Source organism: Allobacillus sp. SKP2-8 (assembly GCF_007559355.1).
Lineage (GTDB): Bacteria > Bacillota > Bacilli > Bacillales > Alkalibacillaceae > Allobacillus > Allobacillus halotolerans.
Genome location: NZ_VMHF01000001.1, coordinates 474,411 through 589,477 on the forward strand (window position 1 = coordinate 474,411; position 115,067 = coordinate 589,477).

121 protein-coding genes, 1 pseudogene and 1 riboswitch (1 of these 123 only partly in view) are annotated in these 115,067 nt (G+C 38.0%); of the genes and pseudogenes, 40 read left to right on the top strand and 82 right to left on the bottom strand.

Annotated features, from left to right (window positions below; genetic code table 11):
• Positions 1-481: 481 nt before the first annotated feature.
• On the bottom strand, positions 482-1,357 hold the full coding sequence (locus FPQ10_RS02410) for a ketopantoate reductase family protein (RefSeq protein ID WP_186278505.1): 876 nt from the start codon (positions 1,355-1,357) through the stop codon (positions 482-484).
• 138 nt (positions 1,358-1,495) lie between these two features.
• Between FPQ10_RS02410 and FPQ10_RS02415 the strand changes: the two genes are divergently transcribed.
• Entirely contained in the window at positions 1,496-1,975 is a 480-nt protein-coding gene (locus FPQ10_RS02415) for an N-acetyltransferase (protein ID WP_144159665.1), read from the top strand.
• A 152-nt stretch (positions 1,976-2,127) separates the two neighbouring features.
• Here FPQ10_RS02415 and FPQ10_RS02420 read toward each other — a convergent pair whose 3' ends face one another.
• The 4 genes from FPQ10_RS02420 to FPQ10_RS02435 all read right to left on the bottom strand — a co-directional run bounded on the left by FPQ10_RS02420 (position 2,128) and on the right by FPQ10_RS02435 (position 4,917).
• Positions 2,128-2,595: an RsfA family transcriptional regulator gene (locus FPQ10_RS02420; RefSeq protein WP_144159668.1), complete on the bottom strand. Its 468-nt coding sequence runs from the start codon at positions 2,593-2,595 to the stop codon at positions 2,128-2,130.
• Positions 2,596-2,681: 86 nt separating this feature from the next.
• Positions 2,682-3,443 carry an enoyl-CoA hydratase/isomerase family protein gene (locus FPQ10_RS02425; protein ID WP_144159671.1) on the bottom strand — a complete coding sequence of 254 codons (762 nt, stop codon included), beginning with the start codon at positions 3,441-3,443 and terminating at the stop codon, positions 2,682-2,684.
• 705 nt (positions 3,444-4,148) lie between these two features.
• On the bottom strand, positions 4,149-4,322 hold the full coding sequence (gene rpmF, locus FPQ10_RS02430; RefSeq protein ID WP_144159674.1) for a 50S ribosomal protein L32: 174 nt from the start codon (positions 4,320-4,322) through the stop codon (positions 4,149-4,151).
• A gap of 40 nt (positions 4,323-4,362) precedes the next feature.
• Positions 4,363-4,917 (bottom strand): YceD family protein, encoded by a 555-nt coding sequence (locus FPQ10_RS02435; RefSeq protein WP_144159677.1) that lies wholly within the window; start codon positions 4,915-4,917, stop codon positions 4,363-4,365.
• Between the two features lie 157 nt (positions 4,918-5,074).
• Here FPQ10_RS02435 and FPQ10_RS02440 point away from each other — a divergent pair, with 157 nt between their 5' ends.
• Positions 5,075-6,286 carry a nucleotidyltransferase gene (locus FPQ10_RS02440; RefSeq protein WP_144159680.1) on the top strand — a complete coding sequence of 404 codons (1,212 nt, stop codon included), beginning with the start codon at positions 5,075-5,077 and terminating at the stop codon, positions 6,284-6,286.
• Positions 6,287-6,436: 150 nt separating this feature from the next.
• On the opposite strand, the gene FPQ10_RS02445 is transcribed toward FPQ10_RS02440, so the two are convergent.
• Both FPQ10_RS02445 and FPQ10_RS02450 read right to left on the bottom strand, forming a co-directional pair.
• Positions 6,437-7,465: a SepM family pheromone-processing serine protease gene (locus FPQ10_RS02445; RefSeq protein ID WP_144159683.1), complete on the bottom strand. Its 1,029-nt coding sequence runs from the start codon at positions 7,463-7,465 to the stop codon at positions 6,437-6,439.
• On the bottom strand, positions 7,466-8,248 hold the full coding sequence (locus FPQ10_RS02450) for a patatin-like phospholipase family protein (RefSeq protein WP_144159686.1): 783 nt from the start codon (positions 8,246-8,248) through the stop codon (positions 7,466-7,468).
• A gap of 146 nt (positions 8,249-8,394) precedes the next feature.
• Between FPQ10_RS02450 and ylbJ the strand changes: the two genes are divergently transcribed.
• Positions 8,395-9,624, top strand: coding sequence for a sporulation integral membrane protein YlbJ (gene ylbJ, locus FPQ10_RS02455; protein ID WP_255439629.1), 1,230 nt, complete (start codon positions 8,395-8,397; stop codon positions 9,622-9,624).
• A gap of 12 nt (positions 9,625-9,636) precedes the next feature.
• Here ylbJ and coaD read toward each other — a convergent pair whose 3' ends face one another.
• Together coaD and rsmD are read right to left on the bottom strand one after the other, a co-directional pair.
• Positions 9,637-10,116 carry a pantetheine-phosphate adenylyltransferase gene (gene coaD / locus FPQ10_RS02460; RefSeq protein WP_144159689.1) on the bottom strand — a complete coding sequence of 160 codons (480 nt, stop codon included), beginning with the start codon at positions 10,114-10,116 and terminating at the stop codon, positions 9,637-9,639.
• The gene (gene rsmD / locus FPQ10_RS02465) at positions 10,113-10,685 is read right to left on the bottom strand and encodes a 16S rRNA (guanine(966)-N(2))-methyltransferase RsmD (RefSeq protein WP_144159692.1); all 573 of its coding nucleotides are present in this window, start codon (positions 10,683-10,685) and stop codon (positions 10,113-10,115) included. The genes coaD and rsmD overlap by 4 nt, the downstream gene beginning before the upstream one ends.
• 454 nt (positions 10,686-11,139) lie before the next feature.
• Here rsmD and FPQ10_RS02470 point away from each other — a divergent pair, with 454 nt between their 5' ends.
• On the top strand, positions 11,140-11,529 hold the full coding sequence (locus FPQ10_RS02470; protein WP_144159695.1) for a DUF7147 family protein: 390 nt from the start codon (positions 11,140-11,142) through the stop codon (positions 11,527-11,529).
• 57 nt (positions 11,530-11,586) lie between these two features.
• Here the strand turns inward: FPQ10_RS02470 and FPQ10_RS02475 are convergent, their stop codons facing one another.
• Genes FPQ10_RS02475 through ylbD form a run of 3 tightly spaced genes read right to left on the bottom strand, consistent with a single transcriptional unit; the run spans position 11,587 to position 12,795 of the window.
• The gene (locus FPQ10_RS02475; protein ID WP_144159698.1) at positions 11,587-11,871 is read right to left on the bottom strand and encodes a YlbG family protein; all 285 of its coding nucleotides are present in this window, start codon (positions 11,869-11,871) and stop codon (positions 11,587-11,589) included.
• Between the two features lie 39 nt (positions 11,872-11,910).
• Positions 11,911-12,357 (bottom strand): YlbF/YmcA family competence regulator, encoded by a 447-nt coding sequence (locus FPQ10_RS02480; RefSeq protein ID WP_144159701.1) that lies wholly within the window; start codon positions 12,355-12,357, stop codon positions 11,911-11,913.
• Between the two features lie 60 nt (positions 12,358-12,417).
• Positions 12,418-12,795, bottom strand: coding sequence for a spore coat protein YlbD (gene ylbD / locus FPQ10_RS02485; protein WP_144159704.1), 378 nt, complete (start codon positions 12,793-12,795; stop codon positions 12,418-12,420).
• 175 nt (positions 12,796-12,970) lie between these two features.
• Between ylbD and FPQ10_RS02490 the strand changes: the two genes are divergently transcribed.
• Together FPQ10_RS02490 and ytvI are read left to right on the top strand one after the other, a co-directional pair.
• Positions 12,971-13,345 carry a YugN family protein gene (locus tag FPQ10_RS02490; RefSeq protein WP_144159707.1) on the top strand — a complete coding sequence of 125 codons (375 nt, stop codon included), beginning with the start codon at positions 12,971-12,973 and terminating at the stop codon, positions 13,343-13,345.
• A 242-nt stretch (positions 13,346-13,587) separates the two neighbouring features.
• On the top strand, positions 13,588-14,646 hold the full coding sequence (gene ytvI / locus FPQ10_RS02495; RefSeq protein ID WP_144159710.1) for a sporulation integral membrane protein YtvI: 1,059 nt from the start codon (positions 13,588-13,590) through the stop codon (positions 14,644-14,646).
• Positions 14,647-14,939: 293 nt separating this feature from the next.
• Here ytvI and FPQ10_RS02500 read toward each other — a convergent pair whose 3' ends face one another.
• From FPQ10_RS02500 to FPQ10_RS02515, 4 genes are all read right to left on the bottom strand, one after another.
• Entirely contained in the window at positions 14,940-15,389 is a 450-nt protein-coding gene (locus FPQ10_RS02500; RefSeq protein WP_144159713.1) for a DUF420 domain-containing protein, read from the bottom strand.
• Positions 15,390-15,395: 6 nt separating this feature from the next.
• Positions 15,396-16,307: a cytochrome c oxidase assembly factor CtaG gene (gene ctaG, locus FPQ10_RS02505; protein WP_144159716.1), complete on the bottom strand. Its 912-nt coding sequence runs from the start codon at positions 16,305-16,307 to the stop codon at positions 15,396-15,398.
• A 186-nt stretch (positions 16,308-16,493) separates the two neighbouring features.
• Complete coding sequence (locus FPQ10_RS02510; protein ID WP_144159719.1) at positions 16,494-17,210, bottom strand: DUF2812 domain-containing protein; 717 nt, start codon at positions 17,208-17,210, stop codon at positions 16,494-16,496.
• Positions 17,207-17,524 (bottom strand): PadR family transcriptional regulator, encoded by a 318-nt coding sequence (locus tag FPQ10_RS02515; RefSeq protein ID WP_144159722.1) that lies wholly within the window; start codon positions 17,522-17,524, stop codon positions 17,207-17,209. The genes FPQ10_RS02510 and FPQ10_RS02515 overlap by 4 nt, the downstream gene beginning before the upstream one ends.
• 459 nt (positions 17,525-17,983) lie before the next feature.
• Between FPQ10_RS02515 and FPQ10_RS02520 the strand changes: the two genes are divergently transcribed.
• Positions 17,984-18,508, top strand: coding sequence for a hypothetical protein (locus FPQ10_RS02520; RefSeq protein ID WP_144159724.1), 525 nt, complete (start codon positions 17,984-17,986; stop codon positions 18,506-18,508).
• A 153-nt stretch (positions 18,509-18,661) separates the two neighbouring features.
• Here the strand turns inward: FPQ10_RS02520 and FPQ10_RS02525 are convergent, their stop codons facing one another.
• The 13 genes from FPQ10_RS02525 to cyoE all read right to left on the bottom strand — a co-directional run bounded on the left by FPQ10_RS02525 (position 18,662) and on the right by cyoE (position 33,898).
• Complete coding sequence (locus FPQ10_RS02525) at positions 18,662-19,984, bottom strand: ISL3 family transposase (protein ID WP_144159727.1); 1,323 nt, start codon at positions 19,982-19,984, stop codon at positions 18,662-18,664.
• Positions 19,985-20,245: 261 nt separating this feature from the next.
• Positions 20,246-21,886, bottom strand: a complete 1,641-nt coding sequence (gene merA / locus FPQ10_RS02530; protein WP_144159730.1) for a mercury(II) reductase — start codon at positions 21,884-21,886, stop codon at positions 20,246-20,248.
• Between the two features lie 24 nt (positions 21,887-21,910).
• A complete protein-coding gene (merR, locus tag FPQ10_RS02535; protein ID WP_144159733.1) occupies positions 21,911-22,303 on the bottom strand; it encodes a mercury resistance transcriptional regulator MerR in 393 nt (130 codons plus the stop codon).
• 510 nt (positions 22,304-22,813) lie between these two features.
• A complete protein-coding gene (locus FPQ10_RS02540; protein ID WP_255439654.1) occupies positions 22,814-23,677 on the bottom strand; it encodes an ABC transporter permease in 864 nt (287 codons plus the stop codon).
• A gap of 69 nt (positions 23,678-23,746) precedes the next feature.
• Positions 23,747-24,748 carry an ABC transporter permease gene (locus FPQ10_RS02545; RefSeq protein WP_144159739.1) on the bottom strand — a complete coding sequence of 334 codons (1,002 nt, stop codon included), beginning with the start codon at positions 24,746-24,748 and terminating at the stop codon, positions 23,747-23,749.
• 83 nt (positions 24,749-24,831) lie between these two features.
• On the bottom strand, positions 24,832-26,535 hold the full coding sequence (locus FPQ10_RS02550; protein ID WP_144159742.1) for an ABC transporter substrate-binding protein: 1,704 nt from the start codon (positions 26,533-26,535) through the stop codon (positions 24,832-24,834).
• Positions 26,536-26,580: 45 nt separating this feature from the next.
• Positions 26,581-27,549 carry an ABC transporter ATP-binding protein gene (locus FPQ10_RS02555; RefSeq protein WP_144159745.1) on the bottom strand — a complete coding sequence of 323 codons (969 nt, stop codon included), beginning with the start codon at positions 27,547-27,549 and terminating at the stop codon, positions 26,581-26,583.
• The gene (locus tag FPQ10_RS02560; protein ID WP_144159748.1) at positions 27,530-28,546 is read right to left on the bottom strand and encodes an ABC transporter ATP-binding protein; all 1,017 of its coding nucleotides are present in this window, start codon (positions 28,544-28,546) and stop codon (positions 27,530-27,532) included. Before FPQ10_RS02560 ends, FPQ10_RS02555 begins: the two co-directional genes overlap by 20 nt.
• Before the next feature lie 262 nt (positions 28,547-28,808).
• Positions 28,809-29,141, bottom strand: a complete 333-nt coding sequence (gene ctaF / locus FPQ10_RS02565; RefSeq protein WP_144159751.1) for a cytochrome c oxidase subunit IVB — start codon at positions 29,139-29,141, stop codon at positions 28,809-28,811.
• 3 nt (positions 29,142-29,144) lie between these two features.
• On the bottom strand, positions 29,145-29,765 hold the full coding sequence (locus FPQ10_RS02570; protein WP_144159754.1) for a cytochrome (ubi)quinol oxidase subunit III: 621 nt from the start codon (positions 29,763-29,765) through the stop codon (positions 29,145-29,147).
• Positions 29,758-31,623 (bottom strand): cytochrome c oxidase subunit I, encoded by a 1,866-nt coding sequence (gene ctaD, locus FPQ10_RS02575; RefSeq protein WP_144159757.1) that lies wholly within the window; start codon positions 31,621-31,623, stop codon positions 29,758-29,760. The genes FPQ10_RS02570 and ctaD overlap by 8 nt, the downstream gene beginning before the upstream one ends.
• A 45-nt stretch (positions 31,624-31,668) precedes the next feature.
• On the bottom strand, positions 31,669-32,874 hold the full coding sequence (coxB, locus tag FPQ10_RS02580) for a cytochrome c oxidase subunit II (RefSeq protein WP_144159760.1): 1,206 nt from the start codon (positions 32,872-32,874) through the stop codon (positions 31,669-31,671).
• Positions 32,875-32,959: 85 nt separating this feature from the next.
• Positions 32,960-33,898, bottom strand: a complete 939-nt coding sequence (cyoE, locus tag FPQ10_RS02585; RefSeq protein ID WP_144159764.1) for a heme o synthase — start codon at positions 33,896-33,898, stop codon at positions 32,960-32,962.
• 406 nt (positions 33,899-34,304) lie between these two features.
• Here cyoE and FPQ10_RS02590 point away from each other — a divergent pair, with 406 nt between their 5' ends.
• On the top strand, positions 34,305-35,219 hold the full coding sequence (locus tag FPQ10_RS02590) for a COX15/CtaA family protein (protein WP_144159767.1): 915 nt from the start codon (positions 34,305-34,307) through the stop codon (positions 35,217-35,219).
• Between the two features lie 107 nt (positions 35,220-35,326).
• On the opposite strand, the gene pyc is transcribed toward FPQ10_RS02590, so the two are convergent.
• The gene (gene pyc, locus FPQ10_RS02595) at positions 35,327-38,770 is read right to left on the bottom strand and encodes a pyruvate carboxylase (RefSeq protein ID WP_144159770.1); all 3,444 of its coding nucleotides are present in this window, start codon (positions 38,768-38,770) and stop codon (positions 35,327-35,329) included.
• A 165-nt stretch (positions 38,771-38,935) separates the two neighbouring features.
• On the opposite strand from pyc, the gene FPQ10_RS02600 reads away from it, so the two are divergent.
• A complete protein-coding gene (locus tag FPQ10_RS02600) occupies positions 38,936-39,529 on the top strand; it encodes a DNA-3-methyladenine glycosylase (protein WP_144159773.1) in 594 nt (197 codons plus the stop codon).
• 140 nt (positions 39,530-39,669) lie between these two features.
• Here FPQ10_RS02600 and FPQ10_RS02605 read toward each other — a convergent pair whose 3' ends face one another.
• Entirely contained in the window at positions 39,670-39,960 is a 291-nt protein-coding gene (locus tag FPQ10_RS02605; RefSeq protein ID WP_144088698.1) for an Fpa/YlaN family protein, read from the bottom strand.
• A 109-nt stretch (positions 39,961-40,069) separates the two neighbouring features.
• Positions 40,070-41,002 (bottom strand): glutaminase A, encoded by a 933-nt coding sequence (glsA, locus tag FPQ10_RS02610; RefSeq protein ID WP_144159776.1) that lies wholly within the window; start codon positions 41,000-41,002, stop codon positions 40,070-40,072.
• An 81-nt stretch (positions 41,003-41,083) separates the two neighbouring features.
• Between glsA and FPQ10_RS02615 the strand changes: the two genes are divergently transcribed.
• Positions 41,084-41,542 (top strand): hypothetical protein, encoded by a 459-nt coding sequence (locus FPQ10_RS02615; RefSeq protein WP_144159779.1) that lies wholly within the window; start codon positions 41,084-41,086, stop codon positions 41,540-41,542.
• Between the two features lie 99 nt (positions 41,543-41,641).
• On the top strand, positions 41,642-42,214 hold the full coding sequence (locus FPQ10_RS02620) for a YhcN/YlaJ family sporulation lipoprotein (RefSeq protein WP_186278506.1): 573 nt from the start codon (positions 41,642-41,644) through the stop codon (positions 42,212-42,214).
• Positions 42,215-42,281: 67 nt separating this feature from the next.
• On the opposite strand, the gene FPQ10_RS02625 is transcribed toward FPQ10_RS02620, so the two are convergent.
• Complete coding sequence (locus FPQ10_RS02625; protein WP_144159785.1) at positions 42,282-42,557, bottom strand: hypothetical protein; 276 nt, start codon at positions 42,555-42,557, stop codon at positions 42,282-42,284.
• Between the two features lie 170 nt (positions 42,558-42,727).
• Here FPQ10_RS02625 and FPQ10_RS02630 point away from each other — a divergent pair, with 170 nt between their 5' ends.
• On the top strand, positions 42,728-42,928 hold the full coding sequence (locus FPQ10_RS02630) for a DUF2197 domain-containing protein (RefSeq protein WP_144159788.1): 201 nt from the start codon (positions 42,728-42,730) through the stop codon (positions 42,926-42,928).
• A gap of 29 nt (positions 42,929-42,957) precedes the next feature.
• On the opposite strand, the gene FPQ10_RS02635 is transcribed toward FPQ10_RS02630, so the two are convergent.
• Entirely contained in the window at positions 42,958-43,293 is a 336-nt protein-coding gene (locus tag FPQ10_RS02635; RefSeq protein WP_144159791.1) for a YlaH-like family protein, read from the bottom strand.
• 118 nt (positions 43,294-43,411) lie between these two features.
• Here FPQ10_RS02635 and FPQ10_RS02640 point away from each other — a divergent pair, with 118 nt between their 5' ends.
• On the top strand, positions 43,412-43,594 hold the full coding sequence (locus FPQ10_RS02640; RefSeq protein ID WP_144159794.1) for a hypothetical protein: 183 nt from the start codon (positions 43,412-43,414) through the stop codon (positions 43,592-43,594).
• A gap of 143 nt (positions 43,595-43,737) precedes the next feature.
• Here the strand turns inward: FPQ10_RS02640 and FPQ10_RS02645 are convergent, their stop codons facing one another.
• A complete protein-coding gene (locus tag FPQ10_RS02645; RefSeq protein WP_144159798.1) occupies positions 43,738-44,538 on the bottom strand; it encodes an inositol monophosphatase family protein in 801 nt (266 codons plus the stop codon).
• Between the two features lie 162 nt (positions 44,539-44,700).
• On the opposite strand from FPQ10_RS02645, the gene FPQ10_RS02650 reads away from it, so the two are divergent.
• The gene (locus FPQ10_RS02650; protein WP_144159801.1) at positions 44,701-45,345 is read left to right on the top strand and encodes a YktB family protein; all 645 of its coding nucleotides are present in this window, start codon (positions 44,701-44,703) and stop codon (positions 45,343-45,345) included.
• 152 nt (positions 45,346-45,497) lie between these two features.
• On the opposite strand, the gene FPQ10_RS02655 is transcribed toward FPQ10_RS02650, so the two are convergent.
• The 3 genes from FPQ10_RS02655 to FPQ10_RS02665 form a co-directional block, all read right to left on the bottom strand.
• Positions 45,498-45,764, bottom strand: a complete 267-nt coding sequence (locus FPQ10_RS02655; RefSeq protein WP_144159804.1) for a UPF0223 family protein — start codon at positions 45,762-45,764, stop codon at positions 45,498-45,500.
• Between the two features lie 16 nt (positions 45,765-45,780).
• Positions 45,781-46,752, bottom strand: a complete 972-nt coding sequence (locus tag FPQ10_RS02660; protein WP_144159807.1) for an NAD(P)H-dependent flavin oxidoreductase — start codon at positions 46,750-46,752, stop codon at positions 45,781-45,783.
• A gap of 158 nt (positions 46,753-46,910) precedes the next feature.
• Positions 46,911-47,816, bottom strand: coding sequence for a polysaccharide deacetylase family protein (locus FPQ10_RS02665; protein WP_144159810.1), 906 nt, complete (start codon positions 47,814-47,816; stop codon positions 46,911-46,913).
• A gap of 219 nt (positions 47,817-48,035) precedes the next feature.
• Here FPQ10_RS02665 and FPQ10_RS02670 point away from each other — a divergent pair, with 219 nt between their 5' ends.
• Positions 48,036-49,583 carry a glycine betaine uptake BCCT transporter gene (locus FPQ10_RS02670; RefSeq protein WP_144159813.1) on the top strand — a complete coding sequence of 516 codons (1,548 nt, stop codon included), beginning with the start codon at positions 48,036-48,038 and terminating at the stop codon, positions 49,581-49,583.
• Between the two features lie 450 nt (positions 49,584-50,033).
• Here FPQ10_RS02670 and lpdA read toward each other — a convergent pair whose 3' ends face one another.
• From lpdA to FPQ10_RS02695, 5 genes are all read right to left on the bottom strand, one after another.
• Positions 50,034-51,443, bottom strand: coding sequence for a dihydrolipoyl dehydrogenase (gene lpdA / locus FPQ10_RS02675; protein WP_144159816.1), 1,410 nt, complete (start codon positions 51,441-51,443; stop codon positions 50,034-50,036).
• Positions 51,444-51,445: 2 nt separating this feature from the next.
• Positions 51,446-52,741 (bottom strand): dihydrolipoamide acetyltransferase family protein, encoded by a 1,296-nt coding sequence (locus FPQ10_RS02680; RefSeq protein WP_144159819.1) that lies wholly within the window; start codon positions 52,739-52,741, stop codon positions 51,446-51,448.
• Between the two features lie 31 nt (positions 52,742-52,772).
• On the bottom strand, positions 52,773-53,750 hold the full coding sequence (locus tag FPQ10_RS02685; RefSeq protein ID WP_144159822.1) for an alpha-ketoacid dehydrogenase subunit beta: 978 nt from the start codon (positions 53,748-53,750) through the stop codon (positions 52,773-52,775).
• A 3-nt stretch (positions 53,751-53,753) separates the two neighbouring features.
• On the bottom strand, positions 53,754-54,797 hold the full coding sequence (gene pdhA, locus FPQ10_RS02690) for a pyruvate dehydrogenase (acetyl-transferring) E1 component subunit alpha (RefSeq protein ID WP_144160189.1): 1,044 nt from the start codon (positions 54,795-54,797) through the stop codon (positions 53,754-53,756).
• A 1,064-nt stretch (positions 54,798-55,861) separates the two neighbouring features.
• The gene (locus FPQ10_RS02695; protein ID WP_186278507.1) at positions 55,862-56,530 is read right to left on the bottom strand and encodes a YkyA family protein; all 669 of its coding nucleotides are present in this window, start codon (positions 56,528-56,530) and stop codon (positions 55,862-55,864) included.
• Positions 56,531-56,731: 201 nt separating this feature from the next.
• On the opposite strand from FPQ10_RS02695, the gene def reads away from it, so the two are divergent.
• The 3 genes from def to rnjA all read left to right on the top strand — a co-directional run bounded on the left by def (position 56,732) and on the right by rnjA (position 59,566).
• The gene (def, locus tag FPQ10_RS02700) at positions 56,732-57,289 is read left to right on the top strand and encodes a peptide deformylase (protein WP_144159828.1); all 558 of its coding nucleotides are present in this window, start codon (positions 56,732-56,734) and stop codon (positions 57,287-57,289) included.
• A gap of 396 nt (positions 57,290-57,685) precedes the next feature.
• Positions 57,686-57,895, top strand: coding sequence for a DNA-dependent RNA polymerase subunit epsilon (locus FPQ10_RS02705; RefSeq protein ID WP_144159831.1), 210 nt, complete (start codon positions 57,686-57,688; stop codon positions 57,893-57,895).
• A 3-nt stretch (positions 57,896-57,898) separates the two neighbouring features.
• Complete coding sequence (rnjA, locus tag FPQ10_RS02710; protein ID WP_144159834.1) at positions 57,899-59,566, top strand: ribonuclease J1; 1,668 nt, start codon at positions 57,899-57,901, stop codon at positions 59,564-59,566.
• A 182-nt stretch (positions 59,567-59,748) separates the two neighbouring features.
• Here the strand turns inward: rnjA and FPQ10_RS02715 are convergent, their stop codons facing one another.
• The 3 genes from FPQ10_RS02715 to FPQ10_RS02725 all read right to left on the bottom strand — a co-directional run bounded on the left by FPQ10_RS02715 (position 59,749) and on the right by FPQ10_RS02725 (position 64,103).
• Positions 59,749-60,414, bottom strand: coding sequence for a potassium channel family protein (locus FPQ10_RS02715; protein ID WP_144159837.1), 666 nt, complete (start codon positions 60,412-60,414; stop codon positions 59,749-59,751).
• Between the two features lie 96 nt (positions 60,415-60,510).
• On the bottom strand, positions 60,511-62,334 hold the full coding sequence (locus tag FPQ10_RS02720) for an ABC transporter ATP-binding protein (protein WP_144159840.1): 1,824 nt from the start codon (positions 62,332-62,334) through the stop codon (positions 60,511-60,513).
• Between the two features lie 14 nt (positions 62,335-62,348).
• Positions 62,349-64,103 carry an ABC transporter ATP-binding protein gene (locus tag FPQ10_RS02725; RefSeq protein ID WP_144159843.1) on the bottom strand — a complete coding sequence of 585 codons (1,755 nt, stop codon included), beginning with the start codon at positions 64,101-64,103 and terminating at the stop codon, positions 62,349-62,351.
• Positions 64,104-64,350: 247 nt separating this feature from the next.
• Between FPQ10_RS02725 and FPQ10_RS02730 the strand changes: the two genes are divergently transcribed.
• Positions 64,351-65,172, top strand: coding sequence for a mechanosensitive ion channel family protein (locus FPQ10_RS02730; protein ID WP_144159846.1), 822 nt, complete (start codon positions 64,351-64,353; stop codon positions 65,170-65,172).
• A 90-nt stretch (positions 65,173-65,262) separates the two neighbouring features.
• Here the strand turns inward: FPQ10_RS02730 and FPQ10_RS02735 are convergent, their stop codons facing one another.
• The 5 genes from FPQ10_RS02735 to fadH all read right to left on the bottom strand — a co-directional run bounded on the left by FPQ10_RS02735 (position 65,263) and on the right by fadH (position 69,093).
• Positions 65,263-65,637 carry a VOC family protein gene (locus tag FPQ10_RS02735; protein WP_144159849.1) on the bottom strand — a complete coding sequence of 125 codons (375 nt, stop codon included), beginning with the start codon at positions 65,635-65,637 and terminating at the stop codon, positions 65,263-65,265.
• A 19-nt stretch (positions 65,638-65,656) separates the two neighbouring features.
• Complete coding sequence (locus tag FPQ10_RS02740) at positions 65,657-66,769, bottom strand: N-acetyldiaminopimelate deacetylase (RefSeq protein WP_144159852.1); 1,113 nt, start codon at positions 66,767-66,769, stop codon at positions 65,657-65,659.
• Positions 66,770-66,859: 90 nt separating this feature from the next.
• The gene (gene dapD / locus FPQ10_RS02745; protein ID WP_186278508.1) at positions 66,860-67,579 is read right to left on the bottom strand and encodes a 2,3,4,5-tetrahydropyridine-2,6-dicarboxylate N-acetyltransferase; all 720 of its coding nucleotides are present in this window, start codon (positions 67,577-67,579) and stop codon (positions 66,860-66,862) included.
• Between the two features lie 29 nt (positions 67,580-67,608).
• Complete coding sequence (gene cbpB / locus FPQ10_RS02750; RefSeq protein WP_144159856.1) at positions 67,609-68,055, bottom strand: cyclic-di-AMP-binding protein CbpB; 447 nt, start codon at positions 68,053-68,055, stop codon at positions 67,609-67,611.
• Between the two features lie 273 nt (positions 68,056-68,328).
• Positions 68,329-69,093 carry a 2,4-dienoyl-CoA reductase gene (gene fadH / locus FPQ10_RS02755; protein WP_144159859.1) on the bottom strand — a complete coding sequence of 255 codons (765 nt, stop codon included), beginning with the start codon at positions 69,091-69,093 and terminating at the stop codon, positions 68,329-68,331.
• A 143-nt stretch (positions 69,094-69,236) separates the two neighbouring features.
• Here fadH and FPQ10_RS02760 point away from each other — a divergent pair, with 143 nt between their 5' ends.
• Both FPQ10_RS02760 and FPQ10_RS02765 read left to right on the top strand, forming a co-directional pair.
• A complete protein-coding gene (locus FPQ10_RS02760) occupies positions 69,237-70,103 on the top strand; it encodes a metallophosphoesterase (protein ID WP_144159862.1) in 867 nt (288 codons plus the stop codon).
• A gap of 106 nt (positions 70,104-70,209) precedes the next feature.
• Entirely contained in the window at positions 70,210-70,812 is a 603-nt protein-coding gene (locus FPQ10_RS02765) for an SCO family protein (RefSeq protein WP_255439636.1), read from the top strand.
• Between the two features lie 35 nt (positions 70,813-70,847).
• On the opposite strand, the gene FPQ10_RS02770 is transcribed toward FPQ10_RS02765, so the two are convergent.
• Positions 70,848-71,192, bottom strand: coding sequence for a hypothetical protein (locus FPQ10_RS02770; protein WP_144159865.1), 345 nt, complete (start codon positions 71,190-71,192; stop codon positions 70,848-70,850).
• Positions 71,193-71,268: 76 nt separating this feature from the next.
• On the opposite strand from FPQ10_RS02770, the gene FPQ10_RS02775 reads away from it, so the two are divergent.
• Complete coding sequence (locus tag FPQ10_RS02775) at positions 71,269-72,417, top strand: aminotransferase A (protein ID WP_144159868.1); 1,149 nt, start codon at positions 71,269-71,271, stop codon at positions 72,415-72,417.
• A gap of 3 nt (positions 72,418-72,420) precedes the next feature.
• Here the strand turns inward: FPQ10_RS02775 and FPQ10_RS02780 are convergent, their stop codons facing one another.
• Positions 72,421-72,591, bottom strand: a complete 171-nt coding sequence (locus FPQ10_RS02780) for an aspartyl-phosphate phosphatase Spo0E family protein (RefSeq protein WP_144159871.1) — start codon at positions 72,589-72,591, stop codon at positions 72,421-72,423.
• Positions 72,592-73,168: 577 nt separating this feature from the next.
• On the opposite strand from FPQ10_RS02780, the gene lepB reads away from it, so the two are divergent.
• Complete coding sequence (gene lepB, locus FPQ10_RS02785; RefSeq protein WP_144159874.1) at positions 73,169-73,678, top strand: signal peptidase I; 510 nt, start codon at positions 73,169-73,171, stop codon at positions 73,676-73,678.
• A 198-nt stretch (positions 73,679-73,876) separates the two neighbouring features.
• Here the strand turns inward: lepB and FPQ10_RS02790 are convergent, their stop codons facing one another.
• From FPQ10_RS02790 to FPQ10_RS02800, 3 genes are all read right to left on the bottom strand, one after another.
• Positions 73,877-74,023 carry a YvrJ family protein gene (locus FPQ10_RS02790; RefSeq protein ID WP_144159877.1) on the bottom strand — a complete coding sequence of 49 codons (147 nt, stop codon included), beginning with the start codon at positions 74,021-74,023 and terminating at the stop codon, positions 73,877-73,879.
• Between the two features lie 124 nt (positions 74,024-74,147).
• Complete coding sequence (locus FPQ10_RS02795; RefSeq protein WP_144159880.1) at positions 74,148-74,363, bottom strand: DUF2922 domain-containing protein; 216 nt, start codon at positions 74,361-74,363, stop codon at positions 74,148-74,150.
• Positions 74,364-74,396: 33 nt separating this feature from the next.
• Positions 74,397-74,615 carry a DUF1659 domain-containing protein gene (locus tag FPQ10_RS02800; protein ID WP_144159883.1) on the bottom strand — a complete coding sequence of 73 codons (219 nt, stop codon included), beginning with the start codon at positions 74,613-74,615 and terminating at the stop codon, positions 74,397-74,399.
• 392 nt (positions 74,616-75,007) lie between these two features.
• Between FPQ10_RS02800 and FPQ10_RS02805 the strand changes: the two genes are divergently transcribed.
• The 3 genes and pseudogenes from FPQ10_RS02805 to FPQ10_RS13275 form a co-directional block, all read left to right on the top strand.
• Entirely contained in the window at positions 75,008-76,162 is a 1,155-nt protein-coding gene (locus FPQ10_RS02805; protein ID WP_144159886.1) for an FxLYD domain-containing protein, read from the top strand.
• A 12-nt stretch (positions 76,163-76,174) separates the two neighbouring features.
• On the top strand, positions 76,175-77,383 hold the full coding sequence (locus FPQ10_RS02810) for a S1C family serine protease (protein ID WP_144159889.1): 1,209 nt from the start codon (positions 76,175-76,177) through the stop codon (positions 77,381-77,383).
• Between the two features lie 189 nt (positions 77,384-77,572).
• Positions 77,573-77,650 (top strand): annotated as a pseudogene (locus tag FPQ10_RS13275) (YjcZ family sporulation protein); the annotation flags it as partial.
• A gap of 231 nt (positions 77,651-77,881) precedes the next feature.
• On the opposite strand, the gene FPQ10_RS02820 reads toward FPQ10_RS13275, so the two are convergent.
• From FPQ10_RS02820 to FPQ10_RS02830, 3 genes are all read right to left on the bottom strand, one after another.
• Positions 77,882-79,246: a TrkH family potassium uptake protein gene (locus tag FPQ10_RS02820; RefSeq protein WP_144159896.1), complete on the bottom strand. Its 1,365-nt coding sequence runs from the start codon at positions 79,244-79,246 to the stop codon at positions 77,882-77,884.
• Positions 79,247-79,375: 129 nt separating this feature from the next.
• Positions 79,376-79,801, bottom strand: a complete 426-nt coding sequence (locus FPQ10_RS02825) for a YwpF family protein (protein ID WP_144159899.1) — start codon at positions 79,799-79,801, stop codon at positions 79,376-79,378.
• 68 nt (positions 79,802-79,869) lie between these two features.
• Positions 79,870-80,397, bottom strand: coding sequence for an HD domain-containing protein (locus FPQ10_RS02830; protein WP_144159902.1), 528 nt, complete (start codon positions 80,395-80,397; stop codon positions 79,870-79,872).
• Positions 80,398-80,593: 196 nt separating this feature from the next.
• On the opposite strand from FPQ10_RS02830, the gene FPQ10_RS02835 reads away from it, so the two are divergent.
• Positions 80,594-82,066 carry a methyl-accepting chemotaxis protein gene (locus tag FPQ10_RS02835; RefSeq protein ID WP_144159905.1) on the top strand — a complete coding sequence of 491 codons (1,473 nt, stop codon included), beginning with the start codon at positions 80,594-80,596 and terminating at the stop codon, positions 82,064-82,066.
• A gap of 154 nt (positions 82,067-82,220) precedes the next feature.
• Here FPQ10_RS02835 and FPQ10_RS02840 read toward each other — a convergent pair whose 3' ends face one another.
• Positions 82,221-84,623 carry a penicillin acylase family protein gene (locus FPQ10_RS02840; protein WP_144159908.1) on the bottom strand — a complete coding sequence of 801 codons (2,403 nt, stop codon included), beginning with the start codon at positions 84,621-84,623 and terminating at the stop codon, positions 82,221-82,223.
• Positions 84,624-84,785: 162 nt separating this feature from the next.
• Here FPQ10_RS02840 and FPQ10_RS02845 point away from each other — a divergent pair, with 162 nt between their 5' ends.
• Positions 84,786-85,439 (top strand): hypothetical protein, encoded by a 654-nt coding sequence (locus FPQ10_RS02845; protein WP_144159911.1) that lies wholly within the window; start codon positions 84,786-84,788, stop codon positions 85,437-85,439.
• Between the two features lie 162 nt (positions 85,440-85,601).
• Here FPQ10_RS02845 and FPQ10_RS02850 read toward each other — a convergent pair whose 3' ends face one another.
• Both FPQ10_RS02850 and thiT read right to left on the bottom strand, forming a co-directional pair.
• Positions 85,602-86,078, bottom strand: a complete 477-nt coding sequence (locus FPQ10_RS02850; protein ID WP_144159914.1) for a glutathione peroxidase — start codon at positions 86,076-86,078, stop codon at positions 85,602-85,604.
• 161 nt (positions 86,079-86,239) lie between these two features.
• Positions 86,240-86,809: an energy-coupled thiamine transporter ThiT gene (gene thiT, locus FPQ10_RS02855; RefSeq protein ID WP_246569205.1), complete on the bottom strand. Its 570-nt coding sequence runs from the start codon at positions 86,807-86,809 to the stop codon at positions 86,240-86,242.
• Positions 86,810-86,892: 83 nt separating this feature from the next.
• A riboswitch (TPP riboswitch) is annotated at positions 86,893-86,998 on the bottom strand.
• Positions 86,999-87,195: 197 nt separating this feature from the next.
• Between thiT and FPQ10_RS12910 the strand changes: the two genes are divergently transcribed.
• The 3 genes from FPQ10_RS12910 to FPQ10_RS02865 are packed head-to-tail and all read left to right on the top strand — an operon-like array spanning position 87,196 to position 88,071.
• Entirely contained in the window at positions 87,196-87,339 is a 144-nt protein-coding gene (locus FPQ10_RS12910) for a hypothetical protein (RefSeq protein ID WP_186278509.1), read from the top strand.
• Between the two features lie 12 nt (positions 87,340-87,351).
• On the top strand, positions 87,352-87,651 hold the full coding sequence (locus FPQ10_RS02860) for a TIGR04104 family putative zinc finger protein (RefSeq protein ID WP_144159917.1): 300 nt from the start codon (positions 87,352-87,354) through the stop codon (positions 87,649-87,651).
• 18 nt (positions 87,652-87,669) lie between these two features.
• The gene (locus FPQ10_RS02865) at positions 87,670-88,071 is read left to right on the top strand and encodes a thiol-disulfide oxidoreductase DCC family protein (protein ID WP_255439638.1); all 402 of its coding nucleotides are present in this window, start codon (positions 87,670-87,672) and stop codon (positions 88,069-88,071) included.
• Positions 88,072-88,137: 66 nt separating this feature from the next.
• Here the strand turns inward: FPQ10_RS02865 and FPQ10_RS02870 are convergent, their stop codons facing one another.
• The 5 genes from FPQ10_RS02870 to FPQ10_RS02890 all read right to left on the bottom strand — a co-directional run bounded on the left by FPQ10_RS02870 (position 88,138) and on the right by FPQ10_RS02890 (position 95,335).
• Positions 88,138-89,346 (bottom strand): cystathionine gamma-synthase family protein, encoded by a 1,209-nt coding sequence (locus FPQ10_RS02870; RefSeq protein ID WP_144159923.1) that lies wholly within the window; start codon positions 89,344-89,346, stop codon positions 88,138-88,140.
• Positions 89,347-89,390: 44 nt separating this feature from the next.
• Complete coding sequence (locus FPQ10_RS02875; protein WP_144160202.1) at positions 89,391-90,599, bottom strand: M24 family metallopeptidase; 1,209 nt, start codon at positions 90,597-90,599, stop codon at positions 89,391-89,393.
• A gap of 247 nt (positions 90,600-90,846) precedes the next feature.
• Positions 90,847-92,538 (bottom strand): PucR family transcriptional regulator, encoded by a 1,692-nt coding sequence (locus FPQ10_RS02880; protein ID WP_144159926.1) that lies wholly within the window; start codon positions 92,536-92,538, stop codon positions 90,847-90,849.
• A 108-nt stretch (positions 92,539-92,646) separates the two neighbouring features.
• Positions 92,647-93,357 (bottom strand): CAP domain-containing protein, encoded by a 711-nt coding sequence (locus tag FPQ10_RS02885; RefSeq protein WP_255439639.1) that lies wholly within the window; start codon positions 93,355-93,357, stop codon positions 92,647-92,649.
• Positions 93,358-93,958: 601 nt separating this feature from the next.
• Positions 93,959-95,335: a dipeptidase gene (locus FPQ10_RS02890; protein WP_144159929.1), complete on the bottom strand. Its 1,377-nt coding sequence runs from the start codon at positions 95,333-95,335 to the stop codon at positions 93,959-93,961.
• Between the two features lie 204 nt (positions 95,336-95,539).
• Between FPQ10_RS02890 and FPQ10_RS02895 the strand changes: the two genes are divergently transcribed.
• On the top strand, positions 95,540-96,466 hold the full coding sequence (locus FPQ10_RS02895; protein WP_144159932.1) for a glycerophosphodiester phosphodiesterase family protein: 927 nt from the start codon (positions 95,540-95,542) through the stop codon (positions 96,464-96,466).
• An 86-nt stretch (positions 96,467-96,552) separates the two neighbouring features.
• Here FPQ10_RS02895 and FPQ10_RS02900 read toward each other — a convergent pair whose 3' ends face one another.
• Complete coding sequence (locus tag FPQ10_RS02900; RefSeq protein WP_144159935.1) at positions 96,553-97,080, bottom strand: YceI family protein; 528 nt, start codon at positions 97,078-97,080, stop codon at positions 96,553-96,555.
• Between the two features lie 134 nt (positions 97,081-97,214).
• On the opposite strand from FPQ10_RS02900, the gene FPQ10_RS02905 reads away from it, so the two are divergent.
• Complete coding sequence (locus FPQ10_RS02905) at positions 97,215-97,520, top strand: winged helix-turn-helix transcriptional regulator (RefSeq protein ID WP_144088640.1); 306 nt, start codon at positions 97,215-97,217, stop codon at positions 97,518-97,520.
• A 189-nt stretch (positions 97,521-97,709) separates the two neighbouring features.
• Here FPQ10_RS02905 and FPQ10_RS02910 read toward each other — a convergent pair whose 3' ends face one another.
• The 5 genes from FPQ10_RS02910 to FPQ10_RS02930 form a co-directional block, all read right to left on the bottom strand.
• Positions 97,710-99,146 (bottom strand): alanine/glycine:cation symporter family protein, encoded by a 1,437-nt coding sequence (locus FPQ10_RS02910; RefSeq protein ID WP_144159938.1) that lies wholly within the window; start codon positions 99,144-99,146, stop codon positions 97,710-97,712.
• A 94-nt stretch (positions 99,147-99,240) separates the two neighbouring features.
• Positions 99,241-99,549: a GIY-YIG nuclease family protein gene (locus FPQ10_RS02915; RefSeq protein WP_255439641.1), complete on the bottom strand. Its 309-nt coding sequence runs from the start codon at positions 99,547-99,549 to the stop codon at positions 99,241-99,243.
• 50 nt (positions 99,550-99,599) lie between these two features.
• The gene (locus FPQ10_RS02920; RefSeq protein ID WP_186278510.1) at positions 99,600-100,100 is read right to left on the bottom strand and encodes a DUF4871 domain-containing protein; all 501 of its coding nucleotides are present in this window, start codon (positions 100,098-100,100) and stop codon (positions 99,600-99,602) included.
• Between the two features lie 396 nt (positions 100,101-100,496).
• Positions 100,497-102,023 carry an AbgT family transporter gene (locus FPQ10_RS02925; protein WP_144159943.1) on the bottom strand — a complete coding sequence of 509 codons (1,527 nt, stop codon included), beginning with the start codon at positions 102,021-102,023 and terminating at the stop codon, positions 100,497-100,499.
• A gap of 93 nt (positions 102,024-102,116) precedes the next feature.
• On the bottom strand, positions 102,117-102,608 hold the full coding sequence (locus tag FPQ10_RS02930; protein WP_144159946.1) for a metallophosphoesterase family protein: 492 nt from the start codon (positions 102,606-102,608) through the stop codon (positions 102,117-102,119).
• 110 nt (positions 102,609-102,718) lie between these two features.
• Here FPQ10_RS02930 and FPQ10_RS02935 point away from each other — a divergent pair, with 110 nt between their 5' ends.
• Positions 102,719-103,429 carry a DUF421 domain-containing protein gene (locus FPQ10_RS02935; protein WP_144159950.1) on the top strand — a complete coding sequence of 237 codons (711 nt, stop codon included), beginning with the start codon at positions 102,719-102,721 and terminating at the stop codon, positions 103,427-103,429.
• Positions 103,430-103,496: 67 nt separating this feature from the next.
• Entirely contained in the window at positions 103,497-104,285 is a 789-nt protein-coding gene (locus FPQ10_RS02940; RefSeq protein ID WP_144159953.1) for a putative hydro-lyase, read from the top strand.
• Positions 104,286-104,555: 270 nt separating this feature from the next.
• On the opposite strand, the gene FPQ10_RS02945 is transcribed toward FPQ10_RS02940, so the two are convergent.
• The 3 genes from FPQ10_RS02945 to FPQ10_RS02955 form a co-directional block, all read right to left on the bottom strand.
• The gene (locus tag FPQ10_RS02945; protein ID WP_144159956.1) at positions 104,556-105,014 is read right to left on the bottom strand and encodes a hemerythrin domain-containing protein; all 459 of its coding nucleotides are present in this window, start codon (positions 105,012-105,014) and stop codon (positions 104,556-104,558) included.
• A gap of 25 nt (positions 105,015-105,039) precedes the next feature.
• Positions 105,040-105,420, bottom strand: a complete 381-nt coding sequence (locus FPQ10_RS02950; RefSeq protein ID WP_144159959.1) for a cupredoxin domain-containing protein — start codon at positions 105,418-105,420, stop codon at positions 105,040-105,042.
• Positions 105,421-105,648: 228 nt separating this feature from the next.
• Entirely contained in the window at positions 105,649-106,332 is a 684-nt protein-coding gene (locus FPQ10_RS02955; protein ID WP_144159962.1) for a Crp/Fnr family transcriptional regulator, read from the bottom strand.
• Positions 106,333-106,505: 173 nt separating this feature from the next.
• On the opposite strand from FPQ10_RS02955, the gene FPQ10_RS02960 reads away from it, so the two are divergent.
• Complete coding sequence (locus FPQ10_RS02960; protein ID WP_144159965.1) at positions 106,506-107,150, top strand: DUF542 domain-containing protein; 645 nt, start codon at positions 106,506-106,508, stop codon at positions 107,148-107,150.
• Positions 107,151-107,241: 91 nt separating this feature from the next.
• Here the strand turns inward: FPQ10_RS02960 and FPQ10_RS02965 are convergent, their stop codons facing one another.
• Complete coding sequence (locus FPQ10_RS02965; RefSeq protein WP_144159968.1) at positions 107,242-107,682, bottom strand: FixH family protein; 441 nt, start codon at positions 107,680-107,682, stop codon at positions 107,242-107,244.
• 230 nt (positions 107,683-107,912) lie between these two features.
• Between FPQ10_RS02965 and FPQ10_RS02970 the strand changes: the two genes are divergently transcribed.
• On the top strand, positions 107,913-108,332 hold the full coding sequence (locus FPQ10_RS02970) for a CBS domain-containing protein (RefSeq protein ID WP_144159971.1): 420 nt from the start codon (positions 107,913-107,915) through the stop codon (positions 108,330-108,332).
• Positions 108,333-108,454: 122 nt separating this feature from the next.
• Here the strand turns inward: FPQ10_RS02970 and FPQ10_RS02975 are convergent, their stop codons facing one another.
• Positions 108,455-108,931 carry a DUF488 domain-containing protein gene (locus FPQ10_RS02975; RefSeq protein ID WP_370512016.1) on the bottom strand — a complete coding sequence of 159 codons (477 nt, stop codon included), beginning with the start codon at positions 108,929-108,931 and terminating at the stop codon, positions 108,455-108,457.
• Positions 108,932-109,090: 159 nt separating this feature from the next.
• Between FPQ10_RS02975 and FPQ10_RS02980 the strand changes: the two genes are divergently transcribed.
• Both FPQ10_RS02980 and FPQ10_RS02985 read left to right on the top strand, forming a co-directional pair.
• Complete coding sequence (locus tag FPQ10_RS02980; protein ID WP_144159974.1) at positions 109,091-109,330, top strand: DUF362 domain-containing protein; 240 nt, start codon at positions 109,091-109,093, stop codon at positions 109,328-109,330.
• A 20-nt stretch (positions 109,331-109,350) separates the two neighbouring features.
• Positions 109,351-109,833, top strand: coding sequence for a DUF1189 family protein (locus FPQ10_RS02985; protein ID WP_144159977.1), 483 nt, complete (start codon positions 109,351-109,353; stop codon positions 109,831-109,833).
• A 142-nt stretch (positions 109,834-109,975) separates the two neighbouring features.
• On the opposite strand, the gene FPQ10_RS02990 is transcribed toward FPQ10_RS02985, so the two are convergent.
• Positions 109,976-110,404 carry a hypothetical protein gene (locus FPQ10_RS02990; protein ID WP_144159980.1) on the bottom strand — a complete coding sequence of 143 codons (429 nt, stop codon included), beginning with the start codon at positions 110,402-110,404 and terminating at the stop codon, positions 109,976-109,978.
• A gap of 365 nt (positions 110,405-110,769) precedes the next feature.
• On the opposite strand from FPQ10_RS02990, the gene FPQ10_RS02995 reads away from it, so the two are divergent.
• A complete protein-coding gene (locus FPQ10_RS02995; protein WP_144159983.1) occupies positions 110,770-111,618 on the top strand; it encodes a CAP domain-containing protein in 849 nt (282 codons plus the stop codon).
• 180 nt (positions 111,619-111,798) lie between these two features.
• Here FPQ10_RS02995 and FPQ10_RS03000 read toward each other — a convergent pair whose 3' ends face one another.
• The 3 genes in view from FPQ10_RS03000 to FPQ10_RS03010 are tightly spaced (at most 11 nt apart) and all read right to left on the bottom strand, a layout consistent with a single transcriptional unit that may run on beyond the window.
• Entirely contained in the window at positions 111,799-112,776 is a 978-nt protein-coding gene (locus FPQ10_RS03000; RefSeq protein ID WP_144159986.1) for an ABC transporter ATP-binding protein, read from the bottom strand.
• Positions 112,739-113,740 (bottom strand): ABC transporter ATP-binding protein, encoded by a 1,002-nt coding sequence (locus FPQ10_RS03005; RefSeq protein ID WP_144159989.1) that lies wholly within the window; start codon positions 113,738-113,740, stop codon positions 112,739-112,741. The genes FPQ10_RS03000 and FPQ10_RS03005 overlap by 38 nt, the downstream gene beginning before the upstream one ends.
• A gap of 11 nt (positions 113,741-113,751) precedes the next feature.
• Positions 113,752-115,067 carry the 3' portion of a glutathione ABC transporter substrate-binding protein gene (locus tag FPQ10_RS03010; RefSeq protein ID WP_246569206.1) on the bottom strand. The gene runs 247 nt beyond the window's last position, so the window shows 1,316 of its 1,563 coding nt (coding positions 248-1,563); its start codon lies beyond the right edge, outside the window; it ends in the stop codon at positions 113,752-113,754.

A 115,067-nucleotide genomic window follows, 5' to 3' on the forward strand; every position in this document is an offset into this window, starting at 1 on the left:
TTGATGCCGGAAAGTCCTATAGAAGCCTTCTATAACCCCGAACGGACAAGAAATATTGCCAGAAAGTCCTATAGAAGCCTTCTATAACCCCGAACGGACAAGAAATATTGCCAGAAAGTCCTATAGAAGCCTTCTATACACCGCACGGACAAGAAATAATCCCAGAAAGTCCTATAGAAAATATATCAGACTATGATGCTGCGATAACTGCCATAATTAAGACAGCACCTTTCATTATATTCAATCACGGTCAGTTGCATCAAATTATGTTTGTAATGATATTGATGGATTTGTAGACGCCATAATCAACCACAATGATGGTAACTCAAATATCTCTTCTACAATTTTCATCCCTCATTTTTATTACCGGTACCATTGTATGTCCTTTGACTGAATGAACAGGCTTGCATTCCGTTACCACTAGTTATTGGATCGGAAAGAGTAGAGTTTACACAGTGGCGTTTTCCATACCACTTATTGGCTAATCCTTATGAATTATTTCCTTTGCTTTCACTAATAAAGTAATCGTTTCATGGGTCGGTACGTTGCCTGGAAAATGGTTAACCAAATAGCCATTTAAATAGTCTATTTCTGTTCGTTTACCTGACTGAATATCTGCTAGCATCGATGATTTATTCCGAGCTGTTTTTTCACAGATTGCTAACGTTCTTTGCCACATTTCTTCTGTTGGTATATTTAAAGCTTGGCAAGCTTCCTCATTTAATTTTTTTGCTAGTTGCTTCAAGTAAGGATTCTTTAAAATTTCTCCGTTAAAGCATTCGAATAATGCCGTTAACGGATTGATGACACAATTAATCACCATCTTCTCTGCTTGCCTACTTTGAATATTTTTTTCGAAAAATACCGGAAACTTCGGATCATCTATCTGTGTAACAAATTTGTTAACCGATGCTTCTTGTTCATCCCCCAAGCTTCCAAGAGATAGTCTTCCAGCCCCTTTTTGCTGGATCTTATCATTTCCATAGCGGGTAATACCATGGTCGAAAACACCAATAAAAACTTTTGCTTGTAGATTTCTTAGTTCTTGTGCATTCGTTATTCCATTTTGGATAAATACTAGATAGCTAGATGCATTCAGTTTTTTAAAATAAGGATATAAGGTTTCATTCGCTGTTTTCTTTGTCGCAATGATGTGATAATCATGCTGAGCCGATAAATCGGTATATGAGTAAACCGGAATATGTATTCGCTCGCCATCCAATTGAATGCCATTCTTCTCCAATTCAATCCGTTGTTCTTCTCGCCGGACATAACCTGTCACATCCAACCCGATCCTTGCTAAATGATGCGCCACGAACATACCGACAGCACCCATTCCAATTACGGCAATATTCATCCCATTGTTCCCTCTTTTCATTTCAGTGTAAGATATAAGTAAGTTGTTTTTTCTATCAACTTATTGTGAACGATTTCATTTAATTTCAATCTCCAATATACTATAATAATAAAGAGAAACAAAAGGAGGAACAAGCTTATGTCGGTAGAAGTTGAAAGATTATTGATAAATTTCCGGACGATTGAGGAATTCAAGAAGTTTAAACAGTACGGGATGCAAGAGCTTTCGATGAAGGAAGATCTTGAACATGATATGATCGAAAATAATAGTGAATCTCCGTTCTATGGAATTTATTTCGGTGATTCATTAGTCGCACGCATGAGTTTGTATAAAGTTAAAGCGAAGTATGATTATTATTTTGAACCAAAACAAGATTACTTGGAGTTATGGAAGTTGGAAGTATTAGAAGGCTATCGTAGAAGAGGTTTTGGCGAAGAATTAGTGGAGTACGCCAAGAGTTTTAATCTGCCTGTTAAAACGAATGCTCGAGTGAATTCACACGATTTCTGGGAAAGAATGGGCTTTCAACCAGCACACTATGAAGTAGACCGTGATTTTGGTGAAAATCCATATATTTGGTTACCAGAAGGTGTTTCAGAGCAAGTTGACCCTAATTAAATAACGTCTCAAAACAAGTCAATCCGGAAACCGATTTCATTCCTGCAGACAACTGAGTGTTGAACACTTAGTTGTCCTACAAGAATTGATTTCAATTTCCGGATTTTTCGGTATCTTGTTGACCCTTTTGATCAATGTCACTTATTTTTTCATCATTCTTCTTGTTCTTTTAATGACTGGATCTTTTCGGATATTTCGTCTAAGACTTGATGATATAAAGCTAATTTCTTGGTCAATTCTTCTACCCTTTTGTCAACTGAGCCATTTTTATGTGGTCGCTGTGAATACTCTCCCTTTAATCGTTCCAATTGATCGATTACTTCATCGAATGATTCGATTTTTTCGGACGATTCGTTCACCTGCTTTGAAAATGCCTTGCTGACTGGAGGTTCACTTTTCAAATTTTTCCGCTCTTCTTTTGCCAAAGTAATAGCTTTATTATATTGCTTCCTTATATTGGCATTCCACCGAAAACCACATGCCTGAGGTGTCCTTGAGAGTTTATTTGCGACTTCTTGAAAAGCCTTCATCTGTGTTTTGCCCTCTCGTATGTACCGAATGACTGTTTCGGCTAACAATAAATCTTCATCTTTTGTCCAAGAATCCTGGCGAGTTACCACACATCTTCCCCCCTTAACCTAGCTACTGTATTAAATATTTATGCATAGGCTTGAGAAGATAGACGAAAAATATAATAATTATAGGATTACTTTTTCGAGAAAAATCGATTGACAGCTTCGATATGTGCTTCACTTTCCCAAAGTTTGCTGCAACCTGCTACTTCTTCAACCATTTCATTCTTTAATTTTTCCATAGAATGGTGATGTAGCCATTGAGATTTCCAATGTCTTAATTGGTCCACACTTTTTGATAGAAAAATGGTTAATTCTTCAGCATCAGGTTCGATATTTTCCTGTATAACTTGTTGAATAAACCCAGCTTCTTTTAATTCCTTCACCGTTTTGATCCCTGATTCAATTAACCAATAATGAGCCTGTTGAGGATGGATTCGTCTATATAGAAGAGAACCCCCTCCCCAACCTGTAGCAATGCCGAGGTTCCCTTGGACAAATCCATAGTCCCCATTCTCCGTAGCAAAGCGAAAATCACATGCTGATGCGATCTCCAAGCCGCCTCCTCGGGCAGAACCATTCATCCATGCAAGCGTCGGGAATGGAAGTGTGGCAATCCGATATAAAACTTCTTGCATTGGTTTCAACAACTCAAATGCTTCATCAGCTTTTAAGTAACCGTGAAAATCTTTTAAGTCGCCTCCTGCACAAAAAGCTTGTTGTCCCTCACCTGTAATCACAAGCAATTTTATGTCAGTATTATTTTCTAATTCAGTTATGTATTGAGCGAATAAGGAGACAACTTCTTTTGAAATCGCATTTCGTTTATTTGGTCGGTTAATCGTCAGGACGGCAAGACCATGATCATAAAGATTATATTTCAGCACTTCTTCCATAAAGGATTCCCCCTTGTGCACAATATTGACTACATTTTAAAAAAGCCAATTAATCAAATATATTTGTTAGCATACGTTCAGTGATTCTCACGATTAGCGACCGAATGATAGTGGGATCGTTCAATTGAACAGGTCTTCGATATCGAGACTTCTTCGTAAAGCCTTGTACCCATTTTAATTTTACACTTGATCGGCTGAGAACCTACTTAATACTCGATCTATTCGACCGAAACTTGGCTATCACTTCCGATTCGAGTGATTAGACGCCCTCTATTCGACCGAAATCAAACTCTCGCTTCCAATCCGGGTGATTAGACGCTCTTTATTCGACCGAAATTAGACTTTAGCTTCCGATTCGGGTGATTAGACGCTCTCTATTCGACCGAAATCAGACTCTCGCTTCCAATCCGGGTGATTAGACGCTCTCTATTCGACCGAAATTAGACTTTCGCTTCCGATTCGGGTGTTTAGACGCTCTCTATTCAACCGAAATCAGACTTTCACTTCCGATTCGGGTGATTAGACGCCCTCTATTCGACCAAAATCAGACTTTTGATTGCGATTTGGTAGGGCATCGAAACTCTCGGAACGACGTTTTGCACTTCTCCAACAACGATGGGATCTAACTTATGAAATTAATTCAACATACTTAGTCCTGTTAAAAAAGATGCCTCTTATAAAAGAGACATCTCATTTATCGTAGATTTACTTTTCTACAACTTCTTCACCTTTGTATTGTCCACATTCTTTACATACGTGGTGTGGTTTCATCATTTCGCCACAGTTAGGGCATTCAACCATACCAGGCACATGTAGGTTTTTATGTGTACGACGTTGGTTTTTCACCTTTTTGGAAGTTTTTCTTTTTGGTACTGCCATGATTCTACACCTCCTCTAATGAATCAACAAACCCATTTCATCATTCATTGTTTTGATCTTTATCAAAAAATTTCTGTAACGAAGCTAGACGCGGATCTACCGGTTTATCTTCTCCGTTATCTTCTTCGTGAGTGATTTCTTGCTGTTCGATGTGGGTATCTTCGGTTCGCATTTCCCAACCTTCACCTTCATCCTCAGCTTCACTCAGCTGTTCTTCATCACTATATACCCGTACAGGGACTTCCAATAAAATATTTTCCTTGATATAAGGCTCTAAGTCAAGTACTTCTTGATCAACTAAGAAAATCTCTTCCTCTTCTGATGCCACATAATCCACTTTTGTGAAATTCTCCGTCGCATCGATCGAAAAAGGATATTTAACATCGACCAATGTCCTCGCACAAGGTAAAATCATCGTCCCTTTTAGGTTCAAATCAAATTGATAAACCTTACCGACCAATGTAGCTTTTCCGTCAACTTTTACATCAGAAATCCGACGAATATCATTATTCATCTCTTCCAATTCAGAAACGTCCAGACTACCTTGGAACATATACGGTTCATGTGCTTTGATTTTTTGAAGCGGTATAATCATTGTTTATCACCTCAAGGCAACAAGAGTAATTTTAAAAGGAAATACACCTTTTGTCAATATTTTTTCTTAACAGCAGGAAAATATTTTTATCCATCCTTGATTTTTTCCTTTGTTTCCTTCTAAATTATACGTAAAGAATGAAGAAAGGGCGAGGAAAATGCGTACTTGTGGACTGATTGTCGAATATAACCCTTTTCATAACGGACATGCATATCACTTGGAACAATCCATTCATAAAACAAATGCAGATGTCACCATTGCAGTGATGAGCGGAAATTTTCTTCAGCGTGGTGAACCAGCAATTACTGATAAGTTTTCCCGAACAAGAGCCGCTTTAACAAGTGGTGTTGATTTAGTTGTTGAATTACCATACGTCTTTGCCTGTCAATACGCCGACCTTTTTTCAAAAGGAGCAATAGCCACATTGGATGCTCTAGGTGTAGATCAGATATGTTTCGGGAGTGAATCTGGCAATATACAGCCCTTTTTGAATGGTTATGAAAAGTGGTCTAATGAAAAAACTTTTTTTGAGAAAACGTTAAAAGAATCATTGACGAACGGAGCTTCATTTCCGCAGGCGAGCCGAGAAGCTTACCAAAAGTTAAACCTAACCTCTGAAGCTTTTGATTTGAGTCAGCCAAATAATATTCTTGGCTTTAGTTACGTGAAAGCCATTAAAGAACTAAATGCTAACATCGAACCCACAACGGTTACTCGAACAAAAAGTCAGTATCACGATGAGAAGATCGAGTATTCCATCGCAAGTGCAACAAGTATTCGAAAAGAACTTTTCAACCAACATTCAATGACAGCTCATGCAAAGCAAGCGATGCCGGAGTCGACAGTCAAACAATTAGAAGCTTATCAGCAAACAACCGGTCGTTGGCATGAATGGGAAGGTTATTTCACATTGCTTCGATATATCGTTCAGGTGACACCACTTAAAGACCTGCAACAGATTCATGGCGTCATTGAAGGCCTCGAATATCGACTGAAAGAGACGGCTGGTAAAGTCAACAGCTTTCATGAGTGGTTGGAACATCTAAAGACGAAACGCTATACATACACTCGCCTTCAACGGATGTTTGTCCACCTATTAACCCAGCTTAAAGCAACAGATATGCTGGAAGCTACTGAAATCAATCAAGTTCCATACGTACGAATTCTCGGCATGAATGCGCAAGGTAGGGCCTTTATCAATAAACAAAAGAAAGAAATGACTGTTCCTTTACTCTCAAATTTACAACAAATGAATCATGAATTTTTGACGATTGAAGAGCGGGCGACAAATGCTTATTACGCCATCATCGAACCTGAAGTGGCCCGGAAATTAAAAAAACAAGAGTTAACGGGGCCGATTTTGTTTTAACTGTAGAACGCCAGATCAATTTATTAGCGAACGACATGTAGCTTCACAAAAACTTACTCCCTGCTTCCGATAAACGCAAAATATCGGAAGCTTTTGTGGTTCGTTGGTTCGCTTCCGACATTCGCATCAAATTGAAAATATTGTATCGATTTATTCACCTTTTACAGGGAGGCCTTCCAAGTAATCAACGGCATCCTGAAATTCATCAATTGGTATAACCTTCATATCCGTCTCGATGTCTTTAGCCGTTTGCTTAGCTACTTCATAGTTAGAGCCTTCTTTTCCACCTTCGTTTGGAGCAAGAAAAATGTCAGCCCCTGCATCATCAGCTGCAACGACTTTTTTGTCAATGCCACCAATCGGATGGACGTTACCGTCGTAATCAATTTCACCTGTTGCTACAATTTGATAACCTTTTGTTATGTCTTCATCAACAAGTTGATCGTAAACCTCCAAGGAAAAAATCAACCCTGCACTTGGGCCACCAATTCGACCGCTGTCATAGGTCACCTCACGATCATGAACAATTTCACGATCAGTTACAAGCGAGATTCCGATACCAGGCCGATCAGGCGTTTCACCTAATGGAGCAAGTTCAATTTGTAGATCCATTTCCTCTTCTTCCCGGCTTATGGTCAAATGCAATTGATCACCAATGGATTTTTTTGAAGTAAGTTCAATGACTTCTTCTGCAGAATTGACTCGTTCACCTTCCACTTCGACAATTTGATCACCCGATTTCAGGATCCCTTCGGCCGGCATATCTTCCATCACCAAACCTACATAAGCGCCTTGATAATTAATGGTCAAATCTTCATCTGCTGCCTGAAAAGCAACCATTGTCGCTGCTTCTTGAGAATTCTCCATGAAGTGCAACTGTGCTTCCATATATTCATCTTGGCTGATTCCTTCCGGTCGGACGTCTTCCAAATCATATATCTCGAAATACGGACGAATTTTTGCCATCAAATAAAAAATCGGAGTTGCCTGTCCGCCACGGACCGTTACAAGGTTCATTTCACCTTCACTTTTGCTTCCGTTTTCTACTTTCACTACTCCATCCAACGCTCGTATATCTCCTGGTTGATAAATGTAATAGTCTAATTTATAAAAGCTTAAAAAGAACGCAACGGCTAATGTTACCACTAAGACAAGTATATGTTTTCGTCTAAAATACATTTATTGATCCTTCCAATCTGCCATCATCTTTTTAATGGGATCGAGATATTTCACAGCCTCAATCTCACCTTCTCGAATGATTTCTTCAATTTGTGTATAGTTTCTTGAACTGTATTGATAGACTTGCGGTCGCATAACAACTTCTGCGTCCATGATGGTTTGCTGGGTTATATCATCTTGCATGATGTCTATGCTTTGCATAATCACATCATAAATCGTATTTACGTCTGAATTGTTCTCAAACTTCGAACAATCTACAGCAATAATCAAATCTGCTCCCATATCACGGACAACAGAGATTGGAACCCGGTCTATCACTCCTCCATCAACCAACATACGACCATCTATCTTTTCAGGTGTAAATATACCTGGAATGGATATGCTTGCGCGAACAGCTTGAGCAGCGTTCCCTTCCTTTAAAATAACTTTTTCCCCATTGTAAATATCTGTCGCAACGACATGAACAGGAATCGGAAATTCCTCCAATTGCTTCTGATAGGTAAACATTTGGATATATGATTTGATTCGATCACCTTGGATCAACCCCAATTTTGGAACGGTAAAATCCATAAAGTATTTCAACTTAAAGGTCGAGGCAAGCATATATAAATCATCAATTTTTTGGCCTGCACCATAAAATGCGCCGACTAATGCCCCCATGCTGGATCCGGCTATGTAATCAATGGGAATGTTGGCTTCTTGTAATTTTTTTATAACACCTAGATGAGAAAAGCCACGAGCGCCTCCAGAACCTAGTGCTAAACCAATTTTCGGTCTTGCCATATGAATGAACTCCTCCACTCTTCGTCAGTTCAATGCATAACTGAATGATGTACAAGCGTATATTTGAAGCAGGTAGTTATTTACAAGTTTATTTTACTATGTACAAGACTATTCGTACAGTCAGGGTACTTCAGGGAGGAACCATTGTGAAAGAACAAATTAAATCACTCGTTATGGCAATTTCAGCTTCTTTTTTAGGTGTTAGTATAATTCTTTTTCCTGAACAATCCTTTGAGGCTTCCTTCCGAGGTATTCAATTATGGATCGAGGTAGTTTTCCCTTCCCTGCTGCCATTTTTCATTGTAGCGGAATTATTAATGGCATTTGGAGTCGTTAAGTTTATTGGTGTTTTATTGGAACCGATGATGCGTCCATTATTCAATGTTCCAGGGACAGGTGGCGTTGTATTAGGCATGGGGTTAGCCAGTGGATATCCAGCCGGCACGAAAATAACGAGTCAGTTACGAAAAGAGAATGCGATTAGCAAAACAGAAGGAGAGCGTCTAATTTCGTTTACGAATGCTTCTAATCCACTTTTTATTTTTGGGGCCGTCAGTATTGGTTTTTTCCAAAATGCAAAAGTTGGTTTACTCCTTGCAGTCAGTCATTATCTTGGCTCTATTTTGGTTGGATTGTGCATGCGTTTTTACAAAAAAAATGAACGCTCAACAGTGAATGCGGTAGGAAAAACAAAAAAAGAGGGTCTGCTTATCAAGAGAGCATGGAGCGAACTCCACACTCACCGATTGGAACATAAGCAGACACTCGGACATGTGCTTGGTCGAGCTGTCACCTCAGCCATTCAAACATTATGTATGATTGGTGGATTTATTGTTCTCTTTTCTGTACTTAACCAAATTTTATACCTTACTGGTATAACCGTTCAATTGGCAGATCTATTGAATACCATGCTCTATTCCTTTGAGGACCTCAAACAGTTCACTTTACCAATCGTATCAAGCATATTTGAAGTCACTATCGGTTCTCAGTTAATCACTCAAACAGAACATACGACAATACTTGCACAATTGATTGTTGTTAGTGGAGTACTTGCATTTAATGGATTATCGATTCATGCGCAAATCGCTTCCATTGTTGCTGAAACGGACTTACGATTTGCCCCTTATTTCTTTGCTCGATTTTTGCATATTTTATTCGCAACAACGTTAACATTCATTCTCTATAAGCCGCTTTATGTCAACCGTTTCTCGGAATCAACGAACGAATTACCAGTCATGCAAACGGAACCCAATCCGAGTTGGTTTAGTCAATTTTATGAACAGTTCACTCAACTCGGGCCAATTTTCACAGTGTTGACGCTGATTACATTTTGCTTGTATATGATGATTCAAATCAAAAAATCGCACTCGCGTTAACGACCTCTTTTATTAGCGGTATTTTTCTTTCAACGCTTTTTCAACAGCTGCTGGTACTAAATCAGAAACATCGGATTGATATCTGGCAGCTTCTTTGACAATACTGGAACTTAAAAAAGAATACTGGTTATTCGTCATCATAAATAACGTTTCTACATCCGCATTCAGTTTGCGGTTCATTGAGGTGATCTGCATTTCATATTCAAAGTCACTGACAGCACGTAGACCACGTAAAATAGCTGAAGCGTTTTTCTCTTTGGCATAATCAACGACAAGCCCTTTACTTTCGTCGACTGATACATTCGGTAGATCTTTTGTTGCTTCTTTAATCAATTCAATTCGCTCTTCGACTGTAAATAACGGCGATTTTGATTGATTTTTGAATACAACTACAATCACTTCTTCAAAAATTTCAGCTCCTCGCCGAACAATATCCAGATGTCCATTTGTAATTGGATCAAAACTCCCTGGACAAACCGCTATCTTACTCATTTTATATTCCCCCTCTGATAATAACGATATATAGTAATCGATGTTAAGGATGTCTTCGCTGATTGCTTCTCTTTATGAAATAAATCTGTGCTCTCAGGTAATATTTCATCCTGATCATGTTCACACACAATAAGTGCTTGATCTGCTAAAACACCCGCATCATGCATGGCTTCAAATAAAGGGTCAAAAGATATTTTTCCATAAGGTGGATCGAGAAATACATAATCAAACTTTTTATCCCTTTTACCTGCAGCCTTGATTGCTCGAAAAGCGTCTGTTCGATAGATCTCACACTGTTCAGTTAAATTCAATTGACGAATATTCTCTTTGATCAATTGGTTTGCTTGATAATCTTTGTCCACAAAAATTACATGGTCCACTCCACGGCTTAACGCTTCAATTCCCAACCCGCCACTTCCAGCGAATAGATCCAATGCACTGCCACCTGGAAAGTAAGGTCCGATCGAATGGAAAAGTGCCTCCTTCACTTTATCTGAAGTAGGTCTTGTCTTTTGATTTGATACCGTTTTTATCGGGTGACTCTTGTATTTTCCAGAAATAACACGCATGAAAATCACCTTTTTTTAAAAGTTTATGTATATCTTTGATCGATTCAGTGAAGGATATTCACAAGAGCGGTATTAGAGGAACCGTTCTATACGGAGAAGTCTTATCATTCCCCATAAGTACTTCTTCCGGTTTCTCCTCTCCCTTTTTGTACTCTTTGTTATGCAAAGAGACCTTTTGCTCTTTTTCATTTTTGAAAAAGAGCTTTTTTTATGAGAAAACATCGTGACCATTTGGAAGCGGTTTAATAATAGTGACTTACCAACTATTTTCAATTGTTCACCTAACACGCGACAAAATGTCCCACCATTCAGCAAATTCTTTTTCATTTTACCAAAAAGTCTGCTCTCTTGCGAATGAATTCACAAACTTCTTTCAACATGATAGATTTAAAAGAGATTCATACGGAAAAAATGAATTTGCATGAAACTTTTGTGCAACACGAGGAGATTGATTATGGGACAACGATTTATTCAACTAGGTGAAGGTTACAGTGATTTTTATGAGTTAATGACTTTGATCGAATATATGCATAAGCGGGTGAAACACCTTTATGCGTTTCACACAAAAATAGATGGCAAAGAAAGAACCTCATTAGCGGCATCTTTCCAGCCCACCGAACAAGGAAATTTCCAACCCATCTATATTTGTTTAGAGGGAATCCCTCGTCCTAACGGGATTGATAAAAATATCCGTTTTGAGCAATTTCAACAGCTAGCTGACAAATATAATTTCCAACTTGTCGAGATGGAGGTTCCTTCTTCTGAAAGCTATCACGAATTAACCTTATATTTTAATCAATTGATATCCATCTTACGTCTTAACCATCTATTGCCACCTCTATAACAGTATAAATTAAGCTCCGGGCTTTAGTGAACCACTAATAAGCCCGGAGCTTTTATGTTAACTGGATTTTGGAAAGCTTTCTAACTCCCCTTGTTTCTTAATCGGCTTTTTTAGTTGTTCAAATTCCATTTCAACCTCTGGCCGATGTGAGATCTCCACACTTTTGACGAAATTATAGTTTTCAGCTATTTTTTTTACATTTTCAAGCTCATCTTGATTGACATAAATCAATGCGTATTTCTTTTTCTTAGAGGCATAGATCAGATGCCCCAAACGCTTTAATTTTCGCAGATTTTTCATATGTCTAAACCAAATAATAAGACCTTGTCGTTTTGTGAACATCATCTACCCCCGCTTTCACTGATTACGTCTACCGAATTATTAAGAAGCTTGGCAGCCACAAGAACCGCCGCTGCCACATCCACAACCAGAACCATGATCCTTCAAAGCAAGCCCTTCACGAGGTGCTTTGATGTTCTCACTGATTGAGAAGGCCACAATTTCAGAAACATCATCCAATAAACCTTGCAAAGCTGTTTCTTTTTGACGGAATATTGCTACCCGATCATGCATGTCGAGTTCTCTTTTTGTTCCTCGAATTTCCTTCATGATTTTTGTATAGTCTGGATGGTAACGACCAAAGCGCTGCACATCTTCATAATCATCTTTCATCGCAACAAAATTATGAATCAGCTGTGCAGCCCCCTCGTCTTTATATAAAAGATCTTTCTCTATCTGATAAGCTTCGTATTCTTCTGAACGCTTGATCATTTGACCAAGTTTCTCAGCCTGCTCGAGCAATTCAATAACTTCAATATTGGCTAGCACTCTGACACCTCCATAGGGCTATCATAACAAAATGAAGAACATTTTACCATGCTTTAATCTCTAGAAAAAAGGGCCCATATCTGATCTTTTGTTTTGACGCTTTGATTGATTCACTTGTTCTGATATCCGCTGAATTTGTTCCATTGTAGTGGATAATTGTTTGACATGTTTTTCAATACGGTCAACATCCATTTCGGAGAGTTTATGCAAAATATCTTGCCATTTAATTTTCTGGTTGGAATCCTTTTGTTCATCCTGTTTTGTTTTTGATTCAATGTCTTTTTGAAACAGGATAGCCGTTTCGCCATATTCATCCCACTCATTATAGAGTGATTGCCAATCATATCCGTCTTTCTTCAATTGTTCGAATAATTTTGGATGATCACGAACAAAATCACGAAACTCTTGAACCCGCTTCGGCAGTATGATACCTGACATTTACATCCCTTCCCTTACTTTTATGCTATATACTACGTCAAACCAGGCAAATTGGTTCAAAAATCAATTATGTCTAATTTGTTACACATTGATGATAATTCCGGATTAATAATTGATTAATGTCGCGTTTCATACTATGATAATCTTAGTGAGAAGATATAGAAGAGGTGATTGAATGAAAATCGAGAATAAAAATTTTGATGGAACAGTAATTCACCAAGAACCATTGACACACATCATGGAAAAAAACGGATTTGTGTTGGGTTCCCAGTGGGACTATGAACGTATGACTTTTGATTATAAAATGAACTCTACTTTAAAAAATGTTACTTATTACTTACGTGTAGCGGGAGAAGCTATTGAAGGTGATGTTGATTTTAAATCAGCAGTCATTCGTTTAAAAGAACCATACTTAGGAACTCACTATTATCCACACGGTGTAGAATACGGAGAAGATGAAGAATATCCGCAACAAATCTTGGACAAAGTAGACCGGGTTGTCAAAAAACTCGGTGAAGATTTACAGAAATATAAAGAAAACAATCAATAATTGTTTGTGAAACTTCATTTCATTCAAAATAGAATGAGATGAAGTTTTTTTGTATATACTGGATTGATAAAGTCGTCTTTTCAATATCGGCCATTTATATAATGGATCGTTGTTCGTAATGTCTACTGAATTGACAATGATTTTAAAATAATTTCATATTATTTCTTTTATTTGTTGTTAGCATTTTACTGAACGTGGTATATTGAACATACACAGCATTATGAAGGGGGTTTAATCGTTAAGTGGTAAGAAATTTAAATAAAAAATATTGGATCATCATTTTACTCATTATTCTCTTCATTTTATTTTTATATTTTATCTTGCCGATCTCAATACCTCTCATCTTAGCATTGTTGACAGCTCTTGTTTTAAACCCCTTGATTCGTTTAGCAATGCGTAATCTTCGGTTAAGCAGATTAACTTCCGTGTTAATTGTTTTCTTCATATTCATCATATTGCTGGGAACGATCGGAACATATACAACAGTTAAAACGATTGGCCAGGTCGTTCACATGGCAGAAAATGCACCTTCTTATATTTCAAATGTTGAAGATGTATTGGTCGATCTAAGAGAAGATATTGAGTCGTATACACGGGATTGGCCACCTCAATTTATACAGGAAGTGGAAAAGCGAGCTGTTCAAAACTTCGATAACTTTCAATCACAGTTGATGGAATATATTGAAATAGACAATATCGCCCAAATTTTCGTTAAGATTCCAGAGTTCTTAGTTGGTTTGATCGTCTATTTAATTGCGCTATTCTTGTTCATGCTCGATTTGCCATTACTACGAAACAAAGTTTATTCGTTTCTTTCTGAAAAGTCCCAAGAAAAATTGAAATACATGAACGCTCGGTTATCTCATGTGTTCCTCGGTTTTTTTAAAGCACAATTTCTTGTCTCTCTGATCATCCTGGCTGTAACTCTAGTTGGATTGTTATTTATCACTCCTGAGATTGCTATATTAATGTCAATTATCATTTGGCTTGTCGATTTAATTCCGATTATCGGCTCCATTATCGTTCTCGGACCTTGGGCATTGTATATGTTCATAACTGGAGATATGAGCATGGGTATACAACTCTCTATATTAGCGATTGTTTTACTCGCAATCCGCCGTACCATTGAACCGAAAATGATGGGTCATCATATTGGATTACGAGCGTTACCGACATTAATTTCTATGTATCTAGGCTTACAATTAATTGGTTTTGTTGGATTTTTCCTTGGACCATTGGTTGTCATCTTATTCAATTCGGCACGTGAAGCAGGAATCATTCGGTTTAAAGTAAAATTTTAAGTTAAATAATGAATGAATACCCCCATTTGAAGAGTGTTGATGGTTATTAACAATCTGTTAATGATCAACACGACTGGAAATGGGGGTATTTTATGAAAAATAAAACAGACCGCTGACTTTTGCGTGGCACACATCGGACATTGGCTTTTTCAAGTAAATGTTTCACCACTTCTTTTCCCGCTGAAAACATCACTTCTACTTCATACGATTCAACAAATTGCCCTTTATGAAAACGAAAAGACTCCAGTAAGAGAGCAAACTGCCTCTTAACTGGAGTCAATGAATTGATTGCGTTAAAAAATAGCTTTAAATAAACTTGTACTGTGTCCTCCGTCATAAAGTACATACAGCAACAAGTAAACGGCAACGCCTGTAATAGCTGTAAAGAACCAAATAACACTTGTATAAGGACCGATTTTTCGGTGTTTCGTAATCTTTCTCTTGAATGCCAAGGTCAGTGAAATAATTCCGAATATCCCACCTGTAGTAGCCAAAAAGATATGAAAGATTAAAAAGATCGTATAATAAATTTTTATGTCATCTGGACCACCGAACGCCGTGTTTCCTAAAAAGAGTGTACGTGACATATATAGGATGAAAAAAGACAGTGCTGATATCGATGCTAAAATCATTGAAATCCGATGAGCTTTATATTTCTTCTTTGCGATAAATATCCAACCGATTGCCACAAGTATCGCACTTAAAACAATAAAAAATGTACTGATGGTTGGTAGAAATGGCATTTAAAATCAACCTCTTTCTGGTGTGATGGTTTGCTGTGATGATGGCAACGGATCGATTCCTCTGTTTTCACTGTTATACCATTGATAGAACAATGCTGCTAGAACACCACCGTATATAAATTCTTGGGATACTTTCATCACAATTCCTGCTAATTGTTGATCATTAACGATGTCAACATTCATAAAAATTTGTGGTCCTCCTAAATTTAACCCTTGCAATACTTCAACTGGAACACATAGGGCCAGCGCATTCATAAATGCATCCGGCTGTGAGTAAGTCGCATATAAAGGCGCGTCAGCAAAGATAATTAGCGCACACGATGGCGTAATCAATAAGCCGCTTGCGAAGATATAAAAGATCTTATAGAGCGGTCGAATGATGACACGTTCTTTAAACGGTGTCATTAGTGGCCACCAGAAAAAGAATGCCCCAACAAAAATCAACAATGTAATGCTCCAGTGGACAAAGTTATTCGTTTTGGAGAAATCCAAAACCACAGGTAGATGATAAAACGAAAACAGCGCATGGAATACAATGATCGCAATCAGTGGCTTAGTAAAGAAGTTCATGATTGGACCAATCAAACGACTGTTAAATACATTTCTCCACCATTGTTCTGGAATTCCCTTAATCACAAGCATGGGTATAATAAGATAGAAAATTACCATTTGTAACATATGGACAGACAGAAAGATATGGGACATGATATACAAAGGAGCGCCTTTGACTAAATAAAATAGTGTAAGCGCGAGATAAAACCAAAGTTGTTGCTTTCCGCTTGGTCTTTCCTTTAACCCTGTCTTTTCTTTCAGCGGGCCTGTAAATAAATAATATAATAAGCCTAATAAAATGGTTATGAGTAACGTTAATGGATTCCAAAGTGCTTGGAAACCAAAAATTTGTAGTTTATCCCACATTTTGAATTCACCTCGGGAGTTTTGTCTATAGCGTATTTACCTCAGTATACAACAATTTTTCATTGTACTCGACTCATAAAACCAACGTTTGAAAAATTGTAATAAATAATTTCTCTTTCATTCACATTATTGACTTATTTAAATCGTTTCATCTTTTCACCATGAATGCTTATGCAGCAATAATTTCTAATTCCTGCTTAGCTTGTGGTAAAGGGACACGATGATCCAAATTGCTGTCGGAAGTACTATGCCCCCAATTACTCCTGCTGCTATAATATTAACTGCAGAACCTGTACCACTGACAAAAAACAAAATAATGACAGCTATTACGAGTAAAAGGAATGGTATGATGGACCCTATATTTGCTAACCCTCTTCTTCCTTCAGCCTTCCATTTGTTACTGTAAGTTGTGATTGCCGTCCAAACTGCTGGTACAGAAATTGCACTGAGTATAGTGGCTATTACTATAAGTAGTGATTTTAATGTACCTGAGCTGTTCATCACGCCAACCCAGGAAAGTGCAGTCATTAACATTGATGGAATGGCTAAGTTCTTCATCATGCTACTTGAACTTCTATATTTTTCAATCGTAGAGTCGCTGTCAGTATAGATCGGTTTTGTACCGGGTTGTGCACGAAACAAATGTATGTTCCCTTCTGAGTTAACATGTGTCCATCCAGCAGACGAGAAGAAGTCAAAGTATTCCTTTTTCTCATCCTCCTTTAACCAACGATAATCTATACTGTATATATAATCGGATTTCTTACCTCTCTCAAGTGAATAACCCATAAAACTAAAATCAAATACGTGCCTGCCCTTCAGAGAATATCGACGTAATTTTTCCATATCTTTATTTTCTGAAAAGGCTAAACCGCCTGATGTAATATATTTTATTTGGTTCATTCTTCATCCTCCTTCAATCCTGTCTCTGCTAGTTCAATCATCTGTTTCCTTATTTTAATATCCTCTTCCAACACTTTTTTCCCTTTTTTAGTAAGCATATAAGTTTTACGTCTTGAGTCTGACTTATCATACAAATAAATCCATTCTTGTTTTAATAATTTCTTAATAATGGTGTACATGGAGGCAGGGCCTATAGTAACAGCTCCTTTTGTTGTTTCCTCAATTAAGTTCATAATACCGTAGCCATGTCTCGGTTTAGTCAAAGCAGCCATAATATAAGCCATTGACTCTGTTAATTGCCCCGTTTCTTTCAACTGATCACCCTCTAATTCTCCCTATAATGTATCACAAAACGATATATCTAAAATCAATGTATCACAATATGATATAGTTGTCTACAAGCATATCATCAATTGATATATCTAATGGTAATCTATTGCTCAGACCTATTCTTTGCCTTGAACTTACTTCCTGTATTCCGAATAGAATAAAGAAAAATAAAAGGAAGATAATCCTACAAACGAAGCGGTTCTGCTATGAAACGTGAAATCAGTAAGCACAAAGACTGTGTATTGGTTGCCTGAGATCGGGACAAAGTTTTGGAGAGCATTCATCTTCAAAGAAACAAAGCAATCAAAAACGATTTGATGGTTCACAAGAATATAATTCAAAATATTGGAACTTATGATACGATTAGAATATCTAAATTGATATTATAATTATTTTTCTAAGTAACCGGGCAGTTTGAGTTATCAAGAAAGGGAGATGGCAATTTGAAAAAAATAACTATGGCCTTTCTACTATTGGTCTTTCTGATATCCGGTTGTTCCAATGAAGTTGGCTCAAAGAATGTATCGCTTGATTTCCCAACAGATGTTAAGACTAAAATTGAAAACTTACCTGAAGAAATACAATCAAACTTAAAATATCCAACAGAATTTCCCAACGACCCTTCATTTGTTTCGTTTTCCTATCAAACTACCGATATAAATAATGAACTAAATGGTGATATCATATTTACAGAATTTACTTATGGAGGTGACGAGAAAGGTTGGATGCTTCACGTCACTACTTGGCATTCGGAAGTTCCCAACTTGGATAGCAGTGATTATGAAACTGTAACTTTGACAAATGGTATAGAAGCAAATATTAAAAAGAATAGCCAAGGAAAAGTTTTGGAATGGATCAATGAAAATGGAGAACTTAATTCACTGCTATTGATGCAAACTTCAGAGGAACGTAATTATACAATAGATGATTTGGTTGAAGTTGCTAATTCAATGGTCGAAAGGAAATAATACCTCGTCAAAATCACCTTATCAATTCAAAAATGACTTACAAGTTATGGAGGTCACTTTTTTCTAACCTATAGATCAACAATGAACTTTAACAGCGCCTTAATAAAAGAGCTATATAAAAAAGGGGTATTCGGATTTTATGGTGGAAAGGGCTTATAAGTCACCCTTTTCCAATTTTTTAATAAGTGTGGAAAAATCGACACCATAATTACCTGTTATGACGTGGTCTGTTACTTCATGCCAATTGAATGTATCGTATAACATAGCTTTGCTAAAAGCACTTGAATTAAATCGTGGCTTACGTTTCTTATGGAGGTTCTCATTAAACAATATCTTTGCTCGTAAGGCTTCAAATGAGTAACCTCTACCCATTCGTTCAACTTGCCTAATAATGCTGTTTATGGACTCTGTATAAGCGTTAGTTAGCCCTTTATCAAAGTAGTTGAAGATTTCGTCTTGCCAGTTGTCTACGGCTCTCACAAGGTCTTTATATGCATCTTTAGAGTTGCTTGATAAACAACGTTGTTTCCAATATCTGTAGCGATCTCTTCCTTCGTCCGAATTAGCTGTGTCCCATATCCAGTAAAACTCTTCTTTGAGTTCATAGGCTTCTTTTAAGTCAGGGATATTACCTAACCAAGTTTCTAAAAGGAAAAAGTCTCGTTCATTCAAATCATGTTTGCGTTTAAGAAGGATATACCTCTCACGCATAAGAGTACGCCTTTCTTTGGCAGTCATATTGGCTTTAAGAGACTTCCTGACGCTGTCTAAGGCTTGATTAGCCATACGGACTACATGAAACTTATCTACGACTACTTTAGCCTGTGGTAAGACAGTATTAACTGCATCTTTGTAAGGTTTCCACATATCCATTGTGACGTATTCAATATAATGTCTATCACTAATCTCTGAAAGCCGTTGTATAACAGTCGCTTTGTTACGGTTATGCTTAATATCAAAGATGGTTTTACGTTCGATATTAGTTAGTACAAGACGAGGTTTACGGATAATGTGTATTTCATCTATTCCAAGCCATTTAGGAGTCTCAAATTGGTATTCTCGTTCTTTGAATGCCACATAGTCCTTAAAGACGTTTCTAACGGTCTTTTCGTCTACACCAACGCTTTCAGCTACTTCCACAAAAGTTTTAGACATGGACTGATCTTCAATAGACTTTAACAGTCTTCTGGTCATGCTACGCTTTTCATCCACGGATATAAGGCGTTCCCAAAAGGTAGAGTTACATGTACGACACTTATATCTTGTGCGGTTTAGTTGTAAGCCCACTCGCTTTAAACGAATGGGCAAGTCCATGATTAGTTGCTTTCTTGAACTGTGTTTGTACAGTTTGTCGAAACCACATTCAGGACAACGTTCAGGTGGTTTGATTGCTTCCACTTTAAACATCATGTCGGTTTCATTTTCTTGTGGTGGTTCCATTGTTTTAAGGTCTGGTAGGAATAATAGGTCTGACATAATGTTCATCCTTTACTACTCTGTGGTGTTAAGGGTATCAAGTATAGGCTTAATATCGAAATCATCATTGTTAAATTATTTTTCGTGAGCACAAATGCTCTTAGAACATCCCATAAAGCATTTATATATAATAGATGATCGTAAAATAGTGTGAAAATGTTCCTTTTGTAGACTTTGCTTAACTAATGCACCCTTTAGCACGATAAGAAAATCTTCTATTTGCTGGTATACTTGAATAAGGAGTATTGTAAAAAAGTTCTCTTACCCTGCACAACAAGATAATTTCGATACATCTTTATCGAACGTAAGTGCAGCTAATTTTAGCCCTTCAGCCATTGTTAAATATGGTGCTAGGGTTTCTATTAAATCTCCTATGGTTAAGCCAAATTTAACAGCCAGTGTCGCTGCATAGATGACATCTCCTGCATTCTTAGATACAATATGAACTCCTAATACTTTTAATGTGTTCGCATCTGCCACTAGTTTAAATACACCAGTTGTTTCACGGTTAACAATTGCTCTTGGAACAGCATCTAAAGGTAATACAGACGTCTTCACTTCATACCCTTTCTCTTTTGCTTGTTCTTCTGTTAAACCAACCGTTGCAACCGATGGATTCATAAACGTAACAGCAGGAACTATCGTTAAATCTAATTTCTTGTTTAACCCACTAATAGCATTATCAGTAACAATTCCACCTTCATAGGCTGCTACATATACAAATTGCGGTCCTAATGTCACATCTCCTGCTGCATAAATCTTTTTATTACTTGTTTGAGCAAAATCATTGATTACGATTTCATTACGTTTTCCAACTTCAACACCTGCCGCATTTAAATTTAAAGACTCCGTATTGGGTTTTCTTCCTGTTGCAACAAGTAATTGCTCTGATTCAACGACTTTTTTCTTGCCATCTACTGTTACATGAACCTTTTTTAGTTCTCCATCTTGCTCGACACGCTCAAATGTTGCCCCTTTGACAAGGTTTATACCTTGTTCAATTAATGCTTTTTCAACTGCTTCTGAAATCTCTGTATCATACTCTTTTAAAAGTCGCTCACTTCTTTGCATAAGCGTTACTTCTGAACCTAAATTATGAAATAGTTGCCCAAGCTCCATTCCAATGTATCCTGAACCAATCACCGTTAATCGTTTTGGCACTTTCTTTAATTCAAGTAGTGTTGTACTTGTTAGATATTCCACTTCTTCAAGTCCTGAAATTGGAGGTAAAGAAGGAGAAGCCCCCGTTGCAATTAAAAAACGTTTTGCAGACAGTTTCTTCCCATTTACTTCAACCGTATTTTCATCAACGAATTTCGCTTCACCCTCAATCAAATCAAAGCCATATTCATCGATTAAATCCACATATTTTTGATTGCGAAGCTCACTCACCAATTCATTTTTTTGCTTGATTAAAGGAGCTAATTCCACTTCACCAGCAGATGTTTGTAACCCTGTGAACAGATTTACTTTTGCTAAATGATTGATTTCCCCAGCTCTAAGAAGTGTTTTTGATGGAACACAACCGATATTTACACATGTTCCTCCAACCGTTCCGCGCTCTATCATGGCAACTTTCGCCCCGTATTCAATCGCTTTAATGGCAGCCGAAAAAGCAGCTCCACCAGAACCGATGATAAGTAAGTCATAATTGCCCTCATTACCTAACACCACATTTTCGTTAGGTGATACTTCTTCTATTTCCCCAAGCTGATATTTTGCTTCACCAATAACCTTTTTTGCACTTTCAATCCCTATATCATCAAGTAATTCAAACACTGCTTCACCACGACGAAAACTAGATTCAATATTTTTAGCACCTATATTTTCAAGTGCTGATGCTACGTGTTTTTCACAGCCTGTACAAGTCATTCCTTTAATGTTTACCTTAAATTTATTCATAATAAAGCTCCTTTCATTAATCTCTCATGTTAATGTTTCTATTATTGGACACGAATGTAATTGCTTTTCATCTGGACATCGTTGTTTTAAGTCATCTAACATAGTTTCAATTCGTTTTAAATCCTCTATTTGCTTTTGAACATCCTCTTGTTTTTTAGAAACAAATTCAAACATATCTTGGCAACGAACTTCATCTTTATCTACAACCCCAAGTAATTTATAAATTTCACTTAAAGAAAAACCAAGCTCTTGTATTCGTTTAATAAACCCTACACGCTTAACGTCATCATCTGAATATATCCGATAACCAGCTTTCGTTCGGAGAGGGTCTTGTAATAAATTTTTTCGTTCGTAATATCTAATCGTTTCTTTGTTAACCCCACATTTATCTGCGAACTCACTAATACGATAGATCACCTTATTTCACCCCATCAAAATTATAAACCGTGTACCATAGTACACGGTCAAGTAAATATATTATTCAACTTTTCTTGTTCAAGTATTCTGCATCGTTAGTTACAAGATACCATTTAAACTCATCCATACAATAATTCGAATATCCCGTTAAAGTGTATTCATAACAATAAGTATCCTTTTTGGAGTATGTCATGACACTTTTACCATGTATTGGGCAATATATTTCCCTCGCTCTTGTTCGTTGGACAATTTTATTTTTCTCTCAACATAGCCCTCGTATTTGATTGATACCTTATAATACTATTATTTGTCTCAATATTCCACCAGATAATCCGATTTAAACAACAGTTGTTTTTAAGCTATTAAAAAAGTAATTCCACCATATATTCCGAAGACCCTAAAAAAGAAGACCTCAATTCAAGATTAAGGTCATCTCATGGCCAATGGCTATATTACTAATAAAAATATTATAGAAAAAACTCAACTTTTCTTGGTTCGATATAGATCAAGTTAGTTTTTCATTCTTGGATCTAACGCATCCCTTAATCCGTCACCGATCAAATTAAATCCTAAGACGACAAGCATAATGGAAACGCCTGGAAAGATTAACGTCCATGGTGCAAGCTGAAGGAAGTCTCTTGAATCTGCAAGCATTTTTCCCCATTCTGGTGTTGGCGGTTGAGCACCTAATCCCAAAAACCCTAAGGCTGCAGCTTCCAATATAGCGGTACCGAATCCTAGAGTAGCTTGAACAATAATTGGTGCTAAGCTGTTCGGTAAAATATGATACAAAATGATTCGTCCGTTTTTCATCCCTTGTGCTTTAGCTGCCAGCACATATTCTTCCTCACGCAAACTTATGACTTTTGAGCGTACGAGACGTCCAAATATAGGTATATTGATGATTGCAATGGCGATCAACGCGTTCTCCAACGAAGAACCAAGAATCGCAACAACTGCAATGGCTAGAAGTATGCTTGGAAAAGCAAGCAGGATATCAAATATTCGCGAGATGAGCATATCAATCCATCTCCCAAAATAACCGGCGCAAATCCCAAGTAATGTTCCGAAGATTAATGCACCAATAACTGCAAAAAAACCAACATAAAGAGATATTCTTGCTCCATAGGCAATGCGCGTAAATATATCTCTGCCTAAATCATCTGTACCTAACCAATGCTCCGCTGATGGCGTCATTAATCGATTGACAGGGTCTTGGTCTTCGAATCCATATGGTGTGAGTATAGGGGCGAAAATTCCTAGTATCAAGAAGAAAATAATAATTATAAATCCAGTAATCGCCATCCGATTTTTTCTCAGTTGTTGTAATGTTTCTTTTAAAGGAGATGATTCTTCTATTTCTTCTGAATTCATTTGGTGCTTCTTTTTCGATGGATTGGTAGCGACCTGCTGTTTTTCTTCTTTTTGCATTTTCATACCCCCTTAATATTTAATCCTTGGATCAATAAATGCATATAATAAGTCAACAATTAAATTAATAATGACAAACAAAAATGCAATGACCAATATCCCTGACTGGATCACAGGATAATCCCGGTAATTGATTGCTTCATATACATACCGTCCAATCCCTGGCCAACTAAATATGGTTTCCGTTAAAATTGCCCCTCCGAGTAAGACGCCTACCTGCAAACCAATGACCGTTAAAACAGGAATGATTGAATTTTTTAAAGCGTGTTTATAAATAACTAAAAACTGTCCTGAACCCTTTGCTTTAATCGTTCTGACATAGTCCGATTTCATAACCTCGAGCATGCTTGACCGAGTCATTCTGGCAATAATCGCCATCGGAATGGTTCCTAAAGCAATACTCGGTAAGACTAAATGTTTCAGTGACGTAATTAATTGTTTCATGTCCATGTGCAGTATGGAATCTATTACATAAAAGTGGGTAATCGGGTCAATCGGATCGCGACTTTCTTGTCTACCATAAGCCGGTAGCCATCCTAGCTCTTGAGCAAATAACCATTGCTCCATCAATGCCAGCCAGAAGACAGGCATGGAAACACCGACTAAGGCGAAGACCATTGCCAAAAAATCAAACCATGAATTTTGTTTCCAGGCACTGATTATGCCTGCATTAATTCCAATAAAAACAGCAAATATCATGGCAAAGAAAGTTAATTCTATAGTAGCAGCCAACCGAGGACCGATTTCTGTGGTAATACTCGCTTTCGTTCTGAGGGAAGTTCCTAGATCGCCTTGAAGCAAATCACCTACATATGCTGTATATTGAATGAAATAATTTCGATTTAGTCCCATCGTTTCTTCCAAATTTGATATGGCCTCTTCGGTTGCTGTTTCACCTAAAATAGTTTGAGCTGGGTTTCCAGGTATCAAATGAATGATCGAAAACGTAATGACTGTCATTCCAAAAAGGACTGGAATAAGCATGAATAAGCGACGGGATGTATATGCTAGCATGTCTTCACCTCAATCCTTTCTATGTATCATTCAGAATAAAAAATGAAAGGCAGTAGAGGTTTTCTACTGCCCTATTCATTTTATTAACGATCTAATTCTACTTCTGCTAATGATTCACTCGTTGAAGGGTGAGGTACATAATTTTTGACATCGCTTGAAGTAGCTAACACTGGTTCAGAGTGAACGAGTGGAATCATTGGTGATTCTTCATAAATGATTTCTTGAGCTTTCTTGTATAAATCTGCTCTTTCTTCTTGATCAACAGCTCGCTTCGCTTCATCAAGCAACTTATCTACTTCGTCGTTTTTGTAGAAGGAACGGTTACTTGAACCTGCATTCGAACCATGCAATAGACTGCTTAAGAAGTAATCTGGATCTCCATTTGTTCCAGACCAACCTAGCATAAACAGTTCTTGTTCTCCCGCTGCCGTCTTTTCAAGATAAGGTGCCCATTCTTCTCGCACAATTTTAGCGGTTATACCAATTTCACCTAAGTCATTTTGAATAATTTCTGAGACAGTTTCAGGGTCTGGCATATATGGACGTGCAACTGGCATTGTCCATAATTCAATTTCTAAGCCATCCTCATAACCTGCTTCTGCCAATAACTCTTTCGATTTATCCAGATTATACTCATATAATTCAAGCTCATCGTTATACCCTAAGTAACCAGGAGGTACTGGGTTGATAGCTGGTTGAGCATATCCAGCATATAAAGCTTCCGCAATAGCAGATCGATCGATAGCGTGGTTAATCGCTTTACGAACTAAAGGATCATCCAACGGTTCTTTCTGAGTATTCAAACCGAGATAGCCAAAGTTGTTGGCTGCTCTCGTAAGCAACTCAAGGCCATCTTCTTGTTCAATCCCAGCAGCGTCATCTGGATTTAGACCATCCATGATATCGATTTCTCCTGAACGTAATGCAATTAAGCGAGCTGCATTATCAGGGATAACCTGGAAAATGACTTCATCCAATTTTGGTAATCCATCTTTTCGATAATCTTCAAATTTTTCAAGAATTATTGAATCATCTTTACTCCAACTTACGAATTTGAAAGGTCCTGTTCCGACTGGATTTTCATTAATCGCTGCGCCATGTTTTTCTAAAGCAGCAGGCGATGTGATTGCAAAATAGCTCATTCCCATATTTTGCAAGAAAAATCCTAACGGTTGATTAAGTACAAATTCGATCTCATGGTCATCGACAACATTAATTTCTTTAATGACATGACCGTCATCTCCTTTGAACCCACCGAACATCGTGCCATACATGGAATAAACATATCCATCATCTGCAAACGCGAATTCATGATTCGGATCAGCCCAACGCTCGAAGTTCGTCTTGACTGCTTCCGCATTGAAGTCGGTTCCATCATGGAAAGTTACGCCTTCTTCAAGAAAGAATGTATACGTTAACCCATCATCACTAACTTCCCAATCGTGTGCAAGACCTGGCTTCACTTCAAAAGAGTCTTTTTCGAATTCCAGCAAGCTCTCATAAACTTGCTTCGTCACACGAGATGATTCCCCATCTGTTGTGCTTGCGTAATCTAGGCTTTCTGAATCTCCTCCACGCGCAAACACAAGTACTTGGTCACCTTCACTATCACTTGAAGCTTCTGAGTCAGAATCATCTTCTGAACCACTCGATTCTTCACCATCTGATTCAGAAGATTCTGTCGCATCTACTTCTTCAGCGGATTCATCTTCGTCACCGTTACAAGCTGTCAACACTAATGTAATAGCTAGCATGAAAGTAAGAAAAAGTATAAGTCGGTACCTCATTAAATAGCCCCCTTTATTAAATTTATATAAACATTGATCGCTTGATTAATTGTACAAGTGACAAGCTACCAAATGTTTATCATCAACATTTTCAAACTCAGGTCTAACTTCTTTACATATGTCCATCGCATAAGGACAGCGCGTATGGAATGCACATCCTGTTGGTGGATTGGATGGGCTTGGCACATCTCCTTCCAAGATGATCCTCTCTCGTTCAATGTCTGGATCTGCAATAGGTACAGCGGACATCAAAGCACGTGTATATGGATGTTTCGGATCATCGAATAATGTATGTTTGTCGGTTAATTCAACCATTCTCCCTAAATACATGACACCCACGCGATCACTAATATGTTTAACAACGCTAAGATCATGTGCGATAAAAACATAAGTTAATTTGAATTTTTCTCTTAGCTCTTCCATTAAGTTTAAAATTTGCGATTGTACGGAAACATCCAAAGCCGAAACAGGTTCATCACAAATAATTAGCTTTGGGTTATTCGCAAGTGCTCTTGCGATGCCGATCCGCTGACGCTGGCCACCACTGAACTGATGTGGATATCTTGACGCGTGATAAGCCTCTAATCCAACAATCTCAAGAAGTTCCTTAACCCGTTCTTTTCGTTCTTTTGAAGATTTCATTCCATGAATCAATAATGGTTCACTGATAATCCGTTCAACTTTATGTCTAGGATTTAATGATGCATAAGGATCTTGAAAAATAATTTGCATATTCTTTCGAAGTTGCCTCATTTCTTCACTGGTCAAATCAGTTAAATCCGTCCCTTCAAATTTAACGGACCCATCAGTTGGTTCAATTAGTCGAAGAATTGATTTTCCTGCTGTTGATTTACCACAACCGGATTCCCCGACAATTCCTAAAATTTCTCCCTCGTTCACGGAAAATGATAAATCATCAACAGCCTTTACTTCACCGACACTCTTTCCGAAAATGCCACCTTTTATGTCGAAATATTTCTTAAGATGACTGACTTCAAGTATAGGATTTGTCATTTGAAGTTACACCTCTTTCGGACTTCTCCTCGTCATAAAGAAAGCACCTGACCTGTCTACCACTTTCTTGCTTGAGAAGCTTTGGATTTTCTTCCCAACACGAATCAAATGAATGTTCACACCTAGGTGCAAATCGACACCCAACTTGATCCAAAGATGGACGCATAACCGTTCCTGGTATTGAATATAATTTTTGTTCTGTTGTTCGAATATTAGGTAAAGAACGAATTAATCCTTTTGTATAAGGATGTTTGGGGTCTTTCAAAATCTCCCGGACACTTCCCTCTTCTACGACCTTTCCAGAATACATCACAACAACACGATCACACATTTCAGCAACAACGCCTAAATCATGTGTAATGAGCAAAATAGAAGTTTGTTTTTCCTTATTCAAATTTCTCATTAAATCAAGAATTTGTGCCTGAATAGTAACGTCCAAAGCAGTAGTTGGCTCATCAGCAATCAACACTTCTGGATCACAAGACATAGCCATAGCAATCATGACCCGTTGTCTCATACCTCCAGAAAGTTGATGTGGAAATTCATCAACAACTTCACTGGCCCGTGGTATACCGACTAAATTCAATAATTCAATTGAATAGTTCTTTGCATCCTTTTTACTGACTTTTTGATGGATACGTATCGCTTCAATTAGTTGATTACCAATTGTGAACAGAGGATCTAATGATGTCATCGGTTCTTGAAAAATCATAGAGATTTCGTTGCCACGTATTTTCCGCATTTGTTTTTCAGTAGCATAGGTCAAATTTTTACCTTTAAATTTAATTTCACCTTTGACGATTTTTCCAGGAGGATTTGGAACAAGTTGCATGATTGATAATGAAGTCACACTCTTTCCACAACCTGACTCACCGACGATTCCTACAACTTCACCTTTATGTAATTCGATACTAACTCCATCAACAGCAGGCACTTCTTTATTATCTGTAAGAAAATGTGTATGTAAATCTTGGACAGACAGAATCGGTTCTGGCATAGAGTTCCCTCCAATAAGTACGAAAGTTTAGTTATCATAATATTAATAATTTTTTATTATATAACTTAATATACAGAATAAACAAATAATTATCAACAGTGTTTACTAAATAATTTCAATAATTTTTTAGTAAACACTGTTGTTAATAAAAAATGTCCCAGAGATATCCAATAAGTACAATATATTATATTGAAAAAAGCCAAAAAAAGAACCAATCACTCTATATAGAGCAATTGGTTCTTATCATTATAATTATTTGCTATTAACCCCACCAAACGATGGTTGTAAGAGCTAATACGGTTAAGAATGCTGCAAATATTCCTGAGAAAATCATCGTCACTGGCCAAGTATGTCCTTCATTACTCATATGCATGAAGTAAAAGAATTGGAATCCTACTTGAACGATTGCCAATACAATAATAATTGGGATGGTAAACATTTTACTAACATCCGCCATTACTATACCGAATGCAATCAAAGTGAAAATAATCATCATTGCGAAAGTGACTACTTGATGTTTCATTTCTTCTTTCTTTTTCTCTTTGTAAAAGAGATCTTTTTCAGTTTGGTTAGTGGAATAATTTTGATCGACCATAGTTTAACCTACCACTCCCATCAAGTAAACTACTGTGAAAATGAATACCCATACAACGTCAATAAAGTGCCAATAAAGACTTGCAATATAAAACTTCGGTGCGTTGTATAAGTTGATCCCTCGTTTCCAGTTTCTCACCATCAATAGAATGAACCAGCCTAAACCAAAGGCTACGTGGGCTCCGTGGAATCCAACTAAAGCATAGAATGCAGATGAAAAAGCTGAAGTTGTAAATCCATGTCCATAATCATTAACGTAATGATTAAACTCATATATCTCTAAGCCTAAGAATGAAAGGCCTAGTAATACAGTGATTCCTAACCAAAGCATCATTTTCTTCGGTGCATTATTCTTCATGTGGTACATCGCATAAACACTAGTCAAGGAACTTGTCAGTAGAATCATTGTCATGATGAAGACAAGTCCTAGCCCGAATAATTCACTGGCCGGGACACCATCTAAATGAGAATTTTTCAATGCTAAATACGTTCCAAACAAACTTGCAAACAAGACTGTTTCTCCACCAAGGAAGAACCAAAATCCTAAGAATTTGTTTTTTCCTTCAAGGGTGGCTCTTTCGGGATCATGTGGCAAGTTAGTTGATTTTAAAAGTTCATCAGCCATTAGAACCATCCCCCTCTTTTTCCAAGTCTTCTTTGTGAATGTGGTGACCTAAATCATCTTTCAGTGAGCGAACTGCCATGCTACCGAAGAAGATAATAAATCCGATCACAGCAACAATCCACCACATTGGATTATCCACTTGATAGATAATACCCATACCTGCAATTCCTAAACCAATAGACATGATTAGTGGAATAATGGTGTTGTTCGGCATATGGATATCTCCAAGCGGTTCTGCCGGTTGCATTTTTCCATTACCTTCTGTTTTCTCAATCCATAATGGATCCAATCCACGTACCAACGGCAACTGTTTGAAGTTGTAGTGTGGTGGTGGTGAAGAGACTGCCCATTCAAGTGTACGACCATCCCAAGGATCTCCAGAAGCTTTTGGTTCTTTCATAGCAGTCCAAACGATATTATACATAAATAATATTGTACCGGCAGCCATAAAGAATGCACCAATCGTACTGATAAAGTTGAATAGGTCTAAACCTTGACCTTCTAAGAATACCCAGTAACGACGAGGCATACCCATTAATCCTAAGAAATGCTGCAGGAAGAATGTTAAATGGAAACCAATGAAAAACAACCAGAAGAACCAATGGTTCATTTTCTCATTGAGTACTTTACCAAACATTTTTGGCCACCAATAAATTAATCCTGCAAAGATTCCAAATACAGTTCCTCCGACAAGTACATAGTGGAAGTGAGCAATAACAAAATATGTGTCATGATACTGGAAGTCAGCAGCTGCTGCACCTAGCATAACACCTGTCATTCCTCCAATTGTAAATGACGGAATAAAACCTAGTGCAAATAACATTGGTGACGTAAAACGAAGGGTTCCACCCCACATCGTAAATAGCCAGTTAAAGATTTTAATTCCCGTAGGAACCGCGATAGCCATCGTTGCAATCGCAAATATTGAGTTGGCGATTGGTCCTAGGCCCACTGTAAACATATGGTGTGCCCAAACCATGAAACCTAGAAATGCAATTAATACGGTTGCAAACACCATCGAAGAGTAACCAAACAAACGTTTTTTGGAGAATGTTGGTATAACTTCACTAAATACACCAAATGCCGGCAAAATCAGTATATACACTTCAGGGTGTCCAAAAATCCAGAATAAATGCTCCCAAATAACAACGTTACCACCCATGGACGGATCAAAGAAGTTTGCTCCGAACAATCGGTCAAATGTAAGCAAGAATAAACCTACAGTCAACGCAGGGAATGCGAATAAAATCAATACACTCGCAATGAATGTTGTCCATGAGAACAATGGCATACGCATCATGGTCATTCCTGGAGCACGCATTGTAATAACTGTTACAAGGAAATTAATACCACCCATTAACGTACCAAAACCTGCGATTTGTAGACCAATGGAATAATAATCGAGTCCATGGCCTTCTGAGAATATTGATAACGGAGTATACGCCGTCCAACCAGCGTCTGGAGCTCCACCTGTAAACCAAGAAATATTAAGAACAATTCCTCCAATTAAGAACAGCCAAAAACCTAATGCGTTCACAAACGGAAAAGCAACATCTCGCGCTCCAATTTGAAGCGGCATTGCAATGTTCATTAAAGCTAATAATAATGGCATGGCTGCAAGGAAAATCATCGTTGTTCCATGCATCGTTATTAATTCGTTATAAAACTGAGCCGAAACAAAGTTATTATCTGGTTGTATCAGTTGGATCCGGACCAACATAGCTTCTAAACCACCGAGAATGAAGAAAAAGAATCCGCCAATCAAGTACAATATGGCAATCTTTTTATGGTCTACAGTGGTTAAGTAATCCCACAATACGGAACCGAATCCAGCCTTTTTAGTAGCTGTTGCACTCACAATATTAACCTCCCTATATTATTTCTATTCATCCGAAAGATAGCATTATTGATTACTATCGGAATCTTCCTCTGATTCGCCTTCAGAATCTCCTTCTGATTCACCTTCAGAGCCTTCATCTTCGTTTTCTTCCTGATCAATGAATAAATCGCTTAAGTCCGATTCGATATATTCATTATCTTCAGCATTTTCAGGTGTGATTTCACTTGGACTTAATGACATTAGGTACTCAGCTACTTGATCCAATTCTTCATCAGATAGGTCGTAAGCTGCGGTTGTCATCATGTTTCCAGGTTTCATCTCTTCACCTTTTGTTTCAATCCATTCCATTAAGTTTTCTTTGTTATATTCAAGAACCCCTGCAATTCGCTCACGATCACCGAAGTTTGATACGTTCGGTCCGATTTTGTTCGGTGAAGTTCCGTTAGCGTGACATGACATACAGTTGTTCGCGAAAACTTCTTGACCAGCTGTGGCAACTTCACTTTCTGGAGTTTCCTCAGGATCAATGTTACGCATGTCTTTCACCCATTGTTCAAATTCTCCTGGACTTACTGCTACAACTTTAAAGTCCATCAATGAGTGTGATGGTCCACAAAATTCAGCGCATTTACCCCAGTAAACGCCTTCTTTATCAGCGTCTATCCAGATTTCGTTCCGGTTACCTGTTGGGTTTACGTCAATCTTACCTTGTAATGTAGGGACCCAGAAAGAGTGTATGACATCTTCTGAATGTAGCGATAGGTACACTCGACGGTCAGTAGGAATATATATTTCCTGACTTGTTGTTACGTCCATTCCCTCATACTCGAAATGCCACCAGTATTGCTTACCTGTAACATTAACCCAAATTTGATCTTCTTCTTCACCTTCAGCATTTACTTGTGGCGAAGTATCTACCAAGGAGAAGGTATATTGTACTGTTGGTACAGCTAAAATCAAAATAAGAATAATTGGAACGACTGTCCATAATGTTTCTAATGTGTGACTTCCTTCAACCTGTTCAGGTATAAAGTCTTCTTGCCCTTTTTTCTTACGGAATTTTAAAATGACAAATACATAAATGACCATAACTACAACAAAAACAAACATCATGACAGCAATACTTAAAATCATCAGGCTTAGAATATCACTTGCTCCCTGTCCTTGTGGACGGAGTGCACTTAGAAATTCTTCGCCACAACCTGACAATATAAGTGCTAGAATCATTAAAGCTCCTACAGCTTTAAACTTACTAGTCAAACCTTTCATGTCTTTGGATACCTCTCTTTCTCTTATTCATTCTTATGTTGTGTGAAAATTTATAAAAGAATTAAGAAAAAATTTCTTAATTATTTCAAAAGATTGGTGGAATTGTCGCAATGACTATTCCAATGAAAAATAAGGTTAAATAGTTTAATGAGTAAATAAACATTCTTTTTGCCCATTTGTCGTCATCTTTTGTACGAAAACCTGTGAAAGCAAGGATGACCCACCCAAGTGTTAATAATGTAGAAAACACCATAAATATTATTCCCAATGAAAAGAAATAAAATGGTAAAGGCAATAGGCAAATCGTATAAATGAAGATTTGTCTTTTAGTAATTTTATTTCCATATACAACTGGCAGCATCGGTACATTAGCTATTGAATAATCTTCTTTTTTCATGATAGCCAAAGAAAGAAAATGTGGAATCTGCCAGAGAAACATAATTAAGAATAAAACTAATGCGACTGGATGAAGTGTGGAGTCAACTGCTGCCCAACCAATTAATGGTGGAGCTGCTCCAGAAAAACATCCTACAACTGTATTTATTGTATATTTTCTTTTTGACCACATTGTATATAGAAATACATACACAAACCACCCAAAAAATCCAAAGACAGCAGCGACTGGAGAAACAAAGAACAATATAATCATTCCTATAGCTGAAAAGCCAATCCCCATAGCCAGTACTACTTTCAATGGAATCGTTCCAGTAATCGTCGCTCGCCCCTTTGTTCGGGACATTAAATGATCGATATCACGATCATAGTAATTGTTGATGACACAACCGCCAGCGATTACAAGCGCTGTTCCTGCCATCATTCCAACAAACGCTAGCCAATTGCTCGAAAACGTTTGATTTGTATAGTATAACGCTAGCCAAAAACCCGCAAAAGCTGTCATAAGATTTGAATTCACTATTCCAATCTTAATCAATGCGAGAAAATCTGTCCACAGGGCTTTTACACCAGTACTCGGTGAATCCATCAACTGTGAGGACGAAGTTTGAACTGTGCGTGATTCATTCATTGCAGGATCCCCTCTCGTTTCAACCCTTGTTACATTTATACCCTGACGTACATAATGTTTCATTTTATTTACATAGTTATTGTACCATGTAAACACAACTACTTCTATTAAAGCATATATTGATTTCTTATGTGTGAAAAATATGTGAAAAGTGATTGTCATATTTTTTTCTACAAATTTCGTTCGAAACAGTCAATAAGTGTTTATAACATTATTCTAACCTATTTTTTTTCGAAACTAAACCCTTTTCATTTTAAGCTGGCAGTTATATATTTTTCAACAACTAATATATACATTATAGCTAATGTTAAAAAGTTGTAACCATTGTTTATTTTCATCTGATGGATTTTATATTAAGATAGATGATGAATGTCTTACTGGCCTGTCAGAAAGGTGAATTAATTATATGAAAAAAATATTGCAACCGAAACCAATTGCTATCATTACATCCATTGTTATGTTTTTGGTTTTAATCGGTGGAGCATTAGTTACAAAAACCGAATCGGGTCTTGGATGTGGTCGAAGTTGGCCTCTTTGTGATGGTCAACTAATACCTACCGATATAACATTTGAATTAGTTATTGAATTCGGGCACCGAATCATGTCCGGTCTCGGCATCATTCTTGTTTTACTTCTTTCTTATATCGCTTGGAAAGATTACCGCGATATTAAAGAAACGAAATTTTTGGTCTTTCTTTCGATTCTATTTTTAGTCATCCAATCTTTACTGGGGGCTGCAGCCGTTCTTTTTGAACAGTCAAGCATCATTAAAGCGATGCATTTTGGCATCTCTCTAGTAGCCTTTGCTGCATCTGTACTCCTAGCTTTGATTATATTTGATGTCGATCGAAAGCTTCACACCGAACGGATTCATATACCTAAATGGTTACGAGTAAACTTTTGGGGATTGTTCATTTACACATTAATTGTTGTCTATTCGGGTGCGTTAGTGCGACACAAATATTCAAGTTTAGTTTGTCCAGATTGGCCCTTCTGCTATAATGATTCACCAAGTGTAGCCGGGCTCAATCTAGATCAATGGATCCAAATGGGACATCGTCTCATGGCTGGGTTATTATTTTTATGGGTAGTTGTTTTATTTATTCAAGTGCTACGTAAAATAGATCAACCATTCATTCGTAAAGTTTGGCTGATTGCAACGATATTTATTTTATTGCAGGTTATACTTGGAGCATTCATTATTTTCACTACTGGGAACATATTTGTTGGATTATTGCACGCAACATTCATTTCATTATTCTTTACAATTCTGTGCTATTTCTTAATGTTAGCCCGAAGAAGTAAGTTATCAAATAAGTAAATACGAATAGCCGTCACTAAATAGGGTGGCGGCTTTCTTATATGATTAAATACGTTTTAATATTAAACTGTCCAGCAACCCTATCGTTACTGGACAGCTTTTTTCAATTATACAAACTCTATTAACAAGTCGCCTGATTCCAACGCTTCTCCATCTTTTACTTGTACGGATTTGATTTTCCCATCATATGGAGCTTGAATAGTCGTTTCCATTTTCATCGACTCAGTAATCATCAAATAATCGTTCTTGCTGACAGCTTCTCCCTCTTTAACAAGCACTTCAACGACCGTTCCAGGCATCGAAGCTCCAATTTGTTTTGAATTGTCAGGATCTACTTTCAACTTTTGATCTTGAACATCTTTGATCCGCTCGTCGCGAACGACCACTTCACGTGGTTGACCATTCAGTTCAAAATAGACGACGCGCGTTCCATCTTTTTGTGGTTCTCCAATGGATACTAACTTGATGATCAATGTCTTTCCTTGCTCGATTTCGACTGATACTTCCTCACCTAATCGTAAACCGTAAACAAAAGATGGTGTATCAAGTACGGATATATCCCCATATTGATCGACAAATCGCTCATAATCTAAGAAGACCTTCGGATAGAGTGCATAGGATATCACTTCATGTGAAGTTACTTGACGATTTACTTTCTCATATAATTGTTCTTTTAACGCCTCAAAATTAACAGGTTTTAACTGTTCGCCTGGTCTTCCGGGGATTTCCTCTTTGCCTTTCAAAATAATTCGTTGTAGTTCTTTTGGAAATCCTTTGTAAGGTTTTCCGATCATGCCTCTGAAAAATTCAACCACTGAATCTGGAAAGTCAAGATTCTCTCCTTTTTCATAGACATCATCAACCTTCAAATTATTTTGTACCATAAACAGTGCCATGTCGCCGACGATTTTAGAAGATGGCGTCACTTTGATTAAATCGCCAAACATATCATTGACCGTACGATACATGTATTTCACTTCATCCCAACGATCACCTAAACCGACCGCTTTTGCTTGCTGTTGTAAATTACTATACTGTCCACCAGGCATTTCATGTAAGTAAATCTCCGTGTGAGGTGCCTTTAATCCACTTTCGAAATTAGCATAATAATCACGGACATCTTCCCAATACTTATTTAGTTCTTCGTATGATGCAATATCAACTTTAGGTTGTCGTTTATTTCCTTCCAGTGCATGATACAAGCTATTCGCACTTGGTTGAGAAGTATGCCCGGCCATTGAACTGGTAGCCACATCAACTGCATCGACACCAGCCTCAATGGCTCTCGCATACATCATGACGCCATTTCCGCTTGTGTCATGTGTGTGAAGATGAATAGGAATGTCGATTTCTTGTTTCAATGCAGAAATCAACTGATAAGCCGCTTCAGGTTTCAATAATCCAGCCATATCTTTAATACCTAAGATGTGAGCACCTAATGATTCCAGTTCTTTTGCCAAATTGATGTAATAATCCAAGTCGTATTTATCTCTATTTGGATCTAAAATATCTCCTGTGTAACACATTGAAACTTCAGCGATTTTATTTTGTTTTCGAACCGCTTCGATTGCTGGTTTCATGCCTTCAACCCAATTCAAGCTATCGAAAATCCGAAAGACATCAATGCCTGCCTGAGCACTTTTCTCAACAAATTCATCGATGACATTATCCGGATAATTTGTGTATCCTACCGCATTGCTCGCACGTAAGAGCATCTGAAATAACACATTCGGCATTTTTTCACGCAACTTAATCAATCTCTCCCATGGATCTTCTCTCAGGAATCGGTAAGAGACATCAAAGGTTGCCCCTCCCCACATTTCCACTGAGAATAAATTAGGCAGGAGTTTTGCCGTTGGCTCAGCAATTTCTAATAAATCTTTTGTACGTACACGCGTTGCTAGTAACGATTGATGTGCATCCCGGAACGTAGTGTCTGTCAACAATACTTCATTTTGTTGTTTCAGCCATTCACTGACCGCTTCAGGTCCTTTTTCATCAAGCAATTGCTTCGTTCCTGCTTCTGAACTACTGTCCGGATCTACAGTTGGAATCCTTACTGGATCAAATAATGGCTTTTTCTCCTGCCCTGTCGTTAACGGACTGTTGACAGTTGTTGAAGCCAAATAAGATAACAGTTTCGTTCCTCGGTCTTTCTTTTTCGGAAATACAAAAAGTTCAGGTGATGAGTCGATAAAGGTTGTGTCATAACTACCATTCAAAAATTTATTGTGTAAAATAACATTTTCTAAAAAAGGAATATTTGTTTTAATACCGCGAATTCGAAACTCCTTTAAATTCCGTACCATCTTTCGTGCTGCTTGATCGAAAGACAGAGCCCAAGTAGATACTTTTACAAGCAACGAATCATAGTGCGGTGAAATGACTGCTCCTTGAAAACCGTTACCAGCGTCCAATCGGACACCAAAACCCCCACCTGTACGATAAGCCATGATTTTTCCTGTATCCGGCATAAAATTATTCAATGGATCTTCAGTTGTTACACGTGACTGAATCGCATATCCATGTGTCGATATTTCTGATTGCTGCGGCAAACCGATTTCCTTATCATGCAAGGAATAACCCATAGCAATTCGCAGCTGCGTTTGTACAATATCGCAACCGGTAATCATTTCGGTAATTGTGTGTTCGACTTGAACGCGCGGATTCACTTCGATAAAGAAAAATTCGTCATCTGTCACCAAAAACTCAACCGTACCAGCGTTGAGATAATTTACATCCTTCATTAATTTGACGGCAGAATCACAAATTTCATCCCGTTGTGATTCTGATAACGAGATACTGGGCGCAATTTCTACTACTTTCTGGTGACGTCGTTGAATCGAACAATCTCTTTCGTATAAATGAAGCATGTTCCCCGCTTCGTCACCTAAAATTTGCACTTCAATATGTTTAGGTTGTTCTACTAATCGTTCCACATAAATTTCATCATTACCAAAAGCCGCTTTGGCTTCGGATTTTGCGCGGTCATAAGCTTCTTTCAATGCTTCTTTTGTACGAACGATTCGCATCCCTCGTCCGCCTCCACCAAGGGCTGCTTTGATGATTATCGGAAATCCATGTTCTTTCGAAAACGCTTCCACTTCTTCCAATGATTGAACAGGACCATCTGTACCAGGAATTACAGGAATTCCGGATTGCAACGCTTGTTTCCGAGCTTTTACTTTATCCCCAAATACATTTAAGTGCTCACTTGTCGGACCAATAAAAATGATGCCTTCTTCTTCACACCGTTTGGCGAATTGAATGTTTTCAGATAAAAATCCGTAACCTGGGTGGATGGCATCTACCCCGACCCGCTTTGCTAAATCAATAATTCCCTCGATATCCAAGTAAGCATCAATCGGCTTTTTTCCGACACCAACAAGATAGGCTTCATCTGCTTTATATCGATGATACGAGCCTGTATCTTCTTCAGAATAAATGGCAACCGTGCGTATATTTAATTCTGTACACGCTCGAAATACACGAATAGCTATCTCTCCTCTATTCGCTACAAGTACTTTATTGATTGATTTAATTTTCGTCATGATGGACCTCCCAAATTCGCAAATTTTCTCTTATCTCTCTTAACTTTCAACATAATTTTAAAAATTCCTGCAAAAAATGAATAATTGTTCAGTAATAATTCTACCTGTTCCGTATTTTTAAAAAACGGGTAAACTGTATACTATATAATTATTGGAGGAATTCGTATGAAGCATAAACAGTTAAAACCGGTTCATAAGTCTTTTTTTGAAAAGCCGACACTTCAATTAGCCGAAAAGTTGCTGGGTTCTTTTTTAATTCACGAAACCCCTAATGGGATTCTGGCAGGAAAAATTGTTGAAACAGAAGCATACATGGGACCTGAAGACCGAGCAGCACATAGCTTTAATCATCGCCGGACAAAACGAACGGAGATCATGTTTCACGAGGCTGGCTTGGCCTATATCTATACGATGCATACACATAATCTAATGAACGTCGTAACCGGCCGAATGAATCAACCGCATGCCATTTTAATTCGTGGAATGGAGCCGATTATTGGAGAGGAAGTCATGCTAGACAACAGACCAGTCACAAAAAGAACGAACCTGACAAGTGGACCAGGTAAACTCACGAAAGCGATGGCTATTGATTTATCTCATTATGGTCATCAACTGTGGGAGAAGCCACTGTATATTGCGGATGGAGAAAACCCTAAAGAAATAAAGGCCGGAAGACGAATCGGCATTCCAAATGCAAAAGAGGCTGTTGCTTATCCTTATCGGTTTTGGATAGAAAATAATCCCTTTGTTTCGAGGTAAATATACGTTTGTAATGAATTATTTTATCAAAACATTTTTTGATTCGGCGTTTTGCTTTCGATCTATTCAACTCACTTAAACGCAAAAAAACTCAAACATATGCCTTCACGAACTGGAAGTAAGCATTGTTTGAGTTTTTATTATGATAAATTCTTCGTGTCTTGGGCAACCTCATGCAACGCACTCAATTGTCTTTCCAAGTTTTCCATAATAGCTTTACCATCTTCTTCTTGAATTAAATCCAAGCGAACGGCAAAGTTTATTTCTCTTGAGAGACCAAACATCTGAGTATCTAATACCTCTTCATATAAAGGACATTGAGGCATGGTTAAGTTGTCCATTTGAACTTTGATAAGTTGTAAAATTTTATCAGCATCTGCCTGCAAGAGGGCTAGGGCTTGGTTCTTTTCTAGTGATATTCTGGATGACACAGAAAATCCCTCCTAACTTTCCTACGCTCCCTTATTAAATAGTACCTTCTTCAAGGTAAAATTGCAAGAAATTATCCATGAACAAAGCCATTATAAGAAAGACGTTTTTCTAAAAGATCGACCAACGTTTATCATCTGCTAGGTCCTTCAAGAGGTGCATACCGACAACGCTGTTGCCCTGTTCGTCTAGTGCAGGTCCGAAAACTGCCAGTCCGCCTGATTCTTTAATAACACCCATAATACAACCAGACACTCCACTTTTCGCTGGTATACCAACATTGATTGCAAAGGTTCCGGAAGCATCATACATTCCACAAGTCACCATAAAGGTTTTACAAACACGTGCAACATGTGATGGAAGCAGTGGTTGATTTGTATCTGGATCTTTTCCATCATTGGCAAAAACTGCAGCAATACGAGCTAGCTGTTTCACATTGACTGTGATTGCACATTGTTTCGTATAAACATCAAGTAACTCTTCTACACTTCCGGTAATGATACCATTTTGTTTCATGAAGTAACTGAGCGCACGATTCAAAAATGCTGTTTCAAACTCTGAACGGGCTACTTCTTCGTCATACTCAATCGACGGATCATCGGTTAATAGTCGAACAAGATTTAAAATTTCTTCAACCATTTCTTCTGACCCACGTCCTCTGATCATGTTGGTAACAGCAAGTGCACCTGCATTAATCATCGGGTTTAATGGCTTGCTCGGTTTTTCAACTTCTAACTTTTGAATGGAATAGAACGGGTCAGATGACGGTTCCTTACCGACTCGAGAAAAAACAGCTTGCTCCCCGTGTTGGATCAAGGCAAGTGCTAATGTAAGAACCTTTGATACACTTTGAATGGTAAAAGAATAATCAGCCTGTCCCGCACATGCTACTTCTTTATCTCCAATCGGATAAAAGGCCGTTGCATTGATTTCTGGTTGCTGATTGGCCAAAGCTGGAATATAATCTGCGACCTTTCCATTATTTGCATAAATTTTCACGTGTTCGAGCCAATAATGTAAGTCTTTTTCATCGATTTCGATCATGAAAAATCACTCCTTTAATGCATTCATCAAAAATGTTCGTTATACTTGTATAGAAATTTATAAAAAAGAGGTGTAACAACGATGATTGTTCAATTAAAAGGGAACGTTCAATTTCCCATAACACTTGACCCAACAGTATGGATCTTTGATGATCGAAAAATCAAGCTGGAAGAAGCCTTTTTACCGGATAAAGAAGAAAACCATCCTGAAAAGGACGTCGAGCCTCAACAGCGGATCAGACCACCTGTCAAACGAAGTGTCAGTCGATTTGAAGGTAAAAAAGTGCTTGAAAACAGTTATGTGATGCCGATCAAACCTTTTTTAGAAACATCCAATCCAAAAGAGGATGCAACCTCAGCCATCCTACATACCGACCAAGGTGAAATTGAAATTTCATTGGATGAATTAAAAGAGTCGTTATTGATCTTTGCAATCGACGGTAAGCCGCCGAAAGAAGATGGACCCGTTCACCTATTATTCGGTGATGGTACCAATCAACAGAATCCTTTTAAAGGCATTGATGTGATTACGATTAACTAAGCCTTTCCATTTTCTCATAGATGTTGATTAACTGTCTATTTTTACAATGCATACAACCTCCTTTTTTGCTCAAGCTAGTTAAAAAAGGAGGTTATTTATTTGAAGTGGAAATTTACACTCCTTATCTTATTTATACTTCTTTTCTCAGCTTGTAGCAATCAAGAAGCTAACTCACCCGAAAACACTGCAAGTCCGGACTTACAACGTGTAAATGATCCAACGAATCATCAGACTACTCAAGAACATACAAACCAAGAGGCGGCTGAACGATTAGTCCAGTTAGCCAACAGTGTTCCAAATGTAAACAATGCACGAGCTGTCGTCTTTGGTGACTATACAATTATCGGTATAGATATCGATGAAGATTTGGATCGAGGTAAGTCAGGATCTGTTAAACATGCAGTAACAGAAATCATTAAACACGACCCTTACGGTCACTATGCGTATGTTATGGCTGATGGTGATATTATGAAACGAATAGCGAATATTAATGAGTCTATTCAAAACGGCCAAGGACGAAGTGTCATTTTAGACGAAATTGCTAATGTAATTGGACGATATATCCCTGATATGCCAATGCGTGAGACAGATCAAGATGAACAATATGAGAAAAACCAAGAAAACACGGATGACATTCAACAAGAGCGACAAGAACAAAATCAACCACTATAATCTTTACTTTATTTACGTTTACGCAGGAAACTCCCTTGTCCATCACACAGACAAGGGAGTTTCAGTATTATTGTTGAGTTGGATATTTAGTTGGGTCTTCGCCTTCACGAACTTTATTGTAATATTGAACTCCAAATTGCGATCCTTCATTGACCATTTTGGAGTTTTCGTCATTCTGTAAGTCGGGTTTTCCTGATTCAACTTCAGGGATTTGATCTTTTTCACCGAAATATTTATTTTTCAGCCCTTTGATTTTCGTCATCACTTTTTGTTTTCGATTTTCATCAGACATTACATAAGCGACTGCTCCTGCTCCGAGTGCCGCAAACAATCGTTTTTTCATCGTAAATCCCCTCCTCATTATGTTCGGAAACGCTTATGATTTTATCAATTCCCTATCCAACAATTTTCAAACCTTGTCCTTATATTTTTTGTTGGCCGGCAATTCTTATTCATCATTCCAAATTTGTCGTTGTTGGTGGTATAATGTAGAGTGGATTTGAGGTGAAAATAATGCGTGTAAAATGTATTCTATGTGATCGGGTAGATACCTTGGAGCCTTTTTCATTAGTCGCCAAAGAAATACAAAAAAGAAGAAAGCTCTCCTACTTATGTCCTGATTGTGATCAACGGATCACTCAGAAAGTTGAACAAAAATCACAAGAATCGCCACAAAGCAAGACAATTAAGACGGACTTTTCCAGTAAAAATTAAAAAACTGCCGCCAGTGAAGGCAGCAGTCTCTATTCATTGCTTGAACGATTTCGTTCTTTTCGTTCCCGGTATAGCCGAAAACGATAAATCCCTAGTACAAGAGCAATCACAATAAGCACTTCAGCAATTGGCAGGGCAAATATAGCAAAGATCGCTAAGATAAAACAACCAATAAATAACATTATGTACACAATGATTGATTTCAATAATGGTAATTCTTTTGCGAAGCCTAACTTATATGTGATTACTGCTAAGATAAATATAGCAAAAAACATTAGCCAAAACCCTAGTTCTCCACCAACGTCCATTAAAAAGTAACGTTCGACCGGGCTAAAGCTAAATTGTTGGGAAACCGTTTTATCCATCGGGTAACCTCCTATCGTGTCCTATACAATCATACTAAATCAATTTGTTTTTTTCTATAATGAAACCATAAAAAACATAACAAAACCGTGAATTTATCAGTTTAGGAGTTGAATAATAATGAAATTTGAAATAAAGATGGCTTTATTGGCCGTGTTGGTTGTCTCACTCTTTTTAGCGACAGCAGTTGCGATAAGCTTTCAAAACTTTTGGTTGGTTTTTGCCTTTTTCTTCGGAGGCATGGCTGTGATGGTCTTTGGCCTACGCTACAAAAAGAAACATTACTCATCAATTAAAAAGTAATCGTTTACGTTTTTTGTAGACTCTAAATAAGTATAAGTACTTAAATCGGCTGCACTGTGCATAAACTTACTGCGACTGTGCAGCCGTTCACTTAAATGGTATAACGAATTCTAAGCAAAAACGTTCGATGTTATCCATGCAGCCTATTTCTCTTCAATATAGTCGATGTAGCCACTATGAACAACTTCATTTGCTGCCAATACAGTATTGTCTTTTAAAAGATCAAGCGGTTCTCCATTGACCTGAGTCGCTTTGCCTCCAACCTCATTAATGATAATTATACCGGCAGCTATATCCCATGGAGAGAGGCGCATCGTTATATATGCGTCAATAATCCCTTCTGCAATATAAGCAAATTCAAGTGCTGCAGAACCATAGGAACGTGTACCTCTCACATCGCGAATTAATTGATGGATTTTTTCTTCATTTAAGCGTCTATTTGGTATAGACCAGAAACTGTTAATTCCAATTAATGTATCCTTCAATTCTCTTTCTTTTGTCAATTCGGGGATTTTTTTGCCATTTTTATAGGCGCCTTCTCCCTTTATACCCTCATAGAGTGTATCATCCATCACGTCGTAGATCAGTCCAACAATACCTTCACCATTATGATAAATACCAATTGAAATCGCAAAAAAGCGTTTTTGATGAATAAAGTTCATTGTGCCATCGATCGGATCGATAATCCATACGGTTCCATCTAAGGAGTTAACCTCGTCTCCCGTTCCTTCTTCAGCCATAATTTTATGATCTGGAAATGAACTCCTAACTTTTTTGATAATAAATTTTTCAGTACTTTCGTCAATCTCTGTGACTAAATCTTTTCGATCTTGCTTTGTATTGATGTCATAAGGACGTTGCATATGGTTTTTTATTTGTTCACTTGCTTTGAAAATAATTCTTTTTGCTTCATCGATTAATTTACTTTTTTCAAAGTTGTCCATTCTATCTTTCTCCTTCTATAAAAACTTCTTCATATCAAATATCCTATCAAATAATGCCGAATAATACACTTAAAGTACAGTGTCCTTCACAATTCTTAACGTTGTCATTCGATTTATGCTACAATTTCAATGGAGAAAATGGAACTGAAATGAGGTGACAAAATGAGCAGTTTTAACGGCTTTGAACAACGAGACTTTAATGTATTTACCATCGATGGCTTGGAAGAACGAATGGAGGCACTCAGAAGTCGAATTTCCACCAAGCTTGAGGCGATTGCTAACCATCTTGAACCTGACCTATCCAGTCTTTCAGGTGACGAGATGTTTGTCCATGTCGCCAAGCATGCTCGTAGAACAAAAAATCCTCCGAATGATACATGGGCTGCATTGGCAAGCAGTAAGAGAGGATATAAGAAACTACCACATTTCCAGATTGGTATGTGGGAGTCTCACGTATTCATCTGGTTTGCGGTCATTTATGAAAGTCCAATAAAAGTAGGTTTAGCTGAACAGCTGAAAAAGCACAAAAAAGAAATTTTAAACGAAATACCGAATGACTTCGTTTGGTCAGAAGATCATATGAAACCAGAAACAATTTCACATGAAGAAATGAAAAAAGGTGAATTCGATCGTGTCGTCGATCGCCTGGAAAATGTGAAGAAAGCAGAAATCCTTTGTGGTAAAACATATGACCGACAAGACCCCATCTTACAGGATGGTGAAAAATTTCTGAAAGAATGCGAAGATACGTTCAAGCAACTCATGCGTTTTTATGATCTTGCTAAAAATGTCTCAACGAATAATTAATAAATAGCGACTAAGACAAGAACGTTAATGTATTATTTGTTTCCATCGTATTGAGGTTATTTTGGTTATAAGAATTGAAAAGATGATCCCGATTGCCAATCGAGATCATCTTTTTGTGCTATAGTAATAAAATTTTCATAAAATCAGCAATTCTACATTTTAATCTTTCCATCACCAGCTGCTCTCGCTTTTTTTATCACCTGAAAAGGAATGAAACCTGATTTTTTCTCAAAATCTTTAAATAAAGTTTTTTCTTCAGCTTTTGATGGAACGACTTTTTTAAACTCTTTGTATGCCTGTAATATATCCTTTGGCCGTGTTCCTTGCTCATATGCTTCTTCAACCTTTTGAAAAAGCCCAATGACGTTTACAATTTCATCTGTTGTCCAGTCTGGATCAATTGGATAGCTATATTCCATACGATCAGTACTCCCTTTATTTCGTAGTTATTTGTGTTAAACGCTGTTGAATTTCATCCACTTCATCAACCATTTGATCAAAAAGCTCCTGAACCGATGGGAGATCTTGTATTCGCCACGCGACTTGCCCTGCCCAAACAAAACCTTCATCTACTTGTCCCTCTTGTGCAAATCGTTTGTTGGCTTTTCCGCTAATATAATCTTTCAATCCTTCATAACCGACATTCTTTTGTTCCAATTCTAAAATTTTATCGGTCCAATCGTTTTTCAATGCACGAGCTGGAGCGCCAATGGACTCTTTAATCAATACTGTTGACTGGGCCCCGGCGTCAAGGATTGCTTGTTTATAGGCTTCACTTGCATGGACACACTCTTTTGTTGCAATAAACCGGGTCCCCATCTCAATTCCTTCAGCACCAAATGACAATGCAGCCATTAACCCTTTGCCATCACTAATTCCACCAGAAGCAACTACTGGAATATCAACTGCTTGGACAACTTCAGGAATGAGCACGAAATTTCCGATATGGTCTCTTCCCAAGTGTCCTCCGCCTTCATAGCCAACAACCATTACTGCATCAGCACCTAATTCTTCAGCTTTCTCTGCTTGTCTTCTAGCTGCCACCAAAACCAATTTTTTTGTGTTTGTTCCTTGAAACATTTCCAGTACAGGCTTCGGATTCCCACCTGTTACGGATATCACTGGTACGTTTTCATCCAAGGCCACTTGGACCATATGTTCAAACGGCCGACCATGCTGTCCGATCGCAAAGTTTACACCAAATGGTTTGTCAGTTAATTTTTTCACTTTTTGTATTTCTTCCCTCAGTGCATCTTCATTATCCAAACTCATGGCAGTAATCTGGCCCAAACCGCCAGCATTTGAAACGGCTGCTGCTAATTCAGCATATGCCAAATGAGCTAATCCACCTTGAATAATCGGCATTTCAATTTTAAGTAATTCCGTCAATCTCGTTTTCATCATCATGCCTCCTGCTATGGTATTCTGTCTTCATAATATCATTAAATTCAAATTAATTAAAAAACCACACCATTCACATAACCTTCAGTGTACATATAAAAGACTGCCTGCTTCACCCACCACCTTTGAAAGGTTGTTTGAGTTTAAACAGACAGTTCGATTATTTACGATTCAATTGTTTGAATTTCGTATGGATCGATGAAGCCAAACCCTTTATCTCTTAAGCCGGTGATAATATCAGGTAAAGCTTCTTTCGTCCATTCTCGGTCATGCATCAGAAGGTTGGAACCATTCCCTAATAGCTCTGTTTCCAACATGATTTCAGTTAGCGCCTCTTTTTCCATATAGTCTGCTTTAAAGTCATAACCAAATGACCAGTTCATCAACAGCATGCCCTCTTCTTTGACAAGCTTCTTCGCGTAATCTGTATTTGCACCATGTGGAGCTCTGAAAAACAGTGGGCGTTCTCCAATAATTTCTTCAATCTTATCGCTTAGTGGAATAATTTGTTCTCGCTGTTCTTCTTCTGTTAATTCCTTTAAATTCTTATGATCATACGTATGGTTACCGATCGGGAAACCCATTTCGTGAATCTGTTTTAACGCTTTTTTCTCTTCCTCAGATTCAATAAAGTGACCATTGACAAAGAAAATTGCTGGAACGTCCATCTCCGTTAAAATCTCAGCCATTTCAACTGCATGTTCATCAGGTGCATCATCGATTGTCATCAAAACCACTTGCTCGTCCGCATCATCGATTGGATCAAAGCCAAATATGTCGTTCATTTTATATTTGGGTGTTTTTTCTTTTTCTTCTGTATCGTTAGTTTGTTCTTCTTTTACTTGGTCATCCTCATTTTCATCAGCAGAGTCGTCCGCTTCTTCGACTTCTGTTTCTTCTTCTTTTGCTGTTTCTTCTTTTTCTGTTTCTTCCGCGGATTGCTCTGTATCTTCTGATGCGTCCTGTTCTGTTTCAGATTGATGATCATTAGGTGCTGCTTCGTCATTTGTTTGACAGCCTACAACGAATAATAAAATAAGTAGTATTCCAATGGTGTATTTCGTTTTCAATGGTTGTCCTCCTATTTATGTAATAACTTCATTATAACTCGATATTTCTTTTCTTGAAACAGTTATTTTTTTGTTGAATGGTTATTTTATAAACAAGAGGGTAAAAGTAAAAGAACGCTAGTAAATGAAATTTCCTTGATTGTCATTTGAATTTTTGTTTCAATAGATTATGTCCTTATGATAATGTGCGTTTTCTCGTCCAATAGGAGGTTTTTTAACATGGGAAAAAAGGTTACTAAAGTTTTTTATATTTCTTTATTAATAGCACTTATATTTATTGTTTGGGGGATTATTCCTTCAAGTATCCTACCGACTTGGAACTTAAATAACATTACGACTAATATTCAAGGTTTTATTGTAGATAAGTTCGGTTGGTTTTACTTACTTTCAGCAACTTCATTCCTGATCTTTGCTATTTTCTTAGTTGTCTCGAAATATGGGAATATCAAATTAGGAAAAGAAGCAGACAAACCAGAATACAACTATTTAACCTGGTTCGGAATGTTATTCAGTGCAGGAATGGGAATTGGGCTTGTATTTTGGGGAGCTGCGGAACCTATCTCGCATTTCAACATGCCTCCTTATGCAACCGCGAATGAAACGGAAGCAGCGAAAACTGCATTACGGTATTCATTTTTCCACTGGGGACTACATCCTTGGGGGATTTATGCAATTTTAGCTATGGCACTAGCCTACTTTCAATTCAGAAAAGATGAACCAGGATTGATCAGCACAACGTTAAAACCATTATTTGGGGATAGAATGAATGGGCCATATGGTACAATCGTCAACGTGATTGCTGTCTTTGCGACAGTATTCGGTGTTGCAACTTCTCTTGGTCTAGGTGCACAACAAATAGCCAGTGGATTAGGATTCATTATACCTGGAATCAGTAACACAATTGTCGTTCAATTGATTATCATTGCAGTAGTTACTGTTTTATTCATGATATCAGCAGCGACTGGATTGAATAAAGGTATTCGGATTTTAAGTACAACGAATATTATTATTGCATTCTTGTTGATGTTTTTCTTGTTGTTCGCTGGACCAACTAATTTCATCATGAATTTCTTTACAACTTCATTAGGCGGTTACGTTCAGAACTTACCGTCCATGAGCTTTAGAACAACACCTTTCAATTCTGAAAACGCAGTATGGCTACAAGATTGGACGATGTTCTATTGGGCATGGTGGATCGCATGGGCACCTTTCGTCGGAATGTTCATAGCCCGCGTCTCTCGTGGACGTACAGTTAGAGAATTTGTCATAGGTGTACTATTAGTACCTACCATCTTCGGTGCATTGTGGTTCGCTGTTTTCGGCGGATCAGCTATTTCTCTGGAATACCACCAAGGGATGGATATTATGTCAGTGGTTAATGATCAAGGAGCTGAGATTGCATTATTCACGGTCCTTGAGAACTACCCATTGTCATTTATAACATCGCTACTGGCGATTTTATTGATTAGTACTTTTTTCATTACTTCTGCCGATTCAGCAACATTCGTATTAGGCATGCAAACGACGGGCGGTAGTCTCAACCCAAATGTTCGAGTAAAACTTGCTTGGGGATTGGTACAGTCAGCAACTGCTGCCGTGTTGCTATGGCAAGGTGGATTAGGCGCATTGCAAACAGCGTCAATTTTAGCCGCCTTTCCATTCGTGTTCATCTTGCTGATGGTTATCTTCTCATTGGTTAAAGAATTCAGAGAAGAAGCAAGGAATGCTCCTCTCAAGAGACGAAGAAGAAACGAACCGGTTGAGTGATTGTAATATCTTAAGCAATAGAAAGTTGAATAAAAGAATCAGCTAAACAACCCCGAACTAAGCGATAAATTACTGGAGCTTAGTTCGGGGTTGTTTTCTTCATGAAACACTTTGGTTTAATTAATGACACCTTCAAGGTAACCGTTGTGTAAATTATATCTGGGGCTTTTCATGAATTCTGAAGAAGCGTCTCAATCGCTTTTTCGACTTCTGGTATAGCTGAGGCTTTTACGGTTTTGTAAAACTCATATAAATTCTCTTTGATCGCGTTTAAGTACTCTAGCCCTATCTTGCGTATCTCTTTATGTCTCATTTAATACCAGCGATCGCCACCGAAACTTACGCTAAGTTGTGTATTAGAATCTTTATATTTTTCAAAGAAAAAACACACCGATCAGCGAACCGGATAGGTTCAACTGAATCGGTGTGTTTTAATTTCTCACCTATTCATTATTTCATTGTATGAATTGGCATGCCGATTGCAAGGTCGCCTGCTTCCATAACCGTCTCACCAAGTGTTGGGTGAGCATGGATCGTCAATGCTAAGTCTTCAGCTGTCATACCAGCCTCCACAGCAAGTCCTAATTCTGCAATTAGATCACTTGCACTTGGACCAGCAACTTGAGCACCAATGACTAATCCGTCTGATTTACGCGTAATTAATTTCACGAAACCATCCGTATCATTTAGACTTAATGCACGGCCATTGGCTGCAAATGGGAATTTGGAAACTTTAACATCATAGCCTGCTTCTTTTGCGTCGCTCTCATTGTATCCAACGCTTGCAAGCTCTGGATCTGAGAAAACGACAAGTGGCATGGATAGATAATCGATTTCTGATTTCTCTCCACTAATCGCCTCAGCAGCGATTTTACCTTCATAAGAAGCTTTGTGAGCTAATGGTGGTCCGTCAACAATGTCACCAATCGCATAAATGGTATCTAGATTCGTACGTCCTTGTTTATCCACTTTAATTAAGCCTTTATCATCCATTTCCACGCCAACTTCTTCAAGTCCAATTTCATCCGTGTTTGGACGACGGCCGACTGTTACCAATAGGTAATCAGCTTCTATTGTTTTTTCTTCGCCTTTTACTTCATAGGTTACTTTTACACCATTATCGGTTTCTTCAACGCCTTGAGCCATAGCTTCTGTAACAATATCAACGCCTTTTCCTTTCAGACGTTTTTTCACTAATTGGGTCATTTGTTTCTCGAAACCGCCCAAGATATCTTTTGTACCTTCAAGGATAGTTACTTCTGTACCAAAGCTTGCGTACGCGCCACCAAGTTCAGTACCGATATAACCTCCACCGATTACAACCATTTTTCCTGGAACTTCTTTTAAGTCCAATGCACCTGTAGAGTCTAACACGCGCTCAGAATAAGGGAATGGTTTTAATTCAACCGGTCTAGATCCTGTTGCTAAAATACAATTTTTGAACTTATACGTTTGCGACTGCTTTTCGTCCATGATTTTGGCTGTATTTTGATCAACAAAATAAGCTTCACCTTTAACGATATCTACTTTATTCGCTTTTAATAAGCTTTCAACACCGCCGGTTAATTTGTTAACAACCTGGCCTTTCCACTCTTGGACTTTGTCCCAATTGACAGATACCTTTTCTGCAACAATTCCCATGTCATCAGAACCAGACGCTTGTTCATAACGATGACCTGCTGAAATTAATGCTTTAGATGGAATACAACCTACGTTCAAACAAACGCCGCCTAGGTTGCCCTTATCTACAATGGTTACTTTTTGTCCCATTTGTGCAGCTCGGATTGCTGCAACGTAACCGCCGGGTCCAGCACCGACGATTAGCGTATCTACTTCTTCTGGAAAATCTCCTACTACCATAATCAACCCTCCATCATAATTAGTTGTGGATCATTCAATAATCGTTTTACATGATTCATCGCATATTGTGCTGTTGCACCGTCAACCATGCGATGATCAAAGCTTAGAGATAATGCCAATACAGGTGCTACAACAACTTCTCCGTCGCGAACAACTGGTTTCTCGCTGATTCGACCAATACCTAAAATACCCATTTCCGGATGATTGATGACAGGAGTGAACCACTGTCCACCTGCAGATCCGATATTCGTGATCGAACAAGAAGCACCTTTCATCTCCCCTGGAGAAAGTTTACCATCACGCGCTTTTGTTGCCAACTCATTTATTTCAGCAGAGATATCAAACATGGATTTGCGATCTGCATCTTTTACGACCGGTACAAGTAGTCCACGGTCTGTATCAGCAGCAATTCCAATATTGTAATAATGCTTATAAATAAGTTCTTCTGTTTCATCGTCGAAGGAAGCATTCAAGATCGGATACTTCTTCAATGTTGAAACTAGAGCTTTTACGACATATGGTAAATAAGTTAGTTTAATGTCTTGCTCTTCTGCAATTGCTTTGAATTTCTTACGGTGTTCTACCATAGCGGTAACATCCACGTCATCCATCAATGTAACATGTGGTGCTGTACGTTTGGAGTTCACCATTGCATTTGCAATTGTACGGCGAATACCGCTGATTTTCTCTCTTGTTTCAGGGTATTGACCTTCCGTTGTTTGCGGTGCCGTTTGTTGCTCTGCAGTTTCTTCCGTCTGCTGGACATCTTCAGTAGGTTGATCCCCACTTAAGAATTGGTCAATATCATCTTTTAAGATTCGACCATTTTTACCTGAACCACTAACTTGCTGAATATTTACGTCATTGTCTCGTGCATATTTACGGACAGAAGGCATCGCAATGACCCGTTTGTTTTCGTCAACAGACTTTTCGCTCGCTTCTGTTTGTTTACGATCCGCTGTTTGCTCTTCTTTCGGTTCTTCTTTCTTTTCTTCCGTTTGTTCTTCTTGTTTCGGTTCTTCTTCTTTTGATGATTCTTCTTCCGAGTCGTCTTCATACCCTTCTGCATCGAAGGTTATGATGACCGTACCAACGGTCGTTACTTCGCCTTCATCAACAAAGATTTTTTTGACTGTCCCATCAACCGGAGATGGGATCTCAACAACTGCCTTGTCGTTTTGAACCTCGGCTAAGACATCATCTTCGCTTACTTGGTCGCCTTCTTTCACAAACCACTTGGCAATTTCACCTTCATGGATTCCTTCACCAATATCAGGAAGTTTAAATTCAAAGGCCAAGATAATCCCTCCTATTCATTATCAATTTCAATTAAAAGTTCATGGATTCTTTTACTTTTTCTTTAATGTCTTGATGATCAGGTAACCATACTTCTTCCGCTTGGGAGAATGGATATACTGTATCTGGAGCAGTCACTCGAAAAACAGGTGCTTCTAAATGCAAAATCGCACGCTCTTGAATTTCAGCAACAATTCCAGCTGCCACTCCTGCTTGACGCTGAGCTTCTTGAACAACGACTGCACGGTTTGTTTTCTTAACGGATTCTAGAATTGTGTCAATATCAATTGGGCTCACCGTACGAAGGTCAATGACTTCACAGCTGATTCCTTCTTCTTCTAATTCTTCCGCTGCCTTAATGGACGAATGAACCATCGCACCGTATGCAACTAACGTCATATCGGTACCTTTTCTTACAACGTTCGCTTTGTCTAAATCGATCGTATATTCGTCTTCAGGAACTTCTTCACGGAAAGAACGATATAACTTCATGTGCTCCAAGAAAATAACAGGGTCGTTATTTCGAATCGAAGAAATCAATAACCCTTTTGCATCATATGGACCTGATGGAATAACGACACGAAGACCCGGTGCTTGAGTCATAAAACCTTCTAAGCTATCTGCGTGAAGTTCTGGTGTGTGAACACCACCACCAAAAGGTGAACGGATTGTAATTGGCGCATGCCATCTACCTCCGGAACGGTAACGCATACGAGCAGATTGACCTACCACTGCATCCATAGCTTCGAAAACGAAGCCGAAGAACTGAATTTCCGGAACTGGTCGGTAACCTTGTGTCGACAAACCGACAGACATGCCGATGATTCCTGATTCAGCCAATGGCGTGTCAAAAACTCTTTCTTCTCCAAACTCATCCTGTAAGCCTTCAGTCGCACGGAAAACACCACCATTTTGGCCAACATCCTCACCAAAAACGAGCACATTGTCATCGTTTTTCAACTCTGTGCGTAAGGCATCTGTTATTGCTTGAATCATAGTCATTTCAGCCATTGTTTACTTCGACTCCTTTTCTTTATATTCTTCCATTTGCTCTTTCAAATTAACTGGAAGTTCTTCATGCATAATGGAAATTAACTCCGTAACGGATTGTTTTTCTTGTTTATCCGCTTTCTTGATCGCTGTTTTTATCTCTTCTTTCGCTTTTTCCATAACTTCATTTTCTTTTTCTTCAGACCATAGTCCTTTATCTTCCAAGAACTTACGGAAACGGACAATTGGATCTTTCTTCTCCCATTCGCTATCCATATCTTCTGTACGGTAGCGTGTAGGGTCATCCCCCGCCATTGTGTGTGGACCATAACGATACGTCAATGTTTCGATTAATGTCGGACCATCACCATTCACAGCACGTTCACGAGCTTCTTGTACTACTTTATAAACAGCTAAAACATCCATACCATCGACTAGGAAGCCAGGGATTCCCATAGCTACTGATTTCTGAGCAATTGTTTTCGCTGCTGATTGTTTTTCAACTGGAACAGAAATAGCGAATCGGTTATTTTGTACGATAAATATCGCTGGTGCCTGGTAAGCTCCGGCAAAGTTTACACCTTCATAGAAGTCACCTTGCGATGCACCGCCATCACCTGTATAAGTAATGGCAACATTTTTCTTGCCACGACGTTTCATTCCGAGTGCCACACCTGCAGCCTGTGTAATTTGTGCACCGATAATGATTTGTGGACTCAATGCTTGAACATCTTCAGGCATTTGGTTCCCATGATAATGACCACGAGAAAACAAGAAAGCTTGATACAACGGAAGCCCCTGCCAAATCAACTGTGGAACGTCACGATATCCCGGAAGGATAAAATCATCTTGCTCCAAAGCAAACTGACTACCTAATTGAGAAGCTTCTTGCCCTGCTGTCGGTGCATAGAAACCCAATCTTCCTTGTCTGTTCAACGCAATTGAACGTTGATCCAAAACTCTCGTATAAACCATACGTCGCATTAATTCTACCAAATCATCATCAGATAAATCCGGCATTGCATCCTCATTCACAATTTTCCCATCTTCATTCAAGATTTGAATCATCTCAAATTTTTCTTCGATGCCTTCTACTGGACTTTTAAAAACCACACCAGTCACCTCTTCCTTTCCTTATATTCTTACCATAGTTTGGCTAACGTTCCTCATACTAAACTTCATCTTTTATATTTACCCTTAAGCTCGGGCATTTAATCAAACAAACTGTTTCATGAAAAAGATAAAATTTAGTGATACAAGGTTCTATAGAGTAGTTTATAACATAAAGGGAACACTCGTCAATTGTATTTGCTTACCAAGCAACCAGTCAGTTTTCTGAATTTTTATATGAGTTGAAATACGTTCATCTGTTATAGTAATAAACTGAGTCTGTAATATAACAGACTGGCTAAATTCATGTAAAACAGATTGATCGATCAGCAATTTCAATGGCAGTGATGAAGAAGTCAGTGAACTAAAGTGGTATCAGTTGCGCGTGTCTTATTCGAATTGCGATTCATATGAAAGTGGAGTTGGGAAATATTTGAGTTGAGCGGCATGGAGGGTAATCATTAGCGGAACAGTTGTAAGTATTATTTCGGGGGATGAAGACAGACAGATGCGGCCTGTCTTTAATTAATCGCTTTTAAAAAGAAAGAGCGATCTTGCGAGTAATTAGGTACTGAACTCGATAGGTTTAAGGAGTGGTTTTAATTAAACGTGGCGGGCGAAAATAGTACCCTACCTGCGAATAGAAGCGTTCTAATCATGGATAGCCGACGAAATAATGCCCTACCCACGATCAGAGTTAATTAAAACGAAAGCGTTAATAACGCCTAAGAATAGGCTGCCAACATGCACTTGTCCTATCTTCTTTTGTTAGAAGTTGGGATAAAAACAAAAGCCCGAACGACTATATCTAAATCGTTCGGGCTTTTGTTTGAATAATACTCATTGATAATTTCATGCATTTCACGGACATGGCAAGATTTATTGCACAGAATTTCACAAAGTGCGTGGCAGGCAAGTTTCCCTACAGAGCGTGTACGCTTTTAGTGAAAGAACGTTTGCATTGATTTGTTATTTAAATAATTGGCTTTAAGATCATCATTTTGTTTTTGTCTTAGCCGTGATCATTCCGACTCTTCTTCATATTGAACATCTAATTCAATTGTTTCGTAAAACTGTTTTTTAAGTTCATTGAACTCGTTGGTCAGTTCATTAAATTCCTCTTGATGAGTCGCAATCTCTTCATACTTTTGATTAATTTCATTTACTTGCTCGTCTAATGTTTCTTTATCCAACTCTTCATCCATCAGTAAATCATATAGCTTTTGATCACTTTTAATGGATGATAAATAAGTTTCATGGAGTTCGGCAAATGACTTATAACGGTTTTCCATTACCTCGACCATCTCATTTGCTTGGTTTTTTGCCTCTTCGCTCTCCAGTTCCTCGACTAAAGGAATCATTTCATCAAACTCTTCTTTTCCTGCTTTGATACTTTCCATTTCATTTTCCATAATCTCTTTTCGATCTTGGGAGAGTTTTTTCGCCTTCTCTGCTTTGTCTTTTACTTGGTCAATCTCTTCCATATTAATCTCTATCATTTGTTCATATAACTTACTTTCTTCTTTTTCAACTTCCACAAGATCTTTTTGTGCTTCGTGAAAATCCTTTTCTTTTTTGACGGCTTCTTCCAAATGATTATAAATCTCTTCTTTTGTTTGATCACTACTGTTACAGGCTGCAAGTGTGATACCCAAAACCATTATGCTTATGATTGTTAATAATCTCTTCATGTATGTGTCTCTTCCTTCCTGTCTATCTATCAAATTCTTTTTAGCCATTATAACATAAAGCAATTCATTTTTTGAGATACATTTTATTATGAATCCGATAAATATATGATAAAATATGTAAAGGATGAATTAAACGGTATTTTCAATATTTAATTGTATCATTCATATATATATAGAGCACCAAGCAAGGAGATGAATCGTATGCTCACCATGAAAGATATTGTTCGGGAGGGTCATGAGTCCCTGCGAATAAAAGCTGATCAAGTCGAACTTCCAGCTTCAGAGGAAGATAAAACACTTTTAACGAAAATGTTGCAGTTCATTAAAAATAGTCAAGATGAAGAAATGATTGAAAAGTATAATTTGAGAAGCGGAGTTGGTCTAGCAGCTCCTCAGCTTGGCATATCCAAAAGAATGATGGCTGTTCATTTCACTGATCATCATGAACGAACTTATAGCTATGGATTATTCAATCCAAGAATCATCAGTCATTCAGTAGAAGAAACCTACCTCCCAGGTGGAGAAGGTTGTTTAAGTGTAGACAGAGATGTGCCAGGTATTGTTCCTCGTTATGCAAGAATAACAGTGAAAGCAACAACACTTGAAGGTGAAGAAGTAAAATTACGTCTTAAAGGATATGCTGCAGTTGTTTTTCAACACGAAATCGACCATTTAAACGGTGTCATGTTCTATGATCATATTGATGAAAACGATCCGATGACACCACCAGAAAATGCAGTATCTGTTGATGATCTATAGGTCGTACACTGATTCGTCTAAATACTTTTTCTGAAACAATCGATTATATTGTTTCAATTGTGATACGGGAAAGTATATAATGGAAATAATAAGTGGATAATAACGACAGGAAAATGTAATGTAGTGTTCTCTTTTCTCAGCGAATCGTTTTTTGGATTTACGTCATACATTAAGGAGCGTATGTCGCCATGTTAAAGCGTTTACGAGAAAAATTGAGAAAACGTTTAAAAAAGTTGCTTCGAGACAAAAAGACACTTGGGGCTTAAACATTCTGATCAACTATATGCAGCAAACCTTTTGAAAAACAATTTATCCATAATGCTATCATCTAGCATTTAAATATTGCTTTTACGGATAGGTAAACAACGTAGGAAACAATTAACTAGGAGGAAAAAAATGATTTTTAAAGTATTATTTCAGGAGCACGCAGAAGAAGCTCCTGTACGTGAAGAAACACAAACAATGTATATTGAAGCAGATAGCGTGAAGAAAGTCCGTGAAAAACTCGCTGATCGAAACATCAATATTGAACACATCCTTGAATTAAATGAAGCACATTTAGCTTATGAGCAAAAATCCGAAGACTTCAAAGTGGAGAATATCTAGCTTATGAAATTTGTCAAAAATGATCAAGTAGCTATCTTCGCTTTGGGGGGATTAGGTGAAATCGGAAAAAATACGTACGGCGTTCAATTCCAAGATGAAATTATTTTGATTGATGCCGGTATCAAATTCCCTGAAGACGAACTTTTGGGAATTGATTATGTCATTCCTGATTACACTTATCTCATCCAAAACCAAGATAAAATCAAAGGATTGTTCATCACTCACGGACACGAAGACCACATCGGAGGCATTCCATATTTATTACGTGAAATCAATGTTCCAATTTATGCTGGAAAGCTTGCGATCGGTCTTATCAAAAACAAACTAGAAGAACACAAATTATTAAGGAATGCGAAGCTACATTCTGTTGAAGAAGAAGATGTCATTAAGTTCAGAAAAACAGCTGTAAGCTTCTTTAGAACGACACACAGTATCCCGGATTCACTCGGAATTGTTGTCAAGACACCACCAGGAAACATCGTACAAACCGGTGATTTCAAATTTGATTTCACTCCAGTTGGAGAACCAGCCAACTTGACGAAAATGGCTGAAATTGGAGCAGAAGGTGTTTTATGCCTAATGTCTGACAGTACAAACAGTGAAGTTCCTGGATTCACACTTTCTGAGAGTGTTGTCGGCGAAAGCATACGGGATATCTTTAACAAGGTAGACGGAAGAATAATCTTTGCAACGTTTGCTTCCAATATTTATCGTCTACAGCAAGTCGTTCAATCTGCGGTTGAAAATGATCGTAAGATTGCCGTATTCGGACGCAGTATGGAAAATGCCATTCGTCTTGGACAGGAACTAAATTATATTAATGCTCCTGACGATACGTTTATCGAGCCGAATAAAATTAATCAAATGCCTAACGATGAACTTGTTATACTCTGTACGGGTTCTCAAGGTGAGCAAATGGCTGCTCTTTCAAGAATCGCCAATGGTACACATCGTCACATCCAAATCCACCCAGATGATACAGTTGTTTTATCATCATCACCGATTCCCGGGAATGCCATTAGCATTAACCGCAATATCAATAAACTCTACCGGGCAGGAGCAAATGTGATTCATGGTTCTTTAAATGATATCCATACATCCGGACACGGTGGACAAGAAGAACAAAAATTAATGTTACGGTTGATGAAGCCTAAGTACTTCATGCCAATTCACGGTGAACACCGTATGCTTGTTGAACACACAAAACTTGCAGAACAAACAGGTGTACCACGTGAAAATTCATTTGTTATGGATATTGGTGACGTGCTGGCCATTGGTAAAAAAGATGTGAGCGTTGCAGGAAAAATCCCTGCAGGTTCTGTTTATGTCGATGGCAGTGGTATTGGTGACATTGGAAATATCGTACTGAGAGACCGTCGCATACTATCTGAAGAAGGTTTAGTGATTGTCGTCGTCAGTATCAATATGAAAGAGCATAAAATTGCTTCAGGTCCAGACATCATCTCAAGAGGATTTGTCTACATGCGTGAATCTGAAGATCTTATTAAAGAAGCGCAAGGCTTGGTTGCAACACATCTTGAAAAAGTTATGGAAAGAAAAACGACACAATGGTCAGAAATCAAGAATGAGATTACTGATACGATTCAGCCATTCTTATTCGATCGTACTAAGCGTCGTCCAATGATTTTACCGATCATTATGGAAGTTTAATTTTTTACCTATCCGAAAGCAATTTAATAAATGAAATAAAAAAATCACCAATTACGCTTTATGCGTGATGGGTGATTTTTTATCACTTTTGAAGTTCGTTTTGAAGTCGATATCCATCTTTCATCGACATTTGTCTTATGTACCTGTTGAAAAAAGGGAGTTTTCGGTTTAAGCCTCCCTTCCTACTCTTCTATAACTAACTTTTTCTCGAATCGAGAGATATCTTTATCCGATCCAATGACAATCAGAATATCGCCATGTTTTAATACTTCATCTGCCATCGGTGACACATTTACGTCCTTACCTCTTTTAATCGCAACAATATTACATCCAAACCGTGCACGAACATCCAATTGTTGAATCGTTTTTTGATCCATTTTACTACCGACTTTCACTTCTACAACACTATATTCATCAGAAAGTTCAATGTAATCTAAAATATTACTGGATACGATACTATGCGCAATTCTTTTACCCATATCACGCTCCGGGTGGACAACATGATCAGCGCCAATTTTGTTTAATATCTTCTCATGATAATCATTTTGTGCTTTAACAGTGATGCGTTTAATACCTAATTCTTCTAAAATAAGCGTTGTTAATATACTGGCATGCACATTATCTCCAATGGCAACAATCACATGATCAATGTTTTTAAAACCAAGATCGATTAATGTCTGTTCATCCATCGAATCACCGATGACGGCATGTGCAGCTATATCTTTAAATTCATTTACGCGATCTTCATCACGGTCGAGTGCTAATACTTCAAAGCCTTCTCGCGCTAACTCCAAACAAACACTTCCGCCAAAACGGCCGAGTCCGATTACCCCATATAACTTTTTCATCGGAATTCCTCCTTCAATCTATCAAGGATATCATACCATAATTTGATCATCAGAAAATAGTAGACCACTTAATCAATTGATTAAGTGGCCGTCTATTTATAGCTGATCAAGCATTTGAAATTGCGATTTGACTAAGTGATAATATTCACCTTGTATATTCATTAATTCCTGATGACTTCCACGTTCGAGAATTTTACCGTTTTCTAGAACAATGATCTGATCGGCATCTCGAATCGTTGAAAGCCTGTGAGCGATAATAATGGATGTTCTACCTTCTAATAAGCGTTTCAAAGCTTCTTGGATTTTCATTTCCGTTTCTGTATCAATACTGGCAGTAGCCTCATCGAGAATGATTATTTTTGGATCAGCCAACAATGCTCTTGCAAACGAAAGCAACTGTCTTTCACCTGCTGATAAAATATTCCCTCGCTCTTCTACTTCTGTTCCATATCCATCTGATAATCTCTGAATGAATTCATCTGCCCCAACGACTTTGGCCGCTTCAATAACTTCTTCATCAGAAGCCGTTGGTCGACCAAAACGGATGTTTTCCATAATTGTCCCCGAAAAAATGAAGGTATCTTGCAACACGACACTGATGCGCTGTCTGACATCGTCTAGTTTGACGTCACGCAAATCATTTCCATCGATTTTAACAGAACCTTTTGTAGGATCATAAAAGCGATTGATCAAATTGGCGATCGTTGACTTTCCGGATCCTGTATGACCGACTAATGCGACTGCTTCACCCGGTTTCATTTCCAGGGAAATTTCATGTAGTGCAACCCGATCTTCATCATATGAGAACTGGACATGATCGAATTCGATATGACCCTCGATATCTTCCAATCGTTTAGCATCTTCTTTTTCTACAACGTTTGGCTGCTCATCTAAAAATTCAAAGATTCGTTCAGAGGCAGACATCGCCATTAGTAACTGGTTATACATTTGTCCCAATCGGGAAATTGGCTCCCAAAACATTCCGATGAAAAATCCAAAAATGACAAATGTACCAACATCGATTGTTCCATTAATGATCAAATAAGAACCAAAAGCGACTAATATGACTGTTCCAAACGCATTACTCATTTCTACGAATGGACGGAACATTGCACTTTTGCGTGTTGCAGTTCGCCATGAGTCGAAATTATCCGTATTCACTCCATCAAAATATTCAGTATTTGCCCGTTCTTGTCCGAATGACTGCGTAATACGGATACCTTGTATACTTTCATTCAAATGAGAGTTCAAACGGGATTGCTGGATCCGTACATCTTGCCAAGATTTACGGATGTTTTTTCGCAGTTTAGTCGAAATATAAAACATAATTGGTATAATCACCATGACTGCCAGAGCTAACTGTGGACTCAGCACAACCAATATAACGATGATGCTGATTAACATGGTAACGTCCATTAACAAATTGATAATTCCATTCGTAAACAGCTCTTGTAAAGAATTTATGTCATTCATGATTCGCACGATAATACTACCTGCTGACCGATTATCGAAGAATCGATTCGATAATCTCTGTACATGGGAAAATAAATGCTTCCTTAGATCATAAATGATATTCTGTCCTAGAATGTTGACATATTTAATACGTACAGCATTGCCAATATAACTTAAAAGATAGAGTATTGAAATCCCTACCACCAACTGAATCAACAAGTTAACGTCCTGGTTGGCAACGGCTATATCGATTGCCACACGACCGATTAAGATTGGAACAATTAATCGAACTGCGGTTGAGACGAGCATTGCAATGATTGCAATCGGTAAAACGGTTTTAGCATATGGTTTTAAAAACTGAAGCAAACGTAACATCTGCTTCCAGTTGAATGGCTTATCGACTGCCACATCGATCGTATAATGAAATCTCTTTAAATGTGGACTTTTTTCTTTAGTTGCTGTCGCCATGCGAGCACCCTCCTTTAAGCATGTTTTTGGTTTGCCATGATGGCTTCTTCATCTTGGTACTGGATATCATAAATACGTTGATAAGCTCCTTTGTTCTGGAGTAGAAAATCGTGTTTTCCTCGCTCGGCGATTTCTCCGTTCTCAAGAACTAAAATCTCATCTGCGTGTTTCAATGATGAAATACGGTGAGCAATTATAAATGTCGTTCGCCCTTCCATCACTTCTTTCAACGCTTTTTGGATCTTAAATTCTGTTTGCATATCAACAGCCGAAGTAGCGTCATCAAGAACAAGAATACTCGGGTTAATCAAAATTGCACGCCCAATGGATATGCGTTGCTTTTGACCGCCAGAAAGTCCCATTCCTCTTTCGCCTAATAATGTGTCATATCCATTGGGCATTTCCATGATGAAATCGTGTGCTTGTGCTCGCGTGGCAGCATCAACAATCTCTTCCATGGTTGCTTCTGGATTTCCATAAGCAATATTGTCTTTGATCGTTGTTGAAAATAAAAATGGTTCTTGTAAAACAAAACCGATATTTTTACGTAATTGAGTTAATGGGTATTCTTGGACAGGTTTCCCATCAATTAACACCTGACCTTCTTCAGGTTCGTAAAAGCGTGTAATCAACTGGGTGATACTTGTTTTTCCGGCACCTGTTCCGCCTATTAACCCAATCACTTTACCTGGAGGAGCATCAAAGCTTATATTTTTTAAGGCTTGATCATCATCTTCAGCGTACGTCAAGGTGACATCTGTAAATGTGACATGACCTTGTATGCGATCAACCTGTTCGGTTGGTTGGTCCTCAATTTCTAGATCTGATTCTAAAATCTCCAATAATCTTTCACCAGATGCTTTTGCTTGTGAAAATTGGTTTACGACGAATCCTAAATTCATTAATGGTCCAAGAATATACCAAACTAAGCTGAAAAATGCGATTAATCGGCCAACAGATAAGTCTCCTTGAATCACTAAAAAACCACCAAAGGCCAGCAATGCAACGACACACACATTTCCGATAAACTCCATTAAAGGAAAGTATCTTGACCATATCTTTGCTGTGTCTAAATAGTGTTGTCGGTAATTCTCGCCCTTCTCTGAAAAACGTCCGATTTCAAAATCTTCGCGGGACAACGATTTAACTGTATTCATTCCGGAAATATTTTCTTGGACACGAGTGTTCATTCGACCAAATGACTTACGGATCCCACGGAAAGCGGGATGAACACGTCGATCGAACTTATAGACAACGATTGCAAGGAAGGGCATAGCAGCCATCGTCACCAAAGCCAATGGGATTGAATAAAAGAACATAACACCTAAACTAACGGTAATTAACAAGAAGATCCTCAACAATTCAGAAAAGCCGAATGATAAGAAAAAACGAAAACCTTCAACATCTGCCGTCAAACGTGACATGAGATCTCCTGTTTTTGCATTATCGTAATACTTAAATGAGAGCCGTTGTAACTTTTTATACATTTCATCGCGAACGGCATAAACGGATGAAATGCCAAACAAATCACCTAAATATTGGTTGAAATAAGTTGCGATTGATTTCACAGCCATCAAACCAACAAAAATAAGCGCAATGTAAGGAACAAGATAAAACCGTTCCTTGCCAACGACATCATCAATCGTAATCTGGAGAACGATTGGATAAATGACGGTAATGCCCGCCACGAATACAAGTGAAACAATCGAAAAAATAAAATACCACCGATAAGGCCAATAAAACTGCTTCAATTTCTTGAAAACTTCCATGATGATCCCCTCACTTCTATAAATACCTTTGCCTTATTAATATATCGGGTTCCGAAATAAATTTCCACCCTTTTGTCATAATTTATTTAAAAATTATTATTTTCACCCAAATTAATTAATTTACTTTTTCGTTTGAAGATATAAGTTTAAGGGTATATAGTGTTGTTGCTTAGTGTATTTCGTTGAATACATAGACGAAGTTAACCATTTACACTGAAGAAAATTATCGTTTAAAGGGGTTATTAAAATGAATTTTGATTTTGATTGGGGCTCACTCTTAAACTCTGCTGTAACAATTTCCGGTAGGATTTTGTTATTACTTATTTTATTTTTGATTATTAAACCAATTGGTAAAAAATTGATCATAGGGTCAATGAATCAGGTTGCCACGAAACAAAAGCTGAGTGAAGGCAGAAAGAAAACGCTTAGCAATCTACTCATTAACGTATATAATTATGTATTGATTTTCTTGTTTGTCGTTATGTTGCTGGGAATCTTTAATATACCGATTACTCCTCTATTGGCAGGTGCAGGTATTATTGGATTAGCCATTGGATTTGGTGCTCAAGGATTAGTCAGTGATATCGTGACAGGATTTTTCATTTTGATTGAAAAGCAGATTGATGTGGATGATTACGTTACAGCTGGCGGAGAAAATGGGATCGTTGAAGAGTTAGGTCTTCGGACTACGCAAATTAGAAGCTTTGACGGCACGCTAAACTATATTCCGAACCGTTATATACAAAACGTTAATAACCACACACGCGGAAATATGCGCGCACTTGTGGATTTTGGGATTGCTTATGAAGAAAATATCGATCATGTTACACAAGTTCTTCAAAAAGTTTGTGATGAAATGAGTGAAAATCCTTTAATTAAAGAAGGACCTGATGTCGTTGGTGTACAATCCCTTGACGACTCGCAAGTCACCTTACGTGTCATCGCACAAACTGAGAAAAATGAACAGTTCGGTATAGAGAGAGAGTTAAGAAAACGAATTAAAGAAGCATTGGATGAGAACAACATTGAAATTCCATACCCTCATCAGGTCAATGTTCCAAAATCATAGTTTTAAGTTTTATGGCCTTGGTTTACAATTCTAAAAAACCCTTTGTAAGTCCTATTCAGGATTACAAAGGGTTTTTTATGTTTAATCGTATTATTGCTCATTCCATTCCAAGACTTCCAATCGGTTTCCGAACGGATCGTTTAAATAGATTCGATTTGCATTCGGTAATTGGTCATCTACTGTGTAATTTACTTTATGTTCTTCCAATAAGGCGATGAATTCATTGAGCTGGTCAACCTCAAAAGCGGGGTGAGCTTTTTTGGCCGGCGTATAAGGCTCTTCAATACCGATATGAAGTTCAAAATCACCAAAACGGAACCACACACCACCGTTTGCTTCTAAGGATTCTGGCTTCTTCACTTCTTCCATCCCAAGAATACCAACGTAGAACTCCCTTGCTTCGTATTCAGAACCAGTTGGTGCTGTCAGCTGAACATGATCGATTTTTTTAAACATATGATTCATGTGTTTATCTCTCTCCCATTTATAATTTTTCCAATGCAGCGGTAACCGCTTCAATACCGACGTGGATCGCTTCTTCTTTCGGTTGAAGTTTACTATGATGGAGTCCATACGGTGATTCAACTCCCAACCAAAACATAAATCCGGGAATATTTTTTAGAAAATATCCGAAATCTTCACCAGCCATTGAGATTGGAGCCTCCTGGTATTGAACAGAAGTTCTTTGAATAGCAGTTTTAAATTGCTCTACAGAAGCAGAATCATTATCCACCATATAATAGCTCGCCCCGAAATCTACGGAAGTACTGCAATGATAACGTTCCTCAATACCATTGAGTAGCGTTTGAATGTGCTCACGTAAAAGTGGTATGACTTGGGGATCCAACGTTCTCATGGTCCCTTCTACTCTTGCATGTTCTGCAACAATATTACCTGCTGTACCAGCTACCATTTTACCCAGCGTCACCACTGCTTCACTAAGTGGATCGGTAACACGAGATACCAACTGTTGAAGCTGTAGATTAAATGCGCTTGCTGCCATCAACATGTCAGACGTTAGATGAGGATACGCTGCGTGACCGCCTTTTCCGTAAAAATCGATAAATAGTTCACTCGTATTCGCAAAGAGAACTCCTGGCTTCGTAGCAACTGTTCCAACTGGCAATGAAGGATCTATATGCAGTGCAAAAATGATATCCGGACGATGCTGTTGAAAAAAGTCACTTGTTTGCATCGGTTCAGCGCCCCCCGGTCCTTCTTCGGCCGGTTGGAAAATAAATAAAATATCATCTTGCATTCGATTTTCAACCACTTCGGTTAATGCTCCAAGTGCAATTGTCATATGAAAATCATGCCCACAAGCATGCATATATCCCTCGTGCTGTGATGCAAAGGAATATCCAGTCTCTTCTTTAATGGGAAGTCCATCGATATCTGCGCGGTATCCAATTGTACGTTTCCCCTCAATACCTTTCACTAAAACAAACAATCCTGTTTTCCACTTTTCGACATGAAGATGCTCTTGTGGCAAGCGATTAATCATCGATTCCAAATAACCCTGTGTTTTATATTCTTGATAACCAATCTCAGGAATTTGGTGCAAATCCCTACGTACTTGTACCCACTGTCTTTCCATTCTTTCTCAAACCTTTCACAATAGAAAATTGATGCTACAGAAACAAATAAGCGGGCTATCGACAAAATCGAAGTCCCGCTTAGATGAATATTAGTTATCTAACTTTCTCAATTCTTTTTTGATCTCTGTCTTGGACTTTGTTTGGTCATCAATTTCTTTAATCACTTTTGCAGGTGTACCCGCCACGACTGTATTCGGTGGTACATCCTCTGTTACAATTGCACCAGCCGCTACAACCGCGCCTTTGCCGACAGTGACACCTTCCAATACGACGACGTTTGCTCCAATGACGACTTCATCTTCAACAATTACCGGTTTTGCGGATGGTGGCTCAATGACACCAGCTAACACTGTTCCGGCTCCGATGTGACAATCTTTTCCGACAGTTGCTCTTCCACCGAGTACTGCATTCATATCAATCATCGTGCCTTCACCAATGGCAGCTCCAATATTAATGGAAGCCCCCATCATAATAACGACGCCATCACCAATGTCAACTTGATCGCGAATGATCGCGCCCGGTTCGATTCTAGCATTGATTCCTTTCAAATCCAGTAAAGGAATTGCCGAGTTACGACGGTCATTTTCGACGACATAATCATCAAAGATATTTTGGTTGTCTTCAATGATCTTTTCAATATCCTTCCACTCACCGAATAAAACTCCTGTGTCACCCTGAATGAAGTCTTTCACGTTTTCAGGATATTCAATAGCATCCAACTTACTGCCTTTTACATATACCTTTACAGGTGTTGATTTTTTTGCATTTGAGATAAAATCAATAATTTGATTTGCGTCCATCATTTCCACTTCAATTTCCTCCAATACTATTCTGATCATTAGATTGTTTTTTGCTGATAAAATTGATTCCTAATTTGCTTCAACAGCTGCCTTCTGGTTAAGATGCCTTCCATTATGTTGGAATGGTTTACGACACAGACAAAATTATGATCAATTAATAAATGTAATGCTTTTTCCAGTGTTTCACCCAATTGCAATGTTTTTATGTCATTGTCCATTACATGCTTCACAGTTATTTCATCAAGTAAATCAACTTCGATTTGATCTAAACCGAACATTTTCTCGATAATATGTGATTTGCTGATCAGACCCTTAAACGTGCCGTCATAATCCAAAACTGGAACAGCGTTATATCCAGTTTTTGTGAGTACCAGCAGCGCATGTTTCAATGGGTTGTTCAATTGGACGTGAGCCACTTTGTCAGAATCGATCATGTATTCATTCACTAATTTTTGCGTGAGATCAAATTCTGTCACATTAAGCATTTAGTCTCCCCCTAACCTTAATGGAAGTGGTGATCTCTTTCTCCAGTCAACCATAATTTTATCATAAACCAATTCGAATGAGTAATGAAATCATTATTCTCGATTTTGCTTTTTCACTAGCGAGACTCCAACTAAGGGTATCTTACAAGCCATGGATACAATGTAATCAGAAAGAATAGAAGAGTATTTGAAGATACCTATGACATGAATAGGATAGGAAAACTGGCTTCCTATCCTATTTCATCAAATTGAGATTACAATAAGATTGTTTTTTTAGAAAGGGTGCTCATTTAACCATTGTCCACCATCCAATGTAATAACTTCCCCATTTAGATACGTTGCTTTATCGGAGAACATGAAATAGGCCAACTCAGCAATCTCTTCAGGTTCACCTAGCCGCTGTAGTGGAACGGAATGAATCGTTCGCTTTGCCGCCTCTTCGGATTCCCATAACTTCTCAGAACCTCCTGTCCGATCAATCGGACCTGGCGCAATTGCATTGACTCGAATACCATACTTCCTCCCCCACTCAACCGCCAATGTACGTGTTAACGATAAAACACCGGCTTTCGCAGCAGCAGAGTGAGCGACGTATGCACCTGCATTCCACGCATAAGTTGCGACCATATTTGTAATACATCCTTTGATTCCTTTCTCAATCCAATACTTTCCGACGATGGAAGAACAGTTAAACGTTCCATTCAAAACAATATCGATCACGGATTTCCAGCCGTTCGGTGTTAGTTTTTCAAAAGGTACAATAAAGTTACCTGCAGCATTATTCACTAAAAAATCAATACGTCCATATGTCTCATCGGTGACCTGTACCATTCGTTCAACGTCTTCGGGATTCCTGACATCCATTACTACTGACATTATATTTGAACCATCTGAACTTATTTCTTTCTTTGCTTCATCCAACCTTTCTTCATTTCTACCTGTAATTACGACGTTAGCCCCTTCATCGTGAAATTTTTTTGCCATATACTTACCCATTCCACTGGAGCCACCTGTAACGATAACAACTTTGTTTTTCATTTTTTCCCCTCCCTGTCGAATACATTCGAGATAGACACTCGAAATCCTTCAAAAAATGAATATTCGTTCATTTATCTCAAGTTACAAACAGTGAACCTCATGCTATAATGCAACTAATTGAACAGAAAGGTGATTAACCGCTTATGAATCGGAGAACATTTCTGAAGCGTTCGTTAATAGGAACAATTGGTTTAGCCGGAGCAGGTTACGGTGGTTATTACTATGCGCACGAAATTGAGCCCCGTTGGGTAAATATTGTTCGAAATGACATAAAATCAGAACGGATACCTAAATCTTTTGAAGGGTTTAGATTATTACAGTTAACGGATACTCACATCGGATTCAATTACGGAATGAAGGAACTCGATGATTTGATTCAAACAATCGGAGAATTGGATCCAGATCTTATCTTATTCACCGGCGATCTTATCGACGATCCATCGACAATCTCCAATCAACAGTACGCAAAGATTATTGATAAATTAAGTGAAATACAAGCACGTCATGGAAAGTATTGGATCTACGGAAACCATGACCATGGCGGATACGGAACTGAAAAGATTGCTCAAGTGATGTCCTCAGCAGGTTTTCAGCTGTTAAAAAACGAGACGACGAAAATTCAAAAAAACGAGGATTACATCAATCTTTCTGGATTGGACGATATTTTACTTGGCAATCCAGAGATTACCCAATTAATTGATCAATCAGAACAAGATCGATTCAATATTCTTCTTTCACATGAACCAGATTTTGCGGACACGACCAAAAACTTTCCGTTTGATGTGCAACTATCTGGTCACAGTCATGGCGGTCAAATTCAGTTACCGATCATCGGTTATATTATTACACCTATTTTAGGTGAGAAGTATGTAGAAGGAAGCTTTACGCTTGGCGAAAGGCCTTTACAGCTATTTGTCTCAAAAGGCCTTGGAACAACCCGTCTTCCATTTCGGTTTTTATGTCGTCCAGAGATCAATCTATATACACTAAGAAAAGATGATTCAAAGTAAAACTTCTCACTTCTAAGATTTGTTGAAATTTCTTCATGTTTTCGTTCGTTAGCATTCAAGTTAAGGTGTTAAAATGATAGTAAATATAGTACTGGAGTGGCAGGTTATGAATCTGAAAAAAATAATGATTGGATTGCTCGTTATTCTTTCGGTTACGTTTCTTTCAGCGTGTGGAGAAGACGAGTCAGGGAAATATACACCAGACCCTCAACTTGAAACGGAAGTAGAGAACTTTGAGTATACAAACCAAGATGGAGAGACTGTCAGCCTTGAAGACCTTAAAGGCAATTACTGGGTGGGCACCTTTATCTTCACCAACTGTGAAACGGTTTGTCCACCAATGACTGCAAACATGTCAAAAGTACAGTCCGAAGCGAAAGAAAAGGATATTGATTTACGATTTGTATCATTTTCCGTTGATCCAGCGAACGACGATCCAGAAGATCTGAAAGAATATGGCAACAAATTTAATGCAGACTTTAGTAATTGGGATTTTTTAACTGGGTTTGACCAAAAAGAAATCGAAAGCTTTGCGGCAAATTCTTTTAAAACGCTGGTTGCTAAAGTGGACGGTTATGATCAAGTAAACCATGGAATATCTTTTTTCCTCGTATCTCCTGAAGGTACCGTTCTGAATATGTTTTCTGGTACTGACCAAGAAGAATACGGGCAGATTCTAGATTACGTGGAATATTATAAGAAAGATTAAAAACGAGCTCATCAATAGCTCGTTTTTTCTTCACCTTATATATTGTTCTTGTTTTTCTTCATCTGTGATAAACTCTTAACAGTAATCGCAGCAATCAATAAAAGTCCGAATAACATTAATGCAATGAGTACATTGAGAAGAAATTGATACCTTTCATTCGTATCTGTCAGTTGATGGGATAGAAAGCTGAAATCGCTAAACACCCAGAATAACAACAGGATGGTTGTAAACATAAAACTCAATGTCCTGGTTCCATATCGCATTAAACAAAAACGGACGAATCGATTGACTCCTAGATAGCTAATTGCTGAAATTAATATTAACAAGAACACAGCAAGATAATCTTCTGTAATGATTTGATACATCTCTTTGAAAATCATTTTCTCACCCCATCACCCATTATGGGCAATGACATGACAATTCAATCAAGAATATTTGTAAAGGTAGGAATAATCAATGGAGCATTTATTGAATGATACCGTAAGAGGACTTGAAATCTCTGGAATTCGTAAGTTTTTCAATTTAGTTGGTGACCAAAAAGACATTTTATCTTTAACAATTGGGCAACCCGATTTTCAGACTCCAGCTCATATCAAAGAGGCAGCCAAACAAGCCTTAGACCAAAATCATACGCAATATACACCAAACGCAGGTTTGTTGGATTTGCGGAAAGCAATTAGCGATTTTGTCCAATCAAACTACCAATTATCTTATCGACCTGAAGATGAAGTGATTGTTACCGTTGGAGCTTCCCAAGCGATTGATATCACATTACGTTCAATCCTTTCACCTGGAGATGAAGTCATTTTACCAGGACCGGTTTATCCAGGCTACGAACCACTAATTCGCTTGGCTGGAGCAACACCAAAATATATAGACACACGGACAAACGGTTTTAAATTAACGGCTGACCTTTTAAAAGAAAACCTGACGAGTAAGACCAAATGTATCATCCTTTCTTACCCTTCAAATCCAACAGGCGTTACCTTATCTGAAGAAGAACTTCAAGATATTGCCGATTTGATCAGTGGTAAAGACACTTTTATTTTAGCGGATGAGATTTATAGCGAATTAACTTATGAGCATAAACATACGTCTATCGGGATATTTGAACAAGTTCGAAAGCAGACACTGATTGTACAAGGTTTATCCAAATCTCATTCAATGACAGGATTTCGGATTGGTTATTTGCTTGCACCGAAAGAAATTCAACAGCATGTTCTGAAGGTGCATCAATATAATGTGTCATGCCCAACATCCATCAGTCAGTATGCGGCACTGGAAGCCTTGACAGAAGGAAAATCAGACCCGGTCGTGATGAAAAATGCTTATAAAGAAAGACGTGACTATGTACTGAAGCGACTTGAACAAATGAACATGGAAGCGGTCGCTCCAGACGGTGCTTTCTATGTGTTTGTCAAAATTCCTACAAATGAAAAGAGTTTTGAATTTGCCATGAGACTGGTCAACGAAGCTAAGTTAGCTTTTGTTCCAGGGGATGCATTCTCAAAGTTTGGAGAGGGTTATCTTAGGCTTTCATACGCTTATGAAATGAGCGTATTGGAAGAAGGGTTAAATCGTCTTGAGCAATTCTTAAATCAATAAGCATCATTTCTGCATTTTTTGTTGAAGTTCAATATATTCATTAATCAATCGATCAAGCTCTTGGGAAGCTTCAATGGACTCATCACTAAGTCTTCCTTTCTCTGTTGCTTGCTCGACCATTTTCTCCCGAAGTATTTCAATTTCTTTTTCAAGCTGGCTAAGTTTATTTTTCATTTATTTCAAACCACCATTCTGAGGTATTCTTTTCTATAAATCATTTAAGGATTTCGAGCAGCTGCGCTCGTTATCCTTATTGCATAAGTTATAAAACAGTAATACTATATTATAATAGCGATTGAAAAGGCAACCGATTTGAACTACTTTTCCCTAAATAATCTGATCAGCAAGATCGATACCTCCCAACACCGAAACGTATGTTCTCATTATACAATTTCGAAGGTCGTATGGGAAGTGATATAGCTTCTTGCCAGACAATAGGGGTGCCCGTTTATCCTTTGGCGGAAAGCAGTTCACCTCCACTCTTCGCTTACCTGAGAATGGAGTCCTTCAGTCTGAATCGATAAAGAATATAAATTAATTATACCCTTTCATTTTATAGATAAACTAAGTCAAACTATTTTTTGTAGCCATTTAACATGCATTTGAGCATACGTTTAAGAAACGGGTAACAGGGAAAATAAAAAACGATGATTAAAGAAGTTGCCACATAATTGTGGTAAACTAATCAGTATACAATGATTAAAATGAACTTCCTTATATAGAAGGATCAGCACGGAAAGGAAGAACCAAATTGAAAAAAGAATTATGGGAATGGGGTAAAGCAATTGTTATTGCTTTGATTATTGCTTTTTTCCTTCGAACATTTGTGTTTGCGACATCAATTGTTGAAGGCGCAAGTATGGATCCAACCCTAGAAGATGGAGAGAGGGTTATTTTCAATAAAATTGTTTACTTTGTCAATGAACCAGACCGTGGCGAAATTGTCATTATCTCTCGTGAAACTAAAAATTATGTTAAACGTATTATTGGTAAACCAAATGACATTATCGAGTATAAAAACAATACGCTTTTTATAAATGGCGAAGCTTACGAAGAAGATTATCTCACCGAAGCATTACGACATGAGACGGATGCATTTGGGCCTGTAGAAGTTCCTGAAGGTAAATACTTTGTTATGGGAGACAATCGACCGATCAGTAAAGATAGCCGAAACGGATTAGGCTTAATTGATGAAGATGATATTATCGGTCGTTCTGAATTTATTATCTTCCCGTTTGACCATATTTCAATGACACGATAAGAACTGAAATGTACATCATAAGTGACAGACGATAACCCCAGTTAATGGACAACTGTAAACAGTCCACTAACTGGGGTTAATTATATCACTCTTGCTATTATCGTAGTTTTACTTATAACTTATTCGGATTACGATACGAATCACTTTCTCAATCATTTAAACTTCCCTTTTCAGGGAACATTTTAGTGATCGTTTATCTTATCTTTTATACGTGCCAAGATTCAGTGGTAGCTGAAGTAAAGATTCATTTAATTCCTTCAATCGATGATCAATTCTGTGTAATAAATAAAACGTTACCAAAATTGGAAAACCAACTTCTGGAATCCAAGTAATCCATTGCTCCATACCTATCCCTCCTTTTTTATCAATCTAGGCCACGATGCTATTGAGTCACACTTAGATTGAAGTGTTGCACTTAATCTTTAAAAAACGGCTGAATAGAGCAATTCTCTATTCAGCCGTCATTCGATTAATCAAGTGAAATTTCTTCAACTGTACGATCTACGACTTGAGCACTATCCATACTGACATATGAGCCGCCACTTGATGTGAAAACGTCTTGATCGATAATCACCTGCATAGCTTGTTTAACGGCAATTGGATCTACAGGCTCCTTAGGGTCATCTAGTGAAACTGTTGATAACCGTCCTTCTTCATTCCGGAACTTTAATTCGATTCGTTTCATCCTCGCCACCTCCTTTTTTGTGAACTGCTACTATTAGTTTTGAATATTGTACGTATTGTTTCGAACGATTTGGTGAAGTGGATGCGCCTGCAAGTTAGCTAAAGAATTCGCTACAGTATAAAGTGCAGTTGCATCGGCTTCTGTATTCACTTGGTTGAAATTTTTACGCTTGATAATGATTTTCCCTTCTTCGTCAATCCCCGTTTCAAACATTAACTGGAGTTGTGTATCTAATTTTAATTCGCTCGCCATGTGTCTGCTCCCTCCTTTCAACTATATAATCGCCAAGAACATAAAAAAAGTGTGAAATGTATTGAAACATTTCACACTTTCTTTACGTCTAATTAAGGGAACAGTTCTTTAAGTGAAGATTATTGGCTTGCATTGTCGAATATACAGTAACCAATAAACGTAACAAGAACAGCCATCATGATAATACCTAATACAACATCCACTTCTGTTGCACCTCCTAAGGTTGCTACTATCAAATCTATACATATTATATCATAACAAAAAACATATCTTTTATGGAAATGTTCACAGAAAAAAATTAACAAATGGACACGAACTTCACCAATTATTCACGAGAAACTATGCTAAAATGGAGTTAATAGATCAATGAAAGGCGAGCGACAGGTGATTGAATGAAATATTGTACAAAATGCGGCACACAAACCGAAAAAGATGAACGATTCTGTCTCGTCTGTGGCGCTGAGATTCCTGATGTAAAGGAACGAATACGGAAAGAAGATGGGTTTAACCGTTGGTGGTTATTACCGATCATTACGTTATCCGTTATTTTGGCTGGCGGTATCATTATTCATTTTTATTTGGAGAATCAAAATAGCGAAACCATAGAAGCTTACCAAACAGGTATCCAGCATGCAGAAGAAGGTCATTATTCTCAAGCATTAGAAGCGTTTGAAAAAGCTGGGTCTTTAAAGACAAATTTCCAAGCGGCTGAAACTGCTAAGGAGTTTATGAAGGTAGCCCTTAAAGTGGAATCAAAACTCCAATCCATCGACGAGTTGATCGAGGATCAAGCATTTCAAGATGGACTGCAACTAGCACAAGAAGCAGAGGATCAATTGATACCCTATAAAGGTGAAGTGACTCAGCGACTATTAGACCGGATTATTTCTAAACGAAATGAAGTTCAAATCGCACAAATTAAACAACAGTTTAGCGAAAATCCGACAATTGATGAATTAAAGATATTGTTATGGCAAATTCATTCCATTAAGGCAGATAAATCAGAAGAATTAGTACAATCGATGGAAGATCGATTTATTAATGATACTTTTTCCCGAGCAAGTGAAAACCTCCAAGACAACCAATTCACAACAGCTCTTAACATTGTGGAAGAAGGCTTACGGTATATACCTGAAAGTGAACGTTTAAAAAACTTAAAATCGACGATTGAAAAGCAAAAAGTCGCATTTGAAACAGAGCAACAAAAACGTATTGAACAAGCATTAAGTCAATATGAATTGGAACAAGACCAGAACAAAAACAATGCCGTAGAAGTTGTCAAAGTAGAAGCGAAGCCTGATGAGTATGGTGATATCGTCGTCAAAGGAGAAATCAAGAGTGTGGCGACTGTACCCATCCAATCGGTTACGGTGAACTATTCGTTATACGATGAAAACGATGAATTATTGACTGAAAATGAAACATTTTTATATCGAGAAACACTCTATCCGAATGAGACGGGCAAATTTGAATACATCCACTATGAGATGCCTGATAAAGTATCCATTGAAATTAACCAAGTTTCATGGTTTCTGGATGAAGAATAAGGAAGTGATCCGATGTACCGAGCCAAAAGAATAATTCTACCTGTCTTTCTTACAGTCCTCTTACTTGTCACGGGTCTCTCTCTGTATTACATCTATTATGACCAATGGCAGGAGCAAGCACTTGGTGTCTCTTCTGATTTGGTAGATGTCGTCAACAATGAAGATCAAGATTCAGATCAGACTAAAGATCTACAGACTATTATTCACGATGCTGAAAAACACGTCGTACAAATCGAGACAACCGGCCCTTACGGCCAAAACATTGGTTCCGGTTTTGTTTACAATGACAAAGGCGATGTGGTGACGAATGCCCATGTCGTTCAAAATGCCTCAGAAGTGTATGTAAAAACCTCTGATGCGCAAAATTATGTTGGAGCAATTATCGGAATCGGTGAGCGTGATGATATCGCTTTAATCCGAGTACCCCAATTAGCAAATAACGGCGGCTTGGAGATTAATACTCGATTAAAACCAAATACAGGTGATAATATCATTGCTATCGGGAGTCCTCATGGATTTCAAAACACTGTCACGATCGGAACGATTTCAGGAAAGAATCGTAGTTTCACTGTTGATGGTTCGGATTATGAGTATAATAATTTGTATCAGATCACTGCAGACATATCAACTGGGAATAGCGGAGGTCCATTGATTCATAGAGATACAGGTACAGTAATCGCTATCAATTCAGCTGCCACGTCTGAAGGTGATATGGGCTTCAGCATTCCGATCTCTCAAGTGTATGATCGGTTGTTGATGTGGTCAGATACCGCAAATAACGAAGAGTTAAATTACGATGGCGACCCAAATGGTTTTCTAAATGTAACAGATGACAAATTATTGACCGATGTTGAATATTTAATTGATTATTTTTATGAGACCCTGAATTTACGGGATTACTTTACGGCATATTCATTATTAGGTAGTGAAGAACAAGTCGAATACTCATATCCAGAATTCCGTGAACTATACGTTGTATCCGGTGAGATTAAACGCTCAGATACTGAAATAGAAATTACTAAGGATAAGAACGCTTCAGTGACTGTCCTATCCGATCATCAAATATTACAAAACGAAGAAGTTCAAGAGACACATCATTATCGTACAAACTTTACCATCGGATATGAAAACGACCAACTAAAGATTCTCAATTTACAGAGAGAACTGTTATCAAAAACAGAGCATAGCGAAGAAGATGATGATCAATCAAAAGATGAATAATTTCTTAAATGAAAATTATTAAAAACTAGGTCATTGTCCCTTCCCAGTTATTCAATCGTGACATAGGAATATAGTACATGAATAACTTGGAGGTGAAATGATATGCATGGATTCGGAGGATACAACAACTGCGGATGCCAAAATAACTTTGTAAGTCCAGCCGGATATGGAGGCAATAACTGTGGTAGCGGATATAACAACAACTTCGCGTTAATCGTCGTACTATTTATTTTGCTAATCATTGTTGGTGCTGCGTTTTATTGCTAATTGAATGAACAAAACTTTGAATCTGAAAATATGAAAAACGCCGATCGTTTTCTAAAACGATCGGCGTTTTGTATTTTCACCCATTAACTGAAGTTCCGTACTCTCTTTAGCGCTAGCAATTTGTTTATTATCCGACAGATGAAGTGGCATCCAATCGATTATTCTGATCAGATATCTGCACACATTCTCTATTTATAATTTTAGTTAAGATCTCTCGATTATAAACCAACACTAACCAATATTAATCTTTTCTTTCGGATAGCGATAAGATGATTCTTGACGGTCTCGATTAAGTGAGAAAAGAAAGGTTAAGATTCCAATTCTTCCGATGAACATCAAGGCCATTAATAATGTCTTACTTACATTCGACAAATCAGGTGTGATCCCCATCGATAGACCTGTTGTTCCGAATGCCGATGTCACCTCAAAAATTATACTGATTAATGAAAAAGGCTCAATAACCCGTACGATCGTAACGACAATAAATGTCATCAGCAATGCCAAAAATGTGACGACGACCGCTTTGAATAAGTCTTCCTCTTCAATTTCTCTTCCAAAGATTTTCAACCTGAACCGGCCTCTGGCAAACTGTAAAATAAAAATAATGACCAAAGCAAACGTGGTTGTTCGGATTCCCCCACCAACACTACTTGGCGAAGCACCAATAAACATCATTGAGGATAAGAACAATTGAGTTTGTTCGGTAAACTCATTGATATCCAATGTCGTTAATCCAGAGCTTCTTGCGGTAGTCGACTGAAAGAGAGCATAAAATATCGTCTCGTGCCAGCTCTTATCTGCAAAGAAATGATTAAACTCTAATAGCAATACGACGACAAAGGAAAAACAGAGCAAAACAAAGTACGTTAACGAAGTCAATTTAGTAAATAATGAAAATCGTTTCATATTGCGTTCTTCTCTTGGTACTTGCAAATACTCTTTCACTTCGATTAATACTGGAAATCCGATTGCCCCAGAGATAATTAATAACATAACAATGAACTGAATAAAATAATCATTTTGATAAGGTATGAGTGAAGCACCTGTAATATCAAAACCACCATTGGTCGTTGCACTGATTGCCGTAAAAAACCCATGATAAAAAGCTTCCCAGATGGAATCATAATACGTCATAAAATATGTGCCAAGGGTTAGGAAACCAATGAACTCGATGCCTAAAATGACAAAAAACATTTCTTTGACTAAGCGAACAATCCCAGAGATAGACTTTGTGTTTGTATCTGTCATAATAAGGCGCCGTTCTTTAAAGCCTATTTTTTTACCGAGGACGATCCAAATTAACGTACCCAATGCCATAACACCTAATCCACCAGTTTGGAGTGCAAGCGCAATCGCAAATATACCGAAGACGGAGAATGAATCAGCTGTCGACACGACGGTCAACCCGGTAACACTTACTGCACTGGTAGCTGTAAAAACAACATCCATGAAACTTAGATCCGCACCCTCTTTTTGAGCAATTGGCAGTGAAAGAAGCAATACGGTTACAGATACGGCAACGAAGTAATATATTGAAATAAGTTGTACAACTGTTAGTCTGTCTAATAATGATTTTTTTTGTTTAATTCGATTCATGATACGTTCTCCTTTTACCGGCATCAACCCTTTGCATGCTAAAGAATGAACTTCAACAGATTCATTCTAGCGGGCGTTTATACAAATAGGACAAAAAACCCTAACTGGATCTTTCCTCCAGATTAGGGATTATAAAATGCTCTCTTGATTTTTTTCTTTGAATTTAATCAATAATTGTTCACCTTGATAGCCGGCTTCTATTAAATCTTGTAACGTTTGCTCAACTAATTCACGCTCACGATTTACCATATTGCCAATGATGATGACGCTGATGTTATCATCTACTTCTTCAATCGCTTCCACTTTCCCAACTAGTGTCGCTTTTGGGTTTTCAGTCTTCGTGATTCGTACTTGAAAAACAATTTCACGATCCTTGTCCAGCTTACTTCTGAAAAAGTCTTCATAAGATTTAGACATATAGCCTTCCACTAGCCAACGATCTCTATCAATTTCACGGTCAATGATCAAGCCTTCATAAAACTCAATTTCTTTATTTTGAAGCTCGTCGCCTAGTTTTTCCAATGTTGTAAGGGAGATTAATTTAAATGTTTTCATGCAATCTTCCTTTCCTCAAATTAACCTCATTATATAAGATACGATGGGAATAGAAAAGCTTTTATTGGTTAGATTGCACTTTTATTGTTTGCTCTCTGAACTTTTTTGTCGATGATTGCTAATCGCTCGATTGCTTCTTCTCTCTCCATTTTCAAATAATGATGTCCACCTTTTGGCAACTCATCTATTTCATCCGCTTCATAAATGATTTGTTGTAGGGGTGTACGAAATTCCTTTACAGAAAACGGTAAATAAGAGTCGGTGTGTAATAATATTGCAATTGCAATCTCTTTGGCCTTTACTCTGTTCTCCCCTAATCGAATCAATAATTTATGAGCTCGTTCTGCCCCTTTAATTGCATGGATATCGTGTTTTCGATATTCTTCATAATCCCATTTTCCTTCTCTATACCACTCAAAATGACCCATATCATGTAGTAATGCGGCCTTCGTGGCAAGTTCTGGATTTTCTTCTCGTTCGGTTGCAAGGCGGCAGGCAATTTCTGTTACCTTAACAGCATGATGAACACCTGAACGTCTCAAATACTTTTGAGTGATTGGATGTTTAAAAATATCGACTAGCGTAACATAGCCCATTGGCATCTCCTCCTAATTTTAAACATTAATATACCATAATTTAATGACGCTGGCGATTTTTCCTAAACTAAATAATTCTCTAGTCGAATTCATTTACTTTTCCCTAAAATAACTTGATAAATTTTCAAAAATTCCTATTTATTTTTTTAAACAAACCGATATATAGAGTAAATACTGTTTTTTTGGAGGTGAAAATATGGAAAATACGGCTCAAACAATCGTCTCAGATACACTCCACTTAAAGAACCGATTATCCATTATTTTTCTATTTGTCACTATGGTGCTTGGCACAGGTGTGACTTATTTAATTGGACAAACGAAACTCGTTATTCTAACCATTTTGATTGGCAGCCTAATTACCTTATTACTCGTCACAACTCTCGTCTATCTCAGAAAGCTATCTAACGTTGTACCTTACATACTGATCTCAGGGATTGCTATGATTATCGGAACAATTTTAATTCTCGCAACAACATCAGGACAAACAGCCGCTTTGATTTATTTTTTATTGATCACTAGTTCTTTCTATTTATCTTTACCCGTTTTCTTATTTGGTTTCACACTAAGTATTGGATTATTCATAACGTTTATCTATATACATGGGGAGACTTATTTATTCGACTATGCAACATCGTTATTGATTTTTACACTGACAAGCGTTGTCTTGCTGTTACAGCTTGTCATTACATCTCGAAATCAAAAAACATTGGAAGAACTCCAAGCCAGTAATGAACAAGCATTCCAGAAGGAACAAAAACAAAATCAACTCATTGAGCAACAGACGAAAACAATCCAACAAAGTATGGACGGGATTGAATGGCAATCCAACACCCAAAAAGATTCGTTAAATGAAATGAACCGAGCCATCCAAGAAATTGCAACAGGTACTGAATCACAAGCAGGAACAATTTCCGATATTCACCAGTCCATTGGTACAACTTCGATGTTATTAGAAAAAATGGTTGGTGATTTAGATCGCATTGAGGCGGAAACAGATGAAACGAAAACGAAAGCTGAAAAGGGTAAAATCGAATCATTTGAACTCGTTGATGAAATGAGAACTTTCCAAGCAAGTGTTGGAGAAATGAAGGCGGCTTTTAACGAATTAAGTGATAAAGTGGATTCATCTGTATCATTTATTCAATCTATTCAAGATATTACTGAACAAACAAGCTTGCTTTCATTAAACGCTTCGATTGAAGCAGCTCGTGCAGGTGAGCATGGTAGAGGGTTTGCTGTTGTTGCAGAAGAAATTCGTAAGCTGGCAGATCATACAGAGCAAACGGCTAAACAAATTTCAAACAACTTAACAAGTATGAGGGCTTCCAATGAAACAACCGATCGACAAATCCATGATATTGATAAGCAAATGAAAGAACACATCGAGTCCATTACTGATAATAGTGAGTTATTCGGTTCATTTTCTGAAAATGCCAATACATTGATGGACCAAATGAAAAGCTTTAGACAATTAGCCGATGAAGTCAATGATCATGCAAGACTCATAGAAGATTCCATGAATGATTTCTCATCAACTGTAGAGCAATCGACTGCTTCTGTGGAAGAGATTAGTGCTACCGTTCAAAATCAAGCGAACCAGAACGAAGAGTTACACGGAGAGATCAAGCGCACGACACAAGCTTTACACGAATTGAATCAACGTGCTTAGCAGGAGAACTTAAAAGAGAGCTAAGACAAAAGAGATATTGAAGTGTTTTGACGGATCACCAATCAAACAAAAAGCCCGAACGATTTATTTTACGCATAAATCATTCGGGCTTTAATTTCTTTTATGAAATTTTGTTGCATACTATCGAATTGTTCTACTTAGGCTCCAATGTAAGTTGATCACCTGAGTAATTATCGATCCTCGTCTCATGATAATTGCCTTTAATCCAATCATCTAATTGATTCTGATAATAATCACTTCGGTAATGCTCTGATTGGCCAGGACCCACAATATGATAGCCTGAATTTGGATCAGCTAAATCGTTCACGAATCGCCAGCCTGCTCCATGGTTAACTATCCCATCTTCTTTTCCTCTTGCTGCCATAACAGTGACTCCACTTCCACCGAGTGGTTGTGGTGGATCAGGATTGAAAAATCGTTCTAAGAAGGAAATGCCAGAAAGATTATGTGCAAAATAGATCTGGTGATAGTCTCCCCATTTCCACTCATTCAAACTTTCACCATATTCATCTGTAAGATATTGAATGGTTTCGCTGAAAGAATTGGAAAGCAATTGATCCAATCCTCCATTTTGCTCAATCCAATGTAACTCTTCTCCATCATAAGACTGAAGAATCAGTTGGTCTGTTGTTTGGCCCATTCCCTTGAACATTGATCGTACTTCTTCAGGAATTTCATCAGCGTATAAATTTTCTTCGATTTTTTTCAACATTGTATGGAATATAAGTGGACCCGCTTCATCTTTATGATCTTCAAAGTCCCAGTCGGCTAATATTTTGATCGCTTGCTCTTCCGCCGGCGAATCAGCTTGGTCGCCAAGAACATCTAAAAATATGGGAACAAATAACTCTGCTTGTTTATTTTTCTGATCCATTTGAAGTTCCATCATATCTTCTGCAGTCAAATCATCCTTTGATGCTAAATACTCCTCAATACGTGAATAACGGTAAGGCTGTGCCCATACATGACTAATATGATATGGATACGAATCATCAATGACTTTGTTGTTTGCTGTTGCAATGAAGTTTTTATCCGGATTTACTACTGTTGGGAGTTCATCAAATGGGATGAATTCATCTAATGTGTACTGGCTATCCCAACCAGGCATCGGCAATAGGGCATCATCTGGGTTTTCATAGATTGGTATTTTGCCATTTGCCTTATAAGCAATCGTTCCATCCTTAGAAGCAAAAATAAAGTTTTGGGCTGGTGCATGAAACCCTTCTAAAGCTTTCTCAAATTCTTTCCAGTTGGTTGCCTGGTTAAACTCCAATAAAGCTTTCAACTCTGTTGTAGCTTCTAGAGCTGTCCAATCAACCGACAACACAGTATCTCCTTCTATTTCTTCGACTCCATTGGCAAACTCTGATATGACCGGCCCGTGAATGGTTTCAGTTACTTCATAGTCGATTGATTCTTGACCATCAACGTGAATGGTTTCCGTAATGACGTCCGCCTCATACCACTCCCCGTCATACTCAAATTTTGCTGGGTCATTTTCATGTCTTCGCTCCAAATATAACTGCTGTACATCAGGGCCAACATTTGTAACTCCCCATGCAACATGGTCATTATGCCCTAGGATGATACCTGGCACTCCTGCGAATATAACGCCAGAAACATTATAGTTAGGTGACTCTAAATGACTTTGATACCAAATGGAAGGTGTCGATAAACCTAAATGCGGATCATCTGATAATAATGGCGAACCGGATTTCGTCTTTTCCCCGCTCACTGCCCAGTTATTACTTCCATTGAACTCATGTGGCATAACTGCTTTCGAGAGACTGGCAGTCACATCGACGTATTCTTCTTCCAAAATATTAGTCGGTCCATTTTCAGGGTAAGTCGGAAATAGTTCATAAGCGACTTCTTCATCGAAATGGTTCATCAAATAATAATTAAATGCTTGCCGTTCCCAATGCCCACCTAAATCGAAGGCCATGAATTTTCCGATTGTCAGTGAGTCCAATGGCGTCCACTCTCTAATTTCACTCAGACCTGCTAGTTTAAATTCAGCAGGCATAGAATTATTCGTTTCCATTTGTTCGATATATGCATTTACTCCATCTGCATATGCTTGTAATACATTCAGTGATTCTTCATCATATATTTCTAATGATTTCTCTGCAGCTCTCCGCAAGCCTAATGTCCGAAAATATTTATCCTGCTCAACCATACTTTCACCAATGACTTCGCTTAACTGTCCAGATGCTTGCCTTCTCGATAGTTCCATCTGAAAGATTCGATCCTGTGCTGTTATGTAGCCTTGAGCATAGAATAAATCTAAATCATTTGTTGCTTGAATATGTGGGACGCCCACCTCATCATATACAACCGTCACTTCCTCTTCCAGACCATTCAGTGAAACTGTCCCTTCTGTCTGTGCGAGTGACCGATCGATGTAAGCGTTTACGTAAATTAGCAAACCGATTATGATGACAGCTAGAATCGCCAAAATGATGAGTGTCCATTTTAACCACTTATTCATCTTTTTCTTTTGGTCCATTGACTCTAATTGAATCGCATGTTTCATAGCCTTTCCCCCTTTAATCTTATATAGATATAATATTACAAAAATTCTATCTAATTAACAAATTTTTGTACTTTTGAGGAATTGCATTTACTCACCACCTTCCCCTCTATATAATAGATAGCGGAAGAGTAATATTACTCTCAAGAAAACTGAGGTGATGAATTGAGTAATAAAAATAAGGTTTTTTTAGTAATCGGTATCTTCTTGCTAGGATTAATTATTTTAATCGTCGCAGCTACTTATTTCGGACTACAAAAAGATCCTGAACATATAAAAAAGGTTAGAGAGGAAGCTACTGATTATTTAGATAAACATTTTACGGATGAAATGGAAATCGTTGACGTCATGTATGATAATGCTTCTATTTATGAACAATTCTCTTATGCAGCGATTGTACAGCCGGTCAAAGATCCAGATTTCCAATTCTTAGTTTATTCTCATCTAGAAACAGGTGAATACACGGACAGTTACGTTGCTGAAGTATGGGAAGAAGAATTAGAAGATTTCTTAATGCCTCGTTTGAAGGAAAGCTTTGGGAAGGACGTTATTAAAGAATTGTGGATGACATATCCAAAAGACGTAGGTGAGCAACTGAATATATCCCACGATGATATCCCTTCATTAAAGGGACAAGATACAGGCGTAGTTATTCGTCTCACTCTTTCCAGAGGAGAAAAGGATAACGATGAAGATGCGTTGGAACAAATCATAGACGAAATGAAAGATGAATTATCTATTAAACGCGGTCACTTTACGTTATCGTTTTCAGAGCAAGCTTTATTCTTTAAAGATAAAAATATCAACAAAGATTTTTAATATTGATCTTCCATCAAATCATTTAATCTATCGCAACAGAAACCCCAGTTGGAAAGGGTAGCTTATCCAACTGGGGTATATTTTTGGTGAATTTCGTTGATTTCTTCAAGTATGGTCAACTTGTACATAAGCCGTTTAAAACGAAAACTCATGCTACAATTCTTATAGATATTTCTTGATGTCTGCTTCGATTTTTTCTGGCTTTGTTTGAGGCGAGTATCTTTCAACGACTTTTCCTTCACGATTCACTAAAAACTTCGTGAAATTCCATTTGATTTCGCCACCAAGCATTCCTTTCTTTTCTTCCGTTAGATAGTGAAATAATGGATGTTGTTCTTTACCTTTCACATTTGTCTTCGTGTGCATCGGAAATGATACACCATAATTCGTTTGGCAAAAATTCAGGATCTCATCTTGATCTTCAAATTCTTGATTCATAAATTGATCACTTGGAAATCCAAGGATGACGAAACCTTGATCTTGATAAGTTTCATATAACTTTTGCAGGCCCTCAAATTGATTCGTAAAGCCACATTTACTTGCTGTATTAACGATTAACATCACTTGATTCGAATAGTTCTCTAAAGTTGTGGTCTCACCGCTCATTTTTTCAACGGAAAAATCATACACTGTATTCACGATTCTAAACCTCCATTGTTATGACTTCTACAGTTAATTATACGTACATGCCATCGACGAAACAAATATTCTAATCCATTTTTCTAAGAGGTTCTTATTTGAACGGTACCTATAATAGGTATAAAAAATATCCCTTTGCTGGGAAAGGGATATTCTGTCATTTAGCTTGTGCGTACTACAAGTTGTGGTCTGGATATAACGAGCATAATGATGATGATAGCAGATAAAATAAAACCTGGAATTAAATAGGTTGAATTATATACTAATGAGTAAAGCCATACGGGTTGATCTTCCGGCGCAAAATGAGCAAAGAAGATTACCCCTGCTAAATAGTGTGCGATAAACCGAATAGCCATGCCAATAAATGTCCCGAGAATAATTAACATAGACACTTTTGTATGATCATTATTACTTAGGCCTTTCCTGATGCCGCTAGCAAACACACCGGCAACCCCAAGTCCAACGAAGGCAACAATGTAATCCAATAATCCTTGTAACCAATGGACTACTGTTCCTCCAAATAATAAATCCAATACGCCAAAGATTAATCCGGAGGCAAGTCCTGCTTTTAACCCCCAACGGAATGCAATAATAAAAACCGGGATCATCGCAAATGATACCGATCCACCCTGAGGCCAAATGGTAAATTGCAATCCTGGTATCGTGTCGAGCAGAAACGCTAACGTAGTTAAGATCGCGATTTCCACTAACATCAATGTTTTATGATTCATAATAATTCCTCCCCTTCTGTTTCTCTTTTTAGACAACAAAAAAAGCAATCCTAGGGAGGCTTCATTATGGGTCACCCAGCATTGCACCATTGAAGCCACATCCCTACGCTAGTGCTAACTAACAGGTTCAAAGGGTTTAGAGCATCGCACTCAATCTCAGCCAACTCATTGGCTCCCCCTGTGGTCTTGTCGATTCACTTTTTTTGTTACTTTAATTATAACTGACAATAGATATAACTTCAAGGTGGTCTGACCAACCACGTTGCTTTCTTGGGAAAATTCAACAAACGATGTATACTTAAGATAGAGAGTATATCGTTATTCAAGATATTAATGAAAATATTTATTTTTAGTGCGCTTGATGACAATATAAAGGAGATGGGCGTATGTCTTTAAAATCAAAAATTTATAAATTCCTTCGCATTTGGAATGATGTCGATGCTGTTAGAAAAGGACGTGTAGGAAAACGGGTCGGTAGGCGTGTTGCAGGTAAAGGTTCTGGGAAATTGCTGAGGAAACTATTTAAATAGGGAGCGAATAGAATGTTTCAATGTAAACATTGTGGCTATGAATATACCTATAAAGAAGCTTTGGGGATGGCTTCCAGTACAGGTGTTGGAAAACGATGCCCACATTGTGCAAAAACAAATTATTTCACGGCAAGGAGTAGAAAAAAAGGAATGTTTTATGCATTTATCAGTGCCTTTGTCGTTTCTATTTTGGGTTTTTTTGACGTACCTCTAACAATAGCCATCCCTCTTTTATTCGCTTTTCTCATTGGTTACTACTTAGCCATGCCCTTTTTGTTTGAACTTAGCGATCATGAAGAACCCTTGTGGTGATGAATGGAGGATTGCTCAGTGAATAAATCCATTATTCTATTCGATGGCGTTTGTAACCTTTGTAACGGAGCCGTCCAATTTTTAATCAACCGGGATTCACAGGACCAATTCCGTTTTGCTTCATTACAAAGTGATTTAGGCAGAAAAGTGATGCAGCAATTAAACAATAAAAATATAGATAGCATTGTTCTTATTGAATCAGGTCGAATCTATACAACATCTACCGCAGCCCTCCGCATTGCGAAACATCTCCCTGCACCTTGGAATTATTTGTATCTGTTAAGACTTTTACCACGACCGCTTCGTGATCAAGCCTATACATGTATCGCCCACCATCGTTATCAATGGTTCGGACGTCAAGATACATGTATGCTACCAACTCCCGAAAACGAACGGAAATTCTTAATGAAATCAAATTAAAAAGCAGTTCAAGAGAGGACTCATTCCCTTCGTTGAACTGCTTTTTTCGTCAATTAATCAAACTGTCTATTCATTCACCTCTGCAGTAAGAAGCTCTTCCGGCAATGCTTGAAATGCTTGCTCTAAATCAGCTATTAGATCTTCTGGGTCTTCAATACCTGCTGAATACCTGATCAAGCCCTCCGGAATGCCCATCGCTGCACGCTCTTCTGGCGTACATTCAACATGGCTTGTTACTCGTGGAGGTCCGATAATAGTTTGCACACACCCTAGACTTGCTGCCCGTTTCGCTAACTTTAACTTCGGCAAAAATTTATTCATCGTCTCAACGCCACCTCGGACGTTAAAGCTTAGCATTCCACCAAAGCCTTTCATCTGTTTCTTTGCGATCTCATGGCCGACATGATCTTCCAAGCCAGGATAAAACACATCGGTTACCCATTCGGATGTTTTTAAATACTCTGCAACTTTCATTGCGTTTTCATTTTGTTTACGAATGCGCAAATGCAATGTTTTCATTCCGCGCAATAATAAATAAGCTGCATGAGGATTTATTGTCGCCCCATTAATTTCACGGTAGTGATAAATCTTATCGACTAATTCTTTGCTGCCTGCGACGACTCCACCCATTGCATCTGAATGTCCACCTAAATATTTCGTTGCACTATGAAGAACGATATCCGCACCGAGCTCTAATGGATTTTGATTAATAGGTGATGCGAATGTTCCATCCACGACAACCAGTGCATCGACTTCATGACCTGCTTTCGCCATGCGTTCAATATCGATGATTTTCAGTGTCGGATTTGTCGGCGATTCTAAATAAACAAGATCGCAGCCTTTCGCAATTTCCGCTTCCATCTCTTCATGATCCGCAGTTTCGCAAAACGTAATGTCTACACCCATATTTGGGAGAAATTCTGTAAAAATTTTATTTGTTCCACCATACGTATCTTTAATAGTAACGACTCGATCTCCAGGACGTAGAAATGTATATAGCGTATTTGAAATTGCTGCCATACCTGAAGCAAAAGCAGTGGCTGCCTCAGCATTTTCCAAGTCTTTTACTTTATCCTCAAATGCTTGATTTGTAGGATTTGTGTTCCGGCCATAAATATGACCCTCTCGTTGCCCAGTTGCAATTTCATACCACTCATTCATATCATCGTAACCAAAAGAAACACTATTTACGATGGGCACCTGTGTCGCACCAAAGGCTAACTGATCCTTTTCCCCTGACCATGAGGCTTTCGTTCCTGGTTTGAATGTTGTCATATAATCTCCTCCTTAATTAATATCTATATTCATTCATTGCTAACTTAACTAATAATTCCTTTTGTATCATCAGGAAAATGAAAAGGTATTTTTTGAATAAGTCCTCGTTGGTAATTCGTCAGCAGTTCAACACCGTTTTCAGTCACACGGAAGGATTCACTCGTCTCGATACCATCTTGATCGAACCATAATCCAGGTATAAAATGAAATGTCATATTTGGCTCCAAGACTGTCCGATCACCTTTACGAATACTTGCAGTATGCTCGCCCCAATCTGGCGGATAATTTAATCCAATTGAATAACCTAAACGAGATTCTTTCTCAATCCCATATTTCCGTGTTGACTCAATCCAAGCTTCTTCCAGCTCTTCAAGATAGGCTCCTGGTTTCACTTTTTGTAAAACACTCTCTATACCTTCCTGTACAATTTCATCAAGTCTCTTTAGGCGATCAGTTGGATTACCGAGAAATACCGTTCTTGCCAATGGAGTATGGTAGCGCTTATGACAACCAGCAAGTTCAATAATGACGGCATTGCCTTCCTCAAAATAATCATCGCACCAAGTTAAATGAGGTGCCGATGTCTTATCTCCTGTGGGCAGCATCGGTACGATCGATGGATAATCCCCACCAAACTCTTCTCTCCCTTTAACCAATTCATAGTAAATTGTCGCTGCTGCATCACATTCTCTTGATCCTGTGTGAATTGCGTTGATACCTGCTTGCATGGCTTGCTCTGCCAGCATCCCCGCTCGTCGCATCAACTCAATCTCTTGGTCGGATTTAATGATACGAACCCAATTCACCATAGAGGTGCAGTCTCTAAATGTTGCGTTTGGCAAATGCTCAAGTAATGTCGTATAACATTTTGCTGAAAAATAATATTGATCCATCTCTACACCAATCACGCGCTTTTCTTGTTTTAACTGAGTTAAAAGCTTTGCAATGTACTGCATTGGATGAAATTGATGTGAATTCACGAAATAATCCGGATAAGAAACAATATTTTCATCATGCATCCAGGTCGTACGTTTCGCACCATTAGCATCCATATACCGACCAATCCATATTGGTTGTGGTTCGTCGATTATAACGATTAGCATTTGATGCACATAAAAGGACCATGCATCATAACCTGTTAAATAATTCATATTCGCCGGGTCTGTCACCAACAAAACTTCTATACCTTCTTTTTCCATTTGATGTTTTGTTTTCTTTAATCTTCTCAGGTACTCTCCTACTTCGAACGTCAACACGGTCTTTTCCTCCCTTCTAAATGAAAGCGCTTTATATTTAGAATATTTAAATAATAACTCTTATTCTATTGTATTACCGCCCAGGTGGTTTTGGTAACATACAATTTGTATGAAATTTCATTCATGGACTCATACACTTTGTTTACTTGCTAAGTAGGTGTCCAAAAGAAAACCCGTACGGAGTTAAATCTACTCCGTACGGGTCAGTCATTTTTTCATATTATGTGTCCGTTGTACTCCTTACCTACGCTTCATTCCATTCTCCATTTTTTAGTTGCCATAATCGGATACTCATCTCCAATAAAAATGAATCATCAGAATCAACGAGTGTCAGACCCGTCAAACTTTCAATTCTCCGTAATCGGTATAATAATGTTTGACGATGTAAAAACAATGCCCTGGCTGTCTGACTAACGTTTCCTTTGAATGTTTGATAAGTCATGAAAGTGTGAATTAAATCTGATTGCTTTTTTCGATCGTATTCCAACAATGGACGAATGGTATCATTCACAATATTTATTAATGCATCCGTCCCTTCTATACTTAATAGTAGTCGGTTCAACTTCGTTTCCTCGAAAAACGTTCTGCCACCAAAGGTCGTTTGCTCTACATGCAGATCGAGTGCTGTTCGGGCTTCTTGATAACTTTTATAAAAAGATTGCAAACCTTGATTGTGAATACCAATACCCCATGCAAACGTAATCCCTGCCAACTGATCATGTAAGCGTCTTTCAATCATATCCAAAAAATGGCTGACAGTCTTTTGGTGACCTCCTTCATCAATTTCCAGAAAGATAACGACCTCACCTTCTTCAAACGATGACATCGTCCTTCGATTTAATTGCTGTTCTGCATACGTTATTTCTTTTTGTATATAGTAATTCAAACTATGCAAAGAAGAATGACCAGGTTGATCCTTCTCTTCACGCCAAGATGTTTCCGAAAAGCCTGTTGTAAAATCACCAACAATACAGGCATACCGTAAAGAGAGATCATAACCCAGCAAATCACCCTTTGATAAAATTTTCGCATCCATACGCTCTATTTCCTTGGCCAACTGCATCACAAAATTATCTTTCAATCGAATTTCTGTCATTTCAATGGCATTTTCCGTTAAAAAGTATAATGCACATGCCGTTAAGCCATGCTCCAACGCATGCATGACAAACCAATCTAGCTCATCCGGACTTTTAGGCATAAATAATAAATACCCTTGTTTTTTATGATTTGAAAAGATCGTCAATTCGTAGCATGTTTGGTTACCGACTGTATATTGGTTAATATGTTGGTAAAGTGGGTGGTCGCTTGATGGTACAATTGGTGATTCCATTAACTGAACCGGAAGATCATTAAACTGATTGATGGCATCGATGATTTCTTGATCAAAATCATAATTGGCCCGTACCTGCTTCTCTTCATCACTGATGGCGACAGGGATATTGATTTCTTTATATAGTATTTTCATTAATGCTTCCAACGAACTATTATTGAGCACTTGATCCATCAATTTAATTCGTAGAGCCTCTGTTTTTTCTCTTCTTTTTTCATTGTGCTCATTAATGACTTGCAAGGATTCCTGGACAATGTCGGAAAAGGTGGATTTCCAGTTCAACAACAGAAGAATAAATTGATTTTCATTAGCCAAGTCAATGATTCTTTGAGGTAAAGTCTCCGTCCAATTATCACTCGCAACCGCCAAGGCCGTCGCACCGGACTGGATGATATCGCTTACAAATTGATCACTTAAATCAGCATCTTGCCTGAAGTTCGTTGCCGATGATAAAACAAGTTCATGCTTACGGATAAAGTTCTGAACCGGTAACTCAACGATGGAAACCCATTCAACTTTTTTTGTCTCCAACAAAGATTCACCAGTTATGACGTGAACGTCTTGTAAAGAAGGAATATTCATTAATTCTGATAGCCTGAGTCCCATTTTCCTCACCCACTTTAGATTCCTTTTCTATCCTTCATTATATAAAAGGAATCTGTTGACAGTCAATTTAGAAAATTAGGACTTTATGATAGGTCAAGCTACCTGTGCTTATTTAGCAATGAATAATTGTGTCCAATAAGTCCCCATTTCTCCACCTTCTTCATAACCGACACCAATGTGGGTTACATTCTCATCTAAAATGTTCTTTCGGTGCCCCTCACTTTTCATCCAACCATTCACGACGTCTTCTGGATCAAAAAATCCTGCCGCTATATTTTCAGCCGCCACTTTGTATTCGATCTCAAATTCATCTAACATGTCAAAAGGTGAACCATATGTTGGGGATTCGTGGCTAAAATAATTGAGTTCAGCCATGTCTGCTGACTTTTCTTGAGCGACGTCCTGTAACTCCTTGTCGATTTCCAAAGCCGGCAATCCATTCACTTCTCTTTCACGATTCGTTAACTCAACAACTTCTTCCAGCAAATCGTCTAGCTGTGATGGCGTTTTAATGGAATCTCCATCTCGCTTTTCAGGTGAACCGATCCCTGGGCGTGGGTCAATTTCTGATTCAAATCCACGTCGATTCCTTTCATTCGGACGTTCACGTTCCTTTGTTCCTAATGGATAATCCGGATTCTGGATCGAATTTGGATCACCATCATTTGCCCACCGACTTGTTCGTGGTCTCTCTTGGTCACCATCTCCATCGAAACTCACCGGGTCTGGTTCAAATTGAAAATCAATACTTTCTTCTTCTTGGCCGCAACCGACACAAAAAAGAATAATTGCAAATAAAATTACCGATAACTTTTTCACTGATATACTCCCTCCTTTAGGTGACATTAGTTTTTGTGTTCGCAAAAAAAATATGCCCCTGAATTGTGTCGGGCATATTATTCGTTCGGAAGTATAATGCGTTCCTATAAGACTTTTCGGATTTATTTTTTCGTCACTCGGGGGTATAGAGCGCTTCTATAAGACTTTTCGGATTCATTTTCTCGTCGCTCGGGGGTATAGAGCGCTTCTATAAGACTTTTCGGATTTATTTTTTCGTCGCTCGGGGGTATAGAGCGCTTCTATAAGACTTTTCGGATTTATTTTTTCGTCGCTCGGGGGTATAGAGCGCTTCTATAGGGCTTTCCGGATTTATTTTTTCGTCGCTCGGGGGTATAGAGCATCCCTATAAGACTTTTCGGATTCATTTTCTGGTCGTTCGAGGGTATAGAGCACTGCTATAAGACTTTTCAGCTTTATTTTCTGGTCGCTCGGGGGTATAGAGCACTTCTATAGGACTTTTCGGATTCATTTTCTGGTCGTTCGAGGGTATAGACATATTCAGGGTTTTTGTTATCTTAAAAATTCAAAAAACCGCACAGCATAAAAATATGCCGTGCGGTCGCATTATTAGCTATACATATTAACCTTTATAATCATTCAACATATAATAATAATGGGCCAAAGTCTCCATACCTTTATCGAAATTCTCAAGGTTTAAGTGCTCATTTGGCGCATGTAAATTCTCATCTGGTAAACCAAAGCCCATTAACACAACGGGTACGTTCAAAATCTCGTCCAACTCAGCTACGATCGGAATGGATCCACCACCACGAATGTAAGCCGTCTCAGCTTGATAAACTTTCTCATAAGCCTTTGCAGCCATCTGAATAACTGGATGATCGAATGGTGTGACGTATGGTTTTCCTTTATCAAATGGCTTAATGTCAACACTAACACCTTTTGGCTTATGTTTTTCAACGTGATTGGTCAGTAACTCAACGATCTCATCTGGATCTTGATCAGGAACTAAACGGCAGGTCACTTTAGCTGTGGCTTTATTCGGTAAAACCGTTTTGATACCTTCACCTTGGAAGCCACCATAGATTCCATTGACCTCAAGCGTTGGTCGAACCGATGTCCGCTCGACATAGCTATACCCTTCTTCTCCATCTAACTCAGAAACATTCAATTCATTTTTTAATTTTTCTTCATCAAATGGTACGGATGCAAGGGCATCTCGTTCTTCTTGCGATAATTCCGGAATTCGGTCATAAAAGCCATCGACTTGGATTCGATTATTTTCATCTCGGAAGCTGTCAACAATTTTTACTAGCGCGTGAATTGGGTTGACAACACCTCCACCATATTCACCTGAGTGCAAGTCACTTTTCGCTCCTGTGACATCGATTTGAATACCGGCAAGACCTCTTAAGCCATACGTAATTGTCGGTTTACCTCTTTCAACAAGTGCGGAGTCAGATACAACAATTAAATCCGCTTCGAGCAAATCTTTTTTCTCTTGGGCAAATTTCGGTAGGTTTGGACTGCCGACTTCTTCTTCACCTTCAATCAGTACTTTAAAATTCACAGGGGATTCGTCGGATGATTTCAAGATTGCCTCCATGACTTTCAGATGCATGAATACTTGTCCTTTGTCATCTGTAGCACCACGCGCATAAATTTTATCATCACGAATGGTTGCATCAAATGGTTCAGAATCCCATAATTCTACAGGGTCGACAGGTTGAACATCATAATGGCCATACACGAGTACGGTTGGTGCGTTCTCATTGCTTATGTACTCACCATAAACAACCGGATGACCTTCAGTAGACATAATTTCAGCATGACCAAAGTCGATGTTTTCTAATTCATTCTTCACCCATTCTGCTGCTTTTTTGACATCTTCATTATGAGATGACAAAGCACTAATACTCTGGATGGATAAAAATTCTTTTAGTTCACTTAAATGTTTTTCACGATGCTTCTTTAAATATTCAATTACTTCATTTTGCATAAAAAAACCTCCTCTAATTTCTATTATAAAGAAAACTGATATAATTTACACGAGAACAGCAAAGAATTCTTTTAGTGGATAAGTTAGTACAGCTGCTTATTTCAAAAGTAGCAATTTTTCAAGTTATCATCTTTATGTTATATAACCTTCATGAAAAGGTATGAATAGAGTATAGTTTTTGATTGCTTAAAGGTGGAACAGACGATGAAACTGCAGACGAAAAATCGATTCAAGCAATTTTTCCTCATAGTAATAGGTATTGCTGTGGTTTTTATTGCATTAAATTACTTACCCGTAAAACCAATTGATCAGCACCCTTTTTTTGATAACGAACAGGATGCTCCACTCGTTATTGCACACCGTGCAGGAGATCAAATCGCACCCGGCAACACAATGACTGCGATTAAAATGTCTTCTGAAATGGGTGTCGATATGATTGAAGTCGATTTGCACATTACAAAAGATGGGCAAATTGTGCTTGCACATGACCCAACAGTAGACAGAACGACTGATGGCACAGGTTACGTTTCAGATTATACATTAGATGAATTTTTAGCATTGGATGCTGGGTTTCACTTTCAAAATACAGAAGGAGAGTATGCATTCAAAGGCATCGGTGTTTATAAACCGACGTTACGTGAAGTCTTTGATCGCTACCCGGATATGAATTACATGCTAGAAGTCAAACACACGAACCCGGCAGATGTCCATCAAGAAATCGTTGAAGAGTTATGGGCAATTATCGAAGAGTATGAGATGCATGATCAAGTGATGGTATCATCATTCAACCAGAAAATCATCAATCGATTTGATGCGTTGGCGGATGGGCAAATTGCACTTGGAACAGGACGGGAAGTCGTATTTAATTTTACGATCGCTCATAAATTCTTCTTACGTAATTTATTTCAACCGACTGGAGATGTGATCCAACTTCCACGAGCAAATAAATACTTTAATTTTTTCACAAAAGAAATGATGGAAGGGGCAAAAAGGCTTGGAATGGACATTCATTACTGGACCATCAATGACGAATTGACGATGCGGCAAATGGTTGATGCGGGTGTTGATGGAATCATCACGGACCGGCCGGATTTGTTAATTGAAATTTTGGAAGAAAAGGGATTGCGCTAACTCCCTGAGAGGACGAATAGAATAACATACAAAAACCCCAGATTGAAAAATAATTTTCCTCAATCTGGGGTTTGTTTATTCTACACTTATTTTATGATTAACTCAATTTCACCATTTACTTTAACATCTTTACCAACTAGTACGCCACCTGTTTCAAGTGCTGCGTTCCAGCTCAATCCATAAGCCTCACGGTTGATCGTACCAGTGAAGTCGAAACCGGCAATCGTATTCCCTTGCATTGGTTCTTTTCCTTGACCATTGAAGTTTACAGTGAACGTTTCTTCGTTAGTAACACCTTTCATCGTAACGTCACCAGTAAGCTCATACGTATCTCCACTTACTTTTTTCAAGGATTTACTTACAAATTTAATCGTTGGATACGTCTCTGCATCAAAGAAATCTGCTGATTTTAAATGTTCATCACGATCTTCCTGACTCGTATCAATCGATGCTGTTTGAATTACCGCTTCAATACGTAAGTTTTCTAAGTCGTTAAGATCACCATCAACTTGAATATCAAAGTCTTTGAATTCACCTTTCGCTTTTGAAACCATCATATGTTTCACCTGAAAGTTAATGGAACTATGTGGTTGGTCTAATATAATATTTGACATATTAATTCCTCCTAAAAATTATTTAATTACTTTATGTAAGTAAGTATACTTTAGACATCTGATTGCGTCAAGTAAGTAAACTTTGTTTATTTTTTTACTTATATTTTGTATACTATAGGAAAGAGGTGATTTACATGGCAGATTCAGCCGTATGCGATAAAGTTGAAAAAGCATTAACATTGATGGGGAAACGTTGGGTCACATTAATCATTTATCAACTCCTCGAGAGTCCAAAACGTTTTTGCGAATTCGAATCCTCGATCGGCATCAGCGGTAGGGTATTATCTGAACGATTGAAAGAACTAGAAAAAGAAGGTATCGTTCAGCGCAAAGTTTATGACGAAACACCTGTACGTGTTGAATATACGTTGACAGATAAAGGAAAAGCAATGGAACCAGTCATTCGTTGCACACAAGAGTGGGCAGAAGAATGGTTATAAGTTTTATTAAAACAGCCAGTTGAATATAGCTTGGCTGTTTTTTTGTTCTTCATTTAAAGAGAATTAGTTATTGTGCATTAACCAATCATTTTCACATCCTTTTTCTTTTAAAGATTAGTCTTGGAAATAATTTTTAATATTAAAAAAGCCTTATGCAATAAAATCACATAAGGCTTAGCTTCATTCATTCTATTTTGGAAGGTCATCCTTCTCATCTTGCTTACCCCACCACTCAATATTCTTCAATCCTTTAATTCGAGAATAATGGAATTGTGGGTCGATTCCTTCTTTTTTCTGATCGATATAATCTTGTAAAATTCGAAAAGCTATTCTTCCTAGGAATAAAATAGCGATTAAGTTTACAACTGCCATTAATGCCATGAACAAATCGGCCATATTCCAAACGATTTGAACTGATGCCAAAGAACCAAACATAATCATCGCTAAAACGATTACACGATAAATATTTAAAAACACCGGGCTGTTTTTCAAAAACGCGATATTCGTTTCACCATAATAATAGTTCCCGACTAATGAACTAAAGGCAAAGAAAAAGATAATAATCGCCAAGAAAATGGACCCAAATGCTCCAATATGGGCATCAAGCGCAACTTGTGTCAATTGAATGCCATCTTCTGAAGCTCCATAAAAATTATCGTAAAGGATAACGATAAAAGCTGTGAAACTACAAATGACAATTGTATCAAAAAATACAGCTAAAGATTGAACGAGACCTTGTTTTGCTGGGTGACTGACACCAACTGTCGCAGCTGCGTTAGGTGCACTACCCATACCGGCTTCGTTGGAGAATAGACCTCTACGGATTCCATACATAATTGCTGCTCCGGCACCGCCACCAAATGCTTGTTCCATACCGAATGCATCTTTGAAAATCAGTGAGAATACGGCAGGTACTTCTGTGATGTTCGTGACAACTACATACAAAGCGACAATCATATAAATCAAAGCCATGATTGGAACAATTGCTCCTGCAACGGTTGCAATCCGTTTAATTCCACCAAAAATCACTAAGCTAGCCAAACCAACAAGAACAATCCCTGTCCATATTGGATCAATATTAAATGCCTGATCAACAGCTTGCGATATCGTATTTGCTTGAACTGAGTTAAAGATTAATCCAAACGTAATAATAATCAACACTGAGAATAAGACACCCATCCATTTCTGGCCAAGTGCCATTTGCATATAATATGCTGGTCCTCCACGAAAACCATCTTTATCGGGAATTTTATACGCTTGTGCCAGCGTACTTTCAATGAATGCTGTTGCCATACCGACTAACGCAACCATCCACATCCAAAAAACAGCACCAGGACCCCCGATGGCAACTGCTAGTGCAACACCCGCCAGGTTTCCGGTTCCGACCCGTGAAGCGATCGTAATACTGAAAGCTTGGAACGCATTAATTCCTCGTCGGCCACTTTGTTCAACAGCCTCTTCAGTGATGACTTTAAACATATTGCCGAACAAGCGGAATTGGACAAATTTACTCCCTAATGTGAAGTAAATGCCAGCTCCAATAAGTAAGTAAACTAAAATATAATCCCAAAAAATAGTGTTTCCATAGCTGACAATGTCATTAAGTACATTTTCTACTGCATTCAAATCATATTCTCCTTTCTAAGCATATTCTGTAACCAGTTCCCCACTTCATACACGGACAAACCAATAAAGGTAGTTAACGAGCAATTTTTTACATTTACTCATTTTTTAAAGCGGGGCATGTTTCTTTTACATTTGCAAACTCATTTGCTACTGAAGTAATCAAATTTTCTTTTTGGTCCTTTCTCAATTTCTTTACATAGGCTTCTTTTTTCATAGCTTCACTCTTTGTTTCCAGTTGTTCACAATAGACTAATTGGACGGGCCCTCTCGATCGAGTGTACTTCGATGCTTTACCGGCCTTATGCAATTTCAATCTATTTTCTAGATCAACTGTATAGCCTGTATATAATGAACCATCTCTACAACGAAGCATATAGACAAAAAAACTTTCCTCATTTTTCACAATGACTCACTCCAAAGAAAAACCACAACCCAAATGGCCGTGGTTAGCATTTATGCTTCTTCACTCGCTTCAACTTTTACATAAATGTGATCAAATAATTCGTCGCCAAGGTAGACGTCTAAACGCCAAATACCTTCAGTCGGTAAAGACAATACTAAAGGCAAGTGGGCCTGTTCCTTACCAACTTGCGGTGCAGTTGTTTCCCATACCTTTTCTTCATTCTCAGTACCGGCCATGTCAACGATTGCCTTCTTTTTTTCATCACTAGATTCATGGAAAGCTTCGATCTTCACTGGTCCATTCATTAATTCTTCCTGTTCACCCCAGAAGTAGATGACATAATGCTCATTCTCTCCTGCGACAAATGGAATATGATCAATTGCTAAACGCTCTTCTTTTCCAATTACCTCGTAATCACCTAATTCAAAAGCAGGACTTTCACTCCAACCATCTTCTGTATCCTTTTGAGAATCCTCCGATTGATCTGAGCAAGCAATTAGAGTAACGGATAGTAAGGCGAGTGTGATAAATGAAATTATTGACTTCCTCATCGCCATTGTTCCCCCTATGTAAATTGAGTCAACTATTTTACAAATATATCATAATTTCTGAGGATCAGCTATATAAGTTTTTGAAAAATTTACTTATAAGATTGTTTCCTCCGTATAGCCTTTATAGATTGGAACATATTCTTCTATTTGGGGAGCATTTATCTTGTGGTAGGGTCCATATAAAGAAAAAATGGGTGCATAAGATTGAAGTATGGGCGCATTTCCACGCTAGCAGGGTACATATATACCGTCACTGGGCGCATATTCATTAACAAAACCATCACCCTCTAGATCACTTTCCTAAAATATTTCCAAAAAACGTTGAAATCATAAAAAACGAGCATCAAATTGGCTATGCAATTCAATGCTCGACACTTTAATATTTCAATTTAAATTCTACTCATACAAAATTGGTGCGCCTGGTCCTAAGTCAATTCCTAATAGCATCCAAACAATTAACATGATTGTCCAAGAGATTAAGAAAGCTATAGAATAAGGCAACATAACCGAAATTAATGTACCAATGCCCATTTTCTTATCATATTTCTGCGCAAACGCGATAATTAACGCAAAATATGTCATCAATGGCGTAATGATATTTGTAGTAGAATCGGCAATCCGGTACGCCATTTGGGTTAACTCTGGTGAGTAGCCCAATTGCATCATCATCGGAACGAAAATTGGTGCAATCATGGCCCATTTGGCTGTCGCACTTCCGATGAATAAATTGAGGAAACCAACAACAATTACAAAAGTGATAATCAGTGGGATACCACTTAAGTTAATCGTATCTAAGAATTCTGCTCCATATACCCCTAAAACAAGTCCCATATTGGACTCACTGAAGTAAGCCACAAATTGACCAGCTGTGAAAGCCAATACAATGAACATACCCATTGTCGCCATCGTATCCGTTAACTGGTCAGCAACATCTTTGTCGCTTTTAATCGATTTCGTTGCAATTCCATAAAACAATCCTGGAACGAAAAATAATATTAAAATAACCGGTACTAAAGAGCTCATAAATGGAGAATCGATAATTCCGCCGTCATCTGCACGAAGAGGAGCGTTCGGGAATGCAACGAGCAAAGATAGTAAGATAGCTGTAATTAAAACAGATAGACCTGCCCATTTTAATCCTTTTTTCTCCGTCTTGTTAAGTTTTTCGATTTCTCCTTGATATCCACCCTCATACTTACCTAGACGAGGTTCAACAATTTTTTCAGTTACCCACGCACCTACAAACGTCAAGAAGAACGTTGATGCAATAATAAACCACCAGTTCATGGCGATGTTCATTTGTTCTGCATAAGCAGGATCGATAATACTTGCCGCTGATGTAGTCAACTCACTCAGTAAAGCATCGAGTGATGACAAGGTTAAGTTGGCACTGAAGCCTGCTGATACACCTGCGAAAGCGGCACTAATACCTGCTAATGGGTGACGACCGAGTGCAGCAAATATAACTGCTCCCAACGGAGGTAATACAACATACCCAGCATCTACGGCAACACTGGACATAATACCTGCAAACACTAAACCTGCTGTGATCAATGAATTTGGAATCGCCATCACAAATCCACGAAGCAGCACGCTGATTAATCCTGTACGCTCTGCAAGACCTATTCCAAGCATCGTGGCTAGAACTACCCCTAATGGAGCAAATCCTATGAAGTTGTCCACCATGCTTCCAAATAAGTAACGTATTCCTTCTTTATCTAATAGGTTGGTGACTTCAACCATTTCTCCTTCTTTGCCTGGATGCTCGACGCTAATTCCTAGGCTTGAGACAACTGCAGATAGAATAACGACAATAAGTGCTAATATCGCAAAAAGCGTGATCGGATGCGGTAGCTTATTCCCCGTTTTTTCAATGCGGTCTAAAAAACGTTGAAAAAAGCTTTTTCGTTTCTCTTGTTGCATTGGTCTACTCCTCTCATTTTTCATTCAGACCTTGTGTTTGATTGTAATACAGACATTTGGAAGTGAAAAGTAAAAACTGTTTCCATTATTTGATTAAGAATGAAAGAATTTAAATGATGGGTCAATCGTCTCTTTAATCGTTAAAACAACAAAAGAATTTACTGGAACTCTTCGTTTGTCCGTTGGTGAACCTGGATTAATCAATAATGTCTTTTGATGATAACGAAGATACGGAATGTGCGAATGACCGAATAAAACGACATCTACTTGCTCACCCTGAAATGCTTTCAATGCTCTTTTCTCCGTCGTGCCCTTTGTACCGTCTCCATGAAAAACACCGATATGAAAACCTTTTATATTCAGGAGTAACTTTTCTGGAAAGCTCTCTACTATTTCAACTTGATCAATATTCCCTCTAACGCCTTTTACCTCAGCGAACCGACTCAATTCCTCATAGACTTCAAGTGAAGACCAATCTCCTGTATGGATAATCAAGTCAGCTCTCTCCAATTCAGATAACAGGGGTATTGGTAGAGTTTCCGCTTTCTTAGGCATGTGAGTATCACCGATTACAATGACCCTCATGGTTAGCTCCTTTCTAAAGTACATCTCTTTGACAGTAAATGAAAATTAAATGAAACAGCTTGGACATTGCCCTTAAAAAGTTTGCTTACTCACTAACAGGGGTACTGTTTATGCGACTAATCAAAAAAGGAGGATATCCGTCAATGATGTTTCAAACGATCGCTGTTTCATTAATTATCGGCTTAATCGGTGTCGTCATTATAACACGATTGCTTGGTAGAAAAGAGCTTTCCCAAGTGACACCTCTAGACTTCGTATACGCACTAATATTAGGTGGAATTATCGAAGAATCCATTTACGAAGACCAAGCTAAATTTTATCACATTATTTTTGCACTTGCACTATGGGCTTTTTTAATTTGGGCAATTGAAACTTTACTCGTTAAATATGATAAATTACGGCCGATTGTTAAAGGTCGTGCCATCACACTCATTAAAGATGGAAAGTTAAATATTAAGAATGTGGAGAAAGCAAAGTTAGAGACGGAACAACTTCGAACACTTTTACGAATGCAAGGAATTTTTTCCATTGAACAAGTTCAACACGCCATTTTAGAAACAAGTGGTTTAGTCAGTGTGATTAAGAAAGCCAGATATGACCAGGCGGATAAAGATGAACTATTAGATGATTTCGAACAAAATCACCCGAGTTATTTATTTATAGAAGAAGGAGATATCAGTAAGCGAGACCTGGAAGCTGCTGGTAAAACGAAAGATTGGTTGCTTGAGCAATTGAGGGATCAAAATATTGAGGTGAAAGATATTTACTTTGCTGAATGGCATCCAAATAACGGTTTCAACATTCAAACGTATGACAACTAACCGTTATTGACTTTCTATATCTCAAAAGATACGCTAACATTATCATTTAAATGGGAGCGTTTGTATCATGAGAGATTACCCTAAAATATTAAGAGAAAAAATCCGAAATGGTGAATTTAATCATACAACTTCCGGACATTGTGAAGATTTTGTACAAGCGAATGTTGTTATTTTACCCAAAGAATATGCATTTGACTTTTTTCTATTTGCTTATCGGAATCCAAAATCATGCCCGATCATCGACGTGTTGGAACCAGGTGAGGTGGAATCAAACCTTGCGAATGGCTCAGATATTCGGACCGATGTGCCGAAATACCGAGTTTATCATGACGGGAAAGTCGACCGAGAACTCAGTTCCATTGAATCTATTTGGAACAATGATTTGGTCACATTTTTAATTGGCTGCAGTTTTACATTTGAAAAAACATTACTTGATGCTGGAATTTCTTTAAGACATATTACAGAAGGTAAAAATGTTGCCATGTATACGACAACGATCCCTACAACGTCGGCGGGTGTGTTCCACGGACCTCTCGTCGTTTCGATGCGACCAATCAAAAAAACCTTAATTGAAAAAGCTCGCCAAATTACGGCAAACTATCCAAACATGCACGGTGCACCAGTTCATATCGGTGAACCAGATCAAATTGGAATCGAAGCAATTGACCGACCTGATTTCGGCGATGCGGTCAAAATAGAAGATGATGAAGAACCTGTCTTTTGGGCTTGTGGAGTGACACCTCAAATGGCTGCGGTAAAAGGTAAGGTGCCTTTTATGATCACACATTCTCCAGGGCATATGTTTGTTACGGATGTAACCAATGATGACTTTTTAGAAAATCGCACTTCATTATAATTATTTTTTTTCGAATAGGTATCTATATAAACGCTATCCTTGATGAAGACACTTCTAATTGGGGATAGCATCCCTTTTTGGCTCGCTATCTTTGATTAGGACGCTTCTATTCAAGGATATAGCTCATCTTTTTCGAGCGCTATCTTTGATTAGCGCTTACAAAACTAGTTAAAACCGACTGATTTAGCACACATAAAAAGCACTGACCGAAGTCAGTGCTTTTTCATTTTTAGAATTATGCCCTATCTTTATTTTCACTGTAAGGATAGGTTATCGTCCGCTCACCGAATCTTTATGATATCCCCCTTTGGCTTCGTATAAAGATTCATCTGGTACTGCTTTTTCAATCAATGGAAATAATTCTCTTTCTTCTAAACGAATATGTTCATCCAATAGGTGTCCCAATTCATTCAGTTTGTCATAGTTTTTTATAGGAAGACTTCGTAATTCTTTCACCAAGCCTCTGATCTTCGTGTGTTGATAGAGAGCTTTTTTAACCAACGCTTCATCTGGCTCCTCAGCATAAATCAAATAGATTGGAAACAGAATCATTTCTTCATCTTGAAAATGAGGCTCCCCATCTTCCTTCCAAAATTCGTTCATTTCCTCAATCAATGTTTTATAGCTTTTGGAACTTTTTTCTGTGCCAGCTCTTTTGAAATCCAAAGCAACAACTAGCGCATGATGATGATGGTGGGATAGTGGTGTCAGTGCTTCATGCCGCTTCATCCCTTACCCTCCTATGGTGCATGATTTAAGAAACTTGGATGGTCGTTACCATATCTGCATGGCCTTGACCACATGGGATACTACAACGAACCGTATATTCTCCTGCTTCTAGTTCAACCGTTTTACTTCCTTCGCCTTCTAATTCAAAGCCATCCAGTTCATCAATTGTGATTCCATGCATTCCTTCCGCATTGACCAATTCAATTGTGACGTCTCCAGCTTTTGCTTGATATTCTTCTTGATCAAAATCCCAGTTGGATGCTTCTAAAACAACTTTCTCACTTGTATCAGAAGAAGAAGATTGATCCTCGGATGCTGATGACTCATCGTCTCCTCCACCACATGCAGCCAACACGAGAATTAACCCCATTAAAATTAAAAATGAAATCCCCTTGAAACCTTTCATAAATAAACTCCTCCTTTGGTTTTTCTATCTGTCTTACTAACTACAGTATAAATCCCAAAGGAATTCAAATTGTGTTCCAAATCACGTTTTCGCAATGCTTTTTGACAATATTGTGTCTAGGTTAGTTAAATTGTTGAACAACTGATGATTGGGGTTTCTTTTGTTTTAAGTGAAATATACTCATTCGATTGGATGCCTTTATCTACTTCGCTTAAAGCAAGGGAAAAATTATGTATAATCGATTAGTTTGTCTTCATCCAGTATATGAATTTCCTTACGGCTATAATCGATAATGCCTTCTTTTTTTAACCGATTTAAAGAACGATTGACTGACTCTCTTGTTACACCAATCAAACTAGCGAAATCGGTATTGGTCATTGGCATGCGGATACGAATCGTTCCATCTTCCTGTTGCTCTCCTAGTTCTTTTGAAAATCGCAATAATGTACTAACGATACGTGAAAATACACTTTGAGAAGTAATCGACTGAATTCGGTTCTGTAACTCTAACAATTTTTTACCCATAACTTTCATCACCTTAATGGAAATTTCAGGTTTACGAAACATTAAGGCATCAAATTCTTTTATTGGGATGGAAAGCAAGGTCACTTCGGTGATTGTTACTGCTGTTGCAGGATTTGGTGTTTCATCAAAAAAGCCAACATGTGGAAACATTTCATTTGAATGCAAGAAGGAAATAATTTGTTCTTGCCCTTCTTCACTGACTATGTATACCTTTACCAATCCTGACAAGATAAAGTAAACAGCCTTTCGTTCTTCACCTTCTATAAAAATATTCGTTCCCTTAGGAAAACTCCGCTGATTGGAAATCTCCGCCACTCCAGCTAACTCATTACTTGTCAAATCTGAAAAAATAGGAAATTGCCTAAAAAACTCAGGAGAATATACCATTAAAAAACATCCTCTCTTTCACAATCATCTACTTTCATTATATAGAAGATTGTTTTACTTTTCATTGAACGAATATGACTTTTTCATTTCGTTTTGTGACCTATCGCACAGCCAATACTGAAACGACCATTTAAACTACATAGTATATCGTTAAAATATAAGGAGGATGACAAATGGAAGGAATATTTACGCTTGAATCGAAAACTGGAAATATTGTTCTTGATTTTCCAAAATCAAGTTCCATTCTTAAAGGAAACAATATAGGATTTTGTTGTAAGAATAATCGACCAATAGGTGAGATCTCAGAAGATTTAGGATTAGATAAACATGAAATATTGCATCAATTAAACGAATTATATATCAAAAATCAACCAAACGAAGAGACTGTCAACCAATTGGATATGGATTCCGTCAATCAAATAACCTCGTATATCCTCGAACGCCATCAAGAATTTAAAAAAGACCTTGATGAAGTTGATGGTTACGTAACAAAGATTTACCGAGTGCATGGAGGAAGATTTCCTGAACTTGTAAGTATTCATAGTTTGTATCAGATGCTTAAGGAGCAACTCAGCCATGTGATGCAACGAAAAGAAAATGTGCTTCTTCCAATGAAAGAGCAACCAGATTCCAATGAGAAAGATGTCCAATTAAAACAATTACTGATCAACCTCGAGCAAGATTACAAAAATATTGAAGAATTGATTACATCTCTCCGAAAAACGACAGAAGCACTCGGTGAGCCAGAAGGCGTTTGTACAACTTTCAAGCTTACCTTTTTAAAGTTGGACGAGATGTTTTTGAAGAAGTATTGTTAATCTAATTGGAGAGTAAGTATTTAATAAATAAATTAGGATAGAAAAAGGCAATCTTCATCATTTCTGAAGATTGCCCTTGTTGTATTTACAATTATTTCTCGTCGGATTCTTCGACATCTCCGACAGTGATTGATGCTTGTGGCATATTATGCTGACCTTTCGCAGTCGTATGAGCAAACATCTCATATACGCCTTCTTCTTCAAACGTGACTTCCACGGTATAGCTGCCGTCTCCATTGTTCGTCGTTTCAACGGTTTCACTATTGTCCTGATCGCCCTTTTTCCAATACTCAAAGTTCATCTCTTCCGCATCAGTGACGTCTTCTTCTCCATAAGTAACCAAGGCTTTCAGTTCTACCGTTTCCCCTACTTCGACTTGTTCAGGGATATCAACTTCCACTTCCAATGCGGTTAACTCTTCTGACTCATTCGCATCATTTGAGGAATCTGTTGTCTCCTCCTGATCACCATTTGAACAAGCTGCTAACACAAGAACGAATAATGCCAAAATTATTAAACGTTTTATTTTCATTTGTTTTTCCTCCATTTGTCATCAAAATTGCTGTTTCTTTATTCAATTTAACATAGTATTCATTATTCATTTAATAAAATCTTTGAAGAGTTTATGAATACTTTGCATAGTGTTCCGTATTGGTGTACAAATTACCTAGTTTTAAGATATCGCTTTCCGGAAATAGTATTACTGTGGGTCAAACAAGACCCAATGAGGCATAAGAATTTCATCTAAAGGAGGTTATCAACATGCCTATGGTTAAAGAAGTTATGACAGAAACCGTCATTGCAGCAGATTCAACAGACAATCTTACGGATACAGCGAAAGAGATGAAAAATCATGACATTGGAGACCTCCCAGTGTTGGAAGGTAATAAGCTAAAAGGCGTTGTTACCGATCGTGATATCGTGATTCGCGGATTGGCAGAAGGAAAGAATCCAGAGAACACGGAAGTTAATGAAATCATGACAAGCAAAGTCATTAGTGCAGCTCCTGACACGGATGTTCGCGAAGGAGTTGAGCAAATGGAAAGTCATCAAGTGAAACGCCTATTCGTCGTCGAAAATGATGAGTTAAAAGGTGTTGTCTCAATAGGTGACTTAGCCAGAAACCCTCAAACGAAAGATATTGTCGATGAAGCGCAAAGCGCAATTAAAGAAGAAAAATAAATAATAGCTATAATGCCCACCTCCATTTCAAAGGTGGGCATTTTCATGCGTTCAGTTCTGGATAAACAACAGATCCATCCTCTTCAATGATTGGCATCGCACCCCATCGGCCTAATTCATGTTCAACAAGTTCTACTTCGTTTTTTGGAATTATCGATGATGTGATACACCTTCCATCCATTGGCTTGTAGCCAGTTACTGATTAATAAACGATGACAACGTGAAGGGTGCCTTTCTGAACAGAAATAAACAAGGTTATGGTTTTTCGCTGTACGTTGAAGTTCATTTACTCCCTCTAAAAAATCTTCGGTTAATGTATAATCCGCGTAGTTATGAAAAGATCGATTGTTCCACCCATCATTCAATTCTTCCTGAAATGATATTGATTTTGTTCGTCTTCCACCAAGAAGAGGAAAGTGTTGATAAGCGATTGTTGATTCTGGTAGCCACTGTTCCATCCGCTCTTTTTTAAAATGAGGAAACTTCCGACTACCCGGGAAGGCTCGGACGTCTGCGACAAAATCAATATCCGCATGGGAAAGCATTTTCAAAAAATAATCTTGGCTATGAACAGAATGACCGACTGTATAGATATTCATTCAAATTCCTCCTCTTTCGTAGCACTTCATTTACTCAGTTCCCTTCCCTCATAAGATTAACCGTCATTCATTTGGAACGGAAAGCTTTTTTATTTGAAGAATCTTCATTATAATGAGTAATGAACATGATAGAGTAAGTCAACATTGGAGGAATAGATAATGGCTTTTGTAATTACTGCCCCTTGCCAAGATGAAATGGCAGGTGAATGTGTAGAGGTCTGTCCTGTCGACTGCATTGAAAAAGGACAAGATCAATATTATATCGATCCTGAAATCTGTATCAATTGCGGTGCATGTCTTTCTGTATGCCCTGTGAGTGCAATTGTTGAAGATTTTGACATGATGCCTGATGAGGAAAAATACCTTAAAGCAGCCGAAGAATTTTTTAAACGAAGTTAAAGGACGCCGGAGGAACAGCCGTGAATTTCTTAATAAACGTTAAAAATAGTATTCAATTACCAAAGAAAGAAGCTTTATTTCGCTTAAACCGGGTTAGTATGCGAGATACAATGGTTTACGCACTGATTTTCACTTTCATTTTAGTTCTCCCTGATATTTTCCATGCATTTAAGTCTTATCAGGAAGTTGATTATTTTGGAATGCCGAGGGAATTGTACTTTATTCAACTGATTATTCTTTATCCAGCAACGATTTTTTTATTCGTCGTGATTGGATTATCGGTTTTATCTGGACTCGCTGTCATTCTACGTAACTTGTTACATAGAAAACTAGCCTACCAACAGTTGTGGAAAATGACTGCGTTTTCCTTAACAATCCCTATGATCTTCTATCTCATATTTCGTATCTTTCAAATTGAAACCGTTTGGATTAATTTACTGCCCTTGATGATCTACTTTTTCTTGATTACGAAAATGATTTTGGTATTTCCACGTGTAAAATAATGAAACTGACCACAAATATAAGTAGAGAAAATTTATTATGTAAGCACTGACTTTAGTCGGTGCTTTTTTTGTATGTGAGCTAAGGGTTAGATGTTGGAGAAATTTATCACACTTATAAGAACAGGGTTTTAGAAAGATTTCACTATTCCATTAACTCTAATGCCATCTTTTCCTTTCTTTTTGTATTTCTATCTCCTTCTCGCCACTCAAACTCTAAAATAATCTTTTTCCCTTCTTCATAATCCTCCCAAAAACCAAAATTATCAAATGATGTTTCAATGGATTGTTCAGTAGATAATTCATTTGCTTCTGTTCCTCTCATAAATTCAGTCCCACTCGTATAAGTTAAAATATCAATTGACCTAATATCCTTTTCTCCTTTATATGTGAAAATACCAGTAGTTTCTTCAAAAATATCAGAATTTCCTCGCGAATATGTCCCGGAAATTGTGGCCTCCCAATTCTCTGATTCATTTTTAAAAGTAAATTCCTTTGTGGGCTCATTTTTGGGAGCACACCCAGTTAAAAGAAAAACTATCAATGGAATTAGTAAAGAAAGCTTGAGATTCATACCATAACCTCCTAAGTATTTTATTCAATATTTAGTCCGTGTTATCCTTTTTTACATTAAAGTATTCATCGTGCAGACCTTCCCTGGTCAAATCAAGTAACATTTTCATTACATTTAGACCGCTTTTGTAACAAAAGACGATTTTTGAAATCTGTCAATATATAAATCTATGTAAAAGTTTCCTGGTGTACTTCTATTAACCAATTATTAAAAAATAGCCAATTTCTCAATTGCTTGTTACTTAAAGGTTTTGCTTTTATCCCTGTAATTGTCTAGTTAGCAGGTAATTTATGCCACAAATATGACAGAAAAACGCATGCTATGATGATGTTGCAACAAAAACAACCCAAAGGAGTGTACAACACATGAAGAAAAAAATTAGCATTCTAGCGATCGCTTTAACCATTCTGTTCGGAGGAGTGTTTGCGTCTTCTGCATCAGCAGCTGCATCCGATCAAGCACAAGGACAACAGAATTATTCATATAAAGTCTTCTATTCTTTTAACGGGTGGTCCGACTATTTCTCAGGTAATGATTGGTGGAAAAAATTCTTTACTCAATCGAACTCTGATGATAAGAAAAACAATCAAGAACAGCCAGAAGTAAATCAACAAGATCAAGAAGTACAAGAACCTTCTAAGAATGAAGAAAATCAGCCGAAGCCAGATCACCAACCTGCTCCGGAACAACCAAAAAAAGAGCAACCTGTTAAAGATACACCTGAAAAAGAGCAACAAATTGAAGAAACACCTGAAAAAGAAGTAGAAAAAGAACAGCCAGTTGAAGAAGAAGTTACTGAACAAAAACAAGAACAACCTGAACAAACAAATAATGAATTGAATCAGTTCGAACAACAGGTCGTTCAATTGACGAACGAAGAAAGAAGTAAGCATGGTTTACAACCATTACAGATTGATACAGAAGTGAGCAAAGTTGCTCGCGAAAAATCACGTGACATGGCTGCGAATAACTACTTCGCACACAACAGCCCAACGTACGGCTCACCGTTTGACATGATGAAGCAATTTGGTGTGGATTACCGTACAGCTGGTGAAAATATCGCCAAAGGACAACTCACACCACAACAAGTCGTCAATGCTTGGATGAACAGTGAAGGACACCGTGCCAATATATTAAACGGTAACTTTACACACATCGGTGTTGGATATGTCGAACAAGGTAACCACTGGACACAACAGTTTATTGGAAAATAAATTATAAATGAGAGAAACCGACCATCAGCTGATTAAGGCTGTTGGTCGGTTTTTTAATTTGGTCATTTAGAGTCCATTATTTGAAATACTTTCTGTTGTTTATATGACATTTATTAAAGCTGAATAACCTCTTCTTTAGCTTGTGCATTTCCTAATAAAATCATCATCTACTCGAAGTGACTAAACTTCATGACAGGCCACGAAGTGATTTTCTTCAATCTCTCTCCATTCAGGTACAATCTCTGCACAGTGTTCCTGAGCGATTGGACACCGTGTGTGAAACGGACAGCCAGTTGGATAATTAGATGCGCTCGGCAAATCACCTTGCAATTTTATCCGATTCCGCTTATGTTTTGGATTAGGCCGTGGAATAGCAGACAATAGAGCTTTCGTATAAGGATGTAATGGATTCTTATAAATTTGCTCTGAGTCACCTAATTCAACCTGTGCCCCCAAGTACATTACTAGTATTCGATCACTCATATATCTCACAACACCCAAATCATGAGAAATAAATAGATAGGTCAACTCATATTTCGTTTGAACATCTTTGAGAAGCTTCATTATCTGTGCTTGAACAGACACATCAAGTGCAGAAACTGCCTCATCACATACAATCAACGAAGGATTGAGTGCTAAAGCGCGTGCGATTCCGACTCGTTGTCTCTGTCCTCCACTGAATTCTCGCGGATACCTATCATAATGCTCTTCTTTCAACCCGACTTCCTTTAAAAGGGATAAAACTTTCTGCTTGCGTTCAGATTTACTCATATTCGTATGAATGATAAAAATTTCTTCCAAAGCATTACCGATTTTTTGTCGGGGATTCAGTGAGGCGAATGGGTCTTGAAAAATCATCTGTAAATCTTTTTTATATTTTTTTAGTTTTCTTTCTGATAGATTACCAATTGATTCATCTTTAAATTGAATCGATCCATCTGATAGTTTTTCCAATCCGATAACAACTCTTCCAAGTGTCGATTTTCCACATCCGGATTCACCTACAACGCCTAAGGTCTCTCCTTCTGAAACAGTTAAATTAATTCCGTTGACCGCTTTGACATAATTTTTAGGTCGTTGTAACAAACCCTTTTTAATAGGAAAATGTTTTTTGACATGATTAAGTTGAAGTAACTGTGTTTGATGGTTCACTTTGATTCACCTCCTGAAGCCAGCATTTACTATAGTGAGTAGATGTTACTTCAAACGTAGGCGGTTCTTTTTGCTTACAAATATCCATAGCAAAAGGACAGCGGGGATGAAAGCGACATCCTGGTATTTCCTCATTAAGACTTGGCATCGAACCTTTAATCGCATTGATTTCCTTAGATACATCGTCCACATCCGGTACAGAATCAAGCAGACCTTTCGTATATGGGTGAAGCGGATTGTCAAAAAGAGTTTCTACATCTGCTAATTCGATTACTTCCCCGCCGTACATCACCATGACACGATCGGCGATTTCAGCTACAACACCCATATCGTGTGTTACAAAAATGACGCCCATACCGATTTCGGATTGCAGGTCATTGATTAAGTCCAAAATTTGAGCCTGTATGGTAACATCTAAGGCTGTAGTTGGCTCATCAGCGATTAACAATGATGGTTCACACGCCAACGCCATAGCGATCATCACACGCTGCCTCATCCCGCCACTCAATTCATGTGGATGCTGATTAAGTTTCTCTTTTGGATTCGGTATACCAACTTTATCCAGAAGTTCCACACTTGCCTGGCTTGCTTCTTTTTTCGACATATTTTTATGAATAATTAATGGTTCCCTTAGTTGATAACCTATGGTCAGTACAGGGTTCAAGGCAGTCATTGGCTCTTGAAAAATCATCGATAATTTATTACCTCTTAAACGTTCCATTTCATCTTCTTTTTTTCCGCTAAGGTTTTCATCTTCTAAATAAATAGAACCTTTTGTAATATCACCATTCGATGGTAGAAGACCCATAATAGATAATGAAGTGATACTTTTTCCCGAACCTGACTCTCCCACAATACATAAAGTTTCTTCTCGATCCACCGAGAACGAAATATTCCGAACAGCTGGCAAAGTGCCGTCAGCTGTTCGAAACTTAATTTCAAGGTTTTCGACATTAAGTAAATTTGACATTTTTTTCGCACCTACTTTCTGGTTACCGGATAAAGAGACCACATACCAGTTGGATCGACAACCAATCCTTCAATCGATTCGTCATAGCCCAAAGTCACGACACCATGGCTCATCACAACCCATGGAGCGGTTTCTATTGCAAGTAGGTTTGCTTCATGCAACTTTTCCTTTCTGACTTCTTGATCGACTGATGTTCTGGATTCATCTACTAATTGGTTAAACTCACTATTATCAAAACGCACTCTGTTAGAAGCACCTATATTATCAGAATGCAAGTTCGGATATAGCAATTCACTTCCATCTGCCGTACTGTTGGCCCAACCAAGAAAAGTCATATCGAAGTCACCTTTTCTAGCAACATCTAAAAAGCTTGCCCATTCCATTGTCTCTATGGATACATTTAAACCCATGTCAGATAGTTGTGATTGAACTATTTCAGCCATTTTTAGGTAGTTATCACGATTGGCTGCAAGGAGTGTTATCTCTTGTCCTTCATAGCCATTTTCTTTTATCATTTGTTTTGCTTTCTCTGGATTAAATTCATAACCTGCTGATTTTGCTTCTTCATCATACCCAAAGACTTTCGGGCCAATTATGCTTTCACTATAGACTCCAAGATCATTTAGCTGTGAAACGTATGCTTCTTGGTTCACGCCATAAGCAACAGCTTGCCTAAACTTCAAATCATTGAATGGTTCTTTTTCCATATTAAACCCTAAATAGGAAACTCGAGTTCCTTCAGTCTTTTGTACTTCGATTCCTTGAAGTGATTCTATACGATTAATATGGTCAGAAGGGATTTGATCAATGAACTGAACTTCTCCTGTTTCAAGCATTGAAATAGCGGTAGATGTCTCAGGTACTATTTTATACGTCACTTTTTCAATTGCAGCCGGTTCTTGCCAGTAGTTTTCATTTCGTTTCAACGTAATCTGATTTCCTTCTTCCCAGCTTTCAAATACAAATGGCCCTGTTCCAACAGGTTCTTTGTTAATATCTCCTTCTTTATCTGCCTCAGGACTTACGATTGCAGCATTCGTATGGCTGAGTGCAGCTAGCATCGGGCCATAAGGTTCTTTCGTTTTCAAGACAACTGTATACTCATCTTGAACTTCAATCGATTCAACCGGAGCAAGTAAGGATGCACGTGGTGCAGCTCGCTCAGGATCTTTTAATTGGTCAAACGTATATTTTACAGCTTCTGCATTAAACGGTGTGCCATCGTGAAATTCAATGTCTTCTTTTAACTTAATGACCCAAGTATTTTCATCAGGATTTTCATATGAATCTGCTAATAATGGTTCTGGTTCAAGTGTATCTGGATTTT

Excerpts from the sequence above, each read along its gene's own strand:
- FPQ10_RS02410 (WP_186278505.1), bottom strand. The coding sequence starts at position 1,357 with ATGAATATTGCCGTAATTGGAATGGGTGCTGTCGGTATGTTCGTGGCG.
- FPQ10_RS02415 (WP_144159665.1), top strand. The coding sequence starts at position 1,496 with ATGTCGGTAGAAGTTGAAAGATTATTGATAAATTTCCGGACGATTGAG.
- FPQ10_RS02425 (WP_144159671.1), bottom strand. The coding sequence starts at position 3,443 with ATGGAAGAAGTGCTGAAATATAATCTTTATGATCATGGTCTTGCCGTC.
- rpmF (WP_144159674.1), bottom strand. The coding sequence starts at position 4,322 with ATGGCAGTACCAAAAAGAAAAACTTCCAAAAAGGTGAAAAACCAACGT.
- FPQ10_RS02435 (WP_144159677.1), bottom strand. The coding sequence starts at position 4,917 with ATGATTATACCGCTTCAAAAAATCAAAGCACATGAACCGTATATGTTC.
- FPQ10_RS02440 (WP_144159680.1), top strand. The coding sequence starts at position 5,075 with ATGCGTACTTGTGGACTGATTGTCGAATATAACCCTTTTCATAACGGA.
- FPQ10_RS02445 (WP_144159683.1), bottom strand. The coding sequence starts at position 7,465 with ATGTATTTTAGACGAAAACATATACTTGTCTTAGTGGTAACATTAGCC.
- FPQ10_RS02450 (WP_144159686.1), bottom strand. The coding sequence starts at position 8,248 with ATGGCAAGACCGAAAATTGGTTTAGCACTAGGTTCTGGAGGCGCTCGT.
- coaD (WP_144159689.1), bottom strand. The coding sequence starts at position 10,116 with ATGAGTAAGATAGCGGTTTGTCCAGGGAGTTTTGATCCAATTACAAAT.
- rsmD (WP_144159692.1), bottom strand. The coding sequence starts at position 10,685 with ATGCGTGTTATTTCTGGAAAATACAAGAGTCACCCGATAAAAACGGTA.
- FPQ10_RS02470 (WP_144159695.1), top strand. The coding sequence starts at position 11,140 with ATGGGACAACGATTTATTCAACTAGGTGAAGGTTACAGTGATTTTTAT.
- FPQ10_RS02475 (WP_144159698.1), bottom strand. The coding sequence starts at position 11,871 with ATGTTCACAAAACGACAAGGTCTTATTATTTGGTTTAGACATATGAAA.
- ylbD (WP_144159704.1), bottom strand. The coding sequence starts at position 12,795 with ATGTCAGGTATCATACTGCCGAAGCGGGTTCAAGAGTTTCGTGATTTT.
- FPQ10_RS02490 (WP_144159707.1), top strand. The coding sequence starts at position 12,971 with ATGAAAATCGAGAATAAAAATTTTGATGGAACAGTAATTCACCAAGAA.
- FPQ10_RS02500 (WP_144159713.1), bottom strand. The coding sequence starts at position 15,389 with ATGCCATTTCTACCAACCATCAGTACATTTTTTATTGTTTTAAGTGCG.
- ctaG (WP_144159716.1), bottom strand. The coding sequence starts at position 16,307 with ATGTGGGATAAACTACAAATTTTTGGTTTCCAAGCACTTTGGAATCCA.
- FPQ10_RS02510 (WP_144159719.1), bottom strand. The coding sequence starts at position 17,210 with ATGAACCAAATAAAATATATTACATCAGGCGGTTTAGCCTTTTCAGAA.
- FPQ10_RS02525 (WP_144159727.1), bottom strand. The coding sequence starts at position 19,984 with ATGTCAGACCTATTATTCCTACCAGACCTTAAAACAATGGAACCACCA.
- merA (WP_144159730.1), bottom strand. The coding sequence starts at position 21,886 with ATGAATAAATTTAAGGTAAACATTAAAGGAATGACTTGTACAGGCTGT.
- FPQ10_RS02540 (WP_255439654.1), bottom strand. The coding sequence starts at position 23,677 with ATGAATTCAGAAGAAATAGAAGAATCATCTCCTTTAAAAGAAACATTA.
- FPQ10_RS02545 (WP_144159739.1), bottom strand. The coding sequence starts at position 24,748 with ATGCTAGCATATACATCCCGTCGCTTATTCATGCTTATTCCAGTCCTT.
- FPQ10_RS02550 (WP_144159742.1), bottom strand. The coding sequence starts at position 26,535 with ATGAGGTACCGACTTATACTTTTTCTTACTTTCATGCTAGCTATTACA.
- FPQ10_RS02555 (WP_144159745.1), bottom strand. The coding sequence starts at position 27,549 with ATGACAAATCCTATACTTGAAGTCAGTCATCTTAAGAAATATTTCGAC.
- FPQ10_RS02560 (WP_144159748.1), bottom strand. The coding sequence starts at position 28,546 with ATGCCAGAACCGATTCTGTCTGTCCAAGATTTACATACACATTTTCTT.
- ctaF (WP_144159751.1), bottom strand. The coding sequence starts at position 29,141 with ATGGTCGATCAAAATTATTCCACTAACCAAACTGAAAAAGATCTCTTT.
- FPQ10_RS02570 (WP_144159754.1), bottom strand. The coding sequence starts at position 29,765 with ATGGCTGATGAACTTTTAAAATCAACTAACTTGCCACATGATCCCGAA.
- coxB (WP_144159760.1), bottom strand. The coding sequence starts at position 32,874 with ATGAAAGGTTTGACTAGTAAGTTTAAAGCTGTAGGAGCTTTAATGATT.
- cyoE (WP_144159764.1), bottom strand. The coding sequence starts at position 33,898 with ATGAATGAATCACGCACAGTTCAAACTTCGTCCTCACAGTTGATGGAT.
- FPQ10_RS02590 (WP_144159767.1), top strand. The coding sequence starts at position 34,305 with ATGAAAAAAATATTGCAACCGAAACCAATTGCTATCATTACATCCATT.
- pyc (WP_144159770.1), bottom strand. The coding sequence starts at position 38,770 with ATGACGAAAATTAAATCAATCAATAAAGTACTTGTAGCGAATAGAGGA.
- FPQ10_RS02600 (WP_144159773.1), top strand. The coding sequence starts at position 38,936 with ATGAAGCATAAACAGTTAAAACCGGTTCATAAGTCTTTTTTTGAAAAG.
- glsA (WP_144159776.1), bottom strand. The coding sequence starts at position 41,002 with ATGATCGAAATCGATGAAAAAGACTTACATTATTGGCTCGAACACGTG.
- FPQ10_RS02615 (WP_144159779.1), top strand. The coding sequence starts at position 41,084 with ATGATTGTTCAATTAAAAGGGAACGTTCAATTTCCCATAACACTTGAC.
- FPQ10_RS02625 (WP_144159785.1), bottom strand. The coding sequence starts at position 42,557 with ATGAAAAAACGATTGTTTGCGGCACTCGGAGCAGGAGCAGTCGCTTAT.
- FPQ10_RS02630 (WP_144159788.1), top strand. The coding sequence starts at position 42,728 with ATGCGTGTAAAATGTATTCTATGTGATCGGGTAGATACCTTGGAGCCT.
- FPQ10_RS02635 (WP_144159791.1), bottom strand. The coding sequence starts at position 43,293 with ATGGATAAAACGGTTTCCCAACAATTTAGCTTTAGCCCGGTCGAACGT.
- FPQ10_RS02640 (WP_144159794.1), top strand. The coding sequence starts at position 43,412 with ATGAAATTTGAAATAAAGATGGCTTTATTGGCCGTGTTGGTTGTCTCA.
- FPQ10_RS02645 (WP_144159798.1), bottom strand. The coding sequence starts at position 44,538 with ATGGACAACTTTGAAAAAAGTAAATTAATCGATGAAGCAAAAAGAATT.
- FPQ10_RS02650 (WP_144159801.1), top strand. The coding sequence starts at position 44,701 with ATGAGCAGTTTTAACGGCTTTGAACAACGAGACTTTAATGTATTTACC.
- FPQ10_RS02655 (WP_144159804.1), bottom strand. The coding sequence starts at position 45,764 with ATGGAATATAGCTATCCAATTGATCCAGACTGGACAACAGATGAAATT.
- FPQ10_RS02660 (WP_144159807.1), bottom strand. The coding sequence starts at position 46,752 with ATGATGATGAAAACGAGATTGACGGAATTACTTAAAATTGAAATGCCG.
- FPQ10_RS02670 (WP_144159813.1), top strand. The coding sequence starts at position 48,036 with ATGGGAAAAAAGGTTACTAAAGTTTTTTATATTTCTTTATTAATAGCA.
- lpdA (WP_144159816.1), bottom strand. The coding sequence starts at position 51,443 with ATGGTAGTAGGAGATTTTCCAGAAGAAGTAGATACGCTAATCGTCGGT.
- FPQ10_RS02685 (WP_144159822.1), bottom strand. The coding sequence starts at position 53,750 with ATGGCTGAAATGACTATGATTCAAGCAATAACAGATGCCTTACGCACA.
- pdhA (WP_144160189.1), bottom strand. The coding sequence starts at position 54,797 with ATGATTCAAATCTTGAATGAAGATGGGAAAATTGTGAATGAGGATGCA.
- FPQ10_RS02695 (WP_186278507.1), bottom strand. The coding sequence starts at position 56,530 with ATGAAGAGATTATTAACAATCATAAGCATAATGGTTTTGGGTATCACA.
- def (WP_144159828.1), top strand. The coding sequence starts at position 56,732 with ATGCTCACCATGAAAGATATTGTTCGGGAGGGTCATGAGTCCCTGCGA.
- FPQ10_RS02705 (WP_144159831.1), top strand. The coding sequence starts at position 57,686 with ATGATTTTTAAAGTATTATTTCAGGAGCACGCAGAAGAAGCTCCTGTA.
- rnjA (WP_144159834.1), top strand. The coding sequence starts at position 57,899 with ATGAAATTTGTCAAAAATGATCAAGTAGCTATCTTCGCTTTGGGGGGA.
- FPQ10_RS02715 (WP_144159837.1), bottom strand. The coding sequence starts at position 60,414 with ATGAAAAAGTTATATGGGGTAATCGGACTCGGCCGTTTTGGCGGAAGT.
- FPQ10_RS02720 (WP_144159840.1), bottom strand. The coding sequence starts at position 62,334 with ATGGCGACAGCAACTAAAGAAAAAAGTCCACATTTAAAGAGATTTCAT.
- FPQ10_RS02725 (WP_144159843.1), bottom strand. The coding sequence starts at position 64,103 with ATGGAAGTTTTCAAGAAATTGAAGCAGTTTTATTGGCCTTATCGGTGG.
- FPQ10_RS02730 (WP_144159846.1), top strand. The coding sequence starts at position 64,351 with ATGAATTTTGATTTTGATTGGGGCTCACTCTTAAACTCTGCTGTAACA.
- FPQ10_RS02735 (WP_144159849.1), bottom strand. The coding sequence starts at position 65,637 with ATGAATCATATGTTTAAAAAAATCGATCATGTTCAGCTGACAGCACCA.
- FPQ10_RS02740 (WP_144159852.1), bottom strand. The coding sequence starts at position 66,769 with ATGGAAAGACAGTGGGTACAAGTACGTAGGGATTTGCACCAAATTCCT.
- cbpB (WP_144159856.1), bottom strand. The coding sequence starts at position 68,055 with ATGCTTAATGTGACAGAATTTGATCTCACGCAAAAATTAGTGAATGAA.
- fadH (WP_144159859.1), bottom strand. The coding sequence starts at position 69,093 with ATGAAAAACAAAGTTGTTATCGTTACAGGTGGCTCCAGTGGAATGGGT.
- FPQ10_RS02760 (WP_144159862.1), top strand. The coding sequence starts at position 69,237 with ATGAATCGGAGAACATTTCTGAAGCGTTCGTTAATAGGAACAATTGGT.
- FPQ10_RS02765 (WP_255439636.1), top strand. The coding sequence starts at position 70,210 with ATGAATCTGAAAAAAATAATGATTGGATTGCTCGTTATTCTTTCGGTT.
- FPQ10_RS02770 (WP_144159865.1), bottom strand. The coding sequence starts at position 71,192 with ATGATTTTCAAAGAGATGTATCAAATCATTACAGAAGATTATCTTGCT.
- FPQ10_RS02775 (WP_144159868.1), top strand. The coding sequence starts at position 71,269 with ATGGAGCATTTATTGAATGATACCGTAAGAGGACTTGAAATCTCTGGA.
- FPQ10_RS02780 (WP_144159871.1), bottom strand. The coding sequence starts at position 72,591 with ATGAAAAATAAACTTAGCCAGCTTGAAAAAGAAATTGAAATACTTCGG.
- FPQ10_RS02790 (WP_144159877.1), bottom strand. The coding sequence starts at position 74,023 with ATGGAGCAATGGATTACTTGGATTCCAGAAGTTGGTTTTCCAATTTTG.
- FPQ10_RS02795 (WP_144159880.1), bottom strand. The coding sequence starts at position 74,363 with ATGAAACGAATCGAATTAAAGTTCCGGAATGAAGAAGGACGGTTATCA.
- FPQ10_RS02800 (WP_144159883.1), bottom strand. The coding sequence starts at position 74,615 with ATGGCGAGCGAATTAAAATTAGATACACAACTCCAGTTAATGTTTGAA.
- FPQ10_RS02805 (WP_144159886.1), top strand. The coding sequence starts at position 75,008 with ATGAAATATTGTACAAAATGCGGCACACAAACCGAAAAAGATGAACGA.
- FPQ10_RS02810 (WP_144159889.1), top strand. The coding sequence starts at position 76,175 with ATGTACCGAGCCAAAAGAATAATTCTACCTGTCTTTCTTACAGTCCTC.
- FPQ10_RS02820 (WP_144159896.1), bottom strand. The coding sequence starts at position 79,246 with ATGAATCGAATTAAACAAAAAAAATCATTATTAGACAGACTAACAGTT.
- FPQ10_RS02825 (WP_144159899.1), bottom strand. The coding sequence starts at position 79,801 with ATGAAAACATTTAAATTAATCTCCCTTACAACATTGGAAAAACTAGGC.
- FPQ10_RS02830 (WP_144159902.1), bottom strand. The coding sequence starts at position 80,397 with ATGGGCTATGTTACGCTAGTCGATATTTTTAAACATCCAATCACTCAA.
- FPQ10_RS02835 (WP_144159905.1), top strand. The coding sequence starts at position 80,594 with ATGGAAAATACGGCTCAAACAATCGTCTCAGATACACTCCACTTAAAG.
- FPQ10_RS02840 (WP_144159908.1), bottom strand. The coding sequence starts at position 84,623 with ATGAAACATGCGATTCAATTAGAGTCAATGGACCAAAAGAAAAAGATG.
- thiT (WP_246569205.1), bottom strand. The coding sequence starts at position 86,809 with ATGAATCATAAAACATTGATGTTAGTGGAAATCGCGATCTTAACTACG.
- FPQ10_RS12910 (WP_186278509.1), top strand. The coding sequence starts at position 87,196 with ATGTCTTTAAAATCAAAAATTTATAAATTCCTTCGCATTTGGAATGAT.
- FPQ10_RS02860 (WP_144159917.1), top strand. The coding sequence starts at position 87,352 with ATGTTTCAATGTAAACATTGTGGCTATGAATATACCTATAAAGAAGCT.
- FPQ10_RS02870 (WP_144159923.1), bottom strand. The coding sequence starts at position 89,346 with ATGACAACATTCAAACCAGGAACGAAAGCCTCATGGTCAGGGGAAAAG.
- FPQ10_RS02880 (WP_144159926.1), bottom strand. The coding sequence starts at position 92,538 with ATGGGACTCAGGCTATCAGAATTAATGAATATTCCTTCTTTACAAGAC.
- FPQ10_RS02890 (WP_144159929.1), bottom strand. The coding sequence starts at position 95,335 with ATGCAAAATGAAGTAATTGAATATTTAAAGAAGCATCGTGAAAAACAT.
- FPQ10_RS02895 (WP_144159932.1), top strand. The coding sequence starts at position 95,540 with ATGAAACTGCAGACGAAAAATCGATTCAAGCAATTTTTCCTCATAGTA.
- FPQ10_RS02900 (WP_144159935.1), bottom strand. The coding sequence starts at position 97,080 with ATGTCAAATATTATATTAGACCAACCACATAGTTCCATTAACTTTCAG.
- FPQ10_RS02905 (WP_144088640.1), top strand. The coding sequence starts at position 97,215 with ATGGCAGATTCAGCCGTATGCGATAAAGTTGAAAAAGCATTAACATTG.
- FPQ10_RS02920 (WP_186278510.1), bottom strand. The coding sequence starts at position 100,100 with ATGAGGAAGTCAATAATTTCATTTATCACACTCGCCTTACTATCCGTT.
- FPQ10_RS02925 (WP_144159943.1), bottom strand. The coding sequence starts at position 102,023 with ATGCAACAAGAGAAACGAAAAAGCTTTTTTCAACGTTTTTTAGACCGC.
- FPQ10_RS02930 (WP_144159946.1), bottom strand. The coding sequence starts at position 102,608 with ATGAGGGTCATTGTAATCGGTGATACTCACATGCCTAAGAAAGCGGAA.
- FPQ10_RS02935 (WP_144159950.1), top strand. The coding sequence starts at position 102,719 with ATGCGACTAATCAAAAAAGGAGGATATCCGTCAATGATGTTTCAAACG.
- FPQ10_RS02940 (WP_144159953.1), top strand. The coding sequence starts at position 103,497 with ATGAGAGATTACCCTAAAATATTAAGAGAAAAAATCCGAAATGGTGAA.
- FPQ10_RS02945 (WP_144159956.1), bottom strand. The coding sequence starts at position 105,014 with ATGAAGCGGCATGAAGCACTGACACCACTATCCCACCATCATCATCAT.
- FPQ10_RS02950 (WP_144159959.1), bottom strand. The coding sequence starts at position 105,420 with ATGAAAGGTTTCAAGGGGATTTCATTTTTAATTTTAATGGGGTTAATT.
- FPQ10_RS02955 (WP_144159962.1), bottom strand. The coding sequence starts at position 106,332 with ATGGTATATTCTCCTGAGTTTTTTAGGCAATTTCCTATTTTTTCAGAT.
- FPQ10_RS02960 (WP_144159965.1), top strand. The coding sequence starts at position 106,506 with ATGGAAGGAATATTTACGCTTGAATCGAAAACTGGAAATATTGTTCTT.
- FPQ10_RS02965 (WP_144159968.1), bottom strand. The coding sequence starts at position 107,682 with ATGAAAATAAAACGTTTAATAATTTTGGCATTATTCGTTCTTGTGTTA.
- FPQ10_RS02970 (WP_144159971.1), top strand. The coding sequence starts at position 107,913 with ATGCCTATGGTTAAAGAAGTTATGACAGAAACCGTCATTGCAGCAGAT.
- FPQ10_RS02975 (WP_370512016.1), bottom strand. The coding sequence starts at position 108,931 with ATGAATATCTATACAGTCGGTCATTCTGTTCATAGCCAAGATTATTTT.
- FPQ10_RS02980 (WP_144159974.1), top strand. The coding sequence starts at position 109,091 with ATGGCTTTTGTAATTACTGCCCCTTGCCAAGATGAAATGGCAGGTGAA.
- FPQ10_RS02990 (WP_144159980.1), bottom strand. The coding sequence starts at position 110,404 with ATGAATCTCAAGCTTTCTTTACTAATTCCATTGATAGTTTTTCTTTTA.
- FPQ10_RS02995 (WP_144159983.1), top strand. The coding sequence starts at position 110,770 with ATGAAGAAAAAAATTAGCATTCTAGCGATCGCTTTAACCATTCTGTTC.
- FPQ10_RS03005 (WP_144159989.1), bottom strand. The coding sequence starts at position 113,740 with ATGTCAAATTTACTTAATGTCGAAAACCTTGAAATTAAGTTTCGAACA.